A 111,301-nucleotide genomic window follows, 5' to 3' on the forward strand; every position below is an offset into this window, starting at 1 on the left:
GGGCGCGGCGGCACCGGCGGCCCGGGCGGCGGCGGCTCGACGGTCCCGCCGCCCGTCACCGTCACCGTGTAGTCCACGCCCCGCGCCGGCACCCGGTGCAGGCCCAGCACCACCTGCCAGGTCCCCGGCTCCAGCTCGCCCGGCAGGTAGCCGGGAGTCGCGGCGCCCGGGGTGATCGTGAACCGGGTCCGGGCGCCGCCCGACCAGCCCCGCCAGCCGGCCGGGCCGGCGCAGCCCAGGTCGAGCACGGCGGCCGGGTCGGCCACCGCCAGCTCGACGGTGACGCCGGGCGAACCGGGCGGGACCTCGAACGGCAGGCCCGGCCAGGGGTCGGCGGCGCGGTCGTCACGGGTCCAGACCCCGGTGTGGACGATCTTCACGGGGCGATCCTGCCAGGGAATGTGGCGCCGATGGGCACCCACGGGCGCGGCTGCGACACGGTCACCGCGGCGACCGGGTAGCGTGCGAGCCGTGACGGATCCGGTAGACGCCCGCCTGCTCGGCGTGGTCGCCGAGATGGGCAGAGCAGCCGTGCACGAGGTAGCCGCTCGGTTGGGCATGGACCCCCGGGAGGTGGCCTCGCGCCTGGTCGCGCTGTCCGCGACCGGTCTGCCCCTGCTCGTCGGCGTGGAATGCGACCCGGCTCGGCTGCGGGCCGCGCTCGCCCCCGCGCCGCCGGCCTACGGCTACCCACCCCAACAGCCCCACCAGGCGATGCCGTCCGGGCCGATGCACGTGTACGCACAGCCCGTCCCGCCGCAGCCGCCGTCCGGGCCGTACTCGGTGCCGTCGGGTCCGTACTCCGTGCCGTCCGGGCCGCAGCAGGTGCCGGCCGCCTACCAGCGCACCGGCCCGCCCAGCGCACCGTTCCCCGCCCAGACCGGGCCGCCCAGCGCACCCGTGCCGCTGCCGCCGGCGGAGGGCCCGATCAGCACGTGGGGCCCGCCGCAGATGTCGACCTGGGCGCGCGGGGACCAGCCGCCGCAGGACATGACCCAGCAGACCGTGCGGACCGAACGGCCGGGGGCCGGGGTCCGGCAGGGCAAGGTCGGCAGCATGCTGCAGACCGAGGGCCTGGAGGGCGAGCAGCTGTCGATCCAGCTGGTCGAGGTCGTCGACCCGGCCGACTACCTGTTCACCGCCGCCGGCTACCGGCTCCAGGAGGGCGAGCGGTCGGTCGTGGTGCACACCGAGCTGACCAACCGGGGCACGATCGCCTTCCAGTCGCTGCCCGACATGTACCTGGTGCTGGTCACCCCGGACGGGAAGACGATCACCAAGGCGCCGGTGTCGCTGTCCTCGCGCCCGCCGCACCGCATCGGCGTGCCGCCGGGCGAGACCGCCGGCGGGCACACCGTCTACGTCGTGCCGGAGAACATCGAGGTCACCCAGGTGCGGTGGAGCCCACGCCCGGACGAGGAGTCCCGCACGCTGACCTGGAACGTCGAGGACAACTAGCCCCGCGACTAGCTTTCGGCGGTCAGCGTCTCCAGGGCCGCGCGCAGGTCGTCGGGGTACTCGCTGACGAACTCGACGCGCCGGCCGTCGGCCGGGTGGTCGAAGGAGAGCCGGCGGGCGTGCAGCCACTGGCGGTTCACCTTCAGGTGCTTGGCCAGGACCGGGTCGGCGCCGTAGGTCAGGTCGCCGACGCACGGGTGGCGCAGCGCCGCGAAGTGCACCCGGATCTGGTGGGTGCGGCCGGTCTCCAGCTGGATGTCCACCAGCGACGCCGCGCGGAAGGCCTCCAGCACCTGGTAGTGGGTGACGCTGGGTCGGCCGCTGGCGACCACGGCGAACTTGTAGTCGTGCTTGGGGTGGCGGTCGATCGGCGCGTCGATGGTGCCCGACGACGGGTCGGGGTGGCCCTGCACGAGCGCGTGGTAGCCCTTGTCGACCGTGCGTTCCTTGAACGCGCGCTTGAGCACCGTGTACGCGTGCTCGCTCTTGGCGACGACCATGACACCGGTGGTGCCGACGTCCAGCCGGTGCACCACGCCCTGCCGTTCGGCCGCGCCGGAGGTCGACACCCGCACCCCGGCGGCGGCCAGCCCACCGACGACCGTCGGGCCGGTCCAGCCGGGGCTCGGGTGGGCGGCGACGCCGACCGGCTTGTCCACGACGATGATGTCGTCGTCCTCGTGGAGGATCGTCATGCCGGCGACGGCCAGCGGTTCGACCTCGACCGGGCGGTCCGGCTCGGGGAGGGTGACCTCCAGCCACGTGCCGGCGACCAGCCGGTCGGACTTGCCGGCGGGCTGCCCGTCCACGCTGACCTCGCCCGACTCGGCGAGCGCGGCGACGACCGTGCGGGACAGGCCGAGCAGCTTGGCCAGGCCGGCGTCGACCCGCATGCCGTCCAGGCCGTCGGGTACCGGGAGGGTCCGCAGGCTCACGTCTGGTCCTCGGAGGTGTCCCCTGGCTTCTTGTCCGTCGGTTCGTCCTGCGGTTCGTCCGTCGGTTTGTCCTTGGTGGAGGTGCCGTCGTAGTCGCGGCCGAGCAGCGCCATCAGCACGATCAGCGCGCCACCGCAGACGATCGACGAGTCGGCGACGTTGAAGACCGGGAAGAAGTCGCCGTTGGGTTCGATCACCGACACGAAGTCGACCACGTGCCCGCGCAGCGGGCCAGGCTCGCGGAAGAACCGGTCGATGAGGTTGCCCAGCGCGCCGGCCAGCACCATCGCCAGACCGACGGCCCAGCCGACCGACCGCAGCTTGGGCATGATCCAGATGATCGCGATCACCACCCCGGTGGCGACCAGCGTCAGCAGCCAGGTCATCCCGGTCGCCATGCCGAACGCGGCACCCGCGTTGCGCACGATCTGCAGGTAAACCAGCCCGCCGAGCACCGGAACCGGCGGCTCACCGTCCAGGTTGGCCACCGCGATGATCTTGGTGATCAGGTCGGCGACCAGGATCACCGGCGCGACGAGAAGGAACAGCCAGCCCCGGCGCGGGGGCAGGGCGTCCGCCGGCGGCGGGGTGTCGTCGGACCCGCCGGTCGTGTCCGCCCGTACGGTCTCGTCGGCCTCGGTGCCGGTGCTTGGCTCGTCGCTCACCCGGCCATTGTCCACGCACCCCACGCGGCCACGACCGGCACGTCAGGCACCGGCGGCCGGGGTCAGCGGCCCGCCGGTCAGCAGGGCCGGCAGCGGGCGCGGGTCAGGGGTCGGGGTCCAGCGGCCGTCGACCAGTGCGTAGTCCCAGGCCGGGCCGTCGGTGACCAGCGAGCGCAGGGCCGTGACGAACCGGTCGACGTGCTCGGCGGTGGTGCCCAGCCCCAGGCTGGCCCGCACCGCCCGCCCGCCGGGGGCGCCGGCGGCGGCCAGCAGGCGGCGGGTCGCGATGTGCGCGCAGAACGCGCCGTCGCGCACGCCGATGCCGTGCTCGGCCGACAGCGCGGCGGCCAGCAGACCCGGGTCGTGACCCTCGACGGCCAGGCTCACCACCGCCACCCGGTCCGCGCCGAACAGGCTCAGCTCGCGGACCCCGGGGACCGCCGCCAGGCCGGCGCGCAGCCGGTCGAGCAGGGCGCGTTCGTGGGCGATGACCGACTCCCAGCCCCACGCGCTGATCGTGGCGCAGGCGACCGCCATGGCGTGCGCGCCCACGACGTTGGGGGTGCCGGCCTCGTGCCGTTCCACCCCGGTCGACCAGGACACCGTCAGCTCGTCGGTGACCAGGCTGGACGCGCCGCCGCCGGCCAGGTAGGGGGCGGCGGCGCGCAGCCAGTCCGCCCGGCCGACCAGCGCGCCGGCCCCGAACGGGGCGTAGAGCTTGTGGCCGGAGAGCACGACGTAGTCCACGTCCAGCGCGCGGACGTCGACCGGGCGGTGCGGCGCGAGCTGGGCGGCGTCGAGCACGACCCGGGCGCCGTGCTCGCGGGCGGTGGCCACGACGGCCGGCACCGGCCACAGCTCGCCGGTGACGTTGGACGCGCCGGTCACCACGACCAGCCGGGGGCCGGTCGGACAGGAGCGCAGCGCCTCGCCGAGGGCGGCCACCGACGAGATCCGGTGCACCAGCCGGCCGCGCCAGGGCAGCGTCGCGGCGTGGTGGTCGGTGTCGAACACGACCACCGAGGTGCCCCTGGGCAGCGCCCTGGACAGCAGGTTCAGCGCGTCGGTGGTGTTGCGGGTGAACACCACGGTGTCGGTGGCGCGCGCGCCGACGAACGAGCGGACGACCTCGCGGGCCCGCTCGTAGATCCTGGTCGAGACCTGGGAGGCGAACCCGGCGCCCCGGTGCACGCTGGCGTACCAGGGCAGCAGCTCGTCGACGGCGTCACGCACGGCGCGCAGGCAGGGGGCGCTGGCGGCGTGGTCGAGGTTGGCGTAGGGCACCTCGCGGCCGTCGACCAGCGGCACGGTCAGCTCGGCGCCGGTCACCGGCGGCACGGCGACCGGGGCGGCGGCGCCGGAACGGGCGTGCGGGATGGCGAGCGTCATCGGGACCTCTTCCGGGTCGGGGACCCCGACCCAGGGCCCGCGCTTGCCCGTCCGCACGTCGCGGAGGGCCAGGTCCTCACCCGGGGCACCCCACCGCGGTAGGAGGGTTGCCGGTCAGCGAGCCGGGGCTTCGCGCTGACACTCATGACCTTCGAGGAGCCACAGTAGCCGACCCGACTCGAGCATCGCCGGATCGGCATTGCCAGACTGACGGCCATGAGTGACGCCTCCGCGAGTGACGCCTCCCCGAGTGACTTCGACGTGCTGGTGCTCGGCTCCGGCCCCGGCGGGCAGCGCGCGGCGATCGCCGCGGCCAAGCTCGGCGCCACGGTCGGCCTGGTCGAACGCCGCAACATGATCGGCGGCGTGTGCATCAACACCGGCACCATCCCGTCCAAGACGCTGCGCGAGGCCGTCCTGTACCTGACGGGCATGTCCCAGCGTGAGCTGTACGGGCAGAGCTACCGGGTCAAGGACGAGATCACCATCGGCGACCTGACCGCGCGCACGAGCCACGTCGTGAGCCGCGAGGTCGACGTGATCCGCGCGCAGCTGGCCCGCAACGGGGTGGACGTGCTGCCCGGGATGGGCCGGTTCCTCGACCGCAACACCATCCAGGTGACCGACGGGACGGGGCAGGAGCGGCTGGTCACGGCGAACAAGATCGTGATCGCCACCGGCACCGAACCGGCCCGTCCGTCCACTGTGGACTTCGACGGACAGACGATCATCGACTCCGACGGCATCATCGGGCTGAACTCCATCCCACGCTCGATGATCGTCGTCGGCGCCGGGGTGATCGGCATCGAGTACGCCTCGATGTTCGCCGCCCTCGGTACCAAGGTCACAGTGATCGAGCAGCGCAACCGGATGCTGGAGTTCTGCGACACCGAGGTCGTCGAGGCGCTCAAGTACCAGCTGCGCGACCTCGCGGTGACCTTCCGGTTCGGCGAGACCGTCACCGCCGTCGAGCGCTACGCCAAGGGCACCGTCGCGACCCTGGAGAGCGGCAAGAAGATCCCCGCCGACACGGTGATGTACTCCGCCGGACGCCAGGGCATGACCGAGCACCTCGACCTGCCGGCCGCCGGGCTGCAGGCCGACAAGCGCGGGCGGATCGCGGTGGACAAGGAGTTCCGCACCGCCGTGGACAACATCTACGCCGTCGGTGACGTGATCGGCTTCCCCGCGCTGGCCGCGACCTCCATGGAACAGGGCCGGCTGGCCGCCCACCACGCGTGCGGCGAACCGGCCCACCCCATGCACGAGCTCCAGCCGATCGGGATCTACACCATCCCGGAGATCAGCTTCATCGGGCAGACCGAGGACCAGCTGACCGACAAGCGGATCCCGTTCGAGGTCGGCGTGTCCCGGTACCGGGAGCTGGCCAGGGGCCAGATCGTCGGCGACACCTACGGCGTGCTGAAGCTGCTGGTGTCCCCCGAGGACCGCTCGCTGCTCGGGGTGCACGTGTTCGGCACCAACGCCACCGAGCTGGTCCACATCGGACAGGCGGTCATGGGCTGCGGCGGCACCGTCGACTACCTGGTGGACACCGTGTTCAACTACCCGACGCTGGCCGAGGCCTACAAGGTCGCCGCGCTGGACGCGACCAACAAGATGCGGCTGATCAACCAGCTCACCGACTGAGCCAGGCTCAACGCTCCTCGCCGGTCTCGCCCTTCCACCGGGCGAGCCGGCCGGCGCGGTCCACCGCCCGGATCCGGCGCTCGGTCTGCGTACGGACCTGCTCGGTGGCCACCACCAGCAGCTGGTCCTCCTCCTGCAGCCGGGTGGTCGGGCCGGGGGTGTGGCCGTGGCCGCCGCGCACCAGCAGGCTGACCGTCGCTCCGACCGGCAACCGCAGCTCGGTCAGGTAGACGCCGTGCATCTTGGAACCGGGCGGGATCCGCACCTGGAGCAGCACCGCGCCCAGCTCGTCGAGCGGCGCGGCGTCCACCGACACCTCCTCCGAGCGGGCCCCGCCGCCGAGACCCAACACGCGGGCCAGCAGTTGCAGGGTGCTGCCCTGCACCACGGTCAGCACGATGACCAGCACGAACACCGCGTCGACCAGTTCCTGGGCGCCGGCCATGCCCTCGGTCAACGGGATCATCGCCAGCACGATCGGCACCGCGCCACGCAGACCGGCCCACGACAGGAACAGCTGTTCTCGCCACGGCATGCCGAAGGGCGTCACCGACACCGCCACCGACACCGGCCGGGCGACGAAGGTGACGATCGCGCCGGCGACCAGACCGGGGATCACCGCGTGCAGCACCCGGTCCGGCGACATGAACAGGCCCAGCAGCACGAACAGCCCGATCTGCGACAGGATGCCCAGGCCCTCGGCGAAGGAGACCGTGTCGCTGCGGTGCGGCAGCCGGGAGTTGCCAAGCACCAGCGCACAGACGTAGGCCGCGAGCAGCCCCGAGGCGTGGATCGCCGACCCACCGGCGAACGCCAGCACCGCCACCGCGACCGTCGCGAGTGGATAGAGACCGGTGGACGGCAGCGCCGCGCGGCGCAACGCCATCGCCGCCACCCGGCCGAGCAACAGCCCGATCAGCGCGCCGACGATCAGCTCGTAGACCACCATGAACGGCGAGGCCCAGGTGAACGTCCCGCCGGAGGCCAGCAGCACCACCGCGATGTAGGCGGGAGCGTCGTTCATGCCCGACTCCAGCTCCAGCGCCCCGACCAGCCGCCGGCTCACCGCGACGTTGCGCAGCACGCTGAACACCGCGGCCGCGTCGGTCGGCGCCAGCACCGCGCCCCACAGCAGCGCCATCCGCCAGTCCAGGTCCAGCAGCCAGTGCAGCGCCAGGGCGGTGATCACGACACTCACCACGACGGCCACTGTGGACAGCAGGATCCCCGGCCACAGCGAGGTCCTCACCTGCGGCCAGCGGGTCGTCAGCCCGCCCTCGGTGAGGATCAGCACCAGCGCGGCCAGGCCGAGCGACTCGGTCAGCTGCGCGTTCTCGAACTCGATACCGACGCCGCCCTCACCCAGCAGCATGCCGATCGCCAGGAACAGCAGCAGCGACGGGAAACCCAGCCGCACCGACACGCGGACCGCGAGGACGGCGACCAGCAGGACAGCGGCCACGACCCCGAGCACAATGGAGAGGTTGTCGGCCACGCACACCTCCTGATCGGCCCAGGTCGACCTACCCGACGAATGAACCTAGCGTGCGAAACCGACCGTTGACACGCTGACGAGAGATCGGCGACTCCCCGAAAGGAAGATCATGAGGCTCCACCTCAGGCCGGCCGTCCTCGCCATCGCGGTGATCACGCTCACCGGGGCGTGCTCCGCGGCCGCGCAGACCCAGGCCGGCCGGTCGCCGGCCTCGTCGCCGTCGCCGGCCCCTGACCCGACGCCGACCGTGGAGCGCACCGTGGCCGCGCCGGACGTCCCGGTGGCCGCCGTCCAGGCCCATCTGACCGAGTTGGGCCGCATCGCCGACGCCAACGGCGGCAACCGCGCGCACACCCAGCCCGGCTACCTCGCCAGCCTCAACTACCTGCGGGGCAAGCTGGACGGCGCCGGGTTCACCACCACACTGCAACAGTTCGACTCCGGCGGCACCGGGTACAATCTGATCGCCGACTGGCCGGGCGGCGACACCGGCGACACGATGATGTTCGGCGGGCACGCCGACAGCGTCCTGGCCGGCCCGGGGATCAACGACAACGGCTCCGGCTCGGCGGCCCTGCTGGAGGTCGCGCTGACCGTCGCCAAGCAGAAGCTCAAGCCGGCCAAGCACCTGCGGTTCGCCTGGTGGGGCGCCGAGGAGATCGGCCTGGTCGGCTCGGACCACTACGTCGAGAGCCTGCCCGAGAACCAGCGCGCCGCGATCTCCGGCTACCTGAACTTCGACATGATCGCCTCACCCAATGGTGGCTACTTCGTGTACTCGTCCGAGGGCCAGCCCGACGGCTCGCCCGCCCTGGAGAAGACACTCACCGACCACTACGCCGCCCTCGGCGTGCCGACCGAGTCGGTGGACCTCGGCGGGCGCTCGGACCACGCGGCGTTCGCCAGGGCCGGCATCCCGACCGGCGGGATGTTCAGCGGCGCCGAGGAACGCAAGTCCCCCGGCCAGGCCAAGAAGTGGGGCGGCACGGCCAACCGGGCCTACGACCCGTGCTACCACTCGGCGTGCGACACCACCGACAACATCGACGCGACAGCGCTGGACCGCAACACCGACGCGATCGCCGCCGCCGTCTGGACGCTCACGGCCTAGCCCAGCAGTTCGGCGAGCCGGCCGGTGTCGTCGGTGTCGAGTTCGACGACCTTGTCCCGGCCGCGCTCGCCGGTCACGATCGTCACGTCCTGGCGGCGCAGGCCGAACGCGGCGGCCAGCGCACGGCGCACCGCCTCGTTGGCCTTGCCCTCCACGGCCGGCGCGGCCACCGCGACGATCAGCGCGTCGCCGCCGGGAGCCGGCCAGCGCCCGCCGACCGACTCGCGGCGGGCGCCCGGCTTCACCCGGACGGCGAAGCGGATCATCGCAGGAACGCGTCCAGCGCCCCGCTCAGGTGCTCCAGCGACTCGGCCACCCACGGCACCTCCAGCGGGTCGGACGCGTCGAGCACGGTCCGGCGCTGCTCGTCGGTGCGCCCGGTCAACTGCCCGGTGGCCACCCGGAACCGCAGCGACGACTCCTCCTCGCCGAACTCAACCCCGGGGAGCACCGCCACGCCGTGGTCGCCGAGCAGCCGGGCGGCCGCCTGCGGACCGGTCAGCCCGGACAGGCGGGGCGAGAGGTCCGGGTAGCAGTAGAACGACGCGTGCGGCAGCGTCACCTCCGCCCCGGCCGCGGCGAACCGCCTGGCCACCGCCGTGTTGATCCGCCGGTACACCTCCGCCGCGCGGACCACGTAGGACCGCAGCTCCGGCGGCTCACCGAACGCCAGCGCGGCGGCCGCCTCGACCGGGCGGGTCGGGCAGGACCACAGCTCGCTGCCGATGGTCAGCACGGTGTCGTGCAGCCGGCCCTGCGGGAACCGGGCCACGCCCAGCCGCCAGCCGCCCAGCGCCAGGTTCTTGCTCAGGCCGGTGGTGACGACCGTGCGCTCGGGTGCCAGCTCCGCCGGGCTGACCAGCTCGGCGCCCGGGTAGACGAGGTCGCGGTAGATCTCGTCGGAGATGATCGTCAGGTCCAGCTCGCGGGCCAGGGCGCACAGCCGCCGCACACTGTCCGGCGAGGGCAGCAGCCCCGTCGGGTTGTCCGGCAGCGTCACCACGACGGCCCGCACCGGCCGGTCCGCGCCCCGCACCGCCTTCTCCAGCAGGTCGGGGTCGGGCACGCCGCCCTCCCCCGGCCTGGTCGGCACCGACAGCACGTTCGCGCCGGCGAGCCGGACCTGCGGCGCGTAGGACACCCAGCTGGGGCGCGGCAGGACCACGTCGCCGCCGACCGCGTACAGGGTGGCGAACAGCAGGGCCTTGCTGCCCGGCGCGCTCACCATCTGCTCGGGGACGGTCGGCAGACCGCGGCGCGACCACCAGTCGGCGGCGGCCTCCAGCAGGGCCGGGTCGCCGGCGGGCGGGCCGTAGTCGTTGCGCGTGGCCGCACCGGCCAGTGCCTCGACCAGCAGCGGGTGCACCGGCACCCCGGCCTGCCCGAACGACAGCGGCAGCACCGGTAGCCCAGCGCGCCGCCGCTGCTCCACGACCTGGTGGGCCGCCAGTGTCGCCGACACCGCCATGACGAATCCCCTTTCCTGAGCCTGCTAGGCCTTGGTCACCGAGACCGAGACCGACACGCCGTCCCCGACGGTGCCCGTCGAGCCGTCGGCCGGGCCGTAGGACACCGACTCGGCGAGCGTCTCACCCGCGATGAACGCCTCGTGCGCCCGGGCCGCCTCGACGACCTCCGGCGGCGCCTGGATGGTCAACGCGATCCGGTCGGCCACGTCCAGCCCCGCCTCGCGCCGCGCCTGCTGCACGACCCGCACCAGGTCCCGGGCCACGCCCTCGGCCTCCAGGGCCGGGGTCAGCGCGGTGTCCAGCACGACCAGGCCGGAGCCCTCTGGCAGCTCGGCGGTGGCGCCGGTGTCGGTGGCCACCAGCCGGCGTTGGAACTCGCCGGGCAGCAGCTCGATCCCCGCGGCCACCACGGTGTCCCCGGAGGTCGTCCACTCCCCCGCCTTGACCGCGCGGATCACCTTCTGCGTGTCGGCCCCCAGCCGGGGCCCGCAGGCGCGGGCGTTGACCACCAGCTCGAAGTGGCCGTGCGCGGCGACGTCGGTGGTCAGCGTGACCTCCTTGACGTTCACCTCGTCGGCGATCAGCGCGGTGAACGGCTCCAGCACCCGCGCGTCGGCCGCCGCCACGGTCAGCGACGCCAGCGGCAGCCGCACCCGCAAGCGGTTGGCCTTGCGCAGCGCCAGCGCCGACGAGCACACCTGCCGCACCCGGTCCATGCCGGTGACCAGGGCGTCGTCGGCCGGCAGCTCGTCGGCCGACGGCCAGTCGGCCAGGTGCACCGACCGCTCGCCGGTCAGCCCCCGCCACACCGCCTCGGTGGTCAGCGGCAGCAGCGGCGCGGTCAGCCGGGACACGACCTCCAGCACCGTGTGCAGGGTGTCGATGGCGTCCCGGTCCCCGGCCCAGAACCGGTCCCGCGAGCGGCGGACGTACCAGTTGGTCAGCGCCTCCAGGTAGTCCCGCACGCCGGCGCAGGCGCCCGACAGGTCGTAGCGGTCCAGCGCCTCGGTGGTCGAGGCGACCAGCGAGTGCGTCTTGGCCAGCACGTACCGGTCGAGCACGTGCGGCGAGTCGGTGCGCCAGGTGCCGGTGACGCCCTCGGCGTTGGCGTAGAGCGCCAGGAAGTACCAGGTGTTCCACAGCGGCAGCACCGCCTGGCGCACCGCGTCGCGGATACCGCGCTCGGTCACCACCAGGTCGCCGCCGCGCAGGATCGGCGAGGCCATCAGGAACCAGCGCATCGCGTCCGAGCCGTCACGGCTGAACACCTCGTTGACGTCCGGGTAGTTGCGCCGCGACTTGGACATCTTCTGCCCGTCGTCGCCGAGCACGATGCCGTGGGCCACGCAGTTGCGGAACGCCGGCCGGTCGAACAGCGCCGTGGCCAGCACGTGCATGGTGTAGAACCAGCCGCGCGTCTGACCGTTGTACTCGACGATGAAGTCACCCGGGTAGTGGTGCTCGAACCACTCGCGGTTCTCGAACGGGTAGTGCACCTGGGCGTAGGGCATCGACCCGGACTCGAACCAGCAGTCGAGCACCTCCGGCACCCGCCGCATGGTCGAGGAGCCGGTCGGGTCGTCCGGGTTGGGCCTGGTCAGCTCGTCGACGTGCGGGCGGTGCAGGTCGGTCGGGCGCACGCCGAAGTCGCGTTCCAGCTCGTCGAGCGAGCCGTAGACGTCGACCCGCGGATAGGCGGGGTCGTCGGAGACCCACACCGGGATCGGCGAGCCCCAGTACCGGTTGCGGGAGATCGACCAGTCGCGCGCGTTCTCCAGCCACTTGCCGAACTGGCCGTCGCGCACGTGCCCCGGCACCCAGTTGATCTCCTGGTTCAGCTCGACCATCCGGTCGCGGAACTGGGTGACCGCCACGAACCAGGAGGAGACCGCGCGCTGGATCAGCGGCTCGCCGCAGCGCCAGCAGTGCGGGTACGGGTGGTCGTAGGTCTCGTGGCGCAGCAGCGAACCGGCGGCCCGCAGGTCGCGGATGATCTGGCTGTTGGCCTCGAAGACGTGCAGGCCCGCGTAGGGCGGCACGGTGGCGTCGAACCGGCCGGCGGGGTCGACCGGCGTGACCGGGGCGATCCCGGCGGCGTCGGTGACGACCTTGTCCTCCTCACCGTAGGCCGGCGCGATGTGCACGATGCCGGTGCCGTCCTCGGTGGTCACGTAGTCGGCGGCGAGCACCTGGTGGGCGTTGGCGGTGCCGGCGAAGAAGTCGAACGGCGGCGTGTAGCGGCGGCCCAGCAGGTCGGCGCCCTTGTACCGGGCCAGCACCGGCGGGTCCTCGCCCAGCTCACGGGCGTAGGCGGCGACCCTGGCCTCGGCGAGAACGTACTTCTCGCCCTCGTGCTCGACGGTCACGTAGTCCACGTCGGGGTGCACGGCGGCGGCCAGGTTGGACGGCAGGGTCCACGGGGTGGTCGTCCACACCAGGGCCAGCTCACCGGTCTCCAGCCGCAGACCGACGGTGACCGCCGGGTCCTGCCGGTCGCGGTAGGTGTCGTCCATCCGCGTCTCGGTGTTGGACAGCGGCGTGCCGCAGCGCCAGCAGTACCACAGGACGCGGTACCCCTCGTAGATCAGGCCCTTGTCCCACAAGGACTTGAACGCCCACATGACGCTTTCCATGAAGTCAAGGTCGAGCGTCTTGTAGTCGTTGTCGAAGTCGACCCAGCGGGCCTGGCGGGTCACGTAGTCGCGCCACTGGTCGGTGTAGCGCAGCACCGAGGTGCGGCAGGCGTCGTTGAACGCCGCGACCCCCAGCTCCTCGATCTCGTCCTTGGTCCTGATCCCCAGTTGCTGCTCGGCCTCGAACTCGGCCGGCAGGCCGTGGCAGTCCCAGCCGAAGCGGCGCTCGACGTGCCTGCCGCGCATGGTCTGGTAGCGCGGCACGACGTCCTTGACGTAGCCGGTCAGCAGGTGCCCGTAGTGCGGCAGGCCGTTGGCGAAGGGCGGACCGTCGTAGAAGACGAACTCGTTCGCCCCGTTCTCGCCGGCCGGGTGCGCGTCGACGGACGCGGTGAACGTGCGGTCGGTGTCCCAGTAGTCGAGCACGGCCAGTTCGAGCGTCGGGAAGGACGGCTGCGACGCGACACCGTCACCCTCGCCCAGCTGCGCCTTGGGGTAAGCCATCGAAATCCTCGCGGTCGGTCGTTCCTGTGTGCTGCCACACGGGGACGACTCACGCCGCGGTACCACCCCGTTTGTCACCGTGCGTACACGGTGGCCACTCGTTGCCGGCTGTCACGGGCCGTCCCGTCCGGTTCTACTGGGGCCTGACGCCCGTTCTTCCGGAGGCTCCCCGGTGATGGCCGGATCAACGCCGCTGAGCCCAGCGTAACCGTCCCGGCAACCGGGTTACTCAGCGGGCGGCCCGGTGCCGGGCGGCGAGCACGGCGTCCGGCCCGCAGTAGGCACACGGGGTGAAGCCGAGCTGGCGGGCCTCGTTGACCGGCAGCGGGAGCGTCGGCCGGTCACCCAGCCAGCCGCAGCTGGCGAGGTGGTACCGGGGGTGTTCGTCCACCACCCGGACCTCGGCCGTCAGCTCCGAGACCACCAGCAGGTCGGCGGCGTCGGTCGGTTCCTCGGCCGGCTCCTCGTCGACCGTGGGCACCACGACCGGCGCCTGCTGGATCGTCTGTTCGACCAGCGACTCCGGTCCGGCGACCGCCGGCTCGGACAGTTCCGTGACCGGCTCCGGTTCGAGGGACCGTTGGACGAACGGCTCCTCCACCGGCTCACGCGCCGGTTCCCGGATCGGTTCACGGACCGGTTCGAGGATCTGCTCGTGGAACTCGGCCGGCGGAGCCGGTGGCCGCCTCTTGGCGACCACCGCCGGCGTGGCCGCCCGCCGTCGCCGGGCGCCGAGCCAGTCGGCGATCAGCAGGACGGCGGCGACCACGCTGATGGTGACCGAGATCCACGCCCAGATGGTGTTGGCCGTGGTGAGGGCGGCGATCAGCAGACCGAGCGCGGCCACCACCAAGGCCAGGACGATGTACAGCACGACTTACCCAGCCTGTGCGCAGCGGATCCGGCTCAGCCCGCCTCGGCGGCGCGCGGACCGAAGGCGTAGCCCTGCTGGCTGCCCGACCTGCCGCCTTCCGACGGGTTGGACGGGGCGGCCGGGCCACGGTCGCCGAGCTCACGCAGGCTGGACTCGAGCAGCATCTTCAACCTGGTCCGGTACTCGCGTTCGAACGTGCGCAGCTCGTCGATCTTCTTCTCCAGCGCGGTCCGTTCGGTCTGGACCTGGCCGAGTACCTCGGTGTGCTGGCGCTGCGCGTCACGTTCGAGAGCGGTCGCCTTGTCGCGGGCCTGGCGCTCCAGCGACTCCGCACGCGTGCGGGCGTCGTTGAGCATCGTCTCGGCCCTGGTCCGCGCCTCGTTGACCATCGTGTCCGACTTGGCACGGGCCTCGGAGAGCAACTGCTCGGACTTGGTCCGCGCCTCGGCGAGCATGCCGTCGGACTCGGCCTTGGCCTCGCCGGTGAGCCGGTCGGCCATCTCCTGGGCCAGGCCGAGCACCTTGGCAGCCTGGACGTGATGGTCGCCACCGGCCTGGCCGGGCGAGGTCTGCTCGAGGGCGCTCGGCGGCGGCACCGGCGTGAGCCGGCGCGGCTCGGGAGCCGGTGCGGAGGCGACGTTGCGGCTCGCGTCCTCGATGTCGGCCCTGGCCGACTCGAGCTGCGCGTCGAGCTGCTCGACCTGCGCACGCAGGTCGTTGTTCTCCTCAATCAGGCGGGAGAGCTCAACCTCGACCAGGTCAAGGAAGGCGTCCACCTCGTCCTCGTTGTAGCCCCGCTTGCCAATGGGAGGCTTGCTGAACGCGACGTTATGAACGTCAGCGGGGGTCAACGACATCTGATCACCTCACGCACTCATGGCTGCGGTCCACCCGGGAGGTCCCCATCACCCGGGATAGGCCAGTCGCATCGCGATGAACACGACCAACAGCAGCACCATAATCGATAGGTCCAGCCCTACGCCCCCGATCCGCACCATCGGGATCAACCGACGGACGAGACGGACCGGGGGGTCGGTCACTGTGTAGATGGTCTCCAGCGTTACCGCAACCCCGCCGGCCGGGCGCCACTCCCTCGCGAATGCGCGGACGAGCTCCACCACGACACGCGCAGTCAGGAACAGCCAGAAGACGAACAGTATCCAATACAAGACAAGCCGCACGGGATCCACGTTGTCAACTCTGCCATCACTCAGCTTCGGTTGAGTAACCCGCCCTCGGCAATCCTCCTCTTGTCCTCCGCCGTGGGGTCCACGTTGGGCGGTGAGATCAAGAACACCTTGTTGGTGACCTTGTCCATCGCCCCTCGCAGAGCGAAGGCCAGACCGGCCGAGAAGTCGACCAGACGCTTGGCGTCCGCGTCGTCCATCTCGGTCAGGTTGATGATCACCGGGGTACCGTCGCGGTAGTGCTCCCCGATGGTCCTGGCCTCGGCGAAGCTGGTCGGGTGGAGGGTCACGATCCGGGCCATCGGGTAGCCGCTGGCGACCGGCGCGGAGGCCGGTTCCGGCCGGGGCCGGGGCGAGGGCGCGCGGGTCGGCTCGACCGCCAGCGCACCCTGGACCGGAGCCTCCGACCAGGCAGGACGGGACCGTCCGGCGGGCCGCTGCGGAAAGTCCGCCCGCCCGCTCAGCTCAGAGTCCAACCGCTCATCGAACCGTTCGTCGCTCATTTCACCCCGGTAGGCGCGCCGCCCGGCGAACCCACGACGGTCCTCCGGATACGGGTCGTAGTCGTCGCCGTCCGCCGGATAGTCTTGCCGGCGGTAACCCCGTCGGTACTCCATGGCACCATCATCGAGGTCGTCCAGGTCATAGCCGTCGTACTCGTCGGCGGGGACCATTCCGAAGTAGGCCTTCAGCTTCTGCAAAGTGCCCATACCCCTGCCCTCGATTACCTCGTACCTCGCGGCTCGGCGAAACGTGTTAGGGGGAGGCTAGCCGGCGGGTACCGAGCAGCGCGGTTCCGACACGCACGCAGGTGGAACCGTGAGTAATCGCGGCCTCGAGATCGTTGGTCATCCCGGCCGACAGTTCGGTGGCCTCCGGGTGATCTTCGCGCAGCCGGTCAGCGGCCTCGGCGAGGCGTCCGAAGGCCTCCTGCGGGGTCATCGTGAGCGGTGCCACGGCCATGATCCCCCGCAGTCGCAATTCACTCCTTCGAGTGATCGAGTCGGCCAGCGCGCCGAGCGTGCCGAGCGGCTGACCGCCGCGCGCGGGGTCGCCGTCGATGCTCACCTGGACGAGGACGTCCAGCGGCCCGGTGCGCTCACCGGCCTCGATGGCGTTGCCGGTGGCCCTGGCCAGCGCGTCGGCCAGGCGGTCGGAGTCGACCGACTGGACCTCGGCCGCCCAGCGCACCACCGAGCGCGCCTTGTTCCGCTGCAACCGGCCGACCATGTGCCACCGGACGGGCGCCTCCGGGCGCAGCTCCCGCAGCTCGGCGGCCTTGTCGACGGCCTCCTGCTCGCGGTTCTCGGCGAGGTCGACCATGCCGAGGTCACACAGCAGGGCGGCGTCGGTGACCGGGAAGGTCTTGGTCACGGCGAGCAACCGGACCTGCTCCGGCGCGCGGCCGGCGGCCCGGCAGGCGTCGTCGATCCTGGTCCGGACCTCGGCCAGCGCCTCGGCCAGCTCGGCCCGTCGCTGCTCGGTCACGCGGCACCGTCCCGTTCGAGCCAGGTGACGGCGGCCAATCGCCCAGTGGTCCCCTCCCTGCGGTGACTGAACAAGGTTGTGTCCTCAACGGTGCACCGGGGGTCGATCCCGATCTTGGCCACGCCCGCGTCGGCGAGCTGGCGCCACAGCCCCGCGCGCAGGTCGAGGCCGGGCGTCCCGGCCCGGGTCTTCGTGGCGCTGCCCGGCAGATGGGCCTCGACGTCGGCCCGCATGGCGGCCGGGACCTCGTAGCACTCCCCGCACACCGACGGGCCGAGCAGCACCTCGATCCGGTCCACCGCCGCCCCCGCCCGCACCATCGCGTCCAGCGCGGCGGTCAGCACCCCGACCCGGGCACCGACCCGGCCGGCGTGGGCCGCGCCGACGACCCCGGCGACGGGGTCGGCGAGCAGCACGGGAACACAGTCGGCGCACAGCGCGACCAGCGCGAGACCGGGCTCGGCGGTCACCAGCGCGTCGGTCGCCTCGACGGCCTCGGCCCGGGGTCCGGTGACGATCTCGGCGTTGCGGCCGTGGACCTGCTCCATCCAGACCAGGTGATCACGGCGCAGACCCAGCTCGTCGGCCAGCCGGTGGCGGTTGGCGGTCACCGCCGACGGGTCGTCGCCGACCCCGGCACCGAGGTTGAAGGTGTCGTACGGCGACGTCGACCGTCCACCGGCGCGGGTCGTCACGACCCGCCTGATGCGGTTAGCAGGCTCACTCACGAGGTGAGGCTACCGGCGCATGAACGGCGGAACATCCACTTCGTCGTCGGGCTCGTCGGTCACCGGCACGGCGCGGCCCGGCAGGCCGCCCTGGGTGCCCGGCGCCGGCCGGCGCTGCTGGGCCGCCGGCGGCACGGTGCCACCCATCGGGTTGGCGCCGCTGACCGTGCCACCCATCGGGTTGTTCGGGTAGCCGCCGACGGCCTGCCGCTGCGGCGGTGCCGTCTGCTGCTGGTCGTGCCCGGGGTGCGGTTGGGGCTGCGGCGTCGGCTCGATGGCCTGCACCGGGGGCTCCGGCGCGGGCACCGGCTCGGGCGGGGTCTGGGCGACCGGGGCGCGTGAGCTGACCATCGTCGGGTCGAGCTTCTTGTGCGTCGGGGTGCCGGCGTCGAACCCGGCGGCGATCACGGTGACCCGAACCTCGTCGCCGAGGGAGTCGTCGATCACCGTTCCGAAGATGATGTTGGCCTCGGGGTGCGCGGACTCCTGGACCAGCGAGGCGGACTCGTTGATCTCGAACAGGCCGAGGTCGGACCCGCCGGCGATGGCCAGCAGGACGCCGTGGGCCCCGTCCATGGAGGCCTCCAGCAGCGGCGAGTTGATCGCCTTCTGCGCGGCCTGGACGGCCCGGCCCTCCCCTCTGGCCGACCCGATACCCATCAACGCGCTGCCGGCGCCGGACATGACGCTCTTCACGTCGGCGAAGTCCAGGTTGATCAGACCGGGGGTGGTGATCAGGTCGGTGATGCCCTGCACACCGGAGAGCAGCACCTCGTCGGCCGAGCGGAACGCGTCCATCAGCGAGACGCCGATGTCGCCGAGCTGCAGCAGCCGGTCGTTGGGGATGACGATGAGCGTGTCGCACTCGTTGCGCAGCTCGTTGATCCCGTCCTCGGCCTGCTTGGCCCGGCGCTTGCCCTCGAAGGCGAACGGGCGGGTGACCACACCGATGGTCAGCGCGCCGAGCTTGCGGGCGATCGACGCGACGACCGGCGCGCCGCCGGTGCCGGTGCCGCCGCCCTCGCCGGCGGTCACGAAGACCATGTCGGCGCCCTTGAGGACCTCCTCGATCTCCTCGCGGTGGTCCTCGGCGGCCTTGTGCCCGACCTCCGGGTTGGCACCGGCGCCCAGACCACGGGTCAGCTCGCGGCCGATGTCCAGCTTGACGTCGGCGTCGGACATGAGCAGCGCCTGGGCGTCGGTGTTCACCGCGATGAACTCGACGCCCTTCAGGCCGACCTCGATCATGCGGTTGACGGCGTTGACCCCACCGCCGCCGATGCCGACGACTTTGATCACCGCCAGGTAGTTGTGCGGGGGCGTCATCGGATCCGCCTTCCTGATCAAACTCGCGTACTGCCCTACAAACCCCGACCCGTCACGAGCCGAACGGAACCCTGAACCTCAACAAGAGACTTAGAGTTATGTCAAGCCCTGACGTCGAATACAGGACGGTAGGCATCGACGGACCCCGATTCCAGCCGCCACGCCGAATGGTTGCGGTGTTGTGCGTCCAATCGCTCTACACCACCCGATAGTTCGGCGGCTGTCCAGAACCCCTCGATTCCCGCCCCGGTCACTCCCCGGTGGAACCGTCGGCCGACTCCCGCAGCAGATCCAGGTGGCCGGCGTGCCGGCCGGTCTCCTCGACCATGTGGATCAGCACCCAGCGCAGGTTCACCGGGCCGTCGCGGTGCTGACCCTCGGCGTCCAGCGCCAACCCGGCCGCCACCGCACGGCTCACCGCGCACTGCCGCTCGTAGTCCGCGACCACCTCCGCCAGCGGCCGGTCGTGGCCCTCGCGGAACTCGGCGTCGCGGTCGACGGCCAGCCGCGCCGCCCACGGGTCGTCCTGCCCGTCCAGCACCCGGCAGAACCAGGCGTGCTCCACATAGGTCAGATGGGCGACGATCCCGGCCACGGTCGTCAGCGGCGAGGAGTCCAGCAGCGGACGGCGGGCCTGCTCGTCGGTCAGACCGCTGGCCTTGAGCACGACCGTCGCGCGCAGGAAGTCCAGGAAACCGTCCAGCTGCGGGCGTTCGTCGCCGGTCCTCGGCGCCTCGGGCCGCATCAGGACACCGTGGGGAACTCGGGGGTGACCACGTCGTACACCTTGCCAGGCCGGGTCAGCAGCGGAGCGAGCACCGCCGCCTTGCGGTCGTTGTCCTCGGCGTTGCCCCACCGCACGACCCGCTTGTCCCCCAACGTCAGCATGACACTGCCCGGCGTCTGCGCCGACACCTCGACCACCTTGTCCCTCAGCTGCCGGGGAATCGCCCGGATCACCGTCACCGCCGCGCGGGTCTCCGCGTCGTCCGGGCCCACCTCGGCCACCCGCAGCAGCGGCAGACCGGGCGGGCGCCGCTCGACCGTCGTGTAGTCCAGGCCGGTGCGGTCCACCAGGTGCACCCCGTCGGGGAGCTGGCGCACGGCCACCGGGTCCCGCTCGGTCACGGTGATCTCCACACCGCTTGGCCACGACCGGGACACCGCCACCTCGAACACCCTCGGCAGTTCCGCCACCCGCCCGGCGACCTCGTCGGTGTCCAGCCGCACCATCGGCGTGCCCAGTTCGATGGCGGCCGCCTCGCGGACCTCGTCGGCGTCGAGGTCGCGGGTGCCGGCCACCTCGACCGTCCGCACCCCGAGCACCGGCGTGAAGACCACGACATAGGTCAGGCCGAGCACGGCCAGCACCACCAGCAACGCCGTCCACCGCCGGGCCAGGTACCGCCGCCTGGTCCGCACCGACCGGGCCGTCCGTACCGGCCGGCCCCGCGACCGGGCGCCGGCCCGGGTGCCGGGTCGGCGGCGGGGCCGGACGGTGGAGGTCATGCCGAGGGGACCCGCCGGTCGAGTTCGGTGATCAGCTCGGGGCCGAGCATCGTCACGTCACCGGCGCCCATGGTGAGCACCAGGTCACCCGGCCGCGCGAAGCCGGCGACCAGGGCCGGCACCCGGTCGAAGGACGGCTCGTAGTGCACCCGCTCGCCCGGCAGCGGCACCGCATCGGCCACCAGCTTGCCGGTCACACCGGGCTCTGGCTGCTCGCGGGCGCCGTACACGTCGAGCACCACGACCTCGTCGGCCAGCGCCAGCGCCGCGCCGAACTCGGCGGCGAACATCTTCGTCCGCGAGTACAGGTGCGGCTGGAAGACCACCACGAGCCGGCCGTCGTGGGCCGCCGGCCGGGCCGCGCGCAGCTGCGCGGCGACCTCGGTGGGGTGGTGGGCGTAGTCGTCGTAGACCCGGACCTCGCCGGAGCGGCCCTTGAACTCGAACCGCCGGCGCACGCCGCCGAAGCCGGCGATGCCCTCGACCAGCCCCTCCAGCGGCGCGGCCAGCTCGCGGCCGGCGACCAGCGCGGCGACCGCGTTGGCCGCCATGTGCTCGCCGGGCACCGCCACCCGCAGGTCGACCTCCTCGCCGTCCAGGCGCACCCGCGCGCTCCCGCCGCCGTCGACCGGGTGGTAGCTCAGGATCGTGACGTCCTCGGCGGTGCGGCCGTAGCGGCGCACCCGTACGCCGCGCGCCCGCGCGAGGTCGGCCAGCGCCGCCGAACCGGGGTCGTCGGCGCAGGCGATCAGCACGCCGTCCGACTCCAGGCGGTCCACAAAGGACTCGAAGACGGCGGTGTACGCCTCGGCCGTGCCGTGGTGGTCCAGGTGGTCCGGCTCGACGTTGGTGACCACCGCCACCGACGGCGTGAACGCCAGGAACGAGCCGTCGCTCTCGTCGGCCTCGGCGACGAAGACCGCGCCCATCCCGTGGTGGGCGTTGGCGCCGGAGTCGTTGAGGTCCCCGCCGATGGCGAACGACGGATCGAGCCGGCAGTGCTGCAGGGCGACCACCAGCATCGAGGTCGTCGACGTCTTGCCGTGCGTACCGGCCACACACGCCACCCGGTGCCCGGCCATCAGCGCGGCCAACGCGGCCGACCGGTGCAGCACCGTCAGCCCACGCTCGCGCGCCGCCGCCAACTCCGGGTTGTCCTCGCGGATCGCACTGGACACCACGACCGCGCTCGGACCGTCCGGCCCCAACAGGTCCAGGTTCTCCGCCGACTGCCCGACGGCGATCTCGGCGCCCTGCGCGCGCAACGTCATCAGCGTCGGCGACTCCTTGGCATCCGACCCGGACACCGCGAGCCCCCGGTCGAGCAGGATCCTGGCGATCCCACTCATCCCGGCACCGCCGATCCCCACCAGGTGCACCCGCTCAAGAACGTTCACGACGCCCCCTCGCAGGCTCGGTCACGCCGCTCGCGGTCGCCCTGTGACATTGATTCGCTCGCAGGCTCGCTCATTTACGCACCACGTCCAGCACCATGCGGGCCAGCACGTCGGCCGCCGCGCGGTGGCCGGTGCCCTGCGCGGCGTGGCTCATCGCGCCGAGGCGCTGGCGGTCGTGCAGCAGCGGGATGGTCAGCTCGGCGACCTTCTCCGGGGTCAGCTCCTCGTCCGGCACGATCATCCCGCCGCCCGCGTCGACCACCGGACGCGCGTTCAGCGCCTGCTCGCCGTTGCCGTGCGGCAGCGGCACGTAGACCGCCGGCAGACCGACCGCAGACACCTCGGCGACCGTCATCGCCCCCGCGCGGCACAGCACCACGTCGGCCGCCGCGTAGGCCAGGTCCATCCGCTCCAGGTACGGCACGCCGACATAGCGCGGCGCGCCCCGCACCTCCTGCACGGCCAGCGAGTTCTTCGGCCCGTGCGCGTGCAGCACGCCGATCCCCGCGTCGGCGAAGCGGCGGGCGCAGCCCGACACCGCGTTGTTGATCGACCGCGCGCCCTGCGAGCCGCCGAACACCAGCAGCGTCGGCGCCTGCGGGTGCAGGCCGAAGTAGTGCCGGGCCTGGGCGCGCAGCGCGAAACGGTCCAGCCGGATGATCGACTCGCGCAGCGGGATGCCGACCACCTCCGCCTTGGGCAGCCCGGTGTCGGGCACCGCCACCGCCACCCGCTCGGCGAACCGCGCGCCGACCTTGTTGGCCAGACCCACGCGGGCGTTCGAGTCGTGCACGACGATCGGCGTGCGGCCCCTGGCCGCCAGGTAGGCGGGCAGCGCGACGTAGCCGCCGAAACCGACCACGACGTCCGCGCCGACCCGGTCGAGCACCTCGCGGGTGGCCTTCACCGCGGTGCGGACCTTCAGCGGCAGCTTGAGCAGGTCGACGTTCGGCTTCCGGGGCATCGGCACCGGCGGGATCATCTCCAGCGGGTAGCCACGGCTCGGGATGATCGTCTTCTCCAGGCCACGCTCGGTGCCGAGCGCGACCACCCGTGCGTCGGGTCGCAGGCGCAGCACCGCGTCGGCGAGGGCGAGCGCCGGCTCGATGTGTCCTGCCGTGCCGCCACCGGCGACGACGACACAGGGCCCACGGCGCGTGGGATTGTGGGTCAAGACGTTCCTCCTCGGGAACTGCGCGGGTGGCGACGTCGGTCGGCGGGGCCGCGCGGACGAGCGGGGGTACGCGCCGGCCGGCGTCGGGCAGGCGGCTGGTACGGATCCGGCGCTGGGAGCCGCATCAGCCGGCCGAACCGGCCTGGCCCCTGAGAGCGTAGTGCGGCCACCGACTCGGGCTCATGGCGCGCACAGTTCGCGAGGATGCCGAACACCAGCAGCGTGATCACCACCGACGTGCCGCCCGAGGAGATCAGCGGCAACGTGATGCCGGTGACCGGCAGCAGGTTCACCACGTAGCCGATGTTGATCGCGGCCTGGGCCACCAGCCACACGGTCAGCGTGGCGGCCACCATCCGGATCCACGGGTCGATGTTGCGGGTGGCGATCCGCATGCCGACCACCGCGAGCATCGCGAACAGCCCCAGCACCAGCGCACAGCCCAGGAACCCCAACTCCTCACCGATCAGCGCGAAGATGAAGTCGTTGTGCACGTTGGGCAGGTACTTGTACTTCGACGGCCCCTGCCCGAGGCCCTTGCCGAACAGGCCGCCGTCGGCCAGCGCGTAGAGCGCCTGGTTCGGCTGCCAGTCCGCGCCGCCGGGATCGGCGCCCGGGTTGAGGAACGCCAGCAGCCGCGAGAGCCGGTAGTCGGCGCCGACGGCCAGCACGGCCACCCCGGCCAGCCCGCCCAGCGCCAGCGCTCCGAACAGCCGCAGCTGCGCCCCGGCGAACCACAGCAGCCCGATCAGCACGACGCCCAGGGTGATCGTGCCGCCGAGGTCGGGCTGCAACATGATCAGCGCGAACATCATCAGCGCCACCGGCACCACCGGCACCAGCAGATGCCGGTACAGGTGCAGCACCCCGCGCTTGACCACCAGGATGTGCGCCCCCCACAGCGCCAGCGCCACCTTCGCCACCTCGACCGGCTGGAAGCCAACCGGGCCGAAGGTGAACCAGCTGCGGGTGCTGTTGATCTCGGTCCCCAGCCCCGGCACGAGCACCAGGACCAGCATCAGCAGGCTGACCCACAGCATCGCCGGGCTGGCCGCGCGGATCTTGCGCAACGGCACCCGCAGACCGAGCCAGAACAGCACCAGCCCGATCAGCACGAACACGACCTGCTTGCCGAACACCGTGTAGGCCGAGGCGTCCTGCTGCAGCGAGATCACCGACGACGCGGAGAGCACCATCACCAGACCCAGCACCACCAGCAGCGCGCAGATCGCCAGGATCAGGTGGAAGGAGGCCAGCGGGCGGCCCAGCCACGCCGTCAACGCCACCCGGGTGGCGTGCAGGCGACCGATCAGCCTGTTGCGCGAGGTCCGCTGCTCGCTCGACGAGTCGAGGGCGGTCATCCGGCGCGCCCGGGCTCGGCGGCCCGCACCGTGGCCAGCACGGCCTCGGTGAACGCCGTGCCACGGTGCGCGTAACTGGTGAACTGGTCGTGGGACTTGGCCGCCGGCGCGAGGAGCACCACATCGCCCTGACCCGCCATCGCGCCCGCCGCACGCACCGCCGAGATCATGGGCTCATCGTCTCCCGACGGGACCCGATGCACCGGCACATCCGGCGCGTGTCGCGCCAGCGCGGCGGCGAACACGTCCTGATCGGCGCCCAACAGCACCACCCCGCGCAGCCGGGGCGCCACCTCGGCGACCAACGCGTCGACCGGGGCGCCGTGCAGCAGGCCGCCGGCGATCCACACCACCGGGTCGAACGCGCCAAGCGAGCCGTGCGCGGCGTGGGTGTTGGTCGCCTTCGAGTCGTTGACCCACCGCACGCCGTCGTGCTCGGCCACCAGCTCCACCCGGTGGGCCGGCGGGGTGAACGCGGCCAGCCCCGCCCGCACGTGCTCGGGCAGCACCCCGGCGGCGCGGGCCAGCGCCGCGGCGGCCAGCGCGTTGGCGACGTTGTGCGGGCCGGCCGGGCGGACCTCGCCGGCCGGCAGCAGCGGCAGGTCGCCGTGCACCAGCCAGCCGCGCGCCACGCCGTACTGGCCGGGCGGCGGCTCGGCCAGGGAGAACGCCACCCGGTGCGGGTTGGCGGCGGCCAGCCGGGTGGAGACCGGGTCCTCGGCGTTGTACACGGCCAGCCGGGCGCCCGCGTAGATCCGGCCCTTGGCCTCGACGTAGTGCTCGGCCGTGCCGTGCCACTCCAGGTGGTCGTCGGCGACGTTGAGCACCACGGCCGCGTCGGCGCGCAGCGAGGACTGCCAGTACAGCTGGTAGCTGGACAGCTCGACGGCCAGCACCCGGTGGCCGGAGCGGACCGCGTCGATCACCGGCAGGCCGACGTTGCCGCAGGCCACCGCGTCCACGCCGGCCGCCAGCAGGATCGACTCCAGCATGCCGACGGTCGTGGTCTTGCCGTCGGTGCCGGTGACCGCGAGCCAGGTGACCGGCTCCGGCCGGGCGGCGGCGACCCGCCAGGCCAGCTCGACCTCGCCGATCACCTCGACGCCCGCGCTCGCGGCGGCCGCCAGCAGCGGGTTGGCCGGCGGGATGCCGGGGCTGGTCACCACCAGGTCGGTGCCGGCCGGCGGCGCCGTGAGGCCGGCGACCAGGTCGACCCCGCGGGGCATCCCGGTGATCCGGTCGACGCCGCCGTCGGTGACGGTGACCGTGACCCGGGCGCCCAGCTCCAGCAGCGCCTCGGCCGCCGAGCGCCCGGTGACCCCGGCCCCCACCACCAGGACCCGCTTACCGGCGTACATCTCAGCTCCCGCTGGCGGTCAGCCACTCCGAGTAGAACAGGCCGAGCCCGAACATCGCGCAGATCCCGGCCAACAACCAGAATCTGATGATCACCGTGGTTTCCGCCCACCCGGCGAGCTCGAAATGATGGTGGAACGGTGCCATGCGGAACAGTCTTCGCCTGGTCGTGCGGAACACCGCGATCTGCAGGACCACCGAGAGCATCTCCACCACGAACAGCCCGCCGACGATCACCATCAGCAGCTCGGTGCGGGTCAGGATCGACAGGCCGGCGACCAGGCCGCCCAGTGCCAGCGAGCCGGTGTCACCCATGAAGATCTTCGCCGGGGCGGCGTTCCACCACAGGAACCCGATACACGCGCCCATCGCCGCCGCCGCGACCACCGCCAGGTCCAGCGGGTCACGCACGTCGTAACACCCGACGGTCGGCCGGTCGGCGCTGCAGTCGTAGCGGAACTGCCAGAACGTGATCACCACGTAGGTGCCGAAGACCATCGCCGACGCGCCGCCGGCCAGGCCGTCCAGACCGTCGGTGAAGTTCACCGCGTTCGACCAGCCGGACACCGCGATGTAGCAGAAGATGACGAAACCGATGGTGCCGAAGGAGATGATCGTCAGGTCCCGCACGAACGACAGGTGCGGCGAGGCCGGCGTCATCTGCGCCTCGTCGGCGAAGTTCATCGCCAGAATGGCGAACACGACCGCCACGACCAGCTGGCCGACCATCTTCGCGGTCTTGTTCAGACCCAGGTTGCGCTGCTTGCGGATCTTGATGAAGTCGTCGAGGAACCCGACGACGCCCAGGCCGGTCGTGAGGAACATGACCAGCAGCCCGGACACGGTCGGCGACTCGCCGGCCGGCTCGGACATCGCGTTGAACAGGTGGGCGACCAGGTAGCCGGCCCACATGGCCACCAGGATCGCCACGCCACCCATGGTCGGGGTGCCGCGCTTGGACTTGTGGCCCTCCGGGCCCTCCTCGCGGATCTCCTGACCGAAACCCTGCCGGGAGAACACCCGGATCAGGTACGGGGTGAACAGGATGGAGACGATGAGCGCGATCGCGGCCGCGATCAGGATGCCGATCACTCGCCGGCCTCCAGCAACGCGTCCGCGACCCGCCACAGTGCGGCCACCTTCGAGGCCTTCACCAGGACCACGTCACCCGGCCGCAGCTGCTCGGTGAGCAACGCGATCGCGGCATGGACATCCGGCACCAGTACCGGCTCCTCTCCGTCGAACCCCTCCAGCCGGGCGCCGCGCTCGATGCCACCGGCCTGCTCGTCCACGGCGACCACCCGGTCGACGCCCACACGCGCCGCCAGCCGGCCGACACCCTCGTGCTCCTCCTCGCCGGAGTCGCCGAGTTCTCCCATCACCCCGAGCACCGCCCAGGTCCGGCGCTGCCCGCCGTCGGCCATCCTGGCCAACGTGCGCAGTGCCGCGCCAACCGACTCCGGGTTGGCGTTGTAGCTGTCGTTGACGACGGTCACGCCGTCGGCGCGGGTGGTGACGTCCATCCGCCGCTCGGAGCGGCGCCGGGCGGCGCCCAGCCGCCGCGCGACCTCGTCGGGACCCGCCCCCAGTTCCAGTGCGACGGCCGCGGCCGACAGCGCGTTGCCGACGTGGTGGCCGCCGTGCAGCGCCAGCGTCACCGGCACCGTCCCGGCGGCGGTGACCAGGGTGAACGTGGCGCGCGCGTGGTCGTCCAGCGTGACGTCGACCGCGCGGACGTCGGCGCGCTCGCTCTGGCCGACGAGCACGACCCGGGCGTTGGTGCGTTCGGCCATGGCGGCGACCAGCGGGTCGTCGGCGTTGAGCACGGCGACCCCGTCGGCCGGCAGCGCCTCGGCGAGCTCGCCCTTGGTGCGCGCGATGCCCTCGCGGGAGCCGAACTCGCCCAGGTGCGCCGAGCCGACGTTGAGCACGACGCCGATGCGCGGCGGCGCGGTCTCGCACAGCGCGCGGATGTGGCCGGGGCCCCTGGCGGACAGTTCGAGGACGAGGTGGCGGGTGCCGGCGTCGGCGCGCAGCGCGGTCCACGGGTGGCCCAGCTCGTTGTTGAACGAGCCGGGCGGGGCGACGGTGGCGCCCATCGGCTCCAGCACCTGGGCGATGAGGTCCTTGGTGGAGGTCTTGCCGGAGGACCCGGTGACCCCGACGACGGTCAGCCCGCCGGCGGCCAGCCGGTCGACGACCGTGCGGGCGAGCGCGGCCAGCCCGGCGAGCACGGCGGCCCCCGAGCCGTCGGTGTCGCCGGTGAGGGCGACCGACCGCTCGTGCGCGTCGCCGGCCGGCGGGACGATCACGGCCGGGCCGTCGACCTCGCGGGCGGCGAGCACGGCGACCGCGCCCCTGGCCAGCGCGGTGGCGGCGTAGTCGTGGCCGTCGACGCGTTCGCCGGGCAGCGCCACGAACAGGCCACCGGGCCCGACCTGGCGGGAGTCGAACTCGACCGTGCCGGTGACGACCTCGGCGCCCTCGGCGCGGTGGGTCCGGCCGCCGGTGGCGGCGGCGACCTCGGCCAGGGTCAGCGGGATCACGCCTGGCCCCCCTTCTGGTCGAGGCCGGCCCAGATCGCGGCGCGCAGCTCGTCGCGGTCGGAGAACGGGTGGACGACGCCGTCGATCTCCTGACCGGTCTCGTGACCCTTGCCGGCGATGACGACGACGTCGCCGGGGCGGGCCCGGTCGACGGCGGCCTCGATGGCGGCGCGCCGGTCGCCGACCTCGACGACCTCGCCGCGTTCCCCGGACGGGACGCGGGTGGCGCCCTCGCGCATGGCGGCGCGAATGGCGGCCGGGTCCTCCGAGCGCGGGTTGTCGTCGGTGACGATCAGCAGGTCGGAGCGCCGGGCGGCGGCCTCACCCATCAGCGGGCGCTTGCCCTCGTCGCGGTCGCCGCCGCAGCCGAGGACGACGATCAGCCGGCCGTCGGTGCGCCCGCGCATGGCGTCCAGGGCGAGCGCGACGGCCTCGGGCTTGTGCGCGTAGTCGACGACGGCGGTGAAGTCCTGGCCGAGCGCGACCCGCTCCATCCGGCCAGGGACCTCGACGGCGGCCAGGCCGGCGACCAGGTCCTCTGGCGCGACGCCGGCGGAGTGCGCGACGGCGGCCGCCAGCAGCGCGTTGGCGATGTTGAAGCTGCCCGGGATGGGCAGGGTGACCGGCATGGCCAGGCCGTCGGGCCCGTGCATGGTGAAGGTCTGCTCGCCGGTGCGCGAGGTGGTGATGCCCGAGGCGGTCCAGTCGGCGTCCCCGGCGGCGGCGACGGTGATGGTGTGCGGGGTGACCAGGCGCTTGCCCCACTCGCCGTCGACGCAGACGACCTCGCTGGTGGAGCGGCCGTCGAAGAGCAGGGCCTTGGCCTGGAAGTAGTCCTCGAGGTCGGAGTGGAAGTCGAGGTGGTCCTGGGAGAGGTTGGTGAACGCGCCGGTGGCGAAGCGGGTGCCGTTGACCCGGCCGAGCGCCAGGGCGTGGCTGGAGACCTCCATCGGCACGTGGGTGACGCCGCGCTCGACCATCACCGCGAACAGCGCCTGCAGGTCGGGCGCCTCGGGTGTGGTGAACGCCGACGCGAGCCGCTCACCGGCGATCCGCGTCTCGACCGTGCCCACGAGCCCGGTGCGGTGACCGGCGGCGCGCAGCGCGGCCTCGACCATGTAGGCGGTCGTGGTCTTGCCGGAGGTGCCGGTGACCCCGAGGACCGACAGCCGCAGCGACGGCTCCCCGTAGATCCACGCCGCGACCGAACCGACGAGGTCACGCGGATCCTCGTGGACGATGACGTCGATCCCGGCGTCCCGCACGGCGTCCCGCACGGCGGGCTTGGCGGCGCCCGCCTCGTCGGTGAGCACCGCGACCGCCCCCGCGGCGACAGCCGAGGCGACGAAGTCGGCCCCGTGCACCCGGGCCCCGGGCAACGCGGCGAACAGGTCACCGGGAAGAACATGCTGAGCACGCAGCGTCACCCCCGTGACGGCCCGGTCAGCCGGGCCGGCGGAGGACGTGACGAGACGCGCGTCCGCCCGCGCCACCAACGTGGTGAGCGGTACGGGCGTGATCCTGGTGGGGCGAGGCGGTGCCGTGACGGCCTTGCCAACGAGCTTGGCGGGCACGTCGCGGAAGATTACCTGCGTACGGAGGGCGATCAAGGACACCCTGGTGCACCCGGCCGTGTCAGGTCACGTTAGGGGCAACGTGGCGTCCGGTTTCCCGGACGTCCGGGGCCGCCGCAGCAGGATGGCCGCGAGCATGCCGCCCACGAGCCCGCAGATGTGCCCCTGCCAGGAGATATTGGTGACCCCGAACCCGATCGAGTGCCACATCATGTACCCGTAGGCGAGCGCCACCCCGATCGACACCATGACGTCGACCGGGCGGCGATCCACGATCCCCCGCGACATGAGGTACCCGAAGTACCCGAACACCAGGCCGCTGGCCCCCACCGACACCGAGTTGGCCGGCGAGAACAACCACACCCCCGCGCCACCCACGACGATCACGATGAGGTTCATCTGGAGAAACCGTCGGATATCGGGCACCGCCGCGATGATGCCCAAGCTGAACAGCGGCAGCGCGTTGCCCGCCAGATGCTCCAGATTCCCGTGCACGAACGGCGAGAAGACGATGTCGACCAGGCTTCCCGGGTCGCGGGCCCGGATGCCGCCCGCCCGGGTGAGGGCGCGGCCGCTCAGGGCGTTGACCAGCTCGACCAGCCAGAGGAGGGCCAGCACGGCGACCATCAAGGAGGCTGCTCGGCCCAGTGGGCTGCCCAGCGAGCCGTCCTCTTTCCGAATCGGCTCGCCGCTTGATCCGAACGGCTGCACGGTCATCGTCGCCAGTATCACTGATTTGGGTGTTGTTTGCGGGGTTGGTTGTTCTTGGGTTTGTTGTGTGGGTTGTTGTCGTGGGTCCCTGGTGCGTTGTTGTCGTGGGTTCCCTGGCGTGTTGGGTTGTGGGTTCCCTGGTGGTGTGGGTGGTGGGGGTTTGTCTGTCTTGCCCGGGTCTGGCGGTGGATTTACGGGCGGCCCCTCACCTTGAGTTTTAACCTCGTGGTGTCCCGGTAGGGGGTGCTTGACCTGTGTTGTGGCTGGTCATCGAGTTGGTGGGGGGTGTGGTGGCCGTTGGCGGGTAATTAACGTGCGCCCACGGATGTGGGGTCTGTCCGGCGGGCGCACGTTTATTCGGTCTTGGGGGTCGGTGGCCCTCAGCAGGGGTAGCACGCGGGGGCGGACAGGGCAAACACGTGTCTGATCAGCACGAACACCGGCCAGGCAGTAGCGCGAGGGCAGTGTGGATCCGCGAGCAGGCCGGCTGAGGCACCGGCACCGGGGAAACCGGAGGTTAAAACTCAAGCTCACGCCTCAAGTGGCCCTGAGCTGGGCGAAGTCTGGGTTCGTGTTCACCTGTGGGCCTCTTGACCCGTGAGCCTCCGCCGCCCTGAGGCAGGGCCTTGAGGGGCAGGGCTGCGCCCTGCCCCTGCGGTGTGTCCACCGCCAGACCCGGGTGGGCGAGGGCTCTGTGGTGGGGGGTTGGCCTGTGTTGGTCCGTTGGAGGCTGGGTCGTGACCGGAGGCCCAACCCCACTCCCAATCCCCTCCTAACTCACTCCGTCCCCGCCCCTAACCCACCCTGTCCCACCCAAGGCGGTCACAAACCGCGGCGGTCCAACTCGGCCAGCAGTGCTCGGCGTCTTGGGTATCGTCCGCGGATCTCTGCTGCCAGTTCCGAAACCGATGTGATCTCCGCCAGTTCCGCCAGCAGCGCCGCCACCTCCCGGTAGGCGTCCCGGCCCGTTCGGCGCGCGGCGTTGTTGATCACTCGCCGGTAGCCGTCCACGACCTCCTCCGGGTGGTCGGCCGAGCGCAGGCGTGCGACTTCCAGCCAGGTTCGGTCGCCGCAGTCGTACTTCTCCGCAGCCCGCCAGGCCTCCGTCAGGTCGCCGTCGTCGATCAGTACACCGACCAGTTCGTCGGGCTCGCCGCGTTCGGCGGCGGTGCGGAGAACATCCAGGGCGGCTTCGCGGGCCTGGGGCCAATCGCCCACCGACTCGGCGACCGACCGCAGGTTGGCGTACGTCAGCCGCGTGGGCGCCGACCTCAGCTCGGACTCGCGGACGGACAGCGCGACCTCCGGGCGGCCGTCGTCTACATAGGACTGGACGAGGACGTCGGCGAGTCTCGGGTCACCGGTCTCCTCGAAACCTCGTTCTGCCCAGCGGATCGCCCCGGCCAGCTGGCCCTTCTCCCGCAGCAGCGACGCGATGTCCAGGAACGCCTTCGGGTTCGGCACCCCCTCGGCCAGCACGTCCACGTGCGCGTCCAGGTCACCGTCCACCTCGGCCAGCTGGACGCGCATCGCGCGCACGACCAGGACGCGGTCCGGGTCGGGGTTCTCGGCGGCCCGCCTGACCAGCGTGCGGTACTCGGCCAGCCCGGAGACGCCCAGTGCCTCGGTGAACTCGCCCAGTTCCAGCGTCGGCCAGCCGGGACCCTCCACCTTCGTCCGGACCATCCACGCGGCGAGCTTCACCGGGTTCGGCCTTGCCTCGGTGCACGCCCGCGCGTACAGCGAGTACGCCCGCCGGCACACCCCGACCACCGCCCCGGTCACGTCGTCCATCGTGGTCATCGCGTCGATGATGGCCTCGACGGCCCCTCTGGCCAGCGGCCGTGCCTCGGCGGCGTGACCGGCGTCGAGCAGGTCGACGATCGTGGCCAGGGCGTCACCGGCCCGGCGGGCGTAGTCCTGGGTCGCCCGGCTGTCCAGATAGCCCCGCACCCGCAGCGCCTCCTCCAGCTGGCGGCGCAGCACGGCGACCTGCGGCGCGCCGCTCGCGCGCGCCGCCCGCAGCGTGAGCTTGCGGTACAACACCGGGTCCCGCTCGGCCTGCGCCAGCACCACACCGACCAGCTCCGCGTGGTCCAGGGAAGCGACGTAGGCGGCCAGGTCGGGCTCGGCGGGGTCCTCGCCCGCGTTCTCCAGGAGCACCAGGCCCACGGCGACACAGTGCTTGCAGAAGTTGCCGTCCGCGCCGAACGGGCAGTCGCACTCGCCGACCAGGCGTTCGCCGTCGCGGCCCAGCCACACGTCGTAGCTGTCGGTCCCCCGCACCCTCGCCCGGACCCCCAACGCGGTCGGCTGCACGTCCCCCACCGCGGCGACGTACTCGCGCCCCCGCCGGAACGACGCCTCGCCGGCCGACGCGAGCAGATCCCGCTCGCTGAACCACGCCGTCATTCGGCAAACCCTATTCGGCCACCAGAGTCACCACGGGACTCGCCTTCTTCGACAGCGGAATGTGGTAGCGCTGGGCCACGAAGGAGGCGACGTCGTGGAACAGCGGCGCCGCCGAATGGCCCTCGACGGCACTGCCGTAGTAGTCGGGGCGGTCGAGCATGATGCCGACGACGAACCGGGGGTCGTCGGCCGGCAGGATCCCGGCGAAGGTGATCCAGTACAGCGAGTCGGAGTACCCGCCGGTCTCCGGGTCGATCTGCTGACCGGTGCCGGTCTTGCCGGAGATCTGGTAGCCCGACAGCGCGGCGGTCGTGCCGGTGCCGTCGTTGAGGCCGTCGCCGTCCTGGACGATCGCGCGGAACATGTCGCGCACGGTCCGCGCGGTCTGCTCACCGACCACCCGCACACCCTCGGCCTTCGGCTCGGGAATGCGTTTGCCCTCGGGGGTGATGCGGGCGCTGACGATCCTCGGCGGCATCCGCACGCCGTCGTTGGCGACGGCCTGGTACATCGCGGCCATCTGCAGCACGGTCATCGACAGGCCCTGCCCGATCGGCAGGTTGCCGAACGTGGAACCCGACCACTGGCCGCGCGGCGGCACCCGCCCTGGGCTCTCCCCCGGCAGACCGACACCGGTGCGCTGGCCAAGACCCAGGCGCTTGAGCAGGTCGGCGAAACGGTCCTCGCCGCACTGTTCGGCCAGCATCAGCGTGCCGACGTTGGAGGACTTGGCGAAGATGCCGGTCGTGGTGAACGGCAGGACACCGTGCGGCCAGGCGTCCTTGACGGTCCGGTCGGCGACCTCGCGGCGACCGTCGACCTGGTGCACGTCGTCGGGTTCGGCGATACCGTCCTCGATCGCGCACAGCGCGGTGACGACCTTGTTCACCGAGCCGGGCTCGAACGGGTTGCTGACCGCCGGGTTGCCCATGGCGTCCAGGTCGTAGCGGGGGGCCGTCGGGTCGAAGGTGCGGTCGTTGGCCAGCGCGTACACCTCGCCGGTGCGCGCGTCCAGGATGACCGCGCTGCCGCCCTTGGCCTTCGCGCGCACCACGTAGTCGGCGAGCTCGCGCTGCAGGAAGTACTGCAGGTCGGCGTCGATGGTCAGCTCCAGGTCCGAGCCGTCGACCGCCGGTTGCAGGTCGCGTTTGGTGTACGGGATGACGAGGCTCTCGCTGCCCTCCTCGGTGTCCACGACCTGGCGGCCGGGGGTGCCGGACAGCTCGTCGTCGCGCAGGATCTCCAGGCCCGCCAGACCGTGCAGGTTGTGCTTCTTGGGGTCCGGGTCGTCCATCCGCCAGTTCGCGACGCCGACGATGTTGGCCGCGAGGTTGCCGCCCGGGTACTCCCGTTCGGCCCGGTAGTCGGCGATGATCTCCGGGAACCGGGTCTGCAGCTCACGCGCGACCGCCGGCTCGACCTCGTCGATCAGCATCACGTAGTTGGTGTCGCGGCGCAGCTTCTCCAGCATGGCGGTCTCGCCGGCGCGCTCACCGATCAGCTCCCGCATGCCCTTGGCGATCTCCTCGGTGCGCTCGTCGAAGCTGATCCGGTCCTCGGGGTTGTCCTTGTTGAACTTGTCGATGTCCCGGCGCACCATCCTGGGCTGGAAGGCGAGCATCCGGGACTCCACGCTGAACGCGAGCTGCACGCCCCGGCGGTCCACGATGGACCCCCGGGTGGCCGGGATGTCGATCTCGGTCGACCGTTGCGCGGCGGCCTTGGCGGCCAGCGCCTCCGCCTCGAATCCCTGGACCTGAACGAGTTTGAGCAGCGCGGCGACGAGCGCGGCGATCAGGACGAACCGGACGGTGACCACGCGCAGGTGGTGGTTGCCGGTGGCCGGCCGGACGATCTTGCGCGGTCCGGTGGACATCCGCCGCAGGACGCCGGTGCTGTGGCGGGGCGCGCGGGCGCTGTGCCGGGCCGACGCGGCGCCGGGCCGGCCGGCGGCGCCCTGCGGGGCGCGGCGGAGGTCGGGTTCGCGCCACGGCGGGCCGCCGGAGTCGGCGCGGGCCCTGCGGCGCAACGCCTCCCGCCACGGCGGCAGGTCGTCCCGGGAGCGGCGCCGGGGCGATGGCTGGGGCGATGGCTGGGGATCCCGGCGCGGACGCGGCGACGGGCGGCGCGGGACGTCCAGGTCATCCAGGTCATCCAGGGCGTCCAGGTCGTCCAGGTCGTCGTCCCAGGGCGGTGCCGGGCGCCGGCGGCGGCCGGGCCCGTCGGCGTCGTCCCAGGCGGGTGGCGGGCGCCGGCGGCGGCGCTGGTCGGGCCCGTCGGCGTCGTCGTCCCAGGGGGGTGCCGGGTGGCCTGGCTCGTCGAGGTAGGGGTCGTCGTCGAGCCAGGGGGGTCGGCCCCGGTCGGCGGGAGCCGGCCTGGGCAGCCGGGAGCGGGGTGGCCCCGCGCCCGGCGTGCCGCGGCCGGGTAGTTCGGGCCAGCCCCGTTCGGGCCGGCGGCCTTCGGGCGACCTGCCGGAAGGTGGTGCCATCAGCCGTCACCGGGTGTCGTCGAACCGGCGTCCTCGTCACCGGCCGGGGCCGGCTTCTCGGCGGGGGTCGGCTCGCCGACGACGACCACGCGACCGTCGGGCATGACGACCAGGCGACCGGGGTCACCGGCCGGGACCATGCCCATCTCCTTGGCGCGCTCGGCCAGCTCGGAGGGCGACTCCTGCCTGGTGACGTCGCGCTGGAGCTCGGCGGCGCGTTCGGCCAGCTCACCGGCCTTGGTCTTGGCCTCCTCCAGCCGGTAGGAGTCGGCGATCGCCTGGGTCGAGAGCCACAGCGTGGCGACGACCCCGACGGTCAGCAGCACGATGATCAGGATGACGAACGACGCGCGGCCGGAGGCCGGCTCGCCGTCGTCGAGCGGTTCCGGGCCGTGGCCCTCGCGGTGGGCCCGGCGGGCGAAGGCCCGCTGGCCGGCGGCCGAGGACGACCGCCGCTGCCGCTCGGGCCGGGGCGCCGACCGCTCGGGCGCGGTCCGCACCGGCGCCTCGACCGACGCCCGAACCCTCGTCGCCGTCCCGGCCGAGGACCGGGGCGAGGTCCGGGTCGAAGTCCGGGTCGTGGCCCGGGTCGTGGTCGTGCGCGCGGTCCGGGTGGGTGTCCTCGTCCCGGCCTTCGCGGCCGGCGTGGCAGCGGTCCTGGCAGCCGGCTTGGCAGCGGGCTTGGCAGCGGGCTTGGCAGCGGGCTTCGCGGACGTTCGCGCGGCAGGCTGGGGAGACGGCTTCGCGGCCGGCTTCGCGGCGGTCCGCGCCGTCGGCTTGGCCCGGGTGCGGGCGGACGTGCCGGTGGTCTCGCCGGCGCGGCGCCGGCGGGTGCGCTCGGCGACCCGCGCGGTCGCCGCCTCCCGCTCGGCCCGCCGGGTGGCGGTCGACTTCGCCGAGCCGGACGCGCGGGCCGACTTCGCCGCGGTCCGGTCGGTGTCCCGGCGCGCGGCCGCACCCGAGCGCTCGGCGCGTCCGGTGTCGTTCGCGGCGTTGTCCGCGGTGCCGTTCGCGGTGCCGTTCGCGGTCCTGGCCGTCTTCGATCGTGCCGGCGCGGTCATGCCATCTCACCTGCCTGCGTCATGACGCCTCCAAGATCCGCTCCGCCGCGCGCAACCTGACCGACGCCGCCCGCGGGTTGTGCTCCGTCTCCTGCTCGCCGGCCTGCTCGGCGCCCCTGGTCAGCAGGCGCAGCTGCGGGCCGTGTCCCGGCAGCTCCACCGGCACCCCCGGAGGCGTCCGCGACGTCGCCAGCTCGGTGAGCTGGCGTTTCACCAGCCGGTCCTCCAGCGACTGGTAGGCCTCGACGACGATCCGGCCGCCGACCCGCAACGCGGTCAGCGCCCCGGGCAGCGCCCGGCGCAACGCCTCCAGCTCGCCGTTGACCTCGATCCGCAGGGCCTGGAAGGTGCGCTTGGCCGGGTGTCCGCCGGTGCGCCGGCTGGCCGCCGGCACCGCGTCGTAGAGCAGCGCCACCAGCCGGCCGCTGGAGTCGAACGGCTCGGTGGCGCGGGCGGTGACGACCGCGTTGGCGATCCGGCGGGCGAACCGCTCCTCGCCGTAGTCGCGCAGCACGCGGGCGAGGTCGGCCGCCGGATAGGTGTTGAGGATCTCGGCGGCGGTCAACTCGGCCGTCGGGTCCATCCGCATGTCCAGCGGGGCGTCCTTGGAGTAGGCGAACCCGCGTTCGGCCACGTCGAGCTGCATCGAGGACACGCCGAGGTCCATCAGCACACCGTCGACCGAGCCCACCCGCGCGAACCCGAGGCCCGCGAGCACGTCGGGCAGTTCGTCGTAGACGGCGTGCACCAGGTGCACGCGGTCGCCGTGGCGGGCGAGCCGTTCGCCGGAGCGGGCGAGCGCGTTGGGGTCACGGTCGAGGCCGACCAGGGTGAGGCCGGGGTGCGCGGACAGCAGCGCGTCGGCGTGCCCGCCGAGGCCGACTGTCGCGTCGACCAGCACCGCGGACTCCCGTTCCAGCGCCGGCGCGAGCAGTTCCAGCACGCGGTCCAGCAGCACGGGGACGTGCTCAACCATGGTCACCCCCTTCCCGCCGTGGTCCCCGGGACGACAGGGAGAACAAGCCGACCTGGCTGTGATTGAGTCGACGAGTCCCCCTGGAGTCGACGAGGCGGGGGTGCCGCCAGGTCCCCGCCCGCTCGTCGGACCTGGCACCGGGGAAGGTGCGCCAGGGCCGAAAGCGAGCGGACCGAGGCCTCACGGCACCCGCGTCCCTTTCGGAGAAACCGGCCGAGCCGGGGTCAGAACACCCCGGGGAGGACCTCCTCAGCGGCCTGGGAGTAGCTGTCCTCGTGCTCGTCCAGATAGGTCTGCCACGCTTGCGCGTCCCAGATCTCCAAGCGGGTGATCGCACCGATGACCACGCACTGCTTGGTCAGCCCGGCGTAACGCCGAAGCTCTGGTGCGACCGCGATCCGCCCCTGGCCGTCGGGACGCTGCTCGTCGGTTCCGGCGAACAGGTACCGCTGGTAGGCGCGAACCGCCTCGTTCGTCAGGGGCGCCGCGGCCACCTTGCGTGCCATCTCCTCGAACTCCGCTCGCGGGAAGACATACAGGCAGTGGTCCTGGCCCTTCGTGACCATCAACCCGCCCGCGAGAGCGTCTCGGAACTTGGCAGGCAGCGTGAGCCGCCCCTTGTCGTCCAGCTTGGGGGTGTGCGTGCCGAGGAACACGGCGCCCACCTCCCCACCGATCCTTGCGGATCAGCCATGGAGCCCCCTTCCGCCCCACTTGCGGCCACCGTACCCCACTTTTCACCACAGTCAACGGCGAACTCGGCGTTTCATGACCGGACACGCCGACGTTTACGCAGGTGAACGGCGTGGGGGCGGAGTGGGGCGTTGTGGCGGGTCCCCCGACCGGGTACGCGCGTCCCAGCGCCTGGGACCACCGTTCGGGGGGTCGGGACGGCCCTCGGGAGCCCGCGAACGTGATCTCGGGGTGATCGGTGGGGAAGTGTGGGTGGAACAGATTCTTCGATGAACCCGGACCCCGAACGCCTCAGGAGGCGTAGAAGAATTGGGAGGAACCCCCGCTCGGCCCGCACGTCCTCAACAGCGGAGGGCTGGGGTACTTCTCGCCAGTTTGACACACTTCGGAGCAGGCTCCGCGCCGACGAAAGAAACACAGGAGGTCGTGTGACGTCCAGTACCCCGCATTCGGCGCCGCCCGGCAACCAGTACCCCGCCGGGACCGACGCCTACGCGCAGACCGCGGCGAACGGGCTCGCCTCCGCCCCGATGGAGATGGCCGCCACCAACTACCGCCAACCCTCACCCCTGGACGAGCTCAACGCCACCGCACAACGGATCGCCGCGAACGTCGAGCGGGTCCTGGTCGGCAAGCCGGAGGTCGTCCGGATCGCGCTGGTGACCCTGCTCGCCGAGGGGCACCTGCTGGTGGAGGACGTGCCGGGGGTCGGCAAGACCTCGCTGGCCAAGGCGCTGGCCCGGTCCATCGACTGCACGGTCAGCCGGATCCAGTTCACCCCGGACCTGCTGCCGAGCGACGTGACCGGCGTGTCCATCTTCAACCGGCAGACCAACGAGTTCGAGTTCCGGCCGGGTCCGGTGTTCGCCAACATCGTGGTCGGCGACGAGATCAACCGCGCCTCCCCCAAGACCCAGTCGGCGTTGCTGGAGTGCATGGAGGAGGAGCAGGTCACCGTCGACACCTCCACCTATCCCCTCGAGTCGCCGTTCATGGTGATCGCCACCCAGAACCCGATCGAGATGGAGGGCACCTACGCGCTGCCCGAGGCCCAGCGGGACCGGTTCACCGCCCGGGTGTCCATCGGCTACCCGGACCCGCAGGCCGAGCTGGCGATGGTCGACGAGCACGCCGGGCACAACCCGCTGGCGGACCTGCAGCCGGTCTCGCACGCCGACCAGGTGCGTGGGCTGATCGAGACCGTGCGGGCGATCACGCTGTCCCCCGACATCCGGCGCTACTGCGTGGAGCTGGTGTCCACGACGCGGCGGCTGCCGGAGATCCGGATCGGCGCCTCGCCCCGGTCCACGCTGCACCTGGTGCGCGCGGCGCGGGCGCAGGCGGCGCTGTCGGGCCGGGACTTCGTGGTGCCCGACGACGTGCACTCGGTCGCCGTGCCGGTGCTCGCGCACCGGCTGGTGCTCACGCCGGAGGCACAGGCCGGGCGGCGGTCGACGGCCGAGCTGATCCGCGGGCTGGTGGCGCGCGTGCCGGTGCCGCAGGCCTCGGCCGAGCCGCACGGCCACTGGATGCGGAGCAGGTAGGTCGATGCGGTCGATCCGCGGCGCGCTGTCCGGCCTGACCACGCGCGGCAGATGCCTGCTCGCCGCCGGTCTGGCCGCCGCGCTGTGCTCGCTCATCCTCAACGAGCGTGACCTGCTCCGGGTGTCGGTGTTCGTGGTCGCGCTGCCGCTGCTGGTCTGCTTCCTCACCGCGGTGTCGCGGGTCGGGCTGCATGCCCAGCGCCAGATCGTGCCGGTCCGGGTGCCGGTGGCCGGGCGCGCCGAGGTGTCGGTGCACGTCCACAGCACCGGGCGGCTGCCGACCGGCGGGCTGCTGGTCTCCGACGGGGTGCCGTACTCGCTGGGTGGGCGGCCCCGGTTCGTCATCGAGCACCTGCCCCGGCTGACCGGGACCCGGCTGCGCTACCAGGTGCAGCCGATGCTGCGCGGCGTCCAGCAGCTCGGGCCGTTGAAGGCGACGATCACCGACCCGTTCGGGCTGGTCGAGTTCGAGCGGGAGCTGGCCGGGATGTCCCGGCTGATCGTGGTGCCCAGGGTGGTGCCGCTGGTCGGCGTGCCGGGCGGGTCCGGCCTCGGCTCGGGCGACGACGGCTCGGTCCGGCTGGCGGCCGGCCAGGGCGAGGACGACGTGATCGTGCGCCCGTACCGCCAGGGCGACGACCTGCGCAAGGTGCACTGGCGCTCGACGGCCAAGCGCGACGAGATGATGGTGCGGGTCGAGGAACGCCCGTGGCGCGGCGGCACCACGGTGCTGCTCGACCACCGCGCGGCCGCGCACCGGGGCGCGGGCGCGTCGGCGTCGCTGGAGTGGGCGGTGTCCTTCGCCGCCAGCATCTGCCTGCACCTGCACCGCTACGGCCAGCGGATCCGGCTGGTGACCGAGAACGGCCGGCTGCTGATCAGCGACTCCGGCGACGGCACGCACAACGACAACGCGGTCCTCGACGCGCTCGCCGCGTTGCAGCCGGCGGCGCGCCCGCAGCTGGACTGCCGCACCGACCCGGGGCACGGCCAGGAGCTGATCGCGATCCTCGGCGGGACCTCCGCCGAGGAGCTGGGCCAGCTGATCACCCAGCGCGGCCGGGGTTCGCGCAGCCTCGCGGTGCTGCTGGACACCGACGCCTGGGGCACCGGCGAGGGCACCCGGACCGACCTCGGCGGGGCGCAGGCCCTGTTGCGTGGCACCGGCTGGGGCGTGACCGTGGCCCACCCGAACACCCCGATGACCGCCGTCTGGGCCACCCTGTGCCGCGCCAACGGCAGCCGCAGCGACGCGATGATCGGCGGATAGCACCGTGACCCCACCACCGATGGCGCCCAGAACGGCTCCCCCGCCGGGACCACCCCCGGGACCTCCACCCGGGCCTCCACACGGGGTGCCGCGCGGACGGCCGCCGGCGCCGGAGGTCAGCTCCGCGCAGTGGTCGATGACCGTGACCCCGGTGGTCGCGGCGGTGACCACGCTGTGCGCGTCGCTCGCGCTGGCCGGGGTGATCGAGGGGCTGCGCTGGTGGGGGTACGCCGGGGTGGCGGTCACCGTGGTCACCGCCGTCGGGCTCGGGCTGCGGGCGATGCGCACACCGATCCTGCTGGTCGGGTTCGCGCAGATGTTCGCCCTGCTGTGCCTGCTGGTGGCGCTGTTCACCGACAGCGGGGTGCTGGGGCTGCTACCGGGACCCGACGCGTTCGCCGACCTGGGCGCCGTGCTGCGGGACTCGGTGGAGATCGTGCGGACCGGGGTGCCGCCGGTACCGGCGAACTCGGCCGTGCTGTGCCTGGTGGTGATCGCGATCGGGATGGTCGCGGTGCTGGTCGACACGCTCGCGGTGTCGGCCGGGACACCGGCGGCGTGCGGGCTGGTGCTGCTGTGCGTGTACGCGGTCCCGGCCTCGCTGGCCGACGAGATGCTGCCGTGGTGGGCGTTCGTGCTCGGCGCGGTGTCCTTCGCCGCGCTGCTCGCGGTGGACGGGGCGCACCGCCACCAGCAGTGGCGCAACCGGCCGACCGTGCAGGGCACCGGCGGCGGTGTCGGGTCGCCGACCGCGCTGGTCGGCGGCGCGGTGGCGATCGCGCTGGTCGCGGGGGTCTCGGTCACCGGCATCGGCACCGTCGGCCAACTGCCCGGCGGCGGCAGCGGGCCCGGCTCCGGCGGGCTGGGACTCAACCCGTTCACCTCGCTGCGCGGCATGCTCGACCAGGACGGGAACACCGAGCTGTTCCGGGTGTACGACCTCGGCGAGGAGGCGCGCTACCTGCGTGCCGTGACCCTGTCCGAGTACGACGAGAACGGCGGCTGGCGCCCCCCGGACGAGATGCCCCGGGGCTTCGACGCCGGTGACCCGCTGCCGGCGCCGCCCGGCCAGCAGATCTTCAGCACGGGCAACTCCGTGGAGATCACCATCGAGTCGGTGAACTCGGTCGACGTGTGGGCTCCGGTGGCCGGCACGCCGATCCGGCTGGCGAACCTGCCCGACGACATGCGCTACGACCCGGAAAGCGGCACCGTCTACGGCTCCAGCAAACGCAAGCTGCCGACCTACATCGAGCACGCCGACCTCAGCCAGCCCTCGGCGGAGGCGCTGCGCGCCGCCCGACCGGCCCGCGCCAACGACATCAGCACCGTCTACACCGTCCGCGAGGGCATCGACCCCGAGGTCGTCGGTCTGGCCGACCGGCTGACCCGCGGCCGGACCAACGTGTTCGACCAGGCCATGGCCATCCAGAACTACTTCGGCCCGGCCAACGGGTTCACCTACGAGACCAGTACGGCGGCCGGCAGCGACGAGGACGCGCTGCGCGACTTCCTGTTCGAGAGCAGGACCGGCTACTGCGAGCAGTACGCCTCGGCGATGGCGGTGCTGCTGCGCGCGGCCGGCATCCCGTCGCGGGTGGCGATGGGCTACACCGCCGGTGTGCAGACCGGTGAGTACCGCACGATCACCTCGCAGAACGCGCACGCCTGGGTCGAGGTGTTCTTCCCCGGCGCCGGCTGGGTGCAGTTCGACCCGACCCCGCTGACCGACGGCACGACCTACCAACCGCCCTACGCCGAGGAGAGCGACACCACCGTCCCCGAGGACGACCCGGCCAACGAGACCGAGGCGACCACGACCGCGCCGGTGCCCTCCGGGCCGGCGACCGACCCGCGGGACCAGGCCGACGCCGGAGCCGACGGCGACGACGGCGAGGACGCCGCCGCCTCACCGGTCTGGCCGTGGTGGACGGTCGTCGGGCTCGTGGTGCTCTCGGCCGCGGTCACCGTGCTGGCGGCGATGGCGGCGCGGTCCCGGTTGCGGCGCCCGGCCCGACGGGTCCCGCTGCGGGCGCTGGCGGCCGGGGCGTGGGTGCTGACCGTGGTGTTCGCGGCGGCCGTGGTGTCCTGGTGGCTGCTGGTGTTCGTCGTGCTGGCGCTGCTGGCCGGGGTGCCGGGGATCGCGCGGGAACGGGTGCGGGTCCGGCGGCGCCACCAGATCCAGGCCAGCGGCCCGGCGGCGGCGTCCTCGGCGTGGGCGGAGCTGGTGGCGGAGTCGGCCGACCGGGGTGTCGAGCCGAGCGAGACCGAGACGCTGCGCGCGGCGGCCCGGCGCCTGGCCAACCAGCACGAACTCGACCAGGACAGCCGCCGGGCGCTGCGCACGGTGGTCGCCGAGGTCGAGCGGTCCTGGTACGGCGGCCAGAACCCGGACCCGGCGCTGACCGCCGCGTTCGACCGGTTGATCGCCGGCCTGCGCCGGACCAACCCGATCGGCTGGCGGGCGCGGCTGTTCCCCCGGTCGATCCTGCGCCGCCGCTCCCGGCGGTGATCCCTCAGCTCACGGTGAGGTCTCGGAACAGCGCGCGGCCGAGCACGCGGGCGTGGGCGCAGGTCAGCACGCCGACGTCCTGGGTGGCCGCCGCCGGCAGGTCCACCGCGCCGACCTGGCGCCAGGTGCCGTCGAGCAGCACCGAGCCGGTGAACCGGGTGCCGGACCTGGCCAGCCGCAGCCGCGCCGGGTAGGGCGTCGGCGAGAGTTCGAGGCGGGCGACCGAGTCGAGCCGGCCGTCGCCGCTGGCGTCCCACAACAGCAGGAAACCGTTGGCGGGCTTGGCGACCAGCGCGACGTACCCGGTCGACGAGCCGGGCGCGCGCAGGTCGTCACGGATGACCAGGCCGGCGCGGGCGTTGGGGTCGGTGGCGTCCTGGGACACCAGGGTCACCTCGGCGACGGTGTCCGGTCCGGCGGCGCCGGGGCGCAGGATCGCCCCGTACTCGTCGGCGCCGGTCCACAGGTCGCTGCCGCCGGCCAGGATCGCGAGGTCGGCGCCGCGCTGGCCGAAGTGCGCCTCGGTGGACGCGGCGGTCGCCAGTGCCGGGTCGAGCGGCTCGGCGACGGTCACCGTCCGGGAGACGGTGTAGGCGACCCGCTCCCCCGCCACGGTGTACCCGGCGTCGGCGGTGAGCGTGGCCGGGGCGAGCAGTTCGGCGGGGGCTCGGGCGGTGAGCGACCAGGTCGCGGTGAACGCGGCCCCGGCGGCCAGGGCCGGCGCGGTCTGGGGGCCGTCGGGGGTGCGCGGCCAGTCCGGCGGCGCGGCCAGGTCCAGCGACACCTCCTCGACCGGCGCGCCCTCCTCGTTGCGCACGGTCGCGGTCACCTCGGCGGGTTCGCCGACGGGCAGCGACGCCGGGGACTCGACGGTCACCGGGCCCTGGCCGGGCGGCCAGGTCAGCACCATGCCGTCGGCGAGCAGCCCGCGCCGCAGCGTCGGGTACGGGACGTCCTGCACGGCCGTGCCGCCGTCGACGGCGAGCGAGGCGGCGGCCGCGGCGGCGTGCCCGAGCAGCATGAACACCGGTTCCATCCGCGCGGAGCCGAACGCGATGTGCGAGGCGGACAGCGCGACCGGGACGACCAGGTTGGCGCACTCGCCGCGCGCCGGCACGATCGCCCGGTAGGAGATGCCGTACGGGCCGGCCGGCCCGACCTGCACGTCGCCCTCGTTGCGGGCCAGGCCGTCGACCACGACCCGTGCGCAGTTGTGCGAGTCCATGTTGTAGGAGGCGAGGCCGACCGGGTCGGGGGCCGTGGTGGTCCAGCGGCAGTCGTGTTCGGTGACCACGTAGTCGGCGACCATCCGCCGGCCCTCGCGGATGTACAGCTCGTGCGGCCAGCCGCCGGTCTCACCGAACTCGTCGGCCGGCAGGCCCCAGGCGCTGACCTCGGCGCGGACCGCGGCCGGCACGGCGGGGTCGTTGGCCAGGAAGTACATCAGGCCCTGCTGGTAGCGCAGGTGGTCGTCGAAGATCCGCTGGCGGGTCTGGTGGTCGCCGGCCGGCCAGGCGTAGTTGCGGCCGATGTTGTCGCTGCTCACGGCGCCGTTGTTGTTCAGGTCGGTCTTGCCACCCGGCATGGGGGTGTTGAGCCGGATGGCGTCCCAGACGCCGGCGTCGAGGTAGCGGCGCAGCAGTTCGTAGCGGGTGGGGTCGTAGCCGGTGGGGCGCGGGAAGGGCAGCCGGTCGGCGGCCTTGGTCAGGCACAGGCGGAAGTTGAACGCCTGGATGCGGTGGTCGCCCTCGCCGGGGTCGCCGGGCGGTTCGGACTGGATACCGGGCAGCAGTCCGCTGGCCGGGTCGCCGGGCACGACGTAGGGGTCGATCGGCTGGCGGAACTGGTGGCCGGTGCGGAACTGGACGCCGTTGAGGGTCTCGCCGTAGGTGGCGTTGGACTCGCGGCCGACGGTGTGGCTGACGCGGGCGGCGGCCATCAGGTCGCCCTCGTAGCTGGCGTCGATGTACACCGAGGCGCGGAAGACCTTGCGGTTCTCGGTGCGCAGCGCGGTGATCCGGTCGCCGGCGAGGTCGACGCCGGCCAGGCGGTGTTCCCGGTAGACGGGCACGCCGGCCTCGACGACCCACTCGTCGAACACCCGCTCGGCGATGTGCGGTTCGAAGGCGAAGGACTCGGCGCGGCCGTAGTGCGCGCCGACGCGGCGGTAGAACTCGCGGGCCAAGCCGCCGATGGCGTCGATCTTGCCGGTGTCGGTGGCGCCGAGGCCGGAGGAGGTGAGCCCGCCGAGGTGGCGGCCGAACACGACCAGGGCCACCGACCGGCCGGCCCTGGCCGCGCGGACGGCGGCGGCCACCCCGGCGGAGGTGCCGCCGTAGACGCACACGTCGGTGCGGACCTCGCCGGGGTCGGGCCGGACCGGGTACCAGTAGCGGGGCCCGGCCGGGCGGCCCGGCTCGGCCGTGGCGGTGGTCGGCCCGGTGGCCAGCCACAACGCGGCCGCGCCGGCACCGCCCAGGACCGTGCGCCTCGTCAGTGGTGTCGTCGGTTCAGCTGACTGCTGGTGCTCGTTGACCATGAGGCGCCCACCTTTGGGTCGAAACCAACCAACTTTCGCAACGTAACAACAAAAGTCGGGTCAGCACAGACCGAAGTGGGCGAACCTCAGACCGTCGGGTAGCGGCTGTAGTCCGGGAAGTTGCCGTAGAGCAACTCGTCGGCCGGCCCCTGGGTGACCGCGTGCACCAGGTGCACCCCGCCGACGAACGCGCCCTTCCACGACCCGCCGCGACCACCGAACGGCTCCTCGCGGTCACCCCGCGACCGGGGCTTGTTCACCCCGACCTTGAACGCCTGCACGTGCTGGGCCAGCTCACCGGCCAGCTCCGCGTCGTCACAGGCGATGGTCGCCACCAGCGCACCGTTGGACGCGTTCATCTGCGCCAGCAGCTCGGCCCTGGTGTCCACCACGACGATCGTGTCCACCGGCCCGAACGGCTCCTCGTGCATCAGCCGGGACGCGCCGGGCGGGGCCAGCAACGCCGTCGGCGCCACGTAGGCCGAGGTGTCCTGACCCGGCAGGAACCGGCCCTCGTCCAGCGACCCCCGGTACAGCGGCACCGCGCCGTGATGGAGCGCCTCGTCGACACGTTTGCGCAGGTCGGAAGCCTTGGTCGCGGAGATCATCGGGCCGAAGTCCAGCTGCGGCAGCTCGCCGTCGCCCTCGGCGTCCACCGCCAGCGGGTGCCCGAAGCGCGCCGAGCCGACCACCGGCAGGTAGGTCGCCAGGAACGAGTCGACCAGGTCGCGCTGCACGACGAACCTCGGGTAGGCGGTACAGCGCTGCTTGGCGTACTCGAAACCCTTGCGCAGGTGCGCGGCCAGCCCGTCCCAGTCGGAGAACTCCCAGATGCCCCAGCAGTTGAGGCCTTCCTGTTCCAGCATGTGCCGCTTGCCGGTGTCCACCAGCTGCGCGGCCACCTTGCCGCCGTTGTCCCGGCCGCCGACGAAGGCCAGCGCGCCGATCTCGGTCGAGCGGACCAGCGCGCCGGACAGCTTCGAGCCGTCCCCGGACAGCAGCGTGACCGGCAGGCCGGCGTCGTTCATCAGCGCGTGCGCCACGGTCAGGCAGACCGCGCCGCCCTGGGTCGGGGTCTTGGCGATGACCGCGTTGCCGGCCAGCAGCTGCACCAACTCCGCGTGCACGAGCACCGACATCGGGTAGTTCCAGCTGGCGATGTTGCTGACCGGGCCGGGCAGCGGGGTGCGCTCGAACGCGCGGCCCTGGGCGTCGGTGGCCAGCATCTGGTCGATGTTGTCCAGGTACCAGCGCACGCCGTCGAGGGCGCGGTCGACGTCGGCGCAGGCCAGCCGCCACGGTTTGCCGATCTCCCAGGCCAGCAGCAGCGCCAGGTCGTCGCGGACCCCCGCCATCGCGTCGACGGCCGCGCTGACCCGCGCTTTGCGGTCGGCGAGCGGGACCGCCGCCCACTCGCGGTGCTGCTGGTGGGCGGCCGAGACGGCCTTGAGCGCGGTCGGCTCGTCCACCTTGGACAGCGCGCCGATGGTGGTGCGGTCCACCGGGGAGACCATGGCCGACCGCTCGCCGCCGTCCTGCCAGCGACCCTCGTGGAGATTGCGCAGCCGGTCACCGGAGAAACCTGAGGGGGCGATGTCGGCGACACGCTCGGCAACGCGTGTCCACTGTGCGTGCTCGGGAATCCGTAGGCCCATGGCAAACCTCTTCTCAGAAGCGGGGTGCCAGGACAATGCTGCCGCATGCCTGCTCAGGTGGGACTCGTCGTGCGGTAGACCTCACGCACGAAAGATCGCCGGGTGCTGACCTGCCAACCCCCGGCGATCCAGACGAACCGGACCTATGGTTCGTCTTCGAACCGCTTGCGGAAGCGGTCCTCCATTCGCTGCGAGAACGAGCTTCGGCGTGCCTTGGGCGTTCCGCCGCCCTCGGCATCCTCGGTAGCGCCTTCCTCACCTTCGGTTCCGCCGTGGCGAATGGCGGACAGGGTCAGCAGCGCTCCGAGGAACATGACCAGGAAACCGAGCAAACTGACGACCGGGACGCCGCCGGGTTTCAGCGGCAGGATCACACCCAACACGAGCAGCGCTACGCCCAGGACGAACAGCGCGATGCCCTGTAGGCGTCGCCGCCGGGAGGGGCGTCGCAGGCGGGCGCCGCGCACCGTGGATGCGAACTTGGGATCCTCGGCGTAGAGCGCACGCTCAATCTGGTCGAGCAGTCGCTGCTCATGCTCGGAGAGTGGCATTCGTTCCTCCTCCGGCACAGCGTGTCGCGAGCGCCGGGCGATCACGGTGGTTGGCCGCCGGACCCGGCGGGCGCCCCGCTCCGGGGGCGTCACTCCCCAGGATACGAGCCGCGAGGCTCCGCGACTACCCGATCCGGAATCATGGTCGTATGCATCAGCAAAACCCGGCTCGACGCGAGTGTGGCACGAGCCGGCTTGAGCACCGTCAGGTGGGGTGAATGAAGCCGTCCCGAGCACTGCGACAGATCGCCTTCCTGCTGGAACGCTCCGGTGAGCCCACCCACAAGGTCGTGGCCTTCCGGCGGGCGGCGGGGGTCGTCGACGGTCTTGCCGAAGGAGAGCTGGAGTCCAGGCTGAGGGCAGGAACACTCTCCGCGCTGCCCGGAATCGGCCGCACGACCGGCACGGTCATCACCGAGGCGGCCCGCGGCGACCAGCCGGCCTACCTGGCCAAACTTCTCGAACCGGGCATAGTGCCGGTGGCCGGCGGCGAGGCCATGCGCACCGAGCTGCGCGGCGACTGCCACACCCACTCCGACTGGTCCGACGGCGGCAGCCCGATCCGGGAGATGGCCGAGGCGGCGATCATGCTCGGCCACGACTGGATGGTGCTCACCGACCACTCCCCCCGGCTGACCGTGGCCAACGGCCTGTCGACCGGGCGGCTCACCGAGCAGCTCGACGTGGTCGAGGCACTCAACCGCGAGCTGGCGCCGTTCCGGATCCTCACCGGCATCGAGGTCGACATCCTGGACGACGGTGGACTGGACCAAACGCCGGAGCTGCTGGCCCGTTTGGACGTCGTGGTGGCCAGCGTGCACTCCAAGCTGCGGATGGCCGGGCCGGAGATGACCCGGCGGATGGTGGCCGCGGTGTCCGATCCGAACGTCGACATCCTGGGTCACTGCACCGGCCGGCGGGTGGTCGGCCGCACCCGGCCGGAGTCCGACTTCGACCCGGACGTGGTGTTCGCCGCCTGCCGGGACAACAACGTGGCCGTGGAGATCAACTCCCGGCCCGACCGGCTGGACCCGCCGCGCCGGCTGCTGACCAGGGCGCTGGAGCTGGGCTGCGTGTTCTCCATCGACAGCGACGCGCACGCCCCCGGCCAGCTGGACTGGTTGCCCTACGGCTGCGAGCGCGCGCAGGAGTGCGGGGTGCCGCCGGAGCGCGTGATCAACACCCGGACCGCGGAGGACCTGCTGGCGTGGCGGTCATGAGGGAGCCGGACACGGTGGCCGACGCGGCGCGGGCGCTGGCCGGGGCGTCCCGGGTGGCGGTGCTGTCGGGGGCGGGCATCTCGACCGAGTCCGGCATACCGGACTTTCGGGGACCGAACGGACTGTGGACCCGTGATCCGTCCAGCGAACGGCTGTCCTCACTGGAGGCCTACCGGTCCGATCCGGACGTTCGACTCCGGTCCTGGCAGGCCCGGCTGACCCATCCGGTGTGGACCGCGCTGCCCAACGACGGCCACCGCGCGCTGGTCGCCCTGGAGCGGGCGGGCCGGCTGGCCGCGATCCTCACCCAGAACATCGACGGCCTGCACCAGAAGGCCGGCTCGGACCCGGAGCGGGTGGTGGAGCTGCACGGCTCGATGTTCGACACGGTGTGCCTGGGGTGCGCGGACCGGCGGCCGATGAGCGCGGCGCTGGAGCGGGTGCGCGCCGGCGAGGCGGACCCGCCCTGCCTGGACTGCGGCGGCATCCTCAAGTCGGCGACGATCTCCTTCGGCCAGGCACTGGACCTGGCGGTGCTGCTGGCGGCCAAGGAGGTCGCGCAGAGCTGTGAGGTGATGCTGGTGGTGGGCAGCTCGCTGGGCGTGCAGCCGGCCGCCGGCCTGGTCGGGCTGGCCGCGCGGGCCGGGGCGGCGGTGGTGATCTGCAACGCCGGCCAGACGCCCTACGACCACCTGGCCACGGCGATCGTGCGCGAACCGCTCGGCGAGGTGCTCCCGGCACTGGTGAGGGCTTGACGTAGACGCTTACGCTTCTGGTGATTTGTCACCATAATGTGGGTTCATGCCCACCCTGCGCCGTTCCCTGCTCGCGCTCGCCGCCGGCCTGGCCGTGTTCGGCACGCTGCTGTTCGCCACCCCGGCCAGCGCCTACGCCAACGCCTTCTTCCACACCCAGACCACCGGCAACCGGGGCGTCGACGTCCAGACCATCCAGTACCTGCTCACCCACCACGGCCACCAGACCACCGCCGACGGCATCTTCGGCTCCGGCACCACCGCCTCGGTGCGCGCGTTCCAGACCAGCAAGGGCCTGGCCGTCGACGGCATCGTCGGCCCGGCGACCTGGGCCGCGCTCGTGCCGCAGATCAGCCAGGGCGCCAGCGGCCCCGCCGTGCGCGCGCTCCAGGTCCAGCTCAACGAGAAGCGACGGCTGTCGCTGTCGGTCAACGGCACCTTCGACGCCGCGACGACCAGCGCCGTGCGCACCTTCCAGCAGCACGCCGGCATCGGTGTCGACGGCATCGCCGGCCCGGTGACCTGGCGCAACCTGGTCTGGCACTACGGCTACCCCGACCTGTCGGCCGGACTGTGCGACAAGGACCCCGACGGCAACGGCACCGCGAACTGGGCCACCGCCGCCGGAGTCGCCCAGCTGGAACGGGCCACCAGCGTGTTCGCCGGCACCGGCAACGGCCAGGTCCCGCTCGGCGACGCCGGCTTCGAACACGGCGGCTCCATCCCCGGGCACTCCTCACACCAGGTCGGGCTCGACGTGGACATCTGGCCGATCCGCACCGACAGCGCCCAGTGCACCGCCGGCCGGATCACCTGGCGGGACGCGGCCTACGACCGCGACGCCACCCGGGCGCTGGCCAGGGCCATCCGCGACGCGGCCCCCGGCCACGTGCGGCTGATCTTCTTCAACGACCCGGTGCTGATCCAGGAAGGCCTGACCACCCAGTACCCCAACCACGACAACCACCTGCACGTCCGCTACTGCGAACGCGTGCACCCCAACAGCCTCTACACCTGCTGAGGGAGGTCGACGAGCGGCAGCTTCATCCGCCGGTAGCGGTAGCTCTGCTGACTCAGCCGCTGGCCGACCTCGTGCACGACGTCGGCCAGCAGGCCGACCAGCTCCTCGTCGTCGAGCTGACCCGGCGTGTAGGCGGTGATCCGGCCGACCGGCGGCGTCTCGTCGTCCTCGTCGGGCGGGTCGGACTCCAGCAGCAGCCCGCAACGCCGGGTGCGGTCGTCCAGCGGCAGCCAGTCCGCCAGGTCGGCCAGCACCTGGCGGCGGAACGTGTCGTCGGTCGAGCGGACCGCGAACATGATGTCCACCAGGGGGTGGGCGCTCGGGTCCGGCTTGTCGAAGCTGGTGGCGTTGTAGTGGTCGGCCATCCACTCGTAGGCCACGATGCTCAGCCGGGGCCACGCGGCCTCCACCAGCAGCGTCACCGACACCTCGTCGGCGCCGTCGCGCACGGGTGTCTGCCACGCCTCCCCGTGCCGGCCGTGGATGTCGATGCGACGCAACGACTCCGGGCGGGGCCGCACCGGAACCGGGTCGACCACCATGCCCTCGGCCAGGACGCCGCGCGGGATCGACCGGTACAGCTCGGTGGCCCGGTCGTGCACCGTCTCCAGCTGGCGGGCGCTGACCAGCTCACCGTCGAGCCACACGACCATCGCGTCGCCGTCGAGACGGAAGTTGACCCGCTCGCGCGGGCCGCCGGTCATCATCGCCCGCCGCAGCCGGGGACCGACCACCCGCTCCAGCAACGCCGGGTTGTCGCACTCGACCCGGTAGACGTCGTCGAACTCCTCGCCGTCGCCACCGAGCCACTCGACCTGCAACGGCGCGACCTCACCCGGCAACTGCAACACCAACGCGACACAGGCCCCGTCCCCTTCGGCATCGTGCCAACCGAAGTGGGTGATCAGCGATGGTCGTCCGGCGCACGACCCGACCAGCAGGACCCGTTCGATCGCGCCCTCGCCCCGATCGAACGGCGGTCCCTGGACGAACAGGTGCACGCGGGCGTCCCGCCGGTAGATGTACCCGTTGCGCACCGCCCACCGGCCCGGCATCGTCCTCGGACGCCCACGCAACCGGCGACGAAGATGGATCGCGGCGACCAGCAGCAGGATCCCGACGACGATCCCGACGAAGACTCCCATGGCGCTCCCCTTCCCGGCCGACCCCGCGCCCACACCGGTCAGGCCATCTTCACTCCGGCCGGCCACCCCCGCTCGCTGAATCACGGTCACGTTCGAGCAGACTCGCCGGGCGGACGGCGGCACCGCCGAACTTGGCGCGTGCCTGATCAGCGGCCTGGTCGGCGTCGCGCCAGCCGCGCTCGGGGGCGTCGAGGAGCAGTTGGCGGCCGGACTCCTCACCGAGCTGCTCGACCCGGACGCCGATCAGCCGGATGGCGCCGGGCGGGGTCTGCTCGTCGAGCAGCCGGCAGGCCGTCCGGAAGATCTCCTGGGTGACGTCGGTGGCGACCGGAAGCGTCCGCGACCGGGTGATCGTGGTGAAGTCGGAGAACCGCACCTTGATCGACACCGTGCGCCCGCACAGCCCCCGCCCCCGCAACGCGGCCGCCGTCCGCTCCGCGAGATGCAGCAGTTCCCGCTTCACCCCGTCCCGGTCGGTCCGGTCGACGTCGAACGTCTCCTCCGCGCCGACCGACTTGTCGACGGTCTCGGGCTCCACGCGCCGCTCGTCCCGCCCGTTGGCCAGGGCATGCAGATGCTCGGCGGCCGCGTTGCCCACCGTGCGCCGCAACCGCGCCAACGGCGTCCGCGCCACGTCCCCGACCCGGTTGAGCCCGACGGAGGTCAACCGCTCGGCCGTGCGCTGCCCCACCCCCCACAACGCCGACACCGGCAGCGGGTGGAGGAACTGGAGGATCTCGCCCTTGGGCACCACCAACATCCCGTCCGGCTTGCACAGTCCCGAGGCGAGCTTGGCCACGAACTTCGTACTGGCCACCCCCACCGAGCAGGTGATCCCGTGCTCCGCCTCGACCCGCGCACGAATCGACTCGGCGACCTGGCCGGGCGTGTGGGCCAGACGTCGAAGGGCGCCGCTCACGTCGAGAAAGGCCTCGTCGAGACTGAGCGGCTCGACCAGCGGGGTGACGTCACGAAAGATCGCCATCACCCCGGCGGAGACCTGTTGGTAGAGGTGGAAGGTGGTCGGGAGGAACACGGCGTCCGGACACAGGCGGCGCGCGTGGGCCGTGGGCATCGCGGAGCGGATACCGAACGTTCTCGCCCGGTAGTTCGCCGAGCTGACGACGCCCCGGGGGCCTGTTCCCCCCACGACGACCGGGCGCTCACGCAGGTCAGGTCGCTCACGAATCTCGACGGAGGCGAAGAAGGCGTCCATGTCGACGTGCAGGATCGGGCAGGCGGTGTCGTCGGGCCAGCGGCCGTCGGTGGCGCGGTACCGGTCGACGAGGCCGCGTGGTAGTTGTCCGCTTCTGCCCATGGTCGGAGCCTCTCATGGAGGACCGACGGTGTCCGACGACCTCACACCCTGCGGCCAACGGCATGCAACCGTGTGGCCAGGTCTCGCAGCGGCACCACCCCCGCGACCCTCAACTCCAACTCGGCCAACGCCTCGACAGCCCCGGAGTCCTCCTCCAACACCCCACCGGGAACGAGATCACTCAACACTCCCTGCCCCTGCAACGACTCCACGACCAACCCGGCCCCCGCCAGCAAACTCCCGACCCCGTCACTGTCGAACCGCCGCAGCAGCCCTTCCTCCGGCAGCCGGCCATCGGGATCGTCGACCAGTCGGCGGGCCTCCGCCAGACGTCCGGCGACCGCCCGGTGGACCACCGCCGCCGCGCGGTTGGCCACGAGCACCGACACCGCCCCGCCGATCTCCACGGCACCGGCCATCGCCGCGACCGTCGACCGGGGGTCGTCGACGATCTCCAGGACGCCGTGGGCCAGAACGAGGTCCATGGAACCCGCCGGGACCGCGTCGGCGAGGGACTCGCTGTCGGCCGGGATGGCGGTGACCCGGTCGGCCACGCTCGCGTCCTCGACCCGACGGGACAGGGTCGCCAGCGCGTTCGGGTTCGGTTCGAGGACCGTGACCGCGCAGCCGGCGACCGCCAGCGGCACCGCCAGCACACCGCTACCACCACCGACGTCCAGCACCCGGGGCGCCCGACCGTCCCGGCGGCGTCGCGCGGCCGCCAGTTCGGCGTCGAGGGTCTGACGAACTGCATCCGGTCGCATGGAGCAAAAGGGTAGGCCCCGTAGGGTTGTCGGCGTGCAAACGGTGGCGGTGCTCAGCCTCAAGGGTGGTGTCGGCAAGACCACCATCGCGCTCGGCCTTGCCTCGGCCGCGTTGCGTCGTGGTGCGCGCACGCTGGTGGTGGACCTCGACCCCCAGTGCAACGCGACGACCACGCTCGACCCCGAGGACACCAAGGCCACGGTCGCCGACGTCCTGGAAACGCCCCGGCCGGCCGTGCTGCGCGACGCGATCACGCACAGCGCCTGGGGCGAGGAGGTCGACGTGCTCGTCGGCTCCGAGTCCCTCGAACTGCTCAACGACCAGGACTCCGACCCGCGCCGGCTGGAGAAGCTGGCCAGGGCGCTGACCGAACTCGGCCCCCTGCTCGAAGAGGACTCCCTGCCCTACCAGCTCGTCCTGCTGGACTGCCCGCCGTCGCTGGGGCGGCTGACGCGCTCGGCCCTGCGCGCCGCCCACGGCGCCCTGCTGGTGACCGAGCCCACGATGTTCGCCGTGTCCGGGGTGCAGCGGGCGTTCGAGGCCGTGGAGAACGCCCGGGAGGAGCACAACCCGGTGCTGTCCCCGCTGGGCATCGTCGTCAACCGGGTGCGCCCCCAGTCCTACGAGCACCAGTACCGGATCGCCGAGCTGCGGGAGCAGTTCGGGCGGCTGGTGATGCCGGTGGCGCTGCCCGACCGGCTGGCCGTACAGCAGGCGCAGGGCGCGTGCGTGCCGATCCACCAGTGGCAGACCCCCGGCGCCCGCGAGGTGTCGCTGGCGTTGAACCTGTTGCTGGCCAGGGTGTTGCGCACCAGCGGACGCGGTCGCCACCGCACCGAGACCTGGCCGGAGTCCGACACCGACGAGGCCAGCGGCGACACCGACAGCACCGTCGTCACCGACACCTGACAGTGGGCCGCGCGTCCGCCGTGAGCGAAGCGCGGTAAAAGACTTTGTCGAGACCCCTCGTCAGGACGTAATCTCGCGGTACACGAGAGAGGAGGTGGTCCAACAGTGAATTGCTATCGGACTCGTGAGGTGGCTGTCCGCTAGGACCACCGACCGGACAGATGTGGTTGGGCCGGCTGCGCAACACGGCTGACACCAGCACCGCTGGTGCCGTAGACGCGCGGTGTGGTCGGCGAATACCAGGCAGTCACCCGGCCCCCGGAGCTCTCAGGGACCTCGTCCGACCCTGAGCCCGCGCCCTTGACGGAGCGCGGGAGACGCCCGGGGGTCGCATCATTTCTCCCCCAGGTCCTCCAGGACCCGCTCGGCCTGCTGCACCTGACGCCAGGCCTGGCCGGCCCGCCGCTCGGCGTCCTTCACCGACCGGCTCGCCGAGCCCACCCGCCGCCGCGCCTCCTTCTCCAGCGCCTCGGCGGCGTCCAACTCCTCGTACACCCGCCGGACCCGCTCGGTCGCCTCGTCGGCGGCGCGCTGCGCGTCGACGAGGATCCGTTCCTCCTCGGCGCGGTCGGCCTCAGCTTCCTTGACAGCTGACCGCGCCCGCTCCAACTCGGCCCGGGCCGCCGCCACCTCGCGGGCCCGCGCGGCCGACTCGCGTTCGGTCGGCTCGGCGCGCGGCTGGCGCGGGCGGGCCACCGGCGACGCGGGCTGGCCGCCGCCGCTCGGCCAGGTCGCGACCGTGACGTTCTTGGCCGAGGTGAGCCGGCCGGTGAGCAGCGCGCGGGTCACGTCCGGGTCGGCGACGGCCGTGGTGAGGATGTCCTCCAGCTCCCGGACCACCGACTCGGTCAGCGGCGACCCGGTGAGCGCGCCGGCCCGCTCGATGAGCCGGGCCACGAGCTTGGTCCGCTTCTGCGACAGCGCCCGCAGTTCGTTGCCGTCGAGGTTCGCGTGGGCGGCGCGCAGCGCGTCCCCGACCTCGGCGACCTGGTCGAGGTCGGCGGACGGGTCGCGGGCGAGCTGGTTGGCCAGCCACGCGGACGTCGTCGGCTTGGCGAGCTTGTCGATCTCCTTGGCAACGTGCTGGTCACCCTGGTCACGGGCGGCCTTGGCCAGTTCCTTGCGGCGGCTGGTGAACGATTCGCGGGCGCCGGCGTAGAGCTCGTCGGCCGCGGAGTCCAGATCGACGGTGTCGGGCACGCCACCATCATCCCGCCCCGGCCGCGATGACACGATGGTCAGGTGGTCTACCAGCATGTTCTGCGACGCGCGCTGTTCCGGTTCGGCGGCGAACCCGAGGTCGCGCACGAACGCACCCTGGCCGCGTTGGGCCGGGTCGGGGCGCTGACCAGGGTGGCGCGCCCCTTCTACGGGCGGGGCCGGCCGGTGGAGGTGTTCGGCGTGCGGTTCCCCGGCCGGGTCGGGCTGGCGGCCGGCGTCGACAAGAACGGGGTGGCGCTGCGGGCGTGGCCCGGGCTCGGTTTCGGGTTCGTCGAGGTCGGGACGGTGACCGCGGTGGCCCAGCCGGGCAACCCCCGGCCCCGGCTGTACCGGCTGCCGGCCAGCGAGGCCGTGATCAACCGCATGGGCTTCAACAACGAGGGCGCCGCCGCACTCGCCGAACGCCTGCGCCGCCTGGGCCGGTCCCCCGTGCCGATCGGCGTGAGCATCGGCAAGTCCAAGGTCACTCCGGTCGAGGACGCGGTGGACGACTACCGGGCGTCGCTGCGCGTGCTGTTCCCGTACGCGGACTACTTCGCGATCAACGTCAGCTCCCCCAACACCCCCGGCCTGCGCGGCCTGCAGGACCGCGACGTCCTGGCCGGTCTGCTCGCCAGCCTGCGCACCGAGGCCGACGAGCTGGCAGCCGCGTCGGACCGCCGCCCGCCGCTGCTGGTCAAGATCGCCCCCGACCTGACCCTCGACGCCGTCGACGAGGTCCTGACCGTGTGCGCCGACCACGGTGTCGCCGGCCTGATCGCCACCAACACCACCCTGTCCCGCGACGGCCTCGCCGCCGGGGACCGGACGACCGGTGAGCAGCCGGGCGGCCTGTCCGGCCGCCCCCTGACCGCCAGGGCCCTGGAGGTCGTCACCCACGTCACGACCCAGACCAACGGCCGGCTCCCGGTGATCGGCGTCGGCGGCCTGCACACCCCCGACGACGCCGCCAGGATGTTCGACGCCGGCGCGAGCCTGGTCCAGCTCTACACGGGCTTCATCTACCGGGGCCCGGCCCTGGTCCGCCGGATCAACCGCCTCGACCGCTAACGCCCGGCCTGGGACAGCTCCCGCAGGGCGGCGGCCAGGCCGGCCAGGTGGTCGGTGGCGTCGCTGAGTTCCTGCTTCGGGCCCGCCGAGGAGCTGGCGGCCACCACGCCGCCGGCCGCGGCGACCAGGCTGCGGTAGCCGTCGAGGCCCTCGTCGAGTTGTTCGCGCAGGCGGGCGACGCCCTCGACCAGCGGGCCGCGTTCCAGGGGCGGGGCGTGGTCGCGGGCCAGTTCGACGGCGACCAGTTGGGCGGCGACGGCACGCAGGGCCGTCGCGGCCTCGGTACTGGTGGCCCTGGCCTGGGCGACCGACTCCTCGGGCACCGACGCCGGGAGACCGGGCGTGCCGGACAGCTGGGCCAGGACCTTCTCCAGCGCGGTCTCGGCCTCGGCCAAGCGCTGCATCGGTTCCCTGGCCGCCGAGCCCTTCGGCGGAAGCGTGGTGGGCGGCGCCGTCGGCTCGGCCGGCAGGTACTTCGCCTCGAAGGCCTGCTGTTCGCGCTTGATCAGCGTCATCTTCCTGGCGCCCCGGATGGCGAAGGTGCCGGTCACCAGGGCCACCACGATGGTGAAGATCACCGTGGTGACCTGGTCGGCGCCGGTGTCGGAGGCGTCGCCGACCACGCCGGTGGCCGCCCCGACCGTGAGGACCGTGGCGATCGCGCAGATCAGCGCCCACATCGTCGCCCAGCGTGATGCCCAGACCCGGCGGCGCTCCAGCTTGCGTCGCTGGCGCTGGATCTTGGCCGACTCGTCACCCCGGGCGGCGATGGCGCTCTGCACCTGCCGCATGACCTCGCCGTTGACGTACCGGTTGGCCAGCTTCGTCAGCTGGTAGATGTCGCGCCCGGTCGGTCGCATGGTCCCGGCACCTCCAACGGCCTCACATGCACATCAGGAGTTCTGCGGGTTGGCCTTCTGCTCCTGCGCGACCCGCTGGGCGATCTCGGCCTGGATGTTCGCCCCGGCCGAGGACGCGTTGTTCGACGAACCGCTGGTGACCTGCGGGGCGACCGAACCGCCGCCCATCGACGCGCGGATCTGCTCCAGGCGTGACTGCCCGGCCATCTCCGTGGTCGACGCCTGGACCTCCATCATCCGGCCCTGCACCGAGTTCGACGCCAGCTCCGCGGAACCGAGCGCGGTGGTGTACCGCTTCTCGATCTTGTCCCGGACCTCCTCCAGCGACGGCGTGTTGCCCGGCGCGGCCAGCTCGCTCATCTGGTTGAGGCTCTTGGAGACCTGCTCCTGCATCTTCGCCTGCTCGAGCTGGCTGAGCAGCTTGGTGCGCTCGGCCAGCTTGTTCTGCAGCATCATCGCGTTGCGCTCGACGGCCGTCTTGGCCTGCGTCGCGGCCTGCAGGGCCTGGTCGTGCAGGGTCTTGAGGTCCTCGATGTCCTGCTCGGCGGTCACCAGCTGGGTGGCGAACGACGACGCGGCCTGCTCGAACTGGGTGGCCTTCGCCTCGTCGCCCTTGGCGCGGGCCTCGTCGGACAGCACCAGCGCCTGGCGCGCGGAGGCCTGGAGCTTCTCCACGTTGCCGAGCTGGCGGTTGAGCTTCATCTCCAGCTGACGCTGGTTGCCGATCACGGCGGCCGCCTGCTGGGACAGCGCCTGGTGCTGCCGCTGGGCCTCCTCGATGGCCTGCTGGATCTGTACCTTCGGGTCAGCGTGCTCGTCGATCTTCGACGAGAAGGCTGCCATGAGGTACTTCCAGAACTTCACGAACGGGTTGGCCATCTCCTCCGCCTGCCTTCTCCGACTGGTTCGCTACTGGCTGCCCACCGGCCCGCCTATGTGGCTGGTAGGGCAACGCCCCGTCATCGCTGTTGGTTCCATCGTGTCAGGTGCGGCGGCATCCTTACCACCGGACCGGGCATAAATCAGGACCGAATCAGGGATGGCCCTGAGGGTACGAACCGATCTCGGGGTCGGTCACCTCAGGTGATGGACCAGCCCCGCCCGCAGGGCATCGAGCCTACCCGTGGGCGGGGGCGGCGGGGTGAGAGCGTCCCAGTTGGGACAACAGGTCAGGCGGCGAACACCGCGCCGATCCGGCGGCCGCCGAGCGAGGCGTCCATCCGGTGGCTCAGAACGGGCTGGATCCGCAGGTCGGACAGGTCGTCGCCGACCACGGCCGGGACCAGCCGGCCGGCGTCGACGCCGTCGACCGACGCGCGCGGCGCGCCGTCGCCGGCGCGGTCCATCGCCTCGGCCCGCTCCGGGGTCTCGGCGGCGTCGGGCATCGCGTCCATGGCGCCCATGTCGCTGGCGACGTGGTGCATCAGCTGCGAGAGCGGCAGCTCCAGCGCGTCGCAGATCGCGGCCAGCAGCTCACTGGACGCCTCCTTGCGGCCCCGCTCCACCTCGGAGAGATAGCCGAGGCTGACCCTGGCGGCCCGGGAGACCTCGCGCAGCGTCCGCCGCTGGTTCGTGCGGGCATGCCGAAGCCGATCACCGATCGCCTCACGCAACAGCACGGTCATCGCGCGCGCCTCCCTCCAAGATCAACCGCCCGGCCGAGGCGGTCGAGCACGGTGCCAACGTTACCGAGCGATCATGGTCATCGGCACCGACATCACTACTCGTCCGCCACAAGCGAACGACCGGGAGGGCCCCGGTGTTCCCGAACGTTACGGAACGGAACTGGAGCCTGGGTCGAGTTCGCCCCGGTTCTCACCCCGTGAACTGGGCCCTGAGCAGGTCGAACACCGCGCGGACGGCCGCCGAACGGACCTGGTGACGATTTCCGTCGACACCGATCGTGTGTACCGCCGTCGACCGAACCGACGACACGCCGACATGCACCACCCCCGGCTCGACGCCGTCCTGCGGGTCCGGGCCGGCGACGCCGGTGAGCCCGAGGCCCCAGGTCGCGCCGCACGCGCGGCGGGCGCCCTCGGCCAACTGCTCGGCGACCCGGGGATGCACCGCGCCGTGTTCGGCCAGCAACGACGGGTCGACGCCGGCCAGGTCCGCCTTGAGCCCGGTGGCGTAGACCACCAGGCCGCCGCGCACCACCGAACTCGACCCGGGGACCGAGGTCAGCGCCGCGGTGACCAGGCCGCCGGTGAGCGACTCGGCGGTCGCCACGGACTCGCCGCGGCGGCGCAGCGCGGCGACCAGGCCGGCCAGGTCGTCGGCCGGCAGGCCGAGCGCGTCGGCCAGCGGGTTGCGCGCCACCCGGCGTCAGCCCTGGGCGCGCAGGCGCAGCGCGCGCACCACGTAGTCGACGCCGGTGCCGACGGTCAGCACCAGCGCCACGCCCATGACCGTCCAGTTCAGCGGGTCGAACCCGGCCGGCAGCGGCGCCAGGAACAGCCCGATCGCGAAGATCTGGACGATCGTCTTGAGCTTGCCGCCGTAGCTCGCGGCGATCACGCCGTAGCGGATCACCCAGAACCGCAGCAGCGTGATCAGCACCTCGCGGCCGGCGATGGTGATCGTCACCCACCACGGCAGCTCACCGAGGATGCTCAGGCCGATGAGCGCCGACCCGGTCAGCGCCTTGTCGGCGATCGGGTCGATGACCTTGCCGAAGTCGGTGACCAGGCCGAACTTGCGGGCCAGGGTGCCGTCGATGTGGTCGGTGACCGACGCGACGGCGAACACCAGGGTGGCGATCAGCCGCCAGCCGGTGGACTCCGGCGCGGTGAACAGGCTCAGCAGGAACACCGGCACCAGCGCGAGCCGGGTGACGGTGAGGATGTTCGCGACGTTGAGGATCGGGACGTGCACGGTCGGGGCGGCGATCGGGTCCGGGGAACGACCACCGTCGGCCGAGGCACTCATGGCGAACCCTCCACAGCGGCCCCGACAGCGATCCCGCTGGCGGCCCCGCCGACGACCTCGGCCAGTTCCACGATCAGGTCGACGCCCTCGGAGTCGACCACCTTGCCCCGCACCAGGTCACCCACAGCTAGCTCCCCCTCACCGGTGAGCAGGCATTCGCCGTCCACCTCTGGTCCCTGGTGCGCGGCCCGCCCCGCGCACTCCTGCCCGACCCGTTCGACGAGCACCAGCACCTCCTCGCCGATCCGGTCCTCCGCGCGCTGCGCGGTCAGCTGTTCGACCAGGTCACCGACCCGGGTCACCCGCTGCGCGACCTCACGCGGGTCGAGCTTGCCGTCGAGGCCCTCGGCCTCGGTGCCGTCCTCGTCGGAGTAGCCGAACACGCCGACGACGTCCAGTCGCGCCTCGGTGAGGAAGTGCTCCAGCTCGGCCAGCTCGTCCTCGGTCTCCCCGGGGAAGCCGACGATCACGTTGCTGCGGATCCCGGCGTCGGGCGCCAGCTCGCGGATCTGCTCGACCAGCGCCAGGAACGACTCGGTGCCGCCGAAGCGGCGCATCCGGCGCAGCACGGTCGAGCTGGCGTGCTGGAAGGACATGTCGAAGTAGTTGGCGACGCCGTCGGTGCCGGCGATCGCGGTCACCAGGCCGGGGCGGGTCTCGGCCGGCTGCAGGTAGGACACCCGCACCCGCTCGATCCCGTCGACCTCGGCCAGGCGGGGCAGCAGACGTTCCAGGGCGGCCGGGCCGCCGTGCTCGCGGCCGAGGTCCTTGCCGTAGGAGGTGGAGTTCTCGCTGACCAGGAACAGCTCGCGCACACCCTGCTCGGCCAGCCACCGCGCCTCGGCCAGGATCTCCGCCGGCTGCCGGGACACGAACGCGCCCCGGAAGGACGGGATGGCGCAGAACGAGCACCGCCGGTCACAGCCGGAGGCGATCTTGAGCGCGGCGACCGGGGCGTCGTCCAGGCGGCGGCGCAGCACCCGGGGGCCCCAGCCGTGGCCGGGCACCGCGAGGTCGGCGGTCGAGCGGCTGACCGGGGTGATCGGCAGCAGGGTGCGCCGGTCGGTGGGGGTGTGCGCGGCGATCGTTCGGCCGGCGACCACGTCGTCGAGCCGCTCCCCCAGGTTCGGGTAGTGGTCGAAGCCCAGCACGGCGGCGGCCTCGGGCAGGCTGCCGGCCAGCTCGGCGCCGTAGCGCTCGGCCATGCAGCCCACGGCGACGACCTTCGCGCCGGTCTCGGCGGCCTCCAGCAGGGCGTCCACCGAGTCCTTCTTCGCCGACTCGACGAACCCGCAGGTGTTGACCACGACGACGTCGGCGCCCTCGGCGTCCTCGGTCAGTTCCCAGCCGTCGCCGGTGAGCCGGCCGGCGAGTTCCTCGGAGTCGACCTCGTTACGGGCACAACCGAGGGTGAGCAGGGCAGCACGGCGGGCGGCCGGTGGTGTGGGCACGGCTCTCAGGGTAACCGCCGCCGCCACGGTCATCGCAGGTTACTCCGCCGCCGAGACGCTGCTGGGACCCTGACGCGACGCGGCGGGACCCGGCCGGTCGCGCCACGCTGGTCCAGCTGGCCGCCGCCGCGCGCCCGTCCGGGCGGTCAGAAGCGTTTCCGGACCAGCGGTTAGGTTGGCCTGGTGAACGAAGTGGTGGTCCGCCGGGCGCGGATCGGCGACGTGCGGACCGTCAAGTCGATCATCGACACGTATGTCGGCAAGGTCCTGCTGGAGAAGGAACTTGTCACGATCTACGAGGACGTGCAGGAGTTCTGGGTCGGCGAGGCGAACGGCGAGCTGGTCGGCTGCGGTGCCCTGCACGTGCTGTGGGAGGACATCGCCGAGATCCGCTCGATCGCCGTGCTGCCGCACGCGGCCCGGCTGGGGGTGGGCAGCGCGATCGTGGACCAGCTGGTCGGCGTCGCGCGCGAGCTGGGGCTGGCCCGGCTGTTCGTGCTGACCTTCGAGACGGCGTTCTTCGCGCGGCACGGCTTCGTGGAGATCGACGGCACGCCGGTCAGCTCCGAGGTGTACGAGCAGATGCGGCGCTCGGTGGACGCCGGGGTGGCGGAGTTCCTCGACCTGCCCTACGTCAAACCGAACACCCTGGGCAACGCGCGCATGCTGCTGGAGCTGTAGGACCCGATCGATACCCACTGTTCGCCCATTGGGAGGTTTCGCCGTCGCCCCTGGCCAGGCGTAATTGATCAGGGGTCCGCACGGGGCGGGCCCCGTCGCTCCCCCAAGGAGATCGCGTGGCCACGTCAACCCTGCGTCGTGCTGCCCAGGCGTTCGTCACCGCCATCGCGGTGGCCGGCACCCTGTTCGTCGGGGCCGGCTCCGCCCAGGCGGCGCTCACTCCCAGCCAGCTGCGGACCGTGACCGACCAGTACCTGCACAGCACCAGCCTCAGCGGGTTCCAGACCCTGCGTTCCCAGAAGCCCTACGGCAGCCAGCTGGACTGGTCCTCCGACGGCTGCTCCAACTCGCCGGACAACCCGTTCGGCTTCAACCTGGTGCGTGCCTGCTACCGGCACGACTTCGGGTACCGCAACTACAAGAAGCAGGGCCGGTTCACCGAGTCCAACCGGCTCACCATCGACAACCGGTTCAAGACCGACATGTACACGGTCTGCGCCGGCAACTGGGCCTGCAACCGGTTCGCCGACGCCTACTACCTGGCGGTGCGCCAGTTCGGCGGCTGAGTCCGCTCGTTCGCTCCCGGGGCACCGTCCCGGGAGCGAACGAACACATCCCTCAGCAGTTTCCGGCGGCCGGGCGGCCGGCGAGCCGGTCGGCGACCCAGCCGGTCACCGCCGGGCTCATCAGCGCGGCCGTGGTGAAGTGCGCGCCGGTGTCGGTACGCCAGAACGTCACGTCGGCGCCGCCGGCACACCAGTCCGAGCGCAGCCCGACGCTCACGCCCACCGGCAGGATCTCGTCGCCGTTGGAGTGGTAGAGCAGCACCGGCGCCCTCGGGATCGCGCCGCCGAGGTTCTGCTCGTCGACCCTGGCGCTCCACTCGGGGCGGGCCAGCACGTCCTCGGTGGTGTAGTCGGCCATGGAGTGGCCGGCGTACTTCGCCAGCTCGTCGGTGCAGTCGTCGCGGATGTCGGCGAACGCGGCGCGGCCGGCGTCGTTGAGGTAGGGGGCCAGGTCCAGCTCCGGGTAGGTGACGTCCATGCCGAAGCCGGCGGCCATGACCAGCCCGACGTTCTCGCCGCCGTCGTTGTGCTCGGCGACGGTCTTGAGGTTGGCCGGCGGGGCGCCGACGGCGTAGGCGGCGATGGTCAGTTCGGGGGCGTAGGTGGGGGCGAGTTGGGCGGCCCAGCCGGCGGCGTGCCCGCCCTGGGAGTACCCGACGATCGCCACGTCGGTCGACGGGGACAGGCCGGTGCCGGGCAGGCGCAGGGCGGCGCGGACGGCGTCGAGGGTGGCGTTGCCCTCGGCGCGCCCGGCGATGTAGGTGTGCTCGCCGGGGGTGCCGATGCCCTCGTAGTCGGTGACCACGACGGCGTAGCCCCGGGTGGCGTACTGGTGGATCAGCAGGCCCTCGGTCTCGTCACCGGCCTCCAGGTGGCGGGAGGGCGCGCACTGGTCGCCCAGGCCGTGGGTGCCGGGGGCGTAGCCGATGACCGGGGTGTCGGCGTCGGCGCCGTAGGGCACGACGACGGTGCCGCTGACGGTGATCGGCGTGCCGGTGGCGGAGGTGGAGGCGTAGGTGATCAGCCAGGTGCGGGCGTAGAAGAAGCCCGGCGCGTTGACCGAGCGGGAGGTGACCACGTCCCCGGGCGCCGCGGTGGCGACCGGGTCGGCGGCGGCGGCAGGGGCGGCAACGGTCAGTGAGGCGAACAGGATACCGACGAGTAGTCGACGCATTACCCCAACGTAATCAGTCGATCACATCTGGTGAATAGTCTTATCGGACGGTGCTCAGTCGTCCTCGCCCGAACCCGCTCCCCCGCCGCCCCGGATCAGGTACAACACGCCGTCCAGCTCGTCGGGCTTGACCAGCACGTCGCGGGCCTTGGAACCCTCCGACGGGCCGACCACACCCCGACTCTCCAGCAGGTCCATCAGCCGGCCCGCCTTCGCGAACCCGACCCGCAGCTTGCGCTGGAGCATCGACGTCGACCCGAACTGCGAGGTCACGATCAGCTCGGCGGCCTGCAGCAACACGTCGAGGTCGTCGCCGATCTCCTCGTCGATCTCCTTCTTCTCGCCGGCCTTGGCCGAGGTCACGCCCTCGGTGTACTCCGGCTGCGCCTGGTCCTTGACCGCCGTGACGATCGCGTTGATCTCCTCGTCGGTGATGAACGCGCCCTGGATCCGCCGGGGCTTGGACGCGCCCATCGGCAGGTACAGGCCGTCGCCCATGCCGATCAGCTTCTCCGCGCCCGGCTGGTCCAGGATGACCCGCGAGTCGGTCAGCGACGAGGTGGCGAACGCCAGCCGCGACGGCACGTTGGTCTTGATCAGACCGGTGACCACGTCGACCGACGGGCGCTGGGTGGCCAGCACCAGGTGGATGCCGGCCGCGCGGGCCTTCTGGGTGATCCGCACGATCGCGTCCTCGACGTCGCGCGGCGCGGTCATCATCAGGTCGGCCAGCTCGTCGACGATCGCCAGGATGTAGGGGTAGGGCCGGTACTCGCGCTCCGAGCCGGGCGGCGCGGTGATCTCGCCGGAGCGGACCTTCTTGTTGAAGTCGTCGATGTGGCGCACCCGGTTGGCCTGCATGTCCTGGTAGCGCTGCTCCATCTCCTCGACGAGCCAGGTCAGCGCGGCGGCGGCCTTCTTGGGCTGGGTGATGATCGGCGTGATCAGGTGCGGAATGCCCTCGTAGGGGGTCAGCTCCACCATCTTCGGGTCGATCAGCACCATCCGGACCTCGTCCGGGGTGGCCCGCGCGAGCAGCGAGACCAGCATCGAGTTGACGAAGCTGGACTTGCCGGAACCGGTGGAGCCCGCGCACAGCAGGTGCGGCATCTTCGCCAGGTTCGCGGTGACCATGTGGCCCTCGATGTCCTTGCCGAGGCCGATCACCATCGGATGGGTGTCCTTGACGGCGGTGGCCGAGCGCAGCACGTCGCCCAGGCGCACCATCTCCCGGTCGGAGTTGGGCACCTCGATGCCCACCGCCGACTTGCCGGGGATGGGCGCCAGCAGGCGGACGTTGTCGGTGGCCACCGCGTAGGCGATGTTCTTGGTCAGCGCGGTGATCTTCTCGACCTTCACGCCGGGGCCGAGCTCCACCTCGTAGCGGGTGACCGTCGGCCCCCGGGTGAACCCGGTGACCTGCGCGTCGACCGAGAACTGGTCCAGCACGCCGGTGATCGCCTCGATCATCGCGTCGTTGGCGCGGCTGCGGGCCTTGGGCGGCTCGCCGCCGGCGAGCAGGTTCGGGTCGGGCAGCGTGTAGTCGCCGTCGACGACGCGGGTCAGCGCGAGCTGACCGGTCTGCTCCTTGGCCTGCGGGGTCTCCTTGACCTGCTCGGGCCGCACGCTGGGCTGCTTCTTGCGGCGCGCGGGCGGCTCCGGCCCCGGCTCCAGCGGCAGCTGCGGGTCCTCGGCGGCCGGCTCCTCGCCCGGCTCGACCATGGAGGCCTGCCGGCGGCGGGTCGAGCGACGCGGCTTGGGTTCGACGACCGGCGGCTCCTGCTCGTCCTCCTCGGTGCCGGGCAGCTCGATGCCCTCGTCGTCGTAGAAGTCGTCGTAGTAGTCGTCGTCGGGGTCGCGGCCCAGCTCACGCAGACGGTCGGGGATGTCGCGGAAGCGGGTGCCGGTGAACACCAGCACACCGAAGCCCAGCACCAGCACCAGCAGCGGGATGGCGACCCAGGTGGTCACGCCCTTGGCGAGCATCCCGCCGGCGGCGTAGCCCAGGGCGCCCCCGGCGTACATCCGGCCGTCGTTGTCCTCCGGCAGGTCGCTGAACACGTGCAGGATGCCCAGGAAGGCCAGGCTGAACAGCAGCGTGCCGACGACCAGCCTCGGGCGCTTGTCCGGCTGCGGGTCCGAGCGCATCAGCGCGACGCCGATCACCAGCAGGACCATCGGCAGCGCCATGGCGGCCGCGCCGGCCGTGGACCGCGCGCCGATCTCCAGCCCGCGCCCGATCGGACCGGCGGCCTTCCACCAGATGCCGGCGCCGGCGATCACGCCGACGGCGATCAGCGCGAAGGCGATCCCGTCACGGCGGTGCGCCGGGTCGAGCTCCTTGGTGCGGCCGACCGTCCGGGCCAGCCCGCCGACGCCCTTGGCCAGCAGGTTCCAGCCGCCGCGCAGGCCACGGACCAGTGCGCCGCCGGCACTGCCGCGCCGGGCGGCCGGCTTGGCCGGGGGGCGGCGGGTGCCCGACGAGCCCCGCGCCCGCGACGAGGACGACCGGGCCCTGGACGACGAGGAGGACGGCCGGCCGGTCGACCGGGGCTTCGACGAGGAGGACTTCGCCCTGGTCGAGGCGGAGCCGGCCGTGGACCTGGCCGGCGACTTGGCCGTGGACTTGGTCGTGGACTTCGCCGACGAGGACTTGGCGGTCGTGGACCTGGCGGAACTCGCTCGGGAACCGCCGCCACGGCCGCCGCTGGCGCCCTTGGAGGACTTCGAGGCTGCTGTCCGGTTCGCCATAATCCCCACGGTAGTCGCCTGTCACCACACACGTCACTCCTGCCACACGGGCAACGGAGGGTCTGCCCTTCACTGCCCGAAGGGTTCGTGCGATGCTCCGGCCATGGTCGCGCTGTTCCGCCGCTTAACCGAGCCGACACGCCGAGAGGAGGGCCCCACCCGCGTCTCACCGCTGTGGATCGCGATGACGCACGCGAACCGTGCTCTCGTCCGGCTCGTCGGCAGGCTGGAGATCACCGGCACGATCCCCCCCGAGTTCGCCACCCGGCCGGGGCTGATCGCGGCCAACCACATCGGCATGTTCGACCCGTTCGTCCTCGCCGCCGCACTGCGCGAATCCGGGGTCAACCCGAGGTTCCTGCTGACCGGGGGCCTGCTGGACGCCCCGGTGGTCGGCTGGGTACTGCGCAAGGGTGGCGCGATCCGCGTCGACCGGGGCAAGAGCAACGTCATCGAGGCGTTCGCCAGGACCACCGACGCGCTCGGTTCGGCGACCGGACCGATGCTGGTCTACCCCGAGGGCCGGATCAGCCGCGAACCCGGCCTGTGGCCCGAGCGCGGCAAGACCGGCGTGGCCAGGATGTCGCTCGCGGCGAAGGTCCCGGTCATGGTCATCAGCCAGTGGGGCGCCCACGAGGCGATGTACTGGGGCACCGAGCACGGCGTCTCCGGCTGGCGCGACCTCGTCCCGCTGGCGATGTCGTGGCTGCGGGCCATCCGGAACCGGCCGGTGTTCCGGGTGCACTTCGGGCCGCTGGTCGACCTGTCGGACCTGACGCTGAACACGCCCGGCGACGCCGTCAGGGCGCACGCGCGGATCATGCACGCCATCACCGAGAACCTGGTGCCGCTGCGCGCCGACGAGCCAGACCGGCCCCGGTTCCAGGACCCGACCCGCCCGCAGGACGGCAAGAGTCCCTGGCGACCGTCACCGTGACGGCCACCAGACCCGAGCCGACCGGCACCCTGCCGCCCGTCGCCGCACCCACGTCCGCCCGGCGCCGGGGCACGATGCTCATCCTGGTCGCCTCGTTCTGGTTCGGCACCTCCGGTGTGCTGGCCAAACCGGCGATGGACGCCGGGCTGAGCCCCCAGCAGGTCGCGATGGTGCGGATCACGCTGGCCGCGGTCGTCCTGCTGGTGTCGGTGGGGCTGGCGCGGCCGGCGCTGCTGCGGATCCGGCGCTCGGACGTGCGGGTGCTGATCGGCTACGGCCTGGTCGGCGTCGCCGGGGTGCAGCTGCTGTACTTCGCCGCGGTGTCGCGGATCCCGATCGGGATCGCGATGCTGCTGGAGTTCACCTCGCCGGTGCTGGTGGCCCTGTGGGTGCGGTTCGTGCGCCGCACGATCCTGCCGGCGCGGATGTGGGTCGGCACGGTGCTCGCGCTGACCGGGCTCGCGATGGTCGCCCAGGTCTGGGACGGCCTGCGGCTGGACACGGTCGGGGTGCTCGCCGGGGTCGGGGCCGCGCTCTGCTCGGCCGGCTACTTCCTGCTCGGCGAACACGGCACGACCACGATCTCACCGGTCGGCCTGGTCACCTGGGGCATGGTCGTCGGGTCGGTCGCCATCGCGGTGATCGCGCCGCCCTGGACGCTGCCGGTCGACCGGCTGGTCGCCGACGCCGACCTCGGCGGGCTGGACGTGCCGGTGTGGGTGCTGCTGGTGGCCTGCGCGGTGATGAGCACGGCCGTGGCCTACCTGCTGTCGATCACCGCGCTGCGGCACATGCCGGCCAACGTGGTCAGCGTGCTCGCGCTGAGCGAACCGGTCGTGGCGACCTCGCTGGCGTGGCTGCTGCTGGGCCAGACGCTGACCGCCGTGCAGGTCGCCGGGGCGGCCGTGCTGCTCGGCGGGGCGACGCTGGTCCAGCTGGCCGAGGCCCGCCGGGAGGCGTCGCCGGTGGACGCCGGCTAGACCGGGATGACCGTCGGCACGATCATCGGGCGCCGGCGGTAGGTGTCGGCGACCCAACGGCCGACCACCCGGCGCACCGCCTGGGCGATCCGGTGGGTGTCGGTGATGCCCTCGCTCTCGGTGTGCGACAGCTCCATCTCCACCAGCGCCAGCACCTCGTCGAGCGCCTTCGGGTCGTCGGAGAAGCCCCGGCCGGAGATCGTCGGCGGGCCAAGCGCCCGGCCGGTGGTGGAGTCGACGGCGACGGTGATCGCGATGAACCCGCCCTCACCGAGGATCAACCGGTCGGACAGGGTCGACTCGCCGACGTCCCCGACCGACGAGCCGTCGACGTAGACGTGACCGACCTCGACCCGGCCGCTGATCCGCGCCAGGCCGTCGACCAGGTCGACCACGACCCCGTCCTCGGCCAGCACCACGTTCTCCTTCGGCACCCCGGTGGCCACCGCCAGCGCCGCGTTGGCCCGCAGGTGACGCCACTCGCCGTGCACCGGCATCACGTTCGACGGGCGCACCGCGTTGTACAGGAACAGCAGCTCGCCGGCCGACGCGTGCCCGGACACGTGCACCCGCGCGTTGCCCTGGTGCACCACCGCCGCACCCAACCGCACCAGCCCGTTGACCACGCCGAACACCGCGGTCTCGTTGCCGGGGATCAGCGAACTGGCCAGCACGACCGTGTCGCCGGGGCGGATGCGGATCTGCCGGTGTTCGCCGCGCGCCATCCGCGACAGCGCCGAGAGCGGCTCGCCCTGCGAACCGGTCGAGACGAACAGCACCTGGCTCTCCGGCAGCTCCATCGCCTCGTCCAGGTCGACCAGCAGACCTTCGGGCACCCGCAGCAGCCCCAGGTCCGCGGCGATCCCCATGTTGCGCACCATCGACCGGCCCACCATCGCGACCCGCCGGCCGTGGGCCTGGGCCACGTCGAGCACCTGCTGCACGCGGTGCACGTGGCTGGCGAAGCAGGCGACGATGACCCGCTGGTCGGCGCGGCTGATCACGCCGTCGATCACCGGGCCGATCTCCCGCTCGGCCATCACGAACCCGGGCACCTCGGCGTTGGTCGAGTCGACCAGGAACAGGTCGACTCCCTCGTCGCCGAGGCGGGAGAAGCCGGCCAGGTCGGTCAGCCGGCCGTCCAGGGGCAGCTGGTCGAGCTTGATGTCGCCGGTGTGCAGCACCAGGCCGGCCGGCGAGCGGATGGCGACCGCCAACGCGTCCGGGATGGAGTGGTTGACGGCGAAGAACTCGCAGTCGAAGTCGCCGAAGGCGACCCGGCCGCCCTCGGACACCTCGACCAGCTTGGGCGTCAGCCGGTGCTCGCGGCACTTGGCGGCGACCAGCGCGAGGGTGAACCGGGACCCGACGACCGGCAGGTCGGGGCGGTGGCGCAGCAGGAAGGGCACCGCGCCGATGTGGTCCTCGTGGCCGTGGGTGAGCACGATCGCGGCGATGTCGTCGAGCCGGGGCTCGATGGCCCGGAAGTCCGGCAGGATCAGGTCGACGCCGGGCTGCTGGTCCTCGGGGAACAGCACGCCGCAGTCGACGATCAGCAGCTGCCCGCCGTACTCGAAGACCGTCATGTTGCGGCCGACCTCGCCGATGCCGCCGAGGGCGACGACCCGCAGACCGCCGTCGGCCAGCCGGCCCGGCGGTTCCAACTGCCCGTAGGTGGAAGTCACTGGTGAGGTCACTGGTGAGGTCACTGATGGACCTGCCCGGCGCTGGTGTGCGTGGTGGTCGTGACATAGGCCGCGGCGGCGTCGGTGGCCGCGACCCTGGCGGCGGCGACGCTGGAGGGCGGCGCGTCGGCCAGGGGGACACCGGCGTCGGCCAGGTCGGCGGCGATCAGCGCGTTCTGCTCGTCGGTGGTCGGCGGCAGCGGCAGCCGGGGCTCGCCGGCGTCGTAGCCGCGCAGCCGCAGCGACGCCTTGGCGAACAGCACCCCACCGACCCGGCCCTGGGCGCGCAGCACCGGCAGGTAGCCGCGGTGGACGGTGCGCGCGGTGCTCACGTCGCCGTTCTCGTAGGTGTCGAGCATGCGCCGCAGCCGCCCGGCGACCACGTGCCCGATGACGCTGACGAAACCGACCGCGCCCACCGACAGCCACGGCAGGTTCAGCGCGTCGTCGCCGGAGTAGTAGGCCAGGTCGGTGCTGGCGATGACCTCACTGCCGGCGAGCAGGTCGCCCTTGGCGTCCTTGACGGCCTGGATGCGCGGGTGCTCGGCCAGCCGGCGCAGGGTGTCGACCTCGATCGGCACGACCGAGCGCGGCGGGATGTCGTAGAGCATGTTGGGCAGCCCGGTGGCGTCGGCGACCGCGCTGAAGTGCGCCAACAGCCCGGACTGGGGCGGGCGCGAGTAGAACGGGGTGACCACCAGCAGCCCGTGCGCGCCGGCCTGCTCGGCCTCGCGCGCCAGGTGGACCGAGTGCTCGGTGTTGTACGTGCCGACGGCGGCCACGACGCTGGCCCGGTCCCCCACCGCCTCGACGACCGTGCGCACCAGCTCGGCCTTCTCCGCGTCGCTGGTGGTCGGCGACTCGCCGGTGGTGCCGTTGACCACCAGACCGTCGTTGCCCAGGTCGACGAGGTGGCTGGCCAGCTGCCCGGCCGCGTCCAGATCGAGCTTTCCGTTGGGGTCGAAGGGGCTCACCATGGCGGTGAGAACCTGGCCGAACGGCCTACCCGGTTTCGCGGTCGGACACATGTTCATGGTCCTAGACGCTACCTCGGACGCCAATCCCATATCACTTCGACGCGACATAGCTGCGGGTCAGCTGGTTGTCCTGCGCGTCGCGCAGAACGCAGTACACGCCCCGGTACTCCGACCAGCCCTTCTCCGACGGCACGACCGCGCGATAGCGCAGCTTCTCCTTGGCGGCCTCGTCGCCGACGACGAACTCCGACTCGAACGCCATCGTGCAGAACTTCTCGCCGTAGGCGTACAGGTCCTCGGGGTCGGGGTAGCTCACGTCGGAGAACGTGTCGTCCTCGCCGGGGATGCTCATCGTCCAGTCGTCGGCGTAGACCTCCAGGTCGTGCGGCTCGGTGCACTCGACGTTGCCCGAGATCCGCCGGCCAGGGGCGATCCGGCCGTTGAGGCAGCGGCCCTCGACGGAGTTCTCACCCCAGGTGAACTCGGGCAGGGTGCCGTCCCGGCCGAAGGTGACGGTGTCCTCCATGGCCGCCGGGCGGTCGCCGTCGGCCCCGCCGGCGACGAACCGGTCGGTGAGGAACCCGGCGGCGAACATCAGCACCGCGAGCCCGGCCACCAGGCCGGTGAGCCGGCCCCGGCGCGGCGGGGGGCCCGGGGCGCCGATGGCCCTGGTCGCGGCCGGCCCGACGGCCAGCCGGGTGGCCGTGACGCCGGTGAGACCGCCCGGCGGGGTGTAGGTGGCCTGGGCGAGCAGGCCGCGGACCTGCTCGGCGGAGAGCCTGGCCGCCGGGACGGTGTTCAGCAGGCCCATGATCACCGAGGCCAGCGGGCCCTGGGAGCGGGTCAGGTACGGGACCTCGTTGAGGATGGCGTGCATGGTCGCCGCGGTGGACGACCGCTCGAACGGCGAGTGGCCCTCGACGGCGAAGAACAGCACGGCGCCCAGTGCCCACAGGTCCGAGGCGGCCTCGGCGTGCGCGCCGCGCAGCCGCTCGGGCGGCATGAAGCCCGGTGAGCCGATCAGCACGCCGCTGGTGGTCAGCCTGGGGTCGTCGGTCGACTGCGCGATGCCGAAGTCGGTGAGTTTCACCCGCCCGTTGGGCAACATCATGATGTTGGAGGGCTTCACGTCCCGGTGCACGATCCCCGCCGCGTGCGCGGTCTCCAGCGCCGAGAGCAGCTGCTCGGCCAGGCGGGTCACGACCTCGGGTGACTGCGGGCCCTGGCGCGACACGACGTCGGACAGGGTCGGCGCCTCGATCAGCTCCATCACGATGAACGTGGCGCCGGCCTCCTGGGCCACGTCGAACACGGTGACCACGGCCGGGTCGTTGAGCCGGCCGGCGGCCCGCGCCTCGCGCAGCACCCGTTCCTCCAGCACCCGCCGCTGGTCGGGGGCCACCCCGTCGGGCAGGCGTAACTCCTTGACGGCGACCTGGCGGCCGATCATCCGGTCCTCGCCGAGCCACACCACGCCCATGCCGCCGCGCCCCAGCTCACGCAGCACCGTGTACCGGCCGGCGACGACCCGCTCCCGAGCGGTGTCCCGAGCCGTGTCCCGAGCCGTGTCCTGACCGGTGTCCTGGGTCGGTTCCTGTGTCACCTCGGCCTCCTCCGCGACGCGTCCCCCTCTTCCGACCGGGCGCAAGGATGTCAGGTTCCCGCCAGTCGCCGACCGGCGGTCAGAGGCTGCGCCGCAGACCTCGCACGACGTCGAGCGCGGCCTGCTCGCCCTCGAACTCCAGCCGCACCTCGTCGCGGCCGAACGCCCACAGCAGCAGCTCCCCCGGCTCGCCGGTGACGATCACCGTGTTCGGCCCGCGCCGGGCGACGGTCTCGGTGCCGTCGGGGCGGCGCAGGACCAACCCGACCGGGCTCTTGCGCAGCGTCATCTTCCCCGCGCGGGACACCCCGGCCCAGGCGGCGGCGTCGCGGGCGCGGTCGGCGGCACGCGGCTGCCAGCCGTCCTGGGCCCGGCGGACGTCTTCGTGGTGGACGTAGAGCTCCACCGAGTTGACCATCGTGTCGACCAGCGGGATCCGGGTGGGCGAGAGCCGGGGCGGTCCGGTGCGGACCAGGTCGACCAGCTCGCTCCACGGGCGGCGGGCCAGGCCGTCCTGGACGCGCTTGGTGCGCCCGGCCAGCGCGCGGAACAGGATGCCGGGCGCGGCGTCCGGGCGGCGTTCGCGCAGCACGAGGTGGGCGGCGAGGTCGCGGGTGCGCCAGCCGGTGCACAGGGTGGGCGCGTCGGGCCCGAGCGAGGTGAACAGGTCGCAGAGCGCCGCACGCTCATCGGAGGAGACCGCCATGGGCGCTCACCCTATCGGCGCTCATTCGTCCTTCCGCAGCTTGCTCTCCTGGAGCTGGTTGCCGTCGCGGTCGGTCAGCACGCACTTGATCGCCGTGCTGCCGCCGTCCTCGTAGTCGTCGTTGCCGGCGTCGTCCCAGGTGGCCTTGGTCGGGACCAGCGTGGTGTAGGTGAGGGTCCCGTTCTTGTCGCGGTCGTCGACGATCGTGCTGGCGAACACCATCGCGCAGCTGGCCTCGCCGAAGTCACGCAACACCTGGTCACCGAGGTACTCCAGGTCGGAGTTGGTGAAGACGTCGAAGTCGATCACCTCGAACTCGTGGGCCTCGGCGCAGTCGGTGTCGCTGCTGTTCGGGTAGACCCGGCCGGCCTCCAGCTTCGCCGACGAGCACTCGCCGTCGCCGATGTCGAACTGGGTGATCTGGCCGCCCTTGCCGTAGGTCAGGGTCTCGCCGGCCGCCGGGTCCACCGCCGGCGCGTTGATCGCCGAGGAGGCGAACCAGCCGCCGGCCAGCCCGGCGACCAGCGCCACGACCAGGCCGGTGATCACCCACGGCCGGCGGTGGCGGCCCGGTCGGGGCACGAGGGCGGTGAGCGGCGGGGCGGCGTGGGTGACGCCCGGCCCGAACGCCATCGTTCCCGCCATCGTCCCCGCCATCGTGCCGCCGGGCGGGGTGGCGGTGGCGTGCGCGAGCAGGCCCCGGACCTGGCCGGCGGTGAGCCTGGCCTCCGGGAGGGCGTTGAGCAGGCCCATGATCACCGAGGCCAGCGGGCCCTGGGAGCGGGTCAGGTACGGGACCTCGTTGAGGATGGCGTGCATGGTCGCCGCGGTGGAGGACCGCTCGAACGGCGAGTGGCCCTCGACGGCGAAGTAGAGCACGGCCGCCAGCGCCCACAGGTCCGAGCCAGGGTCTGCCTCGCCGCCGCGGATCCGCTCCGGCGCGATGTAGCTGGGTGAGCCGACGAGCACGCCGCTGGTGGTCAGCTTCGGGTCGTCGGTCGACTGGGCGATGCCGAAGTCGGTGAGCTTCACCCGGCCGTTGGGCAGCACCATGATGTTGGAGGGCTTCACGTCCCGGTGCACGATCCCCGCCGCGTGCGCCGCCTCCAACGCCGAGAGCAGCTGCTCTGCCAGTCGGGCGACCGCCTCCTGGGGGATCGGGCCCTGGCGGGCGACCACCGCCGAGAGGGTCGGCGCCTGGATGAGCTCCATCACGATGAAGGTGTTGCCGGCCTCCTGGAGCACGTCGTAGACGGTGACCACGGCCGGGTCGTTGAGCCGGCCGGCGGCGCGCGCCTCGCGCAGCACCCGCTCCTCCAGCACCCGCTGTTCCTCCAGCGGGACCCCGGCCGGCAGGTGCAGCTCCTTGATGGCCACCTGGCGGCCGATCATCCGGTCCTCGGCGAGCCAGACGATGCCCATCCCGCCACGGCCGATTTCCTGGAGCACGGCATAACGCCCGGCGATCACTCGCTGGTGGGTCACCTGGTCAGGCTGCTGGGTCACCCGCAGGATGCTACTGCGCGCGACACTGGCCCCATGGCGGCTTGGGTACTGCACGTCGATCTGGACCAGTTCATCGCGGCGGTCGAGGTCCTGCGGCGCCCCGAGCTGGCCGGACGCCCGGTGGTCGTCGGCGGCAGCGGCGACCCCACCCGGCGCGCGGTCGTGGCCACCGCCTCCTACGAGGCCCGCGAGTTCGGCGTCCACTCGGGCCTGCCGCTGCGCCTGGCCGCCCGCCGGTGCCCGGACGCGGTGTTCCTGCCGGCCGACGCGCCGGCCTACGACGCGGCCTCCGCCGAGGTGATGGCCGCGCTGCGGGAGTTCGACGTGGTGGTCGAGGTCCTCGGCTGGGACGAGGCGTTCCTGGGCGCCACCACCGACGACCCGGAGGCGTTGGCCGCCGACCTGGCGCGCGCGGTGCTGGACCGCACCCGGCTGCACCTGTCGGTGGGCATCGGCGACAACAAGCTGCGCGCCAAGCTCGCCACCGGCTTCGCCAAGCCCGCCGGCGTCTACCGGCTGACCAGGGACAACTGGTTCGAGGTGATGGGCGGGCGGCCGACCGAGGCGCTGTGGGGCATCGGCCGCCGGACCGCCGCCAAGCTCGCCGACCTCGGCCTGCACACCGTGCGCGAGCTCGCCGCCGCCGACGAGCGGGTGCTGGCGCGGCGGTTCGGCCCGACGATGGGCCCGTGGTACCGCACGCTGGGGCTGGGTGCCGGCGGCACCGAGGTCACCGCGAGCCCGTACGTCGCCCGCTCCCGCAGCCGCGAGACGACCTTCCAGGAGGACCTGACCGAGCCGGCGGAGATCGGCGCGGCGGTCGCGACGCTGGCCAGGCGGGTGGCGCGGGACGTCGCGGCCGAGGGCCGGCCGGCGGCGCGGGTCGCGGTGAAGGTGCGGTTCGCGCCGTTCTTCACCCACACCCGCAGCCGGACGCTGCCGGCCCCCACCAGCGACCCGGACGAGCTGGAACGGGCGGCCGGCGAGGTGCTGGCGCTGTTCGAGCTGACCAGGCCGGTCCGGCTGCTCGGGGTGCGCGCGGAGTTCCCCGCACCCTGAGTTCCCCCGGCCTAGGGTCCGTGGACCTCGTGGCCGGCGGCCACCAGGGCGGCGACGGCGCGGTCCAGGTCGCCGGCCTTCACCAGCACGTGGTCGGTGTCGTAGGTGGACACGGCGAACAGGCTGACGCCGGCCGCGGCCAGCTCACCGGCGAGCGCGGCCATGATCCCGGTCAGGGTGAAGTCCAGCGGCCCGCGGACCGACAGCAGGCGCCAGCCGGCCTGGCGGACCTCGGTGTCCAGGCCGGCGGCCAGCCGGGTCGGGCAGACGACGGTGACCCCGTCGGCGGCGCTGACCACCGACACCAGGACCTGGTCACCGGCCGGGAACAGGTCGGCCGGCGGGGTGGCGCCGGCCGGCAGCCGGGCGACGGTGTACTCCCCTGCCGCCACCACCAGGCCCAGCCGGCGCATCCGGTCAGCCCTCGGTGACGAACGGGCTGGACGCGACCTCGGTGCCGTCGGGCAGCGTGGAGATGACGAAGTCGTCGAACACGTTGGTCGCGGCCTTCTGCAGCTGGCGCAGGCACTCCACGGCCAGCTCACGGATCTCCACGTCGGCGTGCTCGCTGGCGCGCATGGCCACGAAGTGCCGCCACGCGCGGTAGTTGCCGGTGACCACGATCCGGGTCTCGGTGGCGTTGGGCAGCACGGCCCGCGCGGCCTGGCGGGCCTGCTTGCGGCGCAGCGTGGCGTTGGGCACGTCGGCGAAGCGCTCCTCCAGCCCGGCCAGCAGCTCGGTGTAGGCGGCGAGGCTGGCCTCGGTGGCGGCGACGAACTTGGCGTGCAGCACCGGGTCCCCGGCGATGACCTCCGGCTCGACCATCGAGGCGTTGCGCTCGGGCACGTAGCGCTGGGAGAGCTGGGAGTAGGAGAAGTGCCGGTGGCGGATCAGCTCGTGGGTCAGGGAGCGGGAGATGTCGCTGAGGTAGAAGCTGACCGAGCCGTGTTCGAGCACCGACAGGTGGCCGACCTCCAGGATGTGCCGCAGGTAGCCGGCGTTGGTGGCGGTGACCGGGTTGGGCTTCTTCCACGACTGGTAGCAGGCACGACCAGCGAACTCGGCGAGCGCCTCGCCGCCGTCCGCGTCGGTCGACCACGGCACGTCGGCCGGCGGGAAGAACTCGGTCTTCGCGATGAGCTGCACCTTGGGCGACATGCCCCGCAGCCTAAACGGGCAACCCAGCGTCGGCGGACCCTGACACGCGCGACAGCACAATGGTGTCATGAGATGTCATGACTTCCTTGACTGATGTCATCGATGACGTCATGATGGCATCATGGATCTCACACCGTATGTCGCCGCGTTGCGGGAGGACCTGACCACGGCAGCCTCCGCCGGCGACGAGAACACGCGCCGGGCGGCTGCGGTCCTGGCCGCCGCGCTGGAGCCCGCGGCCCGCCTGGCCATCATGAACGCGCTGTCCGACCTGGCCGCGGAGGTCACCGCCTCCCTCGACGACCACGTGATCGACGTCCGCCTCGACGGGCGGGACGTGCAGGTCGTGGTCACCGGCACCCGGTCGGCGCGCGAGACACCACGCGCCGACGAGCAGTCGACGCCACCACCGGGGGGTGACACCGCCGACATGACCGGAGACATGAGCCGGATGACGCTGCGGCTGTTCGAGCAGCTCAAGAGCAAGGCCGAGCAGGCAGCCGCGTCCCAGGGCGTCTCGCTGAACACCTTCGTCCAGCAGGCCGTCCAGGGCGCGCTGCACGGCAAGGGCAAGCACCGGGGACAGGACTGGAGCCAGCGCTGGGGCGGGGAGTGGCCCGGCGAGAACCGCGGCGACTCGTCGTCGCGGGTGCACGGCTGGTACGAGGGGTGAGCTGGATGACCGAGCAGCAGTCAGCGGCGGAGGAACTGGTCCGCCGGCAGAGCTACGAGTCCACCGGGCCCGTCGAGCTGGACCTGGCCACCGGGCCGGGCCGGATCGACGTCCGGCTGGTCGACGAGCCGGGGGTGCACGTCGAGGTGCGGCACGAGCCGCACGGGGAGACGCCGTTCGCCCAGGGCGTGTCCAACCTGATGAACTGGATCGGCTCCCAGTTCGGCAACCTGGACCCCGTCGAGACCAGCATCCCGGCCGAGGCCGTGCGCCAGACGAGGATCGACTTCACCGCCGGCCGGCTGGTCGTGCGCGCGCCCAAGGACATGCACCTGCGCAACGTCGCCATCTCGGTGTCGGTGCAGGCGCCGCTGGGCAGCCAGGTGGCGGCCAAGTCCGGCTCCGGTGACCTGTCGGTGACCGGTGCCGCCGGCCGCCTGGAGCTCAACACCGGCTCCGGCCGGATCACCACCGACCAGTCCGCCGCACCGGCCAAGATCGACACCGGGTCCGGCGCGGTTCGCCTGGGCCTGATGGCGGCCGGGGTGCGGGTCAAGACCGGCAGCGGCGACGTCGAGATCTCGGCCGTCGGCGGCGGCAGCACGGTGATCACCGGCAGCGGCGACGTGTGGCTCGGCTCGGTCAGCGACGACGCCATGGTGCGCACCGGCAGCGGCCAGGTCACCATCGCCAACGCCTCGGCCGGTCAGCTGGAGCTGCACACCGGTTCCGGCGCGATCCGCATCGGGGTCCGCGAGGGCAACCGCGCCGAGATCGACCTGTCGTCGGGCTCCGGCGACGTGCGCAGCGACCTGCGGTTGACCACGACCCCGCCGGAAACCTCACCGCCGCTGCGGATCCGTGGCCGGACCGGCTCCGGCTCGGCACTGGTCACCACCGCCATCGACTGAGCGCAGCGGACCGAGCGGACCACCATCAGGGGGATGGGAAGCGGGCGGCGCGTCGCTCCGGACGCGCCGCCCGACCCCTGCTCAGCGCAGGACGGCGCGCAGCGCCGGGGCCAGCGAGCCCCGGTCCTGCGCGACCACGTGGTCCAGTTCGAGCCACTCGGCCATCACCGCCAGCTCGGCGGCCAGCTCGGCCGCCACTCTCGGCTCGGCGACCCCTGGCTCGGCGAACGCGCCCCGCACCCGCAGCGTGCCGGCCGCCCGGTCGGCCTTGAGGTCCACCCGGGCGACCAGCTCGCCGTCGAGCAGGAACGGGAACACGTAGTAGCCGTACACGCGCTTGGGCTCGGGGACGTAGATCTCGATCCGGTAGTGGAAGCCGAAGATCCGCTCGGTGCGGTCCCGCTCCCAGATCAGCGGGTCGAACGGGGCGAGCAGCGCGCGGCCGGACACCTGGCGGGGTGCCCGCGCGTCCACGTGCCGGTAGGCCGGCGCCGGCCAGCCGGCGACGGTCACCTCCACCAGCTCACCGGCCTCGACCAGTTCGGCGACCGCCGTGCGGCTGCGTTCCGGCGGCCGGATCCGGTAGTAGTCGCGCAGGTCGGGCTCGGTGGCGATGCCGTGGGCGGTGGCCGCGCGCCGGGTCAGCTCACGGATGGCGTCCTCGTCGGACAGCCGGGTGGCCAGCACCGCCGGCGGCAGCACGCGTTCGGGCAGGTCGTAGAGGCGCTGGAATCCCCGGCGGGCGCCGGTGGTCAGCTCGCCGACGGCGAACAGGTACTCGCACGCGTGCTTGACCGACGAGCGGTTCCACCAGCCGCCGCCGGCCCGCCGCCCGGCCAGGCCAAGCTCCTGCTCCAGCGGCCCGGCGCCGATCGGGCCGAGGTCCTTGACCGCCGCCAGCACGTCGTCGAGCAGGCCGGGCGAGGAGGCGAGCAGGCTGGCGTAGCGCTGGCCGAGGCGCTGCTCGTAGTCACGCATCCGCCAGCGCAACAGCGGCCAGTCGGCCACCGGCAGCAGGCTCGCCTCGTGCGCCCAGTACTCGACGAGCATCCTGGGACGCCTGGTCGAGTGCGTCCAGGCCGCGTCGTCGACCAGCTCCGACGGGTAGGGCCCGAGCCGGCTGAACAACGGCATGTAGTGGGCGCGCACGGCGACGTTCACCGAGTCCAGCTGGATCAGCCGCACCCGGTCGAGCACCCGCCCCAGGTGCCGCCTGGTCACCCCGCCGCCGGGCCTCGCGTCCGCGAAACCCTGTGCCGCCAGCGCGATCCGCCGCGCCACCTCGGCCCCGATCATCGACATCCCTCCGGAACGGGCGGTGGTTTGCCGGCCCGGTGCTCCGCGCGCACCACCAGCACCACCGCACACAACACGACAAGACCGCCGGCCAGCTGCGCCGGCCCGAACCGCTCCCCGGCCAGCCACACGCCGAGCAGCACCGCGATCACCGGGTTCACGTAGGCGTAGGTCGCCACCGTGGACACCGGTAATCGGCCCAGCGCGTACACGTACGCGCTGAACGCGAGCGCGCCGAGCAGCACGCAGTAGACCCAGCCGACCCATGACCGCGTGCTGACCTCCGCCAGGTCGACCGTCTCACCGGTCCCCCAGCCGGCCACGGTCAGCACCGCGCCGCCGACCAGCATGCCGACCGCCGAGAACGTCACCGGGTTGGGCGGGGTCGGCAGCCGCGAGCCGGCGACGGTGCCGCAGGCCCAGCCCAGAGCGGCCAGCAGCACCAGCCACGGGCCGTACCAGGCGGAACCGTGCGCGCCGGCGACCGGCCCACCGAGCATCAGCACCAGCAGGCCGACGAACCCGACGGCCACCCCGACCAGGGTGACCGGCGGTGGGCGTTGGCCGATCAGCCGGCGCAGCACCACCACGTACAGCGGGATGCTGGCCACCAGCAGCGCGGCCAGCCCGGAGGCCACGTCCCGCTCGGCGACCACGACCAGCCCGTTGCCCCAGCCCGGCAGCAGCAGACCGACCAGCGCCGAGGTGGCGAACTGCGCCCTGGTCATCCGGAACCCGCCGCGCCCGGCGAACACCAGCACCGCCAGACACAGCAGCAGCCCGGACACCACGAACCGGCTGCCGGCCGACAGCAGCGGCGGCATCGTCTCGATGGAGAACCGGATCGCCAGGTACGTCGACCCCCACACGACGTACACCACGCCCAGGGCCGCCCAGGCGAACCAGGCCGCTCGGGCGGTGGGTGGCGAGGTCACGGTGTCGGTCACGCGGTCACGATCGCACGAACCACCGACACAACGGTGGGCGGTTACCGACCGAACAGGACCAGCGCGCCCACGATCACCAGCACGACCACCACGGCCAGGATCACCGGCGGCCAGCGGAGGACCACGGTGCCCGGGGGTTCGGACGGTGGTTCCGGCTCGGCCAGGGCGCCGCCCACCCCGTCGTCGTCGGTGTCGCCGGTGTCGCCGGTGGGCACCGGGTCGGTGGGGCGGACGGGCACCGAGACCACGGTCAGCTGGCTCAAATCGGCGCGCAGGGCGGCGGCGTCGGGGTAGCCGCCCTCGATCCCCCGGCGCAGAATCGCCAGGAACTGCGGCGACACCCCCGGCACGTCCGCGACCGGTGCGGCCGGGGAGCCGGCGAGCAGGGCGTGGAGGGTCACGGCCAGCGCGGGGACGTCCGGGCGCGGGTCGGTCGTCAGCGAGGCCAGGCCGAACCCGGTGAGCCCGACCGTGCCGGCCGGCTTGACCAGCAGCTTCCCCGGTTCGACCGCGCCGTGGGTCAGGCCGAGGTCGTGCGCGGCGACCAGCACGTCGGCGAGCCGCTGGCCGACCTCGGCGACCTGCTCCGGGGGCAGCGGGGCGCGGCCGGCCAGCGACCCGTCCACGCACAGCTCCAGGACCTGGTAGGCGTGGCCGTCGGGCAGCACCCCGGCGTCGAGGACCTCGACCACGTGCGGGTGGGCGGACAGCTCGCGGACCGTGCGGGCGTCGTCGAGGAAGCGGCGGCGGTCGGTCACCGGGCGGTCGTCGACCCGGACGGCCACCTCGCGGGCGTCGGCGGCCCGGTCGGCCAGGTACACCGTGCCGGACCCGCCACGGCCGACGAGGTCACCGATCCGATAGCCGATCAGCTCTGGAGCGGACACAGGCGGTAAGCGTACGGGCCCGGATCGGGCTCGGGGTAGGTTGCGGCCATGGCCGAAGCGTCCGTGCTCCCCGCCCAGCCCTCCGACGCCGAGGAGATCGCCAGGATCCAGCTCGACACCTGGCGCACGGCGTACACCGACCTGCTGCCCCCCGAGGTGCTCGACGCGCTCGACCCCGCCGAGGCGGCGCTGACCTGGCGCCGGACCATCGAGGACGGTCCGGCGCGGGTGTTCGTCGCGCGCGAGGGTGCCAGCGTCGTCGGGTTCTGCGCGGCCGGGCCGGCGCCGGCCGAGGAGACGGCCTCGGCCGCCGGCGAGCCGGCGAAGGACGCGGCGACCGTCACGCTGGTGAGCACCCTTCTGGTGGAACCCCGCTGGGGGCGCAGGGGCCACGGTGGCCGACTGCTGGCGGCGGCCGGCGATGCGCTGCGCGCGGAGGGCTCGACCAGGGGAATCGCCTGGGTACCGGAGGCGGACAAGGCGTCGGTCAGCTTCCTGGAGCGCGCGAGCTGGGTGCGCGACGGCACGGTCCGGACCCTGGACGCCGGCGGTCGACCGCTCCGCGAAATTCGGTTGACAGGAACTTTGCGTATCGAACTTGTTTGAGGATCGACACGTATAGGTTATAGATACTCTGTTCGCCGATCCCCGACGTCGCTAGGAGTAACGGGTGCTGACCTGGCTGTGCATCACCCTGGGAGTCGCCTTCGGCTCCGCGGTGCTGCCGCTGGTGAGCATCGAGATCTTCCTCGTCGGGCTGGCCATGCAGGAACCGCACATCCACTGGCTCGCGCTGGGCGCGGTGGTCGCGGTCGGTCAGGTCGGCGGCAAGCTCGTGTACTACTACGCCGCCCGCGGCGAGCTGCGGTTACCGGGCTGGATGCACCGCAAGCACCGCCGGCGCGAACCCCGGCCGGTGACCGCGCGCCGGCTGCGCTGGCAGTTGCGGACCAAGCGCATCCGGGGCTGGGTCGAGGCGTTACGCGAGAAGTGCCACCGCCACCCGAGGTGGATGGTCGGCACCTACGGCGTCAGCTCGGTCCTCGGGGCCCCGCCCTACATGGCCACCGCGGTCCTGGCCGGCATGGTGCGGATGAGCCTGTCGGCGTTCGTCTCGGCCGGACTGCTCGGCCGGTTCGTCCGGTTCAGCGCGATCGCCGCGTCCCCGGCCCTGTTCGCCAGCTGGGCCCTCTGACCCTCACACCAGCACGACCCTCACACCAGCACCTCGCCGGACTCCGGCACCAGCGCGACCCTGATGTCCTGCGGCCGGTGCCCGTCGAGCGGCACGGCGAACACGGCGGTCGCCGCCACCCCGTCCTGGTCGGCGCTGTAGGTCAGCAGCCGCCACCGGCCCTCCTCCCACGAGTCGAGCAGGTCCGAGCGCAGGGCACCCACCACCGAGCGGTACGCGTCGCTGCGTTGCAGCTGCTGGACGCTGGACTCCAGCGGCACGGTCACCGGCGTGCGCGCCAGCGGGTGGCTCACCCGCACCCGCCAGCGGCGCAGCGGCAGCAGCCACCGGTGGTCCAGTTCCGGCGACAGCGCGACGATCACCGCCGACTGCGCCACCACCACCGCGACCCAGGCCAGCGGCGCGTCGGCCAGCGTGGCCGGCCACCACGCGGTGCTCCACGCGGCCAGCGCCCCGGACGCCAGCAGGACTCCGGCCCGGACGAACCCGCGCCCGCGTACCGGGGTGTGCTTGTCGCCAAGGCAGCCGCAGCCGGCCTCGGGGGCGCGCAGCTTCGCGTAGGCCAGGTAGGCCAGCATGCCGACGGACAGGGCCACCGCCAGGTAGGCCTCGACGACCAGCACCGGCGGCGTCACCAGCAGCGCCCCGACCAGCAGTTCGACGAGGCCGACGGCCCGGTAGGCGGGCACCGCCCTGGTCTCGCCGACGAGCTTGCGCAACGCCGAGCGGCGGGCCGCGACCGGCGCCCTGCGGCCCAGCTTGAACATGCTCGCCCAGATCAGCACCCCGCCGAGTACGAACTGTTGGGTGCCCGCGAACCACTCGATCACGCTGTCCTCCGATGCCGCAGGGTCCCGGGCCGCCGGCCACGCGGCGGCCCGGGAAGGGGGAGTCAGGCCGCCGCGTAGACGGTGGCCAGGTCGACCTCGTTGGTGTCCGGCCGCCACGCGCCGATCACCTGGGCGTGCTTGCCCACCTGCAACAGCGACAGGTCGCTGACCGCGGGCGTGCTGTTGTAGACCGCCGCCGTGGTGCCGGCGACCACGTGCCCGACGATGCGGTCGCCGTGGTGGTCCAGGTGCAGCGCGGTGCGGCCGATCGAGGTGATGTGCACCTGCAGGTTGACGATGTTGAGCCAGACCGCGTCGGCGGCGAGGGTGCCGTCGGGCAGCCGGACCCCGCGCGCGTAGAGCCCGTCGCCGACCTTCGCCGCGTCGGCGGTGGTCGGGCGCAGCTTCCACACGCTGGTGGCCGAGGTCAGGTGGATGCGGTGCATGCTGCGGTCGGCGCTGGTGACCAGCAGCTCACCCTTGCCGAGGCTGCGGACCCGGCCGTCGACGAAGTTCGGGTCGGGGGCGCCCGGCTCGACGTCGAGCTTGGGTCGCTGACCGGCCACCGCCTCGGGGGCGAACGAGCCGATCGTGCTGGCGCCCACGACCGTCACGGCCGTGGTGCCGAGCACCGCCTTGCTGAGAAAACGCCTGCGTCCCAACGAATCCATGGCTCAGCTCCGAATGTTGACCGGCATGATGCCGCTGGACAGGTTGCCGATCGCGCTGTACGCGGACGGGGTCAGGTCGAGCAGGCGGTTGGACGCGCACTTGCCCGAGCAGCAGGACTGCTCACCGCACCACAGGTCGGTCTGCGGGCCGCAGTCCGCGATCGTCACGGCGATCTCCGTCGAGCCGCACAGGTGCTGGACGTAGAAGGTGTGGCCGCAGGTCCGGCGCAGCAGGGTGTCCCCGCACTTGTCCGGTCTGGTGATCGCGAAGCAGTTGTCGGAGGTGTTGGGCCAGGCGCAGTGGCGGCTGCCGGAGCGGCAGTTGCCGCAGGCGCCGCCGCCGGCCGAGCCGCACGGGCCCCAGGCCGCGCCGCAGCAGAACCACGAGGTCTCCGCGGTCGTTGGTGCCAGCTGTTCTGGTTGTGCCATGGGTCAATCCCTTCGGGGGTTGCCCCGGCATCGCCGTCGATCCGCGCCGAATCGAGGGCGCGTCGGATCGGGGCGAGCACGCGTGCGGGCGCGTGCTCTCCCTGATCCACGTCTGGCCCTCGTCGTACGCGGTCCCGGTGACGATTGCAGGGTGGGACTTTCGCACGAACAGACGGGAGTTAGTTAGCTACTGACGGCACTCGACGCTACGGATGACACGCGAAGATCACACCGGCCACCCGGAGCAGCGTTGCATCGCAAACGGCGCAAATCCGGTCACGTTTTCCCAGTTGGCGACCCTCAGAGCGGGAGCAGGTTCTCCAGCCCGACGGTCAGCCCGGGACGGCCGACGATCTCCCGGACGGCCAGCAACACGCCCGGCATGAACGACGTGCGGTCCAGCGAGTCGTGCCGGATCGTCAACGTCTCCCCCTCGCCGCCGAACAGCAGCTCCTGGTGGGCGATCAACCCCGACAGCCGCACCGAATGCACCCGCACGTCCGACACCAGCGCGCCGCGCGCGCCGTCCTCGTCGTGCGTGGTCGCGTCCGGGGACCGGCCGAGACCGGCCTCGGCCCTGGCCCGCGCGACCAGGCGCGCGGTGTGCGCCGCCGTGCCCGACGGCGCGTCGGCCTTGTTCGGGTGGTGCAGCTCGATGATCTCCACCGACGGGTAGAACCGCGCGGCCAGCTCGGCGAAGCGCATCGACAGCACCGCCCCCAGCGCGAAGTTCGGCGCCACCAGCACGCCCACCCCCGGCCGGTCGGCCAGCCACCCGGCCAGCGTGTCCAGCCTGGCCGTGTCGAACCCGGAGGTGCCCACCACGCAGTGCAGGCCCTGCTCGACGCAGTACCGCAGGTTGTCCATCACCACGTCGGGGTGGGTGAAGTCGACCACGACCTGCGCGCGGGCGTCGACCAGCGCCGAGCGGGGGTCGTCCTCGTCGACCTCGGCGACCAGCGCCAGACCGTCGGCGGCCTCGACCGCGGCGCGGACCTGGGCCCCCATCCGTCCCCGCGCCCCGAGCACCCCCACCCTGATCAGCTCGTCCACCTCGCTGGTCACCTCGCCACCTCGGCCGGCACGTCGTCGACGTGAGCGTAGGGCCCGACCACCGCGGTGGCGACCGGACGCGACAGCAGCTGCCCGGCCAGCGCCGCGACCTGCTCGGTGGTCACCGACTCGATCCGCTCCAGGGTCTGCTCGACGGTCAGGTACCGGCCGTAGCTCAACTCCCCCTTGCCGATCCGCGACATCCGCGAGCTGGTGTCCTCCAGGCCCAGCACCAGGCTGCCGCGCAGCTGGCCCTTGGCCCTGGCCACCTCGCTGTCGTCGAGCCCCTCGCGGGCGACGTCGCGCAGGATCTCGTGCACCACACCGGCCACCGAGCCGAGCCGGTCGGGCTGGCAGCCCGCGTAGACCGACAGGTGACCGGTGTCGGCGTAGGAGGCGACCGACGAGTACACCTGGTAGGCCAGCCCCCGCCGCTCGCGGATCTCCTGGAACAGCCGCGAGCTCATGCCGCCGCCCAGCGCGGTGTTCAGCACACCGAGGGTCCAGCGGCGGTCGTCGTGGCGGTCGAGGGCGCGCATGCCGAGCATCAGGTGCGCCTGCTCGGTGTCGTCGGTGTGCAGCACCAGGCCCCGGGGCGGGGCGATCCGCGCCCGGCCGGCACGCGGGGTGCCCGGCGGCCGGTCGCCGACGAGCCGGTCGCGCAGCAGCCGCCGCGCGTGCCGCAGCACCTCGCCGTGGGTGATGTTGCCGGCCGCCGCGAGCACCATCCGGGGCATCGCGTAGCGGCGCTTGTAGAAGCCGTGCAGCGCGGTGCGGCTCAGCTCGGTGATCGACTGCTCGGTGCCCAGCACCGACCGGCCCAGCGGGTGGTCGGTGAACAGGGCCTCGATGAACGTGTCGTGCAGCAGGTCCTCGGGGTCGTCGTCGCGCATGGCGATCTCCTCGAGGACCACACCGCGCTCGGTCTCCATGTCCTGGTCGGCCAGCACCGCGTCGAACACGACGTCGGAGACCAGGTCCATGGCCAGCGGCAGGTCGGTGTCGAGCACGTGCGCGTAGTAGCAGGTGTGCTCCTTGGCGGTGAACGCGTTGAGCTCACCGCCGACCGCGTCGATCTCCTCGGCGATCTGGCCGGCCGAGCGCCGCGCGGTGCCCTTGAACAGCAGGTGCTCCAGGTAGTGCGCGGCCCCCGCGACGTGCTGCTGCTCGTCGCGGGAGCCGACGCCCACCCAGATACCGACGGAGGCCGAACGGACTCCCGGGACCTGTTCGGTGATCACACGCAGACCGCCGGGCAGCACCGTGCGCTTGACGACGCACCCGCTCTCGGTCCGCTCCAGGACTCGGGTATTTCCGTTACGTACCAACGAAACTCTGCCTCGGGCTAGGGGATCAGGCCTTGGTGGACTCGTCCGCCGCCGCCTCGGCCTGCTCCTCGGCCGGCTTCTCGGCTGCCTGGTCGGAATCGTCCTTCACCGGAACGAGGCTGATCTTGCCACGCTGGTCGATGTCGGCGATCTCCACCCGGAGCTTGTCACCGACCTTGACCACGTCCTCGACCTTGCCGATGCGCTTGCCGTTGCCCAGCTTGGAGATGTGCACCAGGCCATCCTTGCCGGGCAGCAGCGAGACGAACGCGCCGAACGCGGCGGTCTTGACCACGGTGCCCAGGAAACGCTCACCGATCTTGGGCAGCTGCGGGTTGGCGATGGCGTTGATCTTGGAGATCGCGGCCTCCGCGGACGGACCGTCCGCCGCACCGACGTAGATCGTGCCGTCGTCCTCGATCGAGATGTCGGCGCCGGTCTCCTCGGTGATCGAGTTGATCATCTTGCCCTTCGGGCCGATGACCTCGCCGATCTTGTCCACCGGGATCTTCACGCTGGTCACGCGCGGCGCGTACGGGCTCATCTCGTCCGGCGACGCGATGGCCTCGGCCATCACCTCCAGGATCGTCAGCCGGGCGTCGCGGGCCTGGGCCAGCGCCGCGCCGAGCACCTCGGAGGGGATGCCGTCGAGCTTGGTGTCCAGCTGCAGCGCCGTCACCAGCTCCTTGGTCCCGGCGACCTTGAAGTCCATGTCACCGAAGGCGTCCTCGGCGCCGAGGATGTCGGTCAGCGCGACGTAGCGGGTCTCGCCGTCCACGTCGTCGGAGACCAGACCCATGGCGATGCCCGAGACCGGCGCCTTGAGCGGCACACCGGCGTTGAGCAGCGACATGGTCGACGCGCACACCGAGCCCATCGACGTCGAGCCGTTGGACCCGAGCGCCTCGGAGACCTGGCGGATCGCGTAGGGGAACTCGTCACGCTTGGGCAGCACCGGGATCAACGCCCGCTCGGCCAGCGCGCCGTGGCCGATCTCGCGCCGCTTGGGCGAGCCGACCCGGCCGGTCTCACCGGTGGAGAACGGCGGGAAGTTGTAGTGGTGCAGGTAGCGCTTGTGCGTCTCCGGCGACAGCGAGTCGATCTGCTGCTCCATGCGCAGCATGTTCAGCGTGGTGACACCCAGGATCTGGGTCTCGCCGCGCTCGAACAGCGCCGAGCCGTGCGCCCTCGGGATCAGCGCGACCTCGGTGGACAGCTGGCGGATGTCGGTCAGGCCCCGGCCGTCGATGCGCACCTTGTCCCGCAGGATGCGCTGGCGGACCAGCTGCTTGTTCAGCGAGCGGAAGGCCGCGCCGACCTCCTTCTCACGGCCGTCGAACGCACCGCCCTCGACCGCGCCGACCTTCTCCAGGGTCGCGGCCTTGATCTCGTCGATCCTGGCCTCGCGCTCCTGCTTGCCGGCGATGGTCAGCGCCTGCGCCAGCTCCGCGGACACCGCCGCCTCGACCGCCGAGTAGGCGTCGGGCTGGTAGGCCGGGAAGGTCGGGTAGTCGCGGGTCTCCTTGGCGGCGACCTCGGCCAGCCGCGCCTGCGCCTCGCACAGCACGCGGATGAACGGCTTGGCGGCCTCCAGACCCTGCGCGACGACCTCCTCGGTCGGCGCGGTGGCACCGGCCGCGACCAGGTCCAGGACCTGCTCGGTGGCCTCGGCCTCGACCATCATGATCGCCACGTCGGCGGAGTCACCCTCACCGACGACCCGACCGGCCACGACCATGTCGAAGGCGGCCTTCTCCAGCTGCTCGTGGGTCGGGAAGGCGACCCACGCCTCGCCGATCAGCGCCACCCGCACGCCACCGACCGGGCCGGAGAACGGCAGGCCGGCGAGCTGGGTGGAGGCGGACGCGGCGTTGATCGCCACCACGTCGTAGAGGTCCTGCGGGTTGAGGCTCTGCACGGTGATCACGACCTGGATCTCGTTGCGCAGGCCGTCCACGAAGGACGGGCGCAGCGGGCGGTCGATCAGCCGGCAGGTGAGGATCGCGTCGGTGGACGGGCGGCCCTCGCGGCGGAAGAACGAGCCGGGGATGCGGCCGGCGGCGTACATCCGCTCCTCGACGTCCACGGTCAGCGGGAAGAAGTCGAAGTGCTCCTTCGGGTGCTTGGACGCCGTGGTGGCCGACAGCAGCATGGTCTCCTCGTCGAGGTAGGCCACGACGCTGCCCGCCGCCTGGCGGGCGAGACGACCGGTCTCGAACCGGATGGTCCGCTTCCCGAAGTTGCCGTTGTCGATCACGGCGGTCGTCTCGTGAACTCCAGCTTCGCTGAAGTCGGTCATAGGGGTAACTCCTCAGTAGATCGCGGGCGCGCACACCCCATACGGGGCACAGGGCACGAGGTTCGCTATCTCACGAGGCCGGTCTTCGATCGAAGTCTCCGGGCGCGAGCGGTGTATTCCGCTCGGCTGGCCCGGGGACCACTACCGAGGACCGGCGAACTGATCCCCGTACGCGGCGCGCAAAGCCCTGTTCGTTTCCTGTTATAGACATCGGGGGAGCGGTCAAGGACCGCTCCCCCGATGGGGCTTATCGGCGCAGACCGAGTCGCTGGATCAGCGACCGGTAGCGTTCGATGTCCACCTTGGTCAGGTAGTTGAGCAGCCGGCGGCGACGGCCGACCAGCAGCAACAGACCCCGACGTGAGTGGTGGTCGTGCTTGTGCACCTTCAGGTGCTCGGTCAGGTCACTGATGCGCTTGGTCAGCATCGCGACCTGGGCCTCCGGCGAGCCGGTGTCGGTGTCGTGGACGCCGTACTCGGCCAGGATGGTCTTCTTCTGTTCAGTGGACAGCGCCACTCGTCGTCTCCTCGGGTTTGAGATGTCCGTGCGGTCCCGATACACGGGAAGTAGGTGCCAGCCGCCACGGACCGCAGCCGGACCCAAACACCGAGGGTAGCAGGTGGTTCGTCACCCGTTCTTACTGGCCAGCGGCACGCGGTCCAGTGGCGTGTAGACCGGCGCGGCGCCGGACTCGGCCTGGTCCGAGCGGAACAGCACGATCTCGCCGACCGGCCACCAGCTTCCCACGAAGTCCGACAGCGCGTGCACGGCCCGGATCGCCAGGTCGCTGCCCGAGGCGCCGCGCCGCCACCGGGCGACGGTGACGTGCGCGGCGAAGGCGTACCGGTCGGCGTTGGTGTCGGCGTTGAGCGCACCGGCCATGGTGTGCAGCGACGCCACGTCCCGGGCGTCCATCGGGTTGACCCCGATCCACAGCACACCCGGGAACCGGCCGGCGCCGCGCAGCCGCAGCCGGGCCGTCGGCAGGCCGCTGGCCTGGCGGCGGAACCAGGCGCCGCGCCGGTCGGCGTGCTCCCGGTCACCGTAGAAGCCGAGGGTGATGTGCCAGCGGTCGGGCGGGGTCCAGACCAGACCGGAGTCGAGGTCCGGGTCGGCGGCGCGCAGTGCCCGCAGCCGCTGGTCGAGTTCGGCGTGGACGGCGGCCGGCAGTTCGAGCGCGGAGAAGAGCCGGACCATCTCAACCAGTCACTGTGACGGTCACTGTGACTGTCCGGCGCGGCGCAGCAGGTCGGCCAGCTCCGGGAACTTGCCGTTGAGCAGCCCGGCGGCGGCGGTGAGATCACCGGCGTCGGCCACCCTGCGTAACGCGGCGACCGCCACGCGGTCGTTGCGGCCGATGTCGACGGGCAGGTTGTCCCTGGTCACCGAGGGCCGGGAGGCGCGCACCTCCTCCAGCGCGCGCATCATGGCCTCCTTCTTGCCGGCGGCCACGTCCGGCACGAGGACCTTGCGTTCCAGCATGATGAGTCTGGCCAGCACCGCCGGGTTGCCGATCTTGGCGCGCCGGCCGGACATGACCTGGCTGAGCATCGGCGCACTGATCCCGAGCACGTCGGCCAGGTAGGCCTGCGAGATGTCGAAGGCCACCACCAGGCGACGAACTCGGTCCCCGAGCGGTTCGCCGTACCACTCCCGCTGCAGTGCGAGATTGCGCTGGACGATCTTGTGGTCCTCCACCTTCGCCTCTCCCCGGTTCCCGCGACGCCGGCCATGCCCCACAGCCTCACCGCATCCTGCCAGCCCAGGCGCCCCCGCGTGGCAAAAGCCGACACCTGTTCGCATGTGCACGGAACAGTACATACAGAACGGCTCAGGTGAGCAGTTCCCTGGTCCGCCGGACGTCGTCGTGCATCTGCTCGACCAGCGCCGACGACGAGTCGTAGCGCTCCATGGAACGCAGCCGGCCGACGAAGTCCAGCCCGACCCGCTGGCCGTAGAAGTCCTCGTCCACGTCCAGCACGAACGCCTCCACCCGGCGTTCGCGCCCGGAGAAGGTCGGGTTCGTGCCGACCGAGATGGCCGCCATCAGCGGCGGCCGACTGCTGTTGTTGAGCAGGGAGAACCGGCCGGCGTACACCCCGTCGGCCGGCACCGCCGCGTAGCGCGGGGTGGACAGGTTGGCCGTCGGGAAGCCCAGCTCGTGGCCCCGGCGGTCGCCGCGCACGACGATCCCCTCCAGCCGGTGCGGGCGGCCCAGCGCGGCCGCGGCGGCGGTCACGTCACCGGCGTCGACACAGGCACGGATGTAGGTCGAGGAGAAGGTGATCTCGTCGGACGCCTCGTGGTGGGGCACGGTGACCAGTTCGGCGCCCTCGGCGACGAAGCCGAAGCGCTGGCCGAGCTGGGTCAGCAGGGCGACGTCGCCGCGCGCGCCGTGCCCGAAGGTGAAGTTGCGCCCGACGACCACGGCCGCCACGTGCAGCTGTTCGACCAGCACCTCGTGCACGAACTCGTCGGCGGGCACCTTGGACAGCTCGTGGGTGAAGGGCAGCACGCAGAACACGTCCACGCCCATCCGCTCCACCAGCTCGGCCTTGCGGCGCAGCGTGGTCAGCTGCGCCGGGTGGCTGCCGGGGCGCACCACCTCCGACGGGTGGGGGTCGAAGGTGAGCAGCACGCTGGGCATCCCCCGCTGCTCGGCCAGCGTGACCGCCCGGTTGATCAGCGCCTGGTGTCCGAGGTGCACACCGTCGAACACGCCGATGGTGGCGACGCACCGCCCCCAGCCACCGGGAATGAACTCCAACCCTCGCCACCGCTGCACCCGCCCACCCTATTCCGGCGGGCCCGGCGGGGGTCAGGCCGGGACGGCGTGGCAGGCGCAGGCGGGTGCCACGGCGGCCCCGGTGATGCCGGCGGCGGCCCGCTCGACGTCGGCCAACAGCTGGTCGCGGGCGGCGCGGTCGTAGTAGGTGCCCCTGGCCAGGACGCCGGCGACACGCCGGGTGTTGCGGATGTCGCGCAGCGGGTCGGCGTCGAGCACGACGAGGTCGGCGACGTGTCCCCTGGCGACACCGCCCGAGCGGGTGCCGAGGTAGGCGGCCGGTTCTGTGGTGGCGGCGCGCAGCGCGTCCATCGGGGAGAGGCCGGCGTCGGCGAACAGTGCCAGCTCGTCGTGCACCGAGAAGCCGGGGTACACCCCGCAGGTCGCCAGGTCGGTGCCGACCATCAGCGGCACACCGGCCCGGTGCAGCTCCCCCACCAGCGCGAGCCTGGCCTCGAACAGCTCGGCCCAGCGCGCGTCCAGCGACGGGTCGCGGCCCCTGAGATACAGCTCGGCGAGCGCGTGGTCGACCGAGGCCAGCATCGGCGCCGGCAGGTAGCGGCGGCGCGGGTCGGACCGGTCCAGGGTGCGGGCGAGGTCCAGGCCCCGGTGCATGGTCAGCGTGGGCACGACCCTGGTGCGCCGCCGGGCGAGCCGGTCGAACAGCAGCCGGGTCCTGATCCGGCCGTGGGTGCGCATCGCGTCGTACTCGATGGGGTGGCACTGGTTGAACCAGCCGTTGTAGTCGCCGAGTTCGAGCTGGACCCGTGCGAGCCGCTCGCGCAGGGCCGCCTCCCGGGTGGAGGTGGCGTAGAACAGCCCGAACAGGTGCTCGACGCTGCCCAGCCCCAGGTCGGCGGCCTCGGCGACGGTCACCGAGTCCGGGCAGTGGCCGACGAGGCGTGCCCCGTGCCGGCCGCACTCGGCGGCGATCGCGTGGAACGCCGGGCGGGACAGCCGGGAGTAGACCTTGACGAAGTCGGCGCCCTCGGCCAACTGCCGGCGCACGGCGGCGCGGGCCTGGGTGGCGTCGGCGACCTGGACGACCGGCAGCAGATTCGGGTCCCACAGTGACGGCGTGCCGTCGACGATGACGCTGCCGATCGTCCAGCGGGGTCCGGCGAGGGTGCCGGCCTCGATGCGCTGGCGCCACTCGTGGACCATCGGCGTGCCGGACAGCTCGCGCACGGTGGTCACCCCGTTGGCCAGGAACAGCGGCGGCTCGATCTGCTCGAACCAGCAGTGCACGTGCATGTCGGCCAGGCCAGGAATGAGGTACCGGCCGCGCAGGTCGACGACCGTGGCCCCGGCGGGAATCCCGGAGTAGGGGCCGACCGACTCGATCCGGTCGCCGCGCACGACGACCGTGGCGTCGTGGATCGTGCGGCGTCCGGCGGGGTCGATCACGGTGGCGTGGGTGAAGGCCGTCGGGCGGTCACCGGCCGCGGTGGCGGTGGCGGTGGCGGTGGCGCGGGCGCGGGCCAGGACGGTGGAAGCGCCGGCCGCGACACCGGCGGCCAGGACGCTACGGCGGGTGAGGTTCACACCTCAGATCGTCGACCGCGCGCGGGCCGCGAACCATGGAGCACGCACCCGTTCTCAGGCGGGGGTCAGCACCACCAGCGAACGGGTGAACTCGCCCTCGTCGACGGCCAGCGCGATCGCCCGCCCGGCCGGGTCGAACACCCCGTAGGTGCCGGTGATGCCCTCGGCCGGGAGCCGCTGGCCGCGCAGCAGCGCCGCCGCCGCGCGCTCGCCGACGTCGCGGCGGGGGAACGCGGCGGCCACCGCGGCGTCCAGCGGCAGCGACAGGCCGGGCTCGTCGGCGAGGCGTTCCAGGGTGGTGACCACGCGCAGGTCGAACGGTCCGACGCGGGTGCGGCGCAGTGCCGCGAGGTGCCCGCCGACGCCGAGGCCGGCGCCGAGGTCCCTGGCCAGCGCGCGGACGTAGGTGCCGGAGGAGCACTCGACCATCACGTCCAGCTCGATCGACGCGTCGAGCCGGCGCGTGGCGAGCACGTCGAACCGGGAGACCTCGACCGGGCGGGCGGCCAGCTCGACCTGTTCGCCGGCGCGCACCCGCGCGTAGGCCCGCTTCCCGTCGACCTTCACCGCGCTGACCGCGCTGGGCACCTGCTGGATGGCCCCGGTGAGCGCGCGGATCCCGTCGGCGATCGCCTCGTCGGCGACGGCGGCGACGCTCCCGTCCGGCGCGGTGGACACGACCTCGCCCTGGGCGTCGTCGGTGGTGGTGGCGCTGCCCAGGGCGATGGTGGCCAGGTAGGCCTTGGTGTCCAGGGCGAGGTGGCCGAGCAGCTTGGTGGCCCGTTCGATGCCCAGGACCAGCACGCCGGTGGCCATCGGGTCGAGGGTGCCGGCGTGCCCGACCTTGCGGGTGCCCATGATCCGCCGCACGCGGGCGACGACGTCGTGCGAGGTCAGGCCCGCTGGCTTGTCCACGACGACCAGTCCGGGGGGCACGACGACACGTTGTTTCACCGAGGCAGGGGGCACGCGGCCATTATTCAAGGCCGCCGGGGTCAGGCGCTGGCCAGGTCCCAGGCGCGGCGGCGGATCTGCACCGGCACGGTCTCGCCGCGCGCGGCCGCGTCGAACACCACCGCCCGGGCCCGCCGCCACCACACCGACGTGCGCCACAGGCCCAGCAGCAGGATCGCCACCACCGACAGCAGCGCCAGCCGGAACGCGGTGGTCGGCCCGAGCGGCTCGAACACCGACATCAGCACGCCGACGGCCAGCGCCGAGACGGTGATCGCGACGAACCCGCCGACGTTGACCACCCCGGTCGCGGTGCCCACCCGGCGCAGCGGGTTGTAGTCGCGGGCCAGGGCGAACCCGATGGCCGAGGCCGGCCCGCCGAGCGAGAGCACGGCGAACCCGGCGACCAGCACCGCGCCGGGCACCCGGCCGCCCGGCCAGCCAAGCAGGATCGCCCACACGGCGAGCGCGGCGACCAGGTAGCCGACGACCAGCGGTGTGCGGCACGCCGGCCAGCGGCTGATCAGCGCGCCGACCAGCGGCCCGCCGATGACGGCGCCGAGGACCAGCACGCCGAGCAGCAGGCCGGCGGCGGCCTCGCCCATGCCCTGCGCGCGCACCAGGTACGGGAAGCCCCAGAGCAGCCCGAGCATGGCGGGGGCGAACATCGTGGAGAAGTGCAGCCAGAAGCCAAGGCGGGTGCCCGGCGTCGACCAGGCGTGCCGGACCTGGGTGAGCACGGTGCGCAGCGACGGGGACGGCGCCTGGTCGGTGCCGGTGCCGTACAGGACCTCACCGTCGCGGACCCGCAGGGCGAGCACGACGGCGTAGAGCGCGGTCGCCGCGCCGGCCGCGGCGAAGGTCGCGGTCCAGCCGGGGCCGTCGAGCAGCAGGCTCAGCGGCACGGTCGAGAGCAGTTGGCCCAGCGCGCCGAGCGCGGCGGTGATCGAGGTCAGCGCGGCGTAGCGGCGGGCCGGGAAGTGCGCGGCGACCAGGCGCAGCACGCTGACGAAGGTCATCGCGTCGCCGACGCCGAGGACGGCCCTGGCGACCAGCCCGAGCGGGTAGGTGGTGGCGAACGCGAACAGTAGCTGCCCGGTGCCCATGAGCAGCGCGGCGGTGATCAGCACCCGGCGCGGGCCGAAGCGGTCGACGAGCATGCCGGTCGGTACCTGCATCAGCGCGTAGACGCCGACCTGCAGGACGGTGAAGGTGCCCAGCGCGGCGGGCCCGAGGCCGAACCGGTCGCTGGCTTCGAGGCTGGCGACCCCGAGCGAGGTGCGGTGGAACACCGCCGCCAGGTAGATGAGAACCGCTGTTGCCCACATCGCGAGTGCCCGTCGCGTCTGGCGGGTGTACTGCACAACGCTCCGTTCGGGGATCGGATCGGATGACTCCGGTGGTTACAGCGGTTCCGGGCGGCGAATCGTTAGCCAAGCTAAACGTGTGTTCGCCCACAGTTCACCAGGTACGGTCGACGTCCCTGGCACGCCGGAGGTCCCGATGAGCGATCCGCACATCCATGTCGAGCACCGGGTCGCGTGGCAGGGCTCCGGGGTACGCGACGTGGTCGCGTCGGCGTTCGGCCTGGCCGCCGACGCCCCGAGCACGGTGCGGACCGGCTGCGGCCGGCAGGTGCCCTACGCGATGACCGCCCAGCGCCCGGAGAGCGTCACCTGCCTGCCCTGCCGCGAGCACGCCCACCGCGAGCACCTGCGGCTGGCCGAGCAGGTCGAGCACCTGAGCCGCCAACCCGGCTCACCGGTCTCCGCCGGCGACGGGGCCCGCGCGGCCGCCCTGCACCGCGACCTCGCCCACCGGTTCGCCTAGGTTCGGACGGCGCCGACGACCGCCCAGCGGCCCGAGCGCACCCGGACCAGCAGCGTTCCCAGGCGCAGCAGCATGAACGCCGAGAGCCCGGTCCAGATGCCGACCAGCCCCCAGCCCAACGCCAGCGAGGCCCACACCATCGGCAGGAACCCGACCACCGCCGAGGCGATGGTCGCCGTCCGCAGGAACGCGGCGTCGCCCGCGCCGAGCAGCACCCCGTCGAGCGCGAACACCACCCCGGCGACCGGTTGCAGGGCCACGAAGAACCACCACGCGTGCGGAATCTCGCGCAGCACCGCGCCGTCGGCGGTGAACAGACCGGGCAGCACCCCGGCGAGCGCGGCGAACAGCGCGCCGAGCACACAGCCGAAGACCAGGCCGTACCCGGTGACCTGGCGGGCCAGACCCCGCGCGCGGCGGTCCTCGCGCGCGCCGAGCGCCTCACCGACCAGCTGCTGGGCCGAGATCGCCAGCGAGTCGAGCACCAGCGACAGGAACACCCACAGCTGCAACACGATCTGGTGCGCGCCGACCGCGCCGACCGAGGTGTGCGCGGCGACTGCCGTGGCCGAGACGAAACAGGCCTGGAACGCCAGGCTGCGCAGCACCAGGTCCCGGCCCAGCCGCAGCTGGGCCCGCATCATCGCCGGCACCGGTCGCAGCGGCACCCGCTCGGCCACCAGCGCACGGACGAACAACCCGGCCGACACGACCTGGGCGACGACGTTGGCCACCGCCGAGCCCTCCAGCCCCCAACCGGCCCAGTACACCAGCACCGGGCACAGCGCCGCGGACAGAGCGTTGCCCACCAGCACGTAGCGCAGCGGCCGGCGGGTGTCCTGGACCCCGCGCAGCCAGCCGTTGCCGGCCATCGTGACGAGGATGCACGGGACACCGAACAGCGCGATCCGCAGCCACGACACCGCCGCGTCGGCCACCTCGCCCTGGCCGGCCAGCAGCCGGGCGACCGGACCGGCCACCGCCTGACCGACCGCGACCAGCACCAGCCCGACGACCACCGCGAGCCAGGTGGCCTGCACGCCCTCGGCGACCGCGTCCGCGCGGCGCCCGGCGCCGTGCAGCCTGGCCGCGCGCGCGGTGGTGCCGTAGGACAGGAACGTCAGCTGGGTGGAGACCTGGGCGAGCACGATCGCCGCCACCGACAGCCCGCCCAGCGGGACCGCGCCCAGGTGACCGACCACGGCGGTGTCGACCAGCAGGTACAGCGGCTCGGCGGCGAGCACGCCCAGGGCGGGCACCGCCAGGCCCAGTACCCGCCGCAGCGGTTCCCGCTCTGCCGGTGGGGTGCTCACGGACCCCGACGATAACCGGCTAGGCGGGCTTGTCCGAGTCGGTGCCAGGGTGCGGGGTCTGCCAGTCGCCCCGGGTGAAGTCGGGGAACGGGATCGGCGCGCCCTGGTGGCGCACCGACAGCACGCTCAGCGGGTACGGGGAGTTCCACGCCGCCGAGTCGTACACGTCGATGTCCGGCGGCAGCCCCAGGCGCAGGCACTGCACGAGGCGCCACAACATCAGGTAGTCCATGCCGCCGTGCCCGCCGGGGCCGGGGCCGACGTCGGTCCACAGCCAGTGGTCGTGCTCGGCGTAGTCGTCGAAGGAGCCCCACTGGTCGTTGGTGCGGTCGGGCTCCAGGTAGATGCGCGGCGGGTAGTCCTCGAACACGCCGTTGGTGCCGGCGAGGTGGTTGAGCCGGGAGTACGGGTGCGGGTTGGACACGCCGTGCACCAGGTGCACGACCCGGCCCTTCGCCGTCTGGATGAGGCTCATCGTGACGTCGCCGTTGACGTAGTTCTCGCTCCACGTCTCGTCACCGGGCGGCTGGTGCTCGGCGCGGTAGGCGGCCAGGCCCAGCGCCGGGGTGCTCATCGACGTCATCCGCACGAACCGGTCGCCCCGGTTGAGGTCGAAGTAGGCGGCGACCGGGCCGAGGCCGTGGGTCGGGTAGAGGTCGCCGTTGGTGGTGGTGTGGAAGCGGCGGCGCCACTGGTCCTCGTAGTAGGTCTTGGAGAACAGCAGCTCGCGCAGGTCGTGCAGGTAGGCGCCGGAGGCGTGCAGCAGCTCGCCGAAGCGGCCGGCGTGGGCCAGCCGCAGCGCCCGCAGCTCGTTGCGCCCGTAGCAGCAGTTCTCCAGCTGGACGCAGTGCCGGCGGGTGCGTTCGGAGGTGTCGACCAGGCGCCACAGGTCATCGAGGGTCAGGCCCATCGGGCACTCGACGCCGACGTGCTTGCCGTTGCGCATGGCGGTCAGCGCCATCGGCGTGTGCCACTCCCAGGGCGTGGCGATGTAGACGAAGTCGACGTCGTCGCGGGCGCAGAGGTTCTCGTAGTCGTCGTCGCCGGCGGTGTACAGGGCCGGTGCCGGCTGGCCGGCGTCGGTGACGGCCCTGGCGGCGCGCTGGGCGAACTCCGGCCGGATGTCGCACAGCGCGGTGACCCGCGCGCCGGGGATGGCCAGCAGCAGCGGCAGCATCCCGCCGCCCCGGTTGCCGAGCCCGACGACACCGAACCGGGGCGCGTCGGTCGCGTCGAACGGCACGCCGATCATCGACCGGCCCGCGCGCGGCGGTGCCTGCGCGGCCGCCTCGATCCCGCCGGCCCCGGCCACCCCCAACCCGACCCCGGCGACGGCCGCCCCCCGCAACATCGAACGACGAGAAACAGACGGACCGCTCACGACTCCCCCTCGCAGGCCCGGTCGAGCCGCTCGCGGTCGCCCCGCACCCCGTGATTCGCTCCGCAAGGTCCGCTCATTGCACGCTCCCCGATTCGTAGTGCGTGAAACCGCGCTTCTCCAATCACCTTCACACACGGTCGAGCGCCGGGTCGAGGCCCATTCGGAGTAGACGAAAAACCGCCGCCGGGCACCGTGAACGGTGCCCGGCGGCGGTGGTGAGGCGTGCGGGATCAGTCGGGGAGGCGGTCGCCGGTCTCCGCGTCGAACAGGTGCACCGCACCCGGCTGCGGAACGAGGCCAACCTTCTCGCCGCGCTGGAAGGCGGACATGCCGGGCGCGCGCACGGTGATGGTGTGCGGGGCCTCGGACTCGTCGGCGGCCTCGGACGCGTCGGCGGCGGTCAGCTCGGCACTGGTCGAGCAGTACAGGAACTGGTCGCTGCCCAGCTCCTCGACGACCTCGACCATGGCGCCGATGCCCTCGCCGGCCGGCTTGAGGGTCCAGCCCTCCGGCCGCACCCCGACCACGACGTTCGGGCTGGTCAGCGCCTCACGCTGGGCCGGGGTCAGACCGATCGGCTGGCCGCCGATGACCGCGCCGTCGCCGTTGACCGTGGCGGGGATCAGGTTCATGGCCGGCGAGCCGATGAAGCCGGCGACGAACAGGTTCTTCGGCCGGCCGAACAGGCCGATCGGGGTGTCGCACTGCTGGAGCAGGCCGTCCTTGAGCACGGCCACCCGGTCGCCCATGGTCATGGCCTCGACCTGGTCGTGGGTGACGTAGATGGTGGTGACGCCCAGGCGGCGCTGCAACGACGCGATCTGCGTACGGGTCTGCACCCGCAGTTTGGCGTCGAGGTTGGACAGCGGCTCGTCCATGCAGAACACCTGCGGGCGGCGCACGATCGCGCGGCCCATGGCGACGCGCTGGCGCTGGCCACCGGAGAGCTTGGCGGGCTTGCGCTCCAGGTAGGGCTCGAGGTCGAGCAGCTTGGCCGCCTCCAGTACCCGCTCGGCACGCTCGGCCTTCGGCATCTTCTTGATCTTGAGGTGGAAGCCGATGTTGTCAGCGACCGTCATGTGCGGGTAGAGCGCGTAGTTCTGGAACACCATGGCGATGTCCCGGTCCTTGGGCGGCAGGTTGGTGACGTCGCGCTCACCGATCCGTACCGCGCCCTCGTCCACACCCTCCAACCCGGCCAGCATGCGCAGCGTGGTCGACTTGCCGCAGCCGGAGGGGCCGACGAGAACGAGGAACTCGCCGTCCTCGACCTCCAGGTCGAGTTGGTCGACCGCGGGCTTGTCGTTGCCCGCGTAGTAACGGCTCGCGCCGTCGAAAGTCACAGTGGCCATGGCTTACCTTTCGTCTCGCCGGTCAGAGACCGCACCCCGTCGTCGGCCCGGTGCGAAACCGGCGCACGAGCACAGAACAATCTAGAGCAACAAACCCGTGAACACCACGATTCAGAATCACGATCTCACTTCACCCCGCCCGCTGTCAGCCCCGAGACCAGGTGCTTCTCGATCAGCGCGAACAGCGCGACGACCGGCACGATGCCGATGAGAGAGACCGCGAAGACATACTGCCAGGCCGATTCGTACTGGCCGATGAACCTGGTCAGCGCGACGGTCAGTGGCTGGTTGGTGTCGGTGGGCAACAGGATCAGGCTGGCCGCGAACTCGTTCCAGCAGGCGATGAACGTGAAGATCACCGCGGTCACGATCCCCGGCCACACCAACGGAAGCATGATCCTGGTCAGCGACTGTCCCCGCGAACAGCCGTCCAGCCAGGCCGCCTCCTCGATCTCCTTGGGCACCGAGGCGAAGAAACTGTGCATGATCCACACCGCGAACGACAGGTTGAACGCCGCGTTCACCAGGATCATCGTCAGCCAGGTGTCGTTGATCTCCAGGGTGATGAACTCGCGGAACAGGCCCGAGGCCAGCACCGTGGGCTGGAGCATCTGGGTGATCAGCACCAGCAGCAGGAACGGCAGCTTGAGCCGGAAGTTGTGCCGCGCGGTGTAGTAGGCGGCCGGCAGCGCGGCGAGCAGCGCGAGCGCCGTACCGCACAACGAGATGACCACGGTGGACAGCAGGTTCGCCGGCAGCGGCGTCTCCGGCGTGTCCCACATGGTCAGGAAGTTGCTGGGCGCCCACTCCTGCGGCAGGTAGGTCGGCGGCACCCGCAGGATCTCCGGACGCGTCTTGAACGCGCCGATCAGCATGATCAGGTACGGGAACAGGAAGATCAGCGCGACGATCGAACCGACGATCGTCAGCCCCCACCGCCGCCGCTCGCGCGCCTTCGGCGGGTCGCCCCCGCCGTCGACCTCGGTGACCGTCACCGGTCGATCAACGACCGTACTCACGTGCTCAGTCCTCCCGCATCGGGCGCACGACGCGCAGGTAGATACCGATCACGACGACGACCACGACGAAGTTGAGCACGCTGAGCGCGCTCGCGGTGTCGATCTGGCGGTCGGCCTGGATGATCTTGAACATCAGCGAGGTCGTGGTGTCCGCGTCGTAGCCGGGGATCGCGCCGGTCATCGTCTTGAGGATCGGCAGGTTGTTGAACACGTTGATGACGTTGATGATCGTGGCCACCACGACCGCGCCGCGCAGCATCGGGAACACCACGCGCCAGTAGGTCTGCACCCGTCCGGCGCCGTCGATCTGCGCCGCCTCCAGCACGTCGTGCGGGACGGCCTGCAGGCCGGCGAGGAAGACGAACGTGGTGAACGGGATCGACACGAACACCGCGACGGCCATCGCCGAGAGGAACCCGGGCACCGGACTCTTCAGGAACCCGAACGGCTCGTCCAGCAGCCCGAGGTCGACCAGCGCCCGGTTGATGATGCCGTAGAAGGGATCCAGGCCGTAGACGAACACCGTCGAGGTCATCACGACCGACGCCGCCCACGGCACGATGATCACCATGCGCAGGACCTTGCGGCCGGGAAAGCGCTTGTTCAGGAACTGCGCGAGCACCAGCCCCAGACCGATGCTCAGCATCACCACCCCGACCACCCAGATGACGGTGTTCATCGCCACCTTGGGCAGGTGTTCCAGTTCCAGGACCCGCGCGTAGTTGTCGAAGCCGGCCCAACCCTTGTCGGTCCCGAACCGGGTCAGGTCGCGGAACGAGGTGTAGATCATGTAGCCGACCGGGTACACGACCACGCCGCCGATGAGGATCAGCGCGGGCGCGAGCCAGGGCAACGCCTGCAGGGTCGACTGTCGCCGAGCCCGCCGGCGCAGCGACCGGTGCGCGGTGGTCGGAGCTGTCACGCCGTGGTTCCTCCTGTGTGTGGCGCCGGTTCCGGGCCGCCCGCCACGGGCCGGCCCGGAACCTGGTGACGACGCGGGGTCAGCCCGTCGCGTCGGCCTTCGCCTGGATCTGGGACAGCACCTCGTCCACCGGCTTGGTCTCGATCTGGCCGACCAGCGACTTGAAGGCGCCGGAGGTCTCGGCCCAGGCCGGGTTGGTGGCCGGGTAGAACTTCGCGTCGGGCAGCGACTCCAGGAAGATCTTCAGCTCCGGCTTGGCGGACGCGGCCTCCGCGCCGGACTTGGTCGCCGGGATGAACTGCTCGTTGTCGTTGAACTTGACGTAGTTGTCCTGCTGGTAGAAGAAGTCCAGGAACTTCGCGATCGCCTCCTGCTTGTCCTCGCCCTTGTCGAAACCGACGAAGTAGTCGGCGACACCGAGCGTGGACGGCGAGCCGTCCTTGGTCGGCGACGGAGCGATCTCCCACTGCAGGTCAGGGTTCTTCTCGTTGATCTGGCCGACGATCGGCGGCAGGCCCTGGATCATGCCGATCTTGCCCTGGATGAACACGTCCAGCAGCGGCGTGCGGTCGGTGGCGCCCGGGTTGGGCTGGGTGACGCCCTCGTCGATCATCTTCTTCATGAACGTCAGGGCTTCCTTGGCCTCCGGCGTGTCGATCGTCATCTTGCCGTCGGACTCCCAGGTCCCGCCGGCACCGTAGGCGAAGATCGAGGTCTCGGCCTGCGCCTCCTCGCTGCCCAGCGGCATGCCGTAGCCGTGCACCCCGCCGCCGAGCGCGGAGATCTTCTTGGCGGCGTCGAGCAGTTCGTCCCAGGTCTTGGGCGGCGCGGTCACGCCGGCCTGGGTGAACAGGTCCTTGTTGTAGAACAGGGCCCTGGTCGAGGCGACCGTCGGCAGACCGTAGGCCACGCCGTCGATCAACGCGCTGTCGACGAACGACTTCTCGATGTCGGCCAGGGTCTCCGGGGAGACGATCTCCTCGGCCTTGTAGAGCAGGTCCTCGGCCGCGTAGGCCGGGCCGGCGGCGTCCAGCTCCAGGATGTCCGGCGCGCGGTTGTTCTGGATCTTGGTGGTGAGGACGGTGTAGATCTCGTCCCAACTCTGGGTTTCCAGCGTGACCTTGATGTCCGAGTTCTCCTTGTGGAAGGCCTCGACGAGGTCCTCCCAGTAGGGCTTGGTCAGGTCACCGTAGATCGGGACCAGCAGCTCGAGTTCGGTGGTACCGCCCTCGCTGCCGCTGCCGCCGGAGTCGTCCCCGCAAGCGGCCAACCCGAGCGCAGCCACGGCCGCGACCGCGACTGCCTTGATCACGCGCTTCACCTTGTCCTCCGTTTCCGCCCGGCCGGTCCGCCTGGCTGGAACCGCCTCGGACCCGGCCAGCCCGTGCGGCGATTGGTTTATACCACTGATCGGCCCGGTGTAGCCGGACCGTGCTCAACCCGATGCGCGCGGTCCCGGCTCTCCCGCGATCAACACCGGTTCCGCCAGCGCCTCGCGCACCTGGTCAAGCACCTCGGCACGGTCGCCGTGGGCGGTGAAACCGGCGGCCAGCCGGTGACCGCCACCGCCCAGGCGCAGCGCCGCCGCGCGCACGTCGACCGCGCCGGTCGCCCGCAGCGACCCGGTCCAGGTGGTCGGACCGGCCTGCTTGATGACCGCCGCCACCTCCGCCTCGCCGACGGTGCGCACGATGTCCACGACCGCCTCCACCTCCTCGATCCGGACCCCGTCGAGGTCGGTGAGCAGCACCGAGGTGTGCACCAGACCCCGGCCACCGACCGCGTCCGGTTCGAGCACCGCCCGCTCCAGCACCGTGGCCAGCATCGGCAGGAAGGCGAACGGGTGGGTGCCGAACAGCTCACGGGCCGCCTGGTCCGGGTCGACACCGGCGGCGACCAGCCGCGCGGCCAGCTCGTGGGTCACCGGGCGGGCCCGGCGGAACGAGCCGGTGTCGGTGACCAGACCGGCGTAGAGGCAGGTGGCGATGGCCGTGTCCAGCTCGACGCCGAGCAGGTCGAGCAGGTCGGCCACCAGCACGGCCGTCGCCTCGGCGGCCTCGTCCACGACGTGGTGGGTGCCGAAGAAGGTGTTGCTGGCGTGGTGGTCGACCACCAGCACCGGCGAGCCGGCCGCCACGGTCGCCTCGACCCGGTCGGCCAGCCGGCCGAGCCGGTCCAGACTGCTGGAGTCGACGGTGACCAGCAGGCCCGCCGTGGCCGGCACGTCGTCGGCCGGGACCACCAGCCCCGCCACGTCCAGCCACCGCAGCGACTCCGGCACCTCGTCCGGGAAGCCGAAACAGACCCGGACGCTGGCGCCGCGCCGGTGCAGCGCCAGCCCCAGAGCCAGCGCGCTACCCAGCGCGTCGGCGTCCGGGGCGACGTGGGCGAGCAGGGTCACGTCGGTCGCGGTGCGCAGCAGCTCCGCGGCGACACCAAGATCCGTGGTCGACACGCCCGACAGCCTCACGTAACCGAGCGGCTGCGTCCAGTACACCCACCGGAGATGGTTGTGGAGTTGAGATCTCGCGCGGGATCAGCCGATCTGCCGGCCGACGAACTTGAGCGCCTCGGGCAGCACCTTGCGCCAGTAGGCGTTGTCGTGCGCACCGGGGGTGAACTCGACCGCGCGCATGTTGGTGGCCTTGTCGGCCAGCCGCCGGGCACCGTCGATGAACGGGTCGGCCTCGCCGGACCACACGCCGATCGACACCCCGGCGAAGGAGGACAGGTTCTGCAGCGGATCGGTGTCCTTCCACCGCTGCTCGTTGGCGAACACGTCCCGCTCCTGGGCCTCCGGCCAGCTCAGGAACAGCGCCGGGCTGATCAGCGCGACGGCCGGACCGCTGGGGTTGGACGCGTAGTTCAACGCGCCGTAGCCGCCCATGGAGATGCCGAGCACGGCGAACGGGTTGGTCACCAGACCCCGCTCCCCCAGCCACTGCGGCATGTCCTGGGTGAGCATCGCCTGCGGGTCGTCGTCGCTGTCGCGGGCCACCCAGTAGGAGTCGCCGCCGTCCACCGCCACCACGGCGAAGGGCGGTACCCCCTGGTAGTTGACCAGTGAGGTCAGGATCTTGGGCACGCCGAGTTCGGTGAACATCCCCGCGCCCTTGCCCCGGCCGTGCAGGGCGAGGCACACAGGTAATTCCTGGGTGACCCCCTCGGGGCGCATGACGATCAGCTCGACCTCGGTGTGCCGGGCGATCGACGCGACGCGCTCCACGGTCACCGCCTTCGGCGGCGCGGACTTGCTTGCTCCGGACAAGGTGCCCGGAGCGGAACTGGTTCTGCCGGTTCTGACGGGAACGTCCGATGGCTCCGATGCACATCCGGCCGCGGCCGCGAGGCCAAGGCCGACAGCACCAAGCAGGACGTCTCGCCGCGTGCGGCGAAAGTCGCCTGCAGCCACGTCTCACCCCAAGCTGGCCGTAGTCGGATCAGGGAGCCACGAGAGTAGCGAAACCTTGTCCTGTATGGGATACGGATCGAAACATTGGCCACTTTGACAGGCACCTGTCAATGTGCGAGATTGTCGGACATGTCCCAGTTGACCACCGGTGGCGCGGAGTTCTCGGAACTGCTGGTGGAGGTCTTCCGGGTCAACGGACTGCTCCTTTCGGCGGGCGACGAGCTGAGCCGTCCGTCGGGTCTGACCAGCGCCCGTTGGCAGATCCTCGGCGTGATCGACCACGACCCGGCCACGGTCGCGCAGGTCGCCAGGACCATGGGCCTCACCAGACAGACCGTCCAGCAGACGGCCAACGCGCTGGCCCGCGACGACATGATCGTCTTCCAGGACAATCCCCGCGACCGGCGGGCCAGGGTGATGGCTCTCACACCGCGCGGACGCGTCGCCCTGCGTCAGGTCGAGCGCCGGCAGGCTGTCTGGGCCAACACGGTCGCCGCCCGGATGGCGGTCACCGAACTCCGCGCGGCGACCGGAACCCTGCGCGATCTCGCCGACCTGTTGGACAGCTGACCGAAGGACTCCTCCGACGACCCGGCCTGAACCGGCTCAGCCCGAGTCTCAGCCCCGGGTCTCAGCTCTCGTCCTCGTCCTCGCGGGGGGCCTTGTACGGGTCCGCCTCGCCGGCCGGCTGGGCGCCGTTGGCGAGGCGGGCGACCTCCTCGTCGGCGGCCTGGGCCCGGGCGAGCAGCTCGTCGATGTGCTTGGCGTCCTCGGGCACGGTGTCCGCGACGAACGTCAGCGTCGGGGTGAACCGGACCCCGGTGCCGGCGCCCACCCGCGAGCGCAGCACGCCCTTGGCCGACTCCAGCGCCGCCGCCGCACCCCGGGAGTCGGGCGTGGCGTCCAGCTTGTCGCCGAGGACCGTGTAGTACACGGTCGCGTCGTGCAGGTCGGCGGTGACCTTGGCGTCGGTGATCGTCACCCTGGCCAGGCGCGGATCCTTGACCTCGTGCTCCAGCGCGGACGCGACGATCTGCGCGATCCGCTTGGCGAGCTTGCGTGCGCGTGGTGCGTCAGCCACGACGTTCCTTCCTCACAGTGTTGTCCGAATCGTCGTGTGCTCAGTCGTCGTTCGGGCCGAGCAGGCGGCGGTGCGCCGAGACCAGCTCCAGCTCCGGCCGCCCCGCGACCAGCCGCTCACACGCGTCGAGCACCTCGCGCACGTGTCCGGCGTCGGCCGCGACGGCGGCCACGCCGATCAGCGACCGGCGGTGCTTGTCCAGGTGCCCGGCCTCGGCCACGGCGACCTCGAAGCGCCGGCGCAGCTCGGCGATCACCGGCCGCACCGCGGAACGCTTCTCCTTCAGCGAACGGATGTCCCCGAGCACGACATCCAGTTCGAGAGCCCCGACGTACAAAGGGGTTTCACTTTCCTTGAACAGGGCCCGGTCGCCGCGCCCACCAGGGGTGGACGCGGCGACCGAGACAGGTGACTCAGTCGCGCGGCTTCTCGCGCAGCTCGTAGGTCTCGACGATGTCGTCGACCTTGAGGTCGCCGTAGGAGCCCAGCGTCAGACCACACTCGAAGCCCTCCCGGACCTCGACCGCGTCGTCCTTGAACCGCCGCAGCGAGCTGACCGGCAGGCTCTCCTGGACCACGACGCCGTCACGCAGCAACCGGGCCTTGGCGTTGCGCCGGATCTCGCCGGAGAGCACCATGCACCCCGCGATCGTGCCGACCTTCGAGGACTTGAAGACCTCGCGGATCTCGGCCCGACCCAGCTCGACCTCTTCGTAGACCGGCTTGAGCATGCCCTTGAGAGCCTGCTCGATCTCGTCGATCGCCTGGTAGATGACCGAGTAGTACCGGACGTCGATGCCCTCGCGGTTGGCCTGCTCGGTGACCTTGCCCTCGGCCCGCACGTTGAACCCGAGGATGATCGCGTCGGACGCGATCGCCAGGTCCACGTTGGCCTTGGTGATGCCACCGACACCGCGGTCGATGACCCGCAGCTCGACCTCGTCGCCGACGTCGATCTTCGTGAGCGCGTCCTCGAGAGCCTCGACGGTACCCGAGTTGTCGCCCTTGATGATCAGGTTGAGCTGGCTGGTCTCCTTGAGCGCGGAGTCCAGGTCCTCGAGGCTGATCCGCTTGCGCCGCTGGGCGTTGGCCGCGTTGCGCATGCGCGCCGCGCGCCGCTCGGCGATCTGCCGGGCGGTGCGGTCCTCGTCGACCACCAGGAAGGTGTCGCCGGCGCCGGGCACCGAGGTGAACCCGATGACCTGGACCGGACGCGACGGGGTCGCCTCGATGACGTCGTCGTTGAACTCGTCGACCATGCGCCGCACGCGGCCGTAGGCGTCACCGGCGACGATCGAGTCGCCGACCCGCAGCGTGCCGCGCTGCACCAGCACCGTGGCCACCGGGCCGCGACCGCGGTCCAGGTGGGCCTCGATGGCGACGCCCTGCGCCTCCATCTCCGGGTTGGCCCGCAGGTCGAGCGACGCGTCCGCGGTGAGCACGACCGCCTCGAGCAGCCCGCCGATGTTGATGTTCTGCCGCGCGGAGATGTCGACGAACATCGTGTCGCCGCCGTACTCCTCGGCGACCAGCCCGTACTCGGTGAGCTGCTGGCGCACCTTCTGCGGGTTGGCACCTTCCTTGTCGATCTTGTTCACCGCGACCACGATCGGCAGGCCGGCGGCCTGCGCGTGGTTGATGGCCTCCACCGTCTGCGGCATGACGCCGTCGTCGGCGGCGACCACGATGATCGCGATGTCCGTCGAGTTGGCACCACGGGCACGCATGGCGGTGAACGCCTCGTGACCCGGGGTGTCGATGAAGGTGATCAGCCGCTCGTTGCCGTCGACCTCGACCGCGACCTGGTAGGCGCCGATGTGCTGGGTGATGCCACCGGCCTCGCCCTCGTGCACGGTCGTCTTGCGGATCGTGTCCAACAGGCGCGTCTTACCGTGGTCGACGTGACCCATGACGGTCACGACCGGCGGCCTGGCCTGCAGCTCCTCCTCGCCACCGGCGTTCTCGCCGTAGGAGATGTCGAAGGAGTCCAGCAGCTCGCGGTCCTCCTCCTCCGGGCTGACCACCTGCACCTTGTAGTTCATCTCGGTGCCGAGCAGTTCGAGCACGTCGTCGGAGACCGACTGGGTGGCCGTGACCATCTCACCGAGGTGGAACAGCACCTGCACCAGCGAGGCCGGGTTGGCGTTGATCTTCTCGGCGAAGTCGGTCAGCGAGGCACCGCGCGGCAGCCGGATGTTCTCGCCGTTGCCCTTGGGCAGGCGAACACCGCCGACGCTGGGCGCCTGCATGTTCTCCATGTACTCCTGGCGCTTCTGCCGCTTCGACTTGCGACCACGCCGGGACGGCCCACCTGGCCGGCCGAAGGCACCCGCGGCACCGCCGCGACCACCACCGGAACCGGGACGGCCACCGCCGCCACCACGGAAACCGCCGCCACCGCCGGCCGGGGCGCCTCCGCCGCCGCCACCGGGACGGAAGCCACCGCCTCCGCCGCCGCCACCGCCGCCACCGCGGAAGCCGCCGCCTCCGCCGCCGCCACCGCCGCGCGGACCACCG

The 111,301-nt window shown here is 72.2% G+C and carries 101 protein-coding genes, 1 pseudogene and 1 riboswitch; of the genes and pseudogenes, 23 read left to right on the top strand and 79 right to left on the bottom strand.

Translation table 11 applies throughout. The features are described from left to right. Nucleotides 1-380: pseudogene (locus BLA60_RS35825) on the bottom strand (hypothetical protein); the annotation flags it as partial. 136 nt (nucleotides 381-516) lie between these two features. On the opposite strand from BLA60_RS35825, the gene BLA60_RS35830 reads away from it, so the two are divergent. Continuing rightward, the gene (locus BLA60_RS35830; RefSeq protein ID WP_075137589.1) at nucleotides 517-1,458 is read left to right on the top strand and encodes an AsnC family protein; all 942 of its coding nucleotides are present in this window, start codon (nucleotides 517-519) and stop codon (nucleotides 1,456-1,458) included. An 8-nt stretch (nucleotides 1,459-1,466) separates the two neighbouring features. Here BLA60_RS35830 and BLA60_RS35835 read toward each other — a convergent pair whose 3' ends face one another. From BLA60_RS35835 to BLA60_RS35845, 3 genes are read right to left on the bottom strand one after another with little or no spacing between them, the layout of a single operon-like run. Then, nucleotides 1,467-2,393, bottom strand: a complete 927-nt coding sequence (locus BLA60_RS35835) for an RluA family pseudouridine synthase (protein ID WP_154814834.1) — start codon at nucleotides 2,391-2,393, stop codon at nucleotides 1,467-1,469. Beyond that, nucleotides 2,390-3,058 carry a signal peptidase II gene (gene lspA, locus BLA60_RS35840; protein ID WP_075137518.1) on the bottom strand — a complete coding sequence of 223 codons (669 nt, stop codon included), beginning with the start codon at nucleotides 3,056-3,058 and terminating at the stop codon, nucleotides 2,390-2,392. Before lspA ends, BLA60_RS35835 begins: the two co-directional genes overlap by 4 nt. A gap of 42 nt (nucleotides 3,059-3,100) precedes the next feature. After that, nucleotides 3,101-4,447, bottom strand: a complete 1,347-nt coding sequence (locus BLA60_RS35845; RefSeq protein ID WP_075137519.1) for an aminotransferase class V-fold PLP-dependent enzyme — start codon at nucleotides 4,445-4,447, stop codon at nucleotides 3,101-3,103. A gap of 34 nt (nucleotides 4,448-4,481) precedes the next feature. Next, nucleotides 4,482-4,597: riboswitch (SAM riboswitch) on the bottom strand. A 66-nt stretch (nucleotides 4,598-4,663) separates the two neighbouring features. On the opposite strand from BLA60_RS35845, the gene sthA reads away from it, so the two are divergent. Further along, the gene (gene sthA, locus BLA60_RS35850) at nucleotides 4,664-6,097 is read left to right on the top strand and encodes a Si-specific NAD(P)(+) transhydrogenase (protein WP_075137520.1); all 1,434 of its coding nucleotides are present in this window, start codon (nucleotides 4,664-4,666) and stop codon (nucleotides 6,095-6,097) included. 7 nt (nucleotides 6,098-6,104) lie between these two features. Here the strand turns inward: sthA and BLA60_RS35855 are convergent, their stop codons facing one another. After that, nucleotides 6,105-7,592, bottom strand: a complete 1,488-nt coding sequence (locus BLA60_RS35855; RefSeq protein ID WP_075137521.1) for a potassium/proton antiporter — start codon at nucleotides 7,590-7,592, stop codon at nucleotides 6,105-6,107. A 109-nt stretch (nucleotides 7,593-7,701) separates the two neighbouring features. Here BLA60_RS35855 and BLA60_RS35860 point away from each other — a divergent pair, with 109 nt between their 5' ends. After that, entirely contained in the window at nucleotides 7,702-8,703 is a 1,002-nt protein-coding gene (locus tag BLA60_RS35860; RefSeq protein ID WP_075137522.1) for a M28 family metallopeptidase, read from the top strand. Here BLA60_RS35860 and BLA60_RS35865 read toward each other — a convergent pair. The 23 genes from BLA60_RS35865 to ftsL form a co-directional block, all read right to left on the bottom strand. Next, on the bottom strand, nucleotides 8,700-8,969 hold the full coding sequence (locus tag BLA60_RS35865) for a DUF167 domain-containing protein (protein WP_211288963.1): 270 nt from the start codon (nucleotides 8,967-8,969) through the stop codon (nucleotides 8,700-8,702). The genes BLA60_RS35860 and BLA60_RS35865 overlap by 4 nt on opposite strands. Continuing rightward, nucleotides 8,966-10,171: a pyridoxal phosphate-dependent aminotransferase gene (locus tag BLA60_RS35870; RefSeq protein WP_075137523.1), complete on the bottom strand. Its 1,206-nt coding sequence runs from the start codon at nucleotides 10,169-10,171 to the stop codon at nucleotides 8,966-8,968. Before BLA60_RS35870 ends, BLA60_RS35865 begins: the two co-directional genes overlap by 4 nt. Nucleotides 10,172-10,195: 24 nt before the next feature. Beyond that, nucleotides 10,196-13,309: an isoleucine--tRNA ligase gene (gene ileS, locus BLA60_RS35875; protein WP_075137524.1), complete on the bottom strand. Its 3,114-nt coding sequence runs from the start codon at nucleotides 13,307-13,309 to the stop codon at nucleotides 10,196-10,198. Nucleotides 13,310-13,538: 229 nt separating this feature from the next. After that, nucleotides 13,539-14,183 carry a hypothetical protein gene (locus BLA60_RS35880; protein ID WP_075137525.1) on the bottom strand — a complete coding sequence of 215 codons (645 nt, stop codon included), beginning with the start codon at nucleotides 14,181-14,183 and terminating at the stop codon, nucleotides 13,539-13,541. Nucleotides 14,184-14,215: 32 nt separating this feature from the next. Further along, entirely contained in the window at nucleotides 14,216-15,040 is an 825-nt protein-coding gene (wag31, locus tag BLA60_RS35885; RefSeq protein WP_075137526.1) for a DivIVA-like cell division protein Wag31, read from the bottom strand. A gap of 48 nt (nucleotides 15,041-15,088) precedes the next feature. Continuing rightward, the gene (locus tag BLA60_RS35890; RefSeq protein WP_075137527.1) at nucleotides 15,089-15,373 is read right to left on the bottom strand and encodes a YggT family protein; all 285 of its coding nucleotides are present in this window, start codon (nucleotides 15,371-15,373) and stop codon (nucleotides 15,089-15,091) included. A gap of 20 nt (nucleotides 15,374-15,393) precedes the next feature. Continuing rightward, the gene (locus tag BLA60_RS35895; RefSeq protein ID WP_075137528.1) at nucleotides 15,394-16,080 is read right to left on the bottom strand and encodes a cell division protein SepF; all 687 of its coding nucleotides are present in this window, start codon (nucleotides 16,078-16,080) and stop codon (nucleotides 15,394-15,396) included. A 46-nt stretch (nucleotides 16,081-16,126) separates the two neighbouring features. Beyond that, nucleotides 16,127-16,858 carry a YggS family pyridoxal phosphate-dependent enzyme gene (locus BLA60_RS35900; RefSeq protein WP_075137529.1) on the bottom strand — a complete coding sequence of 244 codons (732 nt, stop codon included), beginning with the start codon at nucleotides 16,856-16,858 and terminating at the stop codon, nucleotides 16,127-16,129. Continuing rightward, nucleotides 16,855-17,586 carry a peptidoglycan editing factor PgeF gene (pgeF, locus tag BLA60_RS35905; protein WP_075137530.1) on the bottom strand — a complete coding sequence of 244 codons (732 nt, stop codon included), beginning with the start codon at nucleotides 17,584-17,586 and terminating at the stop codon, nucleotides 16,855-16,857. Before pgeF ends, BLA60_RS35900 begins: the two co-directional genes overlap by 4 nt. 9 nt (nucleotides 17,587-17,595) lie before the next feature. Next, a complete protein-coding gene (ftsZ, locus tag BLA60_RS35910; protein WP_075137531.1) occupies nucleotides 17,596-18,912 on the bottom strand; it encodes a cell division protein FtsZ in 1,317 nt (438 codons plus the stop codon). 250 nt (nucleotides 18,913-19,162) lie between these two features. Next, the gene (locus BLA60_RS35915) at nucleotides 19,163-19,657 is read right to left on the bottom strand and encodes a DinB family protein (protein ID WP_075137532.1); all 495 of its coding nucleotides are present in this window, start codon (nucleotides 19,655-19,657) and stop codon (nucleotides 19,163-19,165) included. After that, nucleotides 19,657-20,421: a cell division protein FtsQ/DivIB gene (locus BLA60_RS35920; protein WP_075137533.1), complete on the bottom strand. Its 765-nt coding sequence runs from the start codon at nucleotides 20,419-20,421 to the stop codon at nucleotides 19,657-19,659. Before BLA60_RS35920 ends, BLA60_RS35915 begins: the two co-directional genes overlap by 1 nt. Continuing rightward, a complete protein-coding gene (gene murC / locus BLA60_RS35925) occupies nucleotides 20,418-21,833 on the bottom strand; it encodes a UDP-N-acetylmuramate--L-alanine ligase (protein ID WP_075137534.1) in 1,416 nt (471 codons plus the stop codon). Before murC ends, BLA60_RS35920 begins: the two co-directional genes overlap by 4 nt. A 55-nt stretch (nucleotides 21,834-21,888) precedes the next feature. Further along, nucleotides 21,889-22,992, bottom strand: a complete 1,104-nt coding sequence (murG, locus tag BLA60_RS35930) for an undecaprenyldiphospho-muramoylpentapeptide beta-N-acetylglucosaminyltransferase (RefSeq protein WP_075137535.1) — start codon at nucleotides 22,990-22,992, stop codon at nucleotides 21,889-21,891. Next, complete coding sequence (gene ftsW / locus BLA60_RS35935; RefSeq protein ID WP_075137536.1) at nucleotides 22,989-24,353, bottom strand: putative lipid II flippase FtsW; 1,365 nt, start codon at nucleotides 24,351-24,353, stop codon at nucleotides 22,989-22,991. The genes murG and ftsW overlap by 4 nt, the downstream gene beginning before the upstream one ends. Further along, complete coding sequence (gene murD / locus BLA60_RS35940; protein ID WP_075137537.1) at nucleotides 24,350-25,711, bottom strand: UDP-N-acetylmuramoyl-L-alanine--D-glutamate ligase; 1,362 nt, start codon at nucleotides 25,709-25,711, stop codon at nucleotides 24,350-24,352. The genes ftsW and murD overlap by 4 nt, the downstream gene beginning before the upstream one ends. A gap of 1 nt (nucleotide 25,712) precedes the next feature. Next, the gene (gene mraY / locus BLA60_RS35945; RefSeq protein ID WP_075137538.1) at nucleotides 25,713-26,801 is read right to left on the bottom strand and encodes a phospho-N-acetylmuramoyl-pentapeptide-transferase; all 1,089 of its coding nucleotides are present in this window, start codon (nucleotides 26,799-26,801) and stop codon (nucleotides 25,713-25,715) included. Next, on the bottom strand, nucleotides 26,798-28,255 hold the full coding sequence (locus tag BLA60_RS35950) for a UDP-N-acetylmuramoyl-tripeptide--D-alanyl-D-alanine ligase (protein WP_075137539.1): 1,458 nt from the start codon (nucleotides 28,253-28,255) through the stop codon (nucleotides 26,798-26,800). Before BLA60_RS35950 ends, mraY begins: the two co-directional genes overlap by 4 nt. Continuing rightward, nucleotides 28,252-29,862 (bottom strand): UDP-N-acetylmuramoyl-L-alanyl-D-glutamate--2,6-diaminopimelate ligase, encoded by a 1,611-nt coding sequence (locus tag BLA60_RS35955; RefSeq protein ID WP_245812404.1) that lies wholly within the window; start codon nucleotides 29,860-29,862, stop codon nucleotides 28,252-28,254. Before BLA60_RS35955 ends, BLA60_RS35950 begins: the two co-directional genes overlap by 4 nt. 33 nt (nucleotides 29,863-29,895) lie before the next feature. After that, nucleotides 29,896-30,546 carry a rhomboid family intramembrane serine protease gene (locus BLA60_RS35960; protein WP_075137541.1) on the bottom strand — a complete coding sequence of 217 codons (651 nt, stop codon included), beginning with the start codon at nucleotides 30,544-30,546 and terminating at the stop codon, nucleotides 29,896-29,898. Nucleotides 30,547-31,362: 816 nt separating this feature from the next. Continuing rightward, nucleotides 31,363-32,952 carry an SWIM zinc finger family protein gene (locus tag BLA60_RS35965; protein WP_075137542.1) on the bottom strand — a complete coding sequence of 530 codons (1,590 nt, stop codon included), beginning with the start codon at nucleotides 32,950-32,952 and terminating at the stop codon, nucleotides 31,363-31,365. 10 nt (nucleotides 32,953-32,962) lie between these two features. Further along, a complete protein-coding gene (locus tag BLA60_RS35970; protein ID WP_075137592.1) occupies nucleotides 32,963-34,828 on the bottom strand; it encodes a peptidoglycan D,D-transpeptidase FtsI family protein in 1,866 nt (621 codons plus the stop codon). A gap of 611 nt (nucleotides 34,829-35,439) precedes the next feature. Continuing rightward, on the bottom strand, nucleotides 35,440-35,766 hold the full coding sequence (gene ftsL, locus BLA60_RS45025; RefSeq protein WP_211288964.1) for a cell division protein FtsL: 327 nt from the start codon (nucleotides 35,764-35,766) through the stop codon (nucleotides 35,440-35,442). A 10-nt stretch (nucleotides 35,767-35,776) separates the two neighbouring features. Here ftsL and BLA60_RS45030 point away from each other — a divergent pair, with 10 nt between their 5' ends. Next, on the top strand, nucleotides 35,777-36,526 hold the full coding sequence (locus tag BLA60_RS45030) for a hypothetical protein (protein WP_211288965.1): 750 nt from the start codon (nucleotides 35,777-35,779) through the stop codon (nucleotides 36,524-36,526). Here the strand turns inward: BLA60_RS45030 and rsmH are convergent. Both rsmH and mraZ read right to left on the bottom strand, forming a co-directional pair. After that, nucleotides 36,521-37,477, bottom strand: coding sequence for a 16S rRNA (cytosine(1402)-N(4))-methyltransferase RsmH (gene rsmH, locus BLA60_RS35980; RefSeq protein WP_075137593.1), 957 nt, complete (start codon nucleotides 37,475-37,477; stop codon nucleotides 36,521-36,523). The genes BLA60_RS45030 and rsmH overlap by 6 nt on opposite strands. A 224-nt stretch (nucleotides 37,478-37,701) precedes the next feature. Continuing rightward, on the bottom strand, nucleotides 37,702-38,133 hold the full coding sequence (gene mraZ, locus BLA60_RS35985) for a division/cell wall cluster transcriptional repressor MraZ (protein WP_075137594.1): 432 nt from the start codon (nucleotides 38,131-38,133) through the stop codon (nucleotides 37,702-37,704). Nucleotides 38,134-38,700: 567 nt separating this feature from the next. Between mraZ and BLA60_RS35990 the strand changes: the two genes are divergently transcribed. The 3 genes from BLA60_RS35990 (at nucleotide 38,701) to BLA60_RS36000 (ending at nucleotide 43,496) form a co-directional block, all read left to right on the top strand. Continuing rightward, the gene (locus BLA60_RS35990; protein WP_211288968.1) at nucleotides 38,701-39,714 is read left to right on the top strand and encodes an AAA family ATPase; all 1,014 of its coding nucleotides are present in this window, start codon (nucleotides 38,701-38,703) and stop codon (nucleotides 39,712-39,714) included. Between the two features lie 13 nt (nucleotides 39,715-39,727). Beyond that, on the top strand, nucleotides 39,728-40,984 hold the full coding sequence (locus tag BLA60_RS35995) for a DUF58 domain-containing protein (RefSeq protein ID WP_154814839.1): 1,257 nt from the start codon (nucleotides 39,728-39,730) through the stop codon (nucleotides 40,982-40,984). A gap of 136 nt (nucleotides 40,985-41,120) precedes the next feature. Continuing rightward, nucleotides 41,121-43,496, top strand: a complete 2,376-nt coding sequence (locus BLA60_RS36000) for a transglutaminase TgpA family protein (protein ID WP_075137596.1) — start codon at nucleotides 41,121-41,123, stop codon at nucleotides 43,494-43,496. 4 nt (nucleotides 43,497-43,500) lie between these two features. Here the strand turns inward: BLA60_RS36000 and BLA60_RS36005 are convergent, their stop codons facing one another. The 3 genes from BLA60_RS36005 to BLA60_RS36015 all read right to left on the bottom strand — a co-directional run bounded on the left by BLA60_RS36005 (nucleotide 43,501) and on the right by BLA60_RS36015 (nucleotide 48,241). Beyond that, nucleotides 43,501-46,035 carry an FAD-dependent oxidoreductase gene (locus BLA60_RS36005; RefSeq protein WP_075137544.1) on the bottom strand — a complete coding sequence of 845 codons (2,535 nt, stop codon included), beginning with the start codon at nucleotides 46,033-46,035 and terminating at the stop codon, nucleotides 43,501-43,503. A gap of 86 nt (nucleotides 46,036-46,121) precedes the next feature. Next, nucleotides 46,122-47,690 carry an aldehyde dehydrogenase family protein gene (locus BLA60_RS36010; protein WP_075137545.1) on the bottom strand — a complete coding sequence of 523 codons (1,569 nt, stop codon included), beginning with the start codon at nucleotides 47,688-47,690 and terminating at the stop codon, nucleotides 46,122-46,124. A 143-nt stretch (nucleotides 47,691-47,833) separates the two neighbouring features. Then, entirely contained in the window at nucleotides 47,834-48,241 is a 408-nt protein-coding gene (locus BLA60_RS36015; protein WP_075137546.1) for a DUF3040 domain-containing protein, read from the bottom strand. A 218-nt stretch (nucleotides 48,242-48,459) separates the two neighbouring features. Here BLA60_RS36015 and BLA60_RS36020 point away from each other — a divergent pair, with 218 nt between their 5' ends. From BLA60_RS36020 to BLA60_RS36030, 3 genes are read left to right on the top strand one after another with little or no spacing between them, the layout of a single operon-like run. Beyond that, a complete protein-coding gene (locus BLA60_RS36020) occupies nucleotides 48,460-49,461 on the top strand; it encodes a PHP domain-containing protein (protein WP_075137547.1) in 1,002 nt (333 codons plus the stop codon). Then, nucleotides 49,458-50,216: an SIR2 family NAD-dependent protein deacylase gene (locus BLA60_RS36025; protein WP_075137597.1), complete on the top strand. Its 759-nt coding sequence runs from the start codon at nucleotides 49,458-49,460 to the stop codon at nucleotides 50,214-50,216. Before BLA60_RS36020 ends, BLA60_RS36025 begins: the two co-directional genes overlap by 4 nt. A 46-nt stretch (nucleotides 50,217-50,262) precedes the next feature. Further along, entirely contained in the window at nucleotides 50,263-51,237 is a 975-nt protein-coding gene (locus BLA60_RS36030; RefSeq protein ID WP_075137548.1) for a penicillin-insensitive murein endopeptidase, read from the top strand. Here BLA60_RS36030 and BLA60_RS36035 read toward each other — a convergent pair. Genes BLA60_RS36035 through BLA60_RS36045 form a run of 3 tightly spaced genes read right to left on the bottom strand, consistent with a single transcriptional unit; the run spans nucleotide 51,225 to nucleotide 54,464 of the window. Then, entirely contained in the window at nucleotides 51,225-52,382 is a 1,158-nt protein-coding gene (locus tag BLA60_RS36035) for a hypothetical protein (RefSeq protein WP_075137549.1), read from the bottom strand. The genes BLA60_RS36030 and BLA60_RS36035 overlap by 13 nt on opposite strands. Nucleotides 52,383-52,431: 49 nt before the next feature. Continuing rightward, nucleotides 52,432-53,700, bottom strand: coding sequence for a DNA polymerase IV (locus BLA60_RS36040; RefSeq protein ID WP_075137550.1), 1,269 nt, complete (start codon nucleotides 53,698-53,700; stop codon nucleotides 52,432-52,434). 41 nt (nucleotides 53,701-53,741) lie between these two features. Further along, entirely contained in the window at nucleotides 53,742-54,464 is a 723-nt protein-coding gene (locus BLA60_RS36045) for a class I SAM-dependent methyltransferase (protein WP_075137551.1), read from the bottom strand. Nucleotides 54,465-54,498: 34 nt separating this feature from the next. Here BLA60_RS36045 and BLA60_RS36050 point away from each other — a divergent pair, with 34 nt between their 5' ends. Next, nucleotides 54,499-55,374 carry a ParA family protein gene (locus BLA60_RS36050; protein ID WP_075137552.1) on the top strand — a complete coding sequence of 292 codons (876 nt, stop codon included), beginning with the start codon at nucleotides 54,499-54,501 and terminating at the stop codon, nucleotides 55,372-55,374. Nucleotides 55,375-55,707: 333 nt separating this feature from the next. Here the strand turns inward: BLA60_RS36050 and BLA60_RS36055 are convergent, their stop codons facing one another. Then, a complete protein-coding gene (locus BLA60_RS36055; RefSeq protein ID WP_075137553.1) occupies nucleotides 55,708-56,574 on the bottom strand; it encodes a hypothetical protein in 867 nt (288 codons plus the stop codon). 42 nt (nucleotides 56,575-56,616) lie between these two features. On the opposite strand from BLA60_RS36055, the gene BLA60_RS36060 reads away from it, so the two are divergent. Further along, nucleotides 56,617-57,645 (top strand): quinone-dependent dihydroorotate dehydrogenase, encoded by a 1,029-nt coding sequence (locus tag BLA60_RS36060; RefSeq protein WP_075137554.1) that lies wholly within the window; start codon nucleotides 56,617-56,619, stop codon nucleotides 57,643-57,645. Here BLA60_RS36060 and pspM read toward each other — a convergent pair. From pspM to rimO, 6 genes are all read right to left on the bottom strand, one after another. Next, complete coding sequence (pspM, locus tag BLA60_RS36065) at nucleotides 57,642-58,505, bottom strand: phage shock envelope stress response protein PspM (RefSeq protein ID WP_075137555.1); 864 nt, start codon at nucleotides 58,503-58,505, stop codon at nucleotides 57,642-57,644. The genes BLA60_RS36060 and pspM overlap by 4 nt on opposite strands. A gap of 33 nt (nucleotides 58,506-58,538) precedes the next feature. Continuing rightward, nucleotides 58,539-59,384, bottom strand: a complete 846-nt coding sequence (locus BLA60_RS36070) for a PspA/IM30 family protein (RefSeq protein WP_075137556.1) — start codon at nucleotides 59,382-59,384, stop codon at nucleotides 58,539-58,541. A 290-nt stretch (nucleotides 59,385-59,674) separates the two neighbouring features. Beyond that, a complete protein-coding gene (locus BLA60_RS36075; protein ID WP_075137557.1) occupies nucleotides 59,675-60,130 on the bottom strand; it encodes a helix-turn-helix domain-containing protein in 456 nt (151 codons plus the stop codon). 190 nt (nucleotides 60,131-60,320) lie between these two features. Then, nucleotides 60,321-60,827, bottom strand: a complete 507-nt coding sequence (locus BLA60_RS36080; protein WP_245812386.1) for a CinA family protein — start codon at nucleotides 60,825-60,827, stop codon at nucleotides 60,321-60,323. Nucleotides 60,828-60,833: 6 nt separating this feature from the next. After that, nucleotides 60,834-61,436: a CDP-diacylglycerol--glycerol-3-phosphate 3-phosphatidyltransferase gene (gene pgsA / locus BLA60_RS36085; protein ID WP_075137558.1), complete on the bottom strand. Its 603-nt coding sequence runs from the start codon at nucleotides 61,434-61,436 to the stop codon at nucleotides 60,834-60,836. Then, entirely contained in the window at nucleotides 61,433-62,887 is a 1,455-nt protein-coding gene (gene rimO, locus BLA60_RS36090) for a 30S ribosomal protein S12 methylthiotransferase RimO (protein WP_245812387.1), read from the bottom strand. The genes pgsA and rimO overlap by 4 nt, the downstream gene beginning before the upstream one ends. 183 nt (nucleotides 62,888-63,070) lie before the next feature. Here rimO and BLA60_RS36095 point away from each other — a divergent pair, with 183 nt between their 5' ends. Beyond that, a complete protein-coding gene (locus tag BLA60_RS36095; RefSeq protein WP_245812389.1) occupies nucleotides 63,071-63,568 on the top strand; it encodes an amino-acid N-acetyltransferase in 498 nt (165 codons plus the stop codon). Between the two features lie 116 nt (nucleotides 63,569-63,684). Next, a complete protein-coding gene (locus tag BLA60_RS36100) occupies nucleotides 63,685-64,134 on the top strand; it encodes a phospholipase (RefSeq protein ID WP_084735815.1) in 450 nt (149 codons plus the stop codon). Nucleotides 64,135-64,186: 52 nt separating this feature from the next. Here BLA60_RS36100 and BLA60_RS36105 read toward each other — a convergent pair whose 3' ends face one another. Further along, nucleotides 64,187-65,308 (bottom strand): lipase family protein, encoded by a 1,122-nt coding sequence (locus BLA60_RS36105; protein ID WP_075137560.1) that lies wholly within the window; start codon nucleotides 65,306-65,308, stop codon nucleotides 64,187-64,189. A gap of 54 nt (nucleotides 65,309-65,362) precedes the next feature. Continuing rightward, nucleotides 65,363-68,059 (bottom strand): DNA translocase FtsK, encoded by a 2,697-nt coding sequence (locus BLA60_RS36110; protein ID WP_425427119.1) that lies wholly within the window; start codon nucleotides 68,057-68,059, stop codon nucleotides 65,363-65,365. 184 nt (nucleotides 68,060-68,243) lie between these two features. On the opposite strand from BLA60_RS36110, the gene BLA60_RS36115 reads away from it, so the two are divergent. Both BLA60_RS36115 and BLA60_RS36120 read left to right on the top strand, forming a co-directional pair. Then, nucleotides 68,244-68,996: a lysophospholipid acyltransferase family protein gene (locus BLA60_RS36115; protein WP_075137561.1), complete on the top strand. Its 753-nt coding sequence runs from the start codon at nucleotides 68,244-68,246 to the stop codon at nucleotides 68,994-68,996. Beyond that, a complete protein-coding gene (locus BLA60_RS36120; protein WP_425427120.1) occupies nucleotides 68,993-69,976 on the top strand; it encodes an EamA family transporter in 984 nt (327 codons plus the stop codon). Before BLA60_RS36115 ends, BLA60_RS36120 begins: the two co-directional genes overlap by 4 nt. Here the strand turns inward: BLA60_RS36120 and BLA60_RS36125 are convergent. The 5 genes from BLA60_RS36125 to BLA60_RS36145 form a co-directional block, all read right to left on the bottom strand. Then, nucleotides 69,973-71,661, bottom strand: coding sequence for a ribonuclease J (locus tag BLA60_RS36125; RefSeq protein ID WP_075137562.1), 1,689 nt, complete (start codon nucleotides 71,659-71,661; stop codon nucleotides 69,973-69,975). The two genes, BLA60_RS36120 and BLA60_RS36125, sit on opposite strands and share 4 nt — an antisense overlap. A 20-nt stretch (nucleotides 71,662-71,681) precedes the next feature. Then, on the bottom strand, nucleotides 71,682-72,695 hold the full coding sequence (gene dapA / locus BLA60_RS44430) for a 4-hydroxy-tetrahydrodipicolinate synthase (protein ID WP_075137563.1): 1,014 nt from the start codon (nucleotides 72,693-72,695) through the stop codon (nucleotides 71,682-71,684). A gap of 34 nt (nucleotides 72,696-72,729) precedes the next feature. Next, nucleotides 72,730-74,241 (bottom strand): serine/threonine-protein kinase, encoded by a 1,512-nt coding sequence (locus tag BLA60_RS36135; protein WP_245812390.1) that lies wholly within the window; start codon nucleotides 74,239-74,241, stop codon nucleotides 72,730-72,732. Nucleotides 74,242-74,320: 79 nt separating this feature from the next. Beyond that, on the bottom strand, nucleotides 74,321-74,947 hold the full coding sequence (locus tag BLA60_RS36140; protein WP_075137564.1) for a TIGR03085 family metal-binding protein: 627 nt from the start codon (nucleotides 74,945-74,947) through the stop codon (nucleotides 74,321-74,323). Nucleotides 74,948-74,968: 21 nt separating this feature from the next. Further along, nucleotides 74,969-76,453 (bottom strand): serine/threonine-protein kinase, encoded by a 1,485-nt coding sequence (locus BLA60_RS36145; RefSeq protein WP_245812392.1) that lies wholly within the window; start codon nucleotides 76,451-76,453, stop codon nucleotides 74,969-74,971. A 33-nt stretch (nucleotides 76,454-76,486) separates the two neighbouring features. Between BLA60_RS36145 and BLA60_RS36150 the strand changes: the two genes are divergently transcribed. Further along, entirely contained in the window at nucleotides 76,487-77,512 is a 1,026-nt protein-coding gene (locus BLA60_RS36150; RefSeq protein ID WP_075137604.1) for a DNA polymerase IV, read from the top strand. 11 nt (nucleotides 77,513-77,523) lie between these two features. Here BLA60_RS36150 and BLA60_RS36155 read toward each other — a convergent pair whose 3' ends face one another. Beyond that, nucleotides 77,524-77,925: an ACT domain-containing protein gene (locus BLA60_RS36155; RefSeq protein ID WP_075137565.1), complete on the bottom strand. Its 402-nt coding sequence runs from the start codon at nucleotides 77,923-77,925 to the stop codon at nucleotides 77,524-77,526. Nucleotides 77,926-77,929: 4 nt separating this feature from the next. After that, complete coding sequence (gene thyX, locus BLA60_RS36160; protein ID WP_075137566.1) at nucleotides 77,930-78,670, bottom strand: FAD-dependent thymidylate synthase; 741 nt, start codon at nucleotides 78,668-78,670, stop codon at nucleotides 77,930-77,932. 121 nt (nucleotides 78,671-78,791) lie between these two features. On the opposite strand from thyX, the gene BLA60_RS36165 reads away from it, so the two are divergent. Both BLA60_RS36165 and BLA60_RS36170 read left to right on the top strand, forming a co-directional pair. After that, nucleotides 78,792-79,343: a toxin-antitoxin system HicB family antitoxin gene (locus tag BLA60_RS36165; protein WP_075137567.1), complete on the top strand. Its 552-nt coding sequence runs from the start codon at nucleotides 78,792-78,794 to the stop codon at nucleotides 79,341-79,343. Nucleotides 79,344-79,348: 5 nt separating this feature from the next. Beyond that, the gene (locus BLA60_RS36170) at nucleotides 79,349-80,254 is read left to right on the top strand and encodes a DUF4097 family beta strand repeat-containing protein (RefSeq protein ID WP_075137606.1); all 906 of its coding nucleotides are present in this window, start codon (nucleotides 79,349-79,351) and stop codon (nucleotides 80,252-80,254) included. A gap of 81 nt (nucleotides 80,255-80,335) precedes the next feature. Here the strand turns inward: BLA60_RS36170 and BLA60_RS36175 are convergent, their stop codons facing one another. Genes BLA60_RS36175 through BLA60_RS36185 form a run of 3 tightly spaced genes read right to left on the bottom strand, consistent with a single transcriptional unit; the run spans nucleotide 80,336 to nucleotide 83,384 of the window. Then, nucleotides 80,336-81,556, bottom strand: a complete 1,221-nt coding sequence (locus BLA60_RS36175; protein WP_075137568.1) for a winged helix-turn-helix domain-containing protein — start codon at nucleotides 81,554-81,556, stop codon at nucleotides 80,336-80,338. Continuing rightward, nucleotides 81,547-82,497 (bottom strand): EamA family transporter, encoded by a 951-nt coding sequence (locus BLA60_RS36180; protein WP_245812393.1) that lies wholly within the window; start codon nucleotides 82,495-82,497, stop codon nucleotides 81,547-81,549. The genes BLA60_RS36175 and BLA60_RS36180 overlap by 10 nt, the downstream gene beginning before the upstream one ends. Before the next feature lie 41 nt (nucleotides 82,498-82,538). After that, the gene (locus BLA60_RS36185) at nucleotides 82,539-83,384 is read right to left on the bottom strand and encodes a protein kinase domain-containing protein (protein ID WP_075137569.1); all 846 of its coding nucleotides are present in this window, start codon (nucleotides 83,382-83,384) and stop codon (nucleotides 82,539-82,541) included. Nucleotides 83,385-83,432: 48 nt separating this feature from the next. On the opposite strand from BLA60_RS36185, the gene BLA60_RS36190 reads away from it, so the two are divergent. Together BLA60_RS36190 and BLA60_RS36195 are read left to right on the top strand one after the other, a co-directional pair. Beyond that, nucleotides 83,433-83,990: a GNAT family N-acetyltransferase gene (locus BLA60_RS36190; protein WP_075137570.1), complete on the top strand. Its 558-nt coding sequence runs from the start codon at nucleotides 83,433-83,435 to the stop codon at nucleotides 83,988-83,990. Nucleotides 83,991-84,054: 64 nt separating this feature from the next. Next, entirely contained in the window at nucleotides 84,055-84,579 is a 525-nt protein-coding gene (locus BLA60_RS36195) for a YqaA family protein (RefSeq protein WP_211288966.1), read from the top strand. A 20-nt stretch (nucleotides 84,580-84,599) separates the two neighbouring features. On the opposite strand, the gene BLA60_RS36200 is transcribed toward BLA60_RS36195, so the two are convergent. From BLA60_RS36200 to BLA60_RS36260, 13 genes are all read right to left on the bottom strand, one after another. Next, nucleotides 84,600-85,409, bottom strand: coding sequence for a MauE/DoxX family redox-associated membrane protein (locus tag BLA60_RS36200; protein ID WP_084735824.1), 810 nt, complete (start codon nucleotides 85,407-85,409; stop codon nucleotides 84,600-84,602). A gap of 62 nt (nucleotides 85,410-85,471) precedes the next feature. Further along, on the bottom strand, nucleotides 85,472-86,080 hold the full coding sequence (locus BLA60_RS36205) for a cell wall protein (RefSeq protein WP_075137571.1): 609 nt from the start codon (nucleotides 86,078-86,080) through the stop codon (nucleotides 85,472-85,474). A 3-nt stretch (nucleotides 86,081-86,083) separates the two neighbouring features. Further along, nucleotides 86,084-86,509: a hypothetical protein gene (locus tag BLA60_RS36210; RefSeq protein WP_075137572.1), complete on the bottom strand. Its 426-nt coding sequence runs from the start codon at nucleotides 86,507-86,509 to the stop codon at nucleotides 86,084-86,086. A 300-nt stretch (nucleotides 86,510-86,809) separates the two neighbouring features. Beyond that, nucleotides 86,810-87,574 (bottom strand): 4-hydroxy-tetrahydrodipicolinate reductase, encoded by a 765-nt coding sequence (gene dapB, locus BLA60_RS36215; RefSeq protein ID WP_425427122.1) that lies wholly within the window; start codon nucleotides 87,572-87,574, stop codon nucleotides 86,810-86,812. Next, the gene (locus BLA60_RS36220) at nucleotides 87,571-88,890 is read right to left on the bottom strand and encodes a M16 family metallopeptidase (RefSeq protein ID WP_075137573.1); all 1,320 of its coding nucleotides are present in this window, start codon (nucleotides 88,888-88,890) and stop codon (nucleotides 87,571-87,573) included. The genes dapB and BLA60_RS36220 overlap by 4 nt, the downstream gene beginning before the upstream one ends. 25 nt (nucleotides 88,891-88,915) lie before the next feature. After that, nucleotides 88,916-91,189 carry a polyribonucleotide nucleotidyltransferase gene (locus BLA60_RS36225; protein WP_075137574.1) on the bottom strand — a complete coding sequence of 758 codons (2,274 nt, stop codon included), beginning with the start codon at nucleotides 91,187-91,189 and terminating at the stop codon, nucleotides 88,916-88,918. A 247-nt stretch (nucleotides 91,190-91,436) separates the two neighbouring features. After that, nucleotides 91,437-91,706, bottom strand: coding sequence for a 30S ribosomal protein S15 (rpsO, locus tag BLA60_RS36230; protein WP_075130364.1), 270 nt, complete (start codon nucleotides 91,704-91,706; stop codon nucleotides 91,437-91,439). A 111-nt stretch (nucleotides 91,707-91,817) separates the two neighbouring features. Further along, nucleotides 91,818-92,387, bottom strand: a complete 570-nt coding sequence (thpR, locus tag BLA60_RS36235) for an RNA 2',3'-cyclic phosphodiesterase (RefSeq protein ID WP_075137575.1) — start codon at nucleotides 92,385-92,387, stop codon at nucleotides 91,818-91,820. Nucleotides 92,388-92,408: 21 nt separating this feature from the next. After that, nucleotides 92,409-92,888 carry a helix-turn-helix domain-containing protein gene (locus tag BLA60_RS36240; RefSeq protein ID WP_075137576.1) on the bottom strand — a complete coding sequence of 160 codons (480 nt, stop codon included), beginning with the start codon at nucleotides 92,886-92,888 and terminating at the stop codon, nucleotides 92,409-92,411. Nucleotides 92,889-93,021: 133 nt separating this feature from the next. Further along, nucleotides 93,022-93,975, bottom strand: a complete 954-nt coding sequence (locus BLA60_RS36245) for a bifunctional riboflavin kinase/FAD synthetase (protein WP_075137577.1) — start codon at nucleotides 93,973-93,975, stop codon at nucleotides 93,022-93,024. Between the two features lie 33 nt (nucleotides 93,976-94,008). Beyond that, nucleotides 94,009-95,520 carry an amidohydrolase family protein gene (locus tag BLA60_RS36250; protein WP_154814838.1) on the bottom strand — a complete coding sequence of 504 codons (1,512 nt, stop codon included), beginning with the start codon at nucleotides 95,518-95,520 and terminating at the stop codon, nucleotides 94,009-94,011. Nucleotides 95,521-95,574: 54 nt separating this feature from the next. After that, nucleotides 95,575-96,456, bottom strand: a complete 882-nt coding sequence (gene truB / locus BLA60_RS36255; RefSeq protein WP_245812395.1) for a tRNA pseudouridine(55) synthase TruB — start codon at nucleotides 96,454-96,456, stop codon at nucleotides 95,575-95,577. 59 nt (nucleotides 96,457-96,515) lie between these two features. Further along, nucleotides 96,516-97,802, bottom strand: a complete 1,287-nt coding sequence (locus BLA60_RS36260) for an MFS transporter (protein ID WP_075137612.1) — start codon at nucleotides 97,800-97,802, stop codon at nucleotides 96,516-96,518. Nucleotides 97,803-97,977: 175 nt separating this feature from the next. Here BLA60_RS36260 and BLA60_RS36265 point away from each other — a divergent pair, with 175 nt between their 5' ends. After that, nucleotides 97,978-98,304, top strand: a complete 327-nt coding sequence (locus BLA60_RS36265) for a hypothetical protein (protein ID WP_075137579.1) — start codon at nucleotides 97,978-97,980, stop codon at nucleotides 98,302-98,304. Here the strand turns inward: BLA60_RS36265 and BLA60_RS36270 are convergent. The 8 genes from BLA60_RS36270 to BLA60_RS36305 form a co-directional block, all read right to left on the bottom strand. Beyond that, nucleotides 98,301-99,617, bottom strand: a complete 1,317-nt coding sequence (locus tag BLA60_RS36270) for an MATE family efflux transporter (protein ID WP_075137580.1) — start codon at nucleotides 99,615-99,617, stop codon at nucleotides 98,301-98,303. The genes BLA60_RS36265 and BLA60_RS36270 overlap by 4 nt on opposite strands. Before the next feature lie 19 nt (nucleotides 99,618-99,636). After that, complete coding sequence (locus tag BLA60_RS36275; RefSeq protein ID WP_075137581.1) at nucleotides 99,637-100,968, bottom strand: Gfo/Idh/MocA family protein; 1,332 nt, start codon at nucleotides 100,966-100,968, stop codon at nucleotides 99,637-99,639. A gap of 260 nt (nucleotides 100,969-101,228) precedes the next feature. Then, nucleotides 101,229-102,350, bottom strand: a complete 1,122-nt coding sequence (locus BLA60_RS36280; protein WP_075137582.1) for an ABC transporter ATP-binding protein — start codon at nucleotides 102,348-102,350, stop codon at nucleotides 101,229-101,231. A 125-nt stretch (nucleotides 102,351-102,475) separates the two neighbouring features. Further along, nucleotides 102,476-103,369: a carbohydrate ABC transporter permease gene (locus BLA60_RS36285; RefSeq protein WP_245812397.1), complete on the bottom strand. Its 894-nt coding sequence runs from the start codon at nucleotides 103,367-103,369 to the stop codon at nucleotides 102,476-102,478. Between the two features lie 4 nt (nucleotides 103,370-103,373). After that, the gene (locus BLA60_RS36290; protein WP_075137583.1) at nucleotides 103,374-104,291 is read right to left on the bottom strand and encodes a carbohydrate ABC transporter permease; all 918 of its coding nucleotides are present in this window, start codon (nucleotides 104,289-104,291) and stop codon (nucleotides 103,374-103,376) included. Nucleotides 104,292-104,370: 79 nt separating this feature from the next. Continuing rightward, nucleotides 104,371-105,603 (bottom strand): extracellular solute-binding protein, encoded by a 1,233-nt coding sequence (locus tag BLA60_RS36295; protein WP_245812398.1) that lies wholly within the window; start codon nucleotides 105,601-105,603, stop codon nucleotides 104,371-104,373. A 123-nt stretch (nucleotides 105,604-105,726) separates the two neighbouring features. Then, nucleotides 105,727-106,755, bottom strand: a complete 1,029-nt coding sequence (locus BLA60_RS36300) for a DHH family phosphoesterase (protein WP_075137614.1) — start codon at nucleotides 106,753-106,755, stop codon at nucleotides 105,727-105,729. Between the two features lie 72 nt (nucleotides 106,756-106,827). Continuing rightward, nucleotides 106,828-107,517 (bottom strand): alpha/beta hydrolase, encoded by a 690-nt coding sequence (locus BLA60_RS36305; RefSeq protein ID WP_245812400.1) that lies wholly within the window; start codon nucleotides 107,515-107,517, stop codon nucleotides 106,828-106,830. Nucleotides 107,518-107,832: 315 nt separating this feature from the next. Between BLA60_RS36305 and BLA60_RS36310 the strand changes: the two genes are divergently transcribed. After that, complete coding sequence (locus BLA60_RS36310; protein WP_075137586.1) at nucleotides 107,833-108,273, top strand: MarR family winged helix-turn-helix transcriptional regulator; 441 nt, start codon at nucleotides 107,833-107,835, stop codon at nucleotides 108,271-108,273. Nucleotides 108,274-108,334: 61 nt separating this feature from the next. On the opposite strand, the gene rbfA is transcribed toward BLA60_RS36310, so the two are convergent. The 3 genes from rbfA to infB all read right to left on the bottom strand — a co-directional run. Further along, entirely contained in the window at nucleotides 108,335-108,784 is a 450-nt protein-coding gene (gene rbfA, locus BLA60_RS36315) for a 30S ribosome-binding factor RbfA (RefSeq protein ID WP_075137587.1), read from the bottom strand. A gap of 40 nt (nucleotides 108,785-108,824) precedes the next feature. Beyond that, entirely contained in the window at nucleotides 108,825-109,121 is a 297-nt protein-coding gene (locus tag BLA60_RS36320) for a DUF503 domain-containing protein (protein WP_075137588.1), read from the bottom strand. 76 nt (nucleotides 109,122-109,197) lie between these two features. After that, nucleotides 109,198-111,301, bottom strand: a 2,104-nt coding sequence (gene infB / locus BLA60_RS36325) for a translation initiation factor IF-2 (protein ID WP_075137615.1), incomplete at its 5' end; no start/stop codon positions are given.

Source organism: Actinophytocola xinjiangensis (genome assembly GCF_001921215.1).
Lineage (GTDB): Bacteria > Actinomycetota > Actinomycetes > Mycobacteriales > Pseudonocardiaceae > Actinophytocola > Actinophytocola xinjiangensis.

What these genes read in the sequence shown, in the direction of transcription:
- BLA60_RS45030 (WP_211288965.1), top strand. Translation starts at nt 35,777, where the DNA reads ATGACGAACGACGCGCGGCCGGAGGCCGGCTCGCCGTCGTCGAGCGGT.
- pspM (WP_075137555.1), bottom strand. Translation starts at nt 58,505, where the DNA reads ATGCGACCGACCGGGCGCGACATCTACCAGCTGACGAAGCTGGCCAAC.
- BLA60_RS36110 (WP_425427119.1), bottom strand. Translation starts at nt 68,059, where the DNA reads ATGGCGAACCGGACAGCAGCCTCGAAGTCCTCCAAGGGCGCCAGCGGC.
- ftsZ (WP_075137531.1), bottom strand. Translation starts at nt 18,912, where the DNA reads ATGACGCCCCCGCACAACTACCTGGCGGTGATCAAAGTCGTCGGCATC.
- BLA60_RS36190 (WP_075137570.1), top strand. Translation starts at nt 83,433, where the DNA reads ATGGCCGAAGCGTCCGTGCTCCCCGCCCAGCCCTCCGACGCCGAGGAG.
- BLA60_RS36210 (WP_075137572.1), bottom strand. Translation starts at nt 86,509, where the DNA reads ATGGCACAACCAGAACAGCTGGCACCAACGACCGCGGAGACCTCGTGG.
- sthA (WP_075137520.1), top strand. Translation starts at nt 4,664, where the DNA reads ATGAGTGACGCCTCCGCGAGTGACGCCTCCCCGAGTGACTTCGACGTG.
- BLA60_RS36020 (WP_075137547.1), top strand. Translation starts at nt 48,460, where the DNA reads ATGAAGCCGTCCCGAGCACTGCGACAGATCGCCTTCCTGCTGGAACGC.
- BLA60_RS35865 (WP_211288963.1), bottom strand. Translation starts at nt 8,969, where the DNA reads ATGATCCGCTTCGCCGTCCGGGTGAAGCCGGGCGCCCGCCGCGAGTCG.
- BLA60_RS36105 (WP_075137560.1), bottom strand. Translation starts at nt 65,308, where the DNA reads ATGCGTCGACTACTCGTCGGTATCCTGTTCGCCTCACTGACCGTTGCC.
- BLA60_RS36150 (WP_075137604.1), top strand. Translation starts at nt 76,487, where the DNA reads ATGGCGGCTTGGGTACTGCACGTCGATCTGGACCAGTTCATCGCGGCG.
- BLA60_RS36040 (WP_075137550.1), bottom strand. Translation starts at nt 53,700, where the DNA reads ATGGGCAGAAGCGGACAACTACCACGCGGCCTCGTCGACCGGTACCGC.
- BLA60_RS35965 (WP_075137542.1), bottom strand. Translation starts at nt 32,952, where the DNA reads ATGACGGCGTGGTTCAGCGAGCGGGATCTGCTCGCGTCGGCCGGCGAG.
- BLA60_RS36010 (WP_075137545.1), bottom strand. Translation starts at nt 47,690, where the DNA reads ATGGGCCTACGGATTCCCGAGCACGCACAGTGGACACGCGTTGCCGAG.
- BLA60_RS36260 (WP_075137612.1), bottom strand. Translation starts at nt 97,802, where the DNA reads ATGTGGGCAACAGCGGTTCTCATCTACCTGGCGGCGGTGTTCCACCGC.
- BLA60_RS36025 (WP_075137597.1), top strand. Translation starts at nt 49,458, where the DNA reads ATGAGGGAGCCGGACACGGTGGCCGACGCGGCGCGGGCGCTGGCCGGG.
- BLA60_RS36165 (WP_075137567.1), top strand. Translation starts at nt 78,792, where the DNA reads ATGGATCTCACACCGTATGTCGCCGCGTTGCGGGAGGACCTGACCACG.
- BLA60_RS36225 (WP_075137574.1), bottom strand. Translation starts at nt 91,189, where the DNA reads ATGACCGACTTCAGCGAAGCTGGAGTTCACGAGACGACCGCCGTGATC.
- BLA60_RS35960 (WP_075137541.1), bottom strand. Translation starts at nt 30,546, where the DNA reads ATGACCGTGCAGCCGTTCGGATCAAGCGGCGAGCCGATTCGGAAAGAG.
- BLA60_RS36275 (WP_075137581.1), bottom strand. Translation starts at nt 100,968, where the DNA reads ATGTTGCGGGGGGCGGCCGTCGCCGGGGTCGGGTTGGGGGTGGCCGGG.
- BLA60_RS35915 (WP_075137532.1), bottom strand. Translation starts at nt 19,657, where the DNA reads ATGCGGCCCGAGGCGCCGAGGACCGGCGACGAACGCCCGCAGCTGGAC.
- BLA60_RS35920 (WP_075137533.1), bottom strand. Translation starts at nt 20,421, where the DNA reads ATGACCTCCACCGTCCGGCCCCGCCGCCGACCCGGCACCCGGGCCGGC.
- BLA60_RS35895 (WP_075137528.1), bottom strand. Translation starts at nt 16,080, where the DNA reads ATGGGCACTTTGCAGAAGCTGAAGGCCTACTTCGGAATGGTCCCCGCC.
- BLA60_RS35830 (WP_075137589.1), top strand. Translation starts at nt 517, where the DNA reads ATGGGCAGAGCAGCCGTGCACGAGGTAGCCGCTCGGTTGGGCATGGAC.
- BLA60_RS36045 (WP_075137551.1), bottom strand. Translation starts at nt 54,464, where the DNA reads ATGCGACCGGATGCAGTTCGTCAGACCCTCGACGCCGAACTGGCGGCC.
- BLA60_RS36310 (WP_075137586.1), top strand. Translation starts at nt 107,833, where the DNA reads ATGTCCCAGTTGACCACCGGTGGCGCGGAGTTCTCGGAACTGCTGGTG.
- BLA60_RS36205 (WP_075137571.1), bottom strand. Translation starts at nt 86,080, where the DNA reads ATGGATTCGTTGGGACGCAGGCGTTTTCTCAGCAAGGCGGTGCTCGGC.
- BLA60_RS36265 (WP_075137579.1), top strand. Translation starts at nt 97,978, where the DNA reads ATGAGCGATCCGCACATCCATGTCGAGCACCGGGTCGCGTGGCAGGGC.
- BLA60_RS35970 (WP_075137592.1), bottom strand. Translation starts at nt 34,828, where the DNA reads ATGTCCACCGGACCGCGCAAGATCGTCCGGCCGGCCACCGGCAACCAC.
- BLA60_RS36280 (WP_075137582.1), bottom strand. Translation starts at nt 102,350, where the DNA reads ATGGCCACTGTGACTTTCGACGGCGCGAGCCGTTACTACGCGGGCAAC.
- murD (WP_075137537.1), bottom strand. Translation starts at nt 25,711, where the DNA reads ATGTACGCCGGTAAGCGGGTCCTGGTGGTGGGGGCCGGGGTCACCGGG.
- thpR (WP_075137575.1), bottom strand. Translation starts at nt 92,387, where the DNA reads ATGGTCCGGCTCTTCTCCGCGCTCGAACTGCCGGCCGCCGTCCACGCC.
- dapA (WP_075137563.1), bottom strand. Translation starts at nt 72,695, where the DNA reads ATGAACATGTGTCCGACCGCGAAACCGGGTAGGCCGTTCGGCCAGGTT.
- ileS (WP_075137524.1), bottom strand. Translation starts at nt 13,309, where the DNA reads ATGGCTTACCCCAAGGCGCAGCTGGGCGAGGGTGACGGTGTCGCGTCG.
- BLA60_RS36140 (WP_075137564.1), bottom strand. Translation starts at nt 74,947, where the DNA reads ATGGCGGTCTCCTCCGATGAGCGTGCGGCGCTCTGCGACCTGTTCACC.
- BLA60_RS36070 (WP_075137556.1), bottom strand. Translation starts at nt 59,384, where the DNA reads ATGGCCAACCCGTTCGTGAAGTTCTGGAAGTACCTCATGGCAGCCTTC.
- BLA60_RS35990 (WP_211288968.1), top strand. Translation starts at nt 38,701, where the DNA reads ATGGAGATGGCCGCCACCAACTACCGCCAACCCTCACCCCTGGACGAG.
- wag31 (WP_075137526.1), bottom strand. Translation starts at nt 15,040, where the DNA reads ATGTCGTTGACCCCCGCTGACGTTCATAACGTCGCGTTCAGCAAGCCT.
- BLA60_RS36075 (WP_075137557.1), bottom strand. Translation starts at nt 60,130, where the DNA reads ATGACCGTGCTGTTGCGTGAGGCGATCGGTGATCGGCTTCGGCATGCC.
- BLA60_RS36015 (WP_075137546.1), bottom strand. Translation starts at nt 48,241, where the DNA reads ATGCCACTCTCCGAGCATGAGCAGCGACTGCTCGACCAGATTGAGCGT.
- BLA60_RS36000 (WP_075137596.1), top strand. Translation starts at nt 41,121, where the DNA reads ATGACCGTGACCCCGGTGGTCGCGGCGGTGACCACGCTGTGCGCGTCG.
- ftsW (WP_075137536.1), bottom strand. Translation starts at nt 24,353, where the DNA reads ATGACCGCCCTCGACTCGTCGAGCGAGCAGCGGACCTCGCGCAACAGG.
- thyX (WP_075137566.1), bottom strand. Translation starts at nt 78,670, where the DNA reads ATGTCGCCCAAGGTGCAGCTCATCGCGAAGACCGAGTTCTTCCCGCCG.
- BLA60_RS36155 (WP_075137565.1), bottom strand. Translation starts at nt 77,925, where the DNA reads ATGCGCCGGCTGGGCCTGGTGGTGGCGGCAGGGGAGTACACCGTCGCC.
- BLA60_RS36175 (WP_075137568.1), bottom strand. Translation starts at nt 81,556, where the DNA reads ATGTCGATGATCGGGGCCGAGGTGGCGCGGCGGATCGCGCTGGCGGCA.
- BLA60_RS36030 (WP_075137548.1), top strand. Translation starts at nt 50,263, where the DNA reads ATGCCCACCCTGCGCCGTTCCCTGCTCGCGCTCGCCGCCGGCCTGGCC.
- BLA60_RS36005 (WP_075137544.1), bottom strand. Translation starts at nt 46,035, where the DNA reads ATGGTCAACGAGCACCAGCAGTCAGCTGAACCGACGACACCACTGACG.
- BLA60_RS36170 (WP_075137606.1), top strand. Translation starts at nt 79,349, where the DNA reads ATGACCGAGCAGCAGTCAGCGGCGGAGGAACTGGTCCGCCGGCAGAGC.
- BLA60_RS35860 (WP_075137522.1), top strand. Translation starts at nt 7,702, where the DNA reads ATGAGGCTCCACCTCAGGCCGGCCGTCCTCGCCATCGCGGTGATCACG.
- BLA60_RS35870 (WP_075137523.1), bottom strand. Translation starts at nt 10,171, where the DNA reads ATGGCGGTGTCGGCGACACTGGCGGCCCACCAGGTCGTGGAGCAGCGG.
- BLA60_RS35845 (WP_075137519.1), bottom strand. Translation starts at nt 4,447, where the DNA reads ATGACGCTCGCCATCCCGCACGCCCGTTCCGGCGCCGCCGCCCCGGTC.
- pgsA (WP_075137558.1), bottom strand. Translation starts at nt 61,436, where the DNA reads ATGAGTGCCTCGGCCGACGGTGGTCGTTCCCCGGACCCGATCGCCGCC.
- rsmH (WP_075137593.1), bottom strand. Translation starts at nt 37,477, where the DNA reads ATGGTTGAGCACGTCCCCGTGCTGCTGGACCGCGTGCTGGAACTGCTC.
- BLA60_RS36035 (WP_075137549.1), bottom strand. Translation starts at nt 52,382, where the DNA reads ATGGGAGTCTTCGTCGGGATCGTCGTCGGGATCCTGCTGCTGGTCGCC.
- BLA60_RS36115 (WP_075137561.1), top strand. Translation starts at nt 68,244, where the DNA reads ATGACGCACGCGAACCGTGCTCTCGTCCGGCTCGTCGGCAGGCTGGAG.